General features: G+C 72.6%; 114 protein-coding genes and 1 pseudogene (2 of these 115 running past the window's edge). 70 read left to right on the forward strand and 45 right to left on the reverse strand.

The window, feature by feature from the left end; translation table 11 throughout:
• The 10 genes from E9228_RS12490 to E9228_RS12535 all read left to right on the forward strand — a co-directional run.
• Nucleotides 1–337 carry the 3' end of a substrate-binding domain-containing protein gene (locus E9228_RS12490; RefSeq protein ID WP_166780900.1) on the forward strand. Its footprint begins 662 nt before the window's first position, so only the last 337 of its 999 coding nucleotides appear in the window; its start codon lies off the left edge, out of view; its stop codon occupies nucleotides 335–337.
• 127 nt (nucleotides 338–464) lie between these two features.
• Nucleotides 465–2126, forward strand: a complete 1662-nt coding sequence (locus tag E9228_RS12495; protein WP_166780901.1) for a xylulokinase — start codon at nucleotides 465–467, stop codon at nucleotides 2124–2126.
• Nucleotides 2126–2827 carry an L-ribulose-5-phosphate 4-epimerase gene (locus E9228_RS12500; protein ID WP_166780902.1) on the forward strand — a complete coding sequence of 234 codons (702 nt, stop codon included), beginning with the start codon at nucleotides 2126–2128 and terminating at the stop codon, nucleotides 2825–2827. The genes E9228_RS12495 and E9228_RS12500 overlap by 1 nt, the downstream gene beginning before the upstream one ends.
• Nucleotides 2824–4371: an L-arabinose isomerase gene (gene araA, locus E9228_RS12505; RefSeq protein WP_166780903.1), complete on the forward strand. Its 1548-nt coding sequence runs from the start codon at nucleotides 2824–2826 to the stop codon at nucleotides 4369–4371. Before E9228_RS12500 ends, araA begins: the two co-directional genes overlap by 4 nt.
• Before the next feature lie 28 nt (nucleotides 4372–4399).
• Nucleotides 4400–5677 carry a D-arabinono-1,4-lactone oxidase gene (locus E9228_RS12510; protein ID WP_341849881.1) on the forward strand — a complete coding sequence of 426 codons (1278 nt, stop codon included), beginning with the start codon at nucleotides 4400–4402 and terminating at the stop codon, nucleotides 5675–5677.
• Between the two features lie 315 nt (nucleotides 5678–5992).
• Nucleotides 5993–6715 (forward strand): hypothetical protein, encoded by a 723-nt coding sequence (locus tag E9228_RS12515; protein WP_166780905.1) that lies wholly within the window; start codon nucleotides 5993–5995, stop codon nucleotides 6713–6715.
• Nucleotides 6716–6899: 184 nt separating this feature from the next.
• Nucleotides 6900–8567 (forward strand): ABC transporter substrate-binding protein, encoded by a 1668-nt coding sequence (locus tag E9228_RS12520; RefSeq protein ID WP_166780906.1) that lies wholly within the window; start codon nucleotides 6900–6902, stop codon nucleotides 8565–8567.
• Nucleotides 8564–10366 carry a dipeptide ABC transporter ATP-binding protein gene (locus E9228_RS12525; protein ID WP_166780907.1) on the forward strand — a complete coding sequence of 601 codons (1803 nt, stop codon included), beginning with the start codon at nucleotides 8564–8566 and terminating at the stop codon, nucleotides 10364–10366. The genes E9228_RS12520 and E9228_RS12525 overlap by 4 nt, the downstream gene beginning before the upstream one ends.
• On the forward strand, nucleotides 10363–11301 hold the full coding sequence (locus E9228_RS12530) for an ABC transporter permease (protein WP_166780908.1): 939 nt from the start codon (nucleotides 10363–10365) through the stop codon (nucleotides 11299–11301). Before E9228_RS12525 ends, E9228_RS12530 begins: the two co-directional genes overlap by 4 nt.
• Nucleotides 11298–12296, forward strand: coding sequence for an ABC transporter permease (locus E9228_RS12535; RefSeq protein ID WP_166780909.1), 999 nt, complete (start codon nucleotides 11298–11300; stop codon nucleotides 12294–12296). The genes E9228_RS12530 and E9228_RS12535 overlap by 4 nt, the downstream gene beginning before the upstream one ends.
• Nucleotides 12297–12509: 213 nt before the next feature.
• On the opposite strand, the gene E9228_RS12540 is transcribed toward E9228_RS12535, so the two are convergent.
• From E9228_RS12540 to E9228_RS12550, 3 genes are read right to left on the reverse strand one after another with little or no spacing between them, the layout of a single operon-like run.
• A complete protein-coding gene (locus E9228_RS12540) occupies nucleotides 12510–13838 on the reverse strand; it encodes a GNAT family N-acetyltransferase (RefSeq protein WP_166780910.1) in 1329 nt (442 codons plus the stop codon).
• A gap of 25 nt (nucleotides 13839–13863) precedes the next feature.
• Nucleotides 13864–15390 carry a cryptochrome/photolyase family protein gene (locus tag E9228_RS12545; RefSeq protein WP_341849882.1) on the reverse strand — a complete coding sequence of 509 codons (1527 nt, stop codon included), beginning with the start codon at nucleotides 15388–15390 and terminating at the stop codon, nucleotides 13864–13866.
• Nucleotides 15391–15432: 42 nt separating this feature from the next.
• Nucleotides 15433–15972, reverse strand: a complete 540-nt coding sequence (locus E9228_RS12550; RefSeq protein WP_166780911.1) for a hypothetical protein — start codon at nucleotides 15970–15972, stop codon at nucleotides 15433–15435.
• Between the two features lie 98 nt (nucleotides 15973–16070).
• On the opposite strand from E9228_RS12550, the gene E9228_RS12555 reads away from it, so the two are divergent.
• Nucleotides 16071–17621, forward strand: a complete 1551-nt coding sequence (locus E9228_RS12555) for a UDP-N-acetylmuramyl-tripeptide synthetase (RefSeq protein WP_166780912.1) — start codon at nucleotides 16071–16073, stop codon at nucleotides 17619–17621.
• Here the strand turns inward: E9228_RS12555 and E9228_RS12560 are convergent.
• The 4 genes from E9228_RS12560 to E9228_RS12575 form a co-directional block, all read right to left on the reverse strand.
• Nucleotides 17588–18310 (reverse strand): signal peptidase I, encoded by a 723-nt coding sequence (locus E9228_RS12560; RefSeq protein ID WP_166780913.1) that lies wholly within the window; start codon nucleotides 18308–18310, stop codon nucleotides 17588–17590. The two genes, E9228_RS12555 and E9228_RS12560, sit on opposite strands and share 34 nt — an antisense overlap.
• The gene (locus E9228_RS12565; RefSeq protein ID WP_166780914.1) at nucleotides 18307–19194 is read right to left on the reverse strand and encodes a hypothetical protein; all 888 of its coding nucleotides are present in this window, start codon (nucleotides 19192–19194) and stop codon (nucleotides 18307–18309) included. Before E9228_RS12565 ends, E9228_RS12560 begins: the two co-directional genes overlap by 4 nt.
• Nucleotides 19191–19784, reverse strand: coding sequence for a TasA family protein (locus tag E9228_RS12570; RefSeq protein WP_166780915.1), 594 nt, complete (start codon nucleotides 19782–19784; stop codon nucleotides 19191–19193). The genes E9228_RS12565 and E9228_RS12570 overlap by 4 nt, the downstream gene beginning before the upstream one ends.
• A gap of 152 nt (nucleotides 19785–19936) precedes the next feature.
• A complete protein-coding gene (locus E9228_RS12575) occupies nucleotides 19937–20497 on the reverse strand; it encodes an alternate-type signal peptide domain-containing protein (RefSeq protein WP_166780916.1) in 561 nt (186 codons plus the stop codon).
• A 363-nt stretch (nucleotides 20498–20860) separates the two neighbouring features.
• Between E9228_RS12575 and pnuC the strand changes: the two genes are divergently transcribed.
• The gene (pnuC, locus tag E9228_RS12580) at nucleotides 20861–21526 is read left to right on the forward strand and encodes a nicotinamide riboside transporter PnuC (protein WP_166780917.1); all 666 of its coding nucleotides are present in this window, start codon (nucleotides 20861–20863) and stop codon (nucleotides 21524–21526) included.
• 30 nt (nucleotides 21527–21556) lie between these two features.
• Here pnuC and E9228_RS12585 read toward each other — a convergent pair whose 3' ends face one another.
• The 3 genes from E9228_RS12585 to E9228_RS12595 all read right to left on the reverse strand — a co-directional run bounded on the left by E9228_RS12585 (nucleotide 21557) and on the right by E9228_RS12595 (nucleotide 24938).
• The gene (locus E9228_RS12585; RefSeq protein ID WP_166780918.1) at nucleotides 21557–22801 is read right to left on the reverse strand and encodes an ABC transporter permease; all 1245 of its coding nucleotides are present in this window, start codon (nucleotides 22799–22801) and stop codon (nucleotides 21557–21559) included.
• Nucleotides 22798–23769, reverse strand: coding sequence for an ABC transporter ATP-binding protein (locus E9228_RS12590; protein ID WP_341849883.1), 972 nt, complete (start codon nucleotides 23767–23769; stop codon nucleotides 22798–22800). The genes E9228_RS12585 and E9228_RS12590 overlap by 4 nt, the downstream gene beginning before the upstream one ends.
• Before the next feature lie 170 nt (nucleotides 23770–23939).
• Nucleotides 23940–24938: a GntG family PLP-dependent aldolase gene (locus E9228_RS12595; RefSeq protein ID WP_166780919.1), complete on the reverse strand. Its 999-nt coding sequence runs from the start codon at nucleotides 24936–24938 to the stop codon at nucleotides 23940–23942.
• Nucleotides 24939–24997: 59 nt separating this feature from the next.
• Between E9228_RS12595 and E9228_RS12600 the strand changes: the two genes are divergently transcribed.
• Nucleotides 24998–25909: a metallophosphoesterase gene (locus E9228_RS12600; protein ID WP_166780920.1), complete on the forward strand. Its 912-nt coding sequence runs from the start codon at nucleotides 24998–25000 to the stop codon at nucleotides 25907–25909.
• A gap of 161 nt (nucleotides 25910–26070) precedes the next feature.
• Complete coding sequence (locus E9228_RS12605) at nucleotides 26071–27150, forward strand: NADP-dependent oxidoreductase (protein WP_166780921.1); 1080 nt, start codon at nucleotides 26071–26073, stop codon at nucleotides 27148–27150.
• Nucleotides 27151–27228: 78 nt separating this feature from the next.
• Here E9228_RS12605 and E9228_RS12610 read toward each other — a convergent pair whose 3' ends face one another.
• Genes E9228_RS12610 through E9228_RS12620 form a run of 3 tightly spaced genes read right to left on the reverse strand, consistent with a single transcriptional unit; the run spans nucleotide 27229 to nucleotide 30206 of the window.
• Complete coding sequence (locus tag E9228_RS12610) at nucleotides 27229–28128, reverse strand: ABC transporter permease (RefSeq protein ID WP_289845991.1); 900 nt, start codon at nucleotides 28126–28128, stop codon at nucleotides 27229–27231.
• Nucleotides 28115–29128, reverse strand: coding sequence for an ABC transporter ATP-binding protein (locus E9228_RS12615; protein WP_166780922.1), 1014 nt, complete (start codon nucleotides 29126–29128; stop codon nucleotides 28115–28117). Before E9228_RS12615 ends, E9228_RS12610 begins: the two co-directional genes overlap by 14 nt.
• 10 nt (nucleotides 29129–29138) lie before the next feature.
• Nucleotides 29139–30206, reverse strand: coding sequence for a LolA family protein (locus E9228_RS12620; RefSeq protein WP_166780923.1), 1068 nt, complete (start codon nucleotides 30204–30206; stop codon nucleotides 29139–29141).
• Between the two features lie 196 nt (nucleotides 30207–30402).
• Between E9228_RS12620 and E9228_RS12625 the strand changes: the two genes are divergently transcribed.
• Entirely contained in the window at nucleotides 30403–31461 is a 1059-nt protein-coding gene (locus tag E9228_RS12625) for a sugar-binding transcriptional regulator (RefSeq protein WP_208386149.1), read from the forward strand.
• Nucleotides 31462–31575: 114 nt separating this feature from the next.
• Here the strand turns inward: E9228_RS12625 and E9228_RS12630 are convergent, their stop codons facing one another.
• Nucleotides 31576–32589: a GTP-binding protein gene (locus E9228_RS12630; protein WP_166780924.1), complete on the reverse strand. Its 1014-nt coding sequence runs from the start codon at nucleotides 32587–32589 to the stop codon at nucleotides 31576–31578.
• Nucleotides 32590–32634: 45 nt separating this feature from the next.
• On the opposite strand from E9228_RS12630, the gene ykgO reads away from it, so the two are divergent.
• Nucleotides 32635–32757: a type B 50S ribosomal protein L36 gene (gene ykgO, locus E9228_RS12635; protein WP_056224971.1), complete on the forward strand. Its 123-nt coding sequence runs from the start codon at nucleotides 32635–32637 to the stop codon at nucleotides 32755–32757.
• A gap of 28 nt (nucleotides 32758–32785) precedes the next feature.
• Nucleotides 32786–33442, forward strand: a complete 657-nt coding sequence (locus E9228_RS12640; RefSeq protein ID WP_166780925.1) for a histidine phosphatase family protein — start codon at nucleotides 32786–32788, stop codon at nucleotides 33440–33442.
• A gap of 134 nt (nucleotides 33443–33576) precedes the next feature.
• Here the strand turns inward: E9228_RS12640 and E9228_RS12645 are convergent, their stop codons facing one another.
• Entirely contained in the window at nucleotides 33577–35319 is a 1743-nt protein-coding gene (locus E9228_RS12645) for a glycerol-3-phosphate dehydrogenase/oxidase (protein WP_208386160.1), read from the reverse strand.
• Nucleotides 35320–35511: 192 nt separating this feature from the next.
• Between E9228_RS12645 and E9228_RS12650 the strand changes: the two genes are divergently transcribed.
• The 3 genes from E9228_RS12650 (at nucleotide 35512) to ald (ending at nucleotide 38848) form a co-directional block, all read left to right on the forward strand.
• On the forward strand, nucleotides 35512–36474 hold the full coding sequence (locus E9228_RS12650) for a sugar-binding transcriptional regulator (protein WP_166780927.1): 963 nt from the start codon (nucleotides 35512–35514) through the stop codon (nucleotides 36472–36474).
• Nucleotides 36475–36574: 100 nt separating this feature from the next.
• On the forward strand, nucleotides 36575–37594 hold the full coding sequence (locus tag E9228_RS17380) for an AraC family transcriptional regulator (RefSeq protein ID WP_166780928.1): 1020 nt from the start codon (nucleotides 36575–36577) through the stop codon (nucleotides 37592–37594).
• A gap of 153 nt (nucleotides 37595–37747) precedes the next feature.
• Nucleotides 37748–38848 (forward strand): alanine dehydrogenase, encoded by a 1101-nt coding sequence (gene ald / locus E9228_RS12660; protein ID WP_166780929.1) that lies wholly within the window; start codon nucleotides 37748–37750, stop codon nucleotides 38846–38848.
• Nucleotides 38849–38962: 114 nt separating this feature from the next.
• Here ald and E9228_RS12665 read toward each other — a convergent pair whose 3' ends face one another.
• Entirely contained in the window at nucleotides 38963–39751 is a 789-nt protein-coding gene (locus E9228_RS12665) for a tryptophan-rich sensory protein (protein ID WP_166780930.1), read from the reverse strand.
• A gap of 103 nt (nucleotides 39752–39854) precedes the next feature.
• Between E9228_RS12665 and E9228_RS12670 the strand changes: the two genes are divergently transcribed.
• From E9228_RS12670 to E9228_RS12695, 6 genes are all read left to right on the forward strand, one after another.
• On the forward strand, nucleotides 39855–40838 hold the full coding sequence (locus E9228_RS12670) for a magnesium and cobalt transport protein CorA (protein WP_341849884.1): 984 nt from the start codon (nucleotides 39855–39857) through the stop codon (nucleotides 40836–40838).
• Nucleotides 40839–40978: 140 nt separating this feature from the next.
• Nucleotides 40979–42262 (forward strand): chloride channel protein, encoded by a 1284-nt coding sequence (locus E9228_RS12675; protein WP_166780932.1) that lies wholly within the window; start codon nucleotides 40979–40981, stop codon nucleotides 42260–42262.
• A gap of 179 nt (nucleotides 42263–42441) precedes the next feature.
• Nucleotides 42442–42654, forward strand: a complete 213-nt coding sequence (locus tag E9228_RS12680; RefSeq protein WP_166780933.1) for an antitoxin — start codon at nucleotides 42442–42444, stop codon at nucleotides 42652–42654.
• A 109-nt stretch (nucleotides 42655–42763) separates the two neighbouring features.
• Complete coding sequence (locus tag E9228_RS12685) at nucleotides 42764–44089, forward strand: aminotransferase class V-fold PLP-dependent enzyme (RefSeq protein WP_425248378.1); 1326 nt, start codon at nucleotides 42764–42766, stop codon at nucleotides 44087–44089.
• Nucleotides 44086–44535 (forward strand): Fe-S cluster assembly sulfur transfer protein SufU, encoded by a 450-nt coding sequence (gene sufU / locus E9228_RS12690; protein WP_166780934.1) that lies wholly within the window; start codon nucleotides 44086–44088, stop codon nucleotides 44533–44535. The genes E9228_RS12685 and sufU overlap by 4 nt, the downstream gene beginning before the upstream one ends.
• Nucleotides 44536–44747: 212 nt before the next feature.
• Entirely contained in the window at nucleotides 44748–45929 is a 1182-nt protein-coding gene (locus E9228_RS12695) for a glycoside hydrolase family 5 protein (RefSeq protein WP_166780935.1), read from the forward strand.
• A 133-nt stretch (nucleotides 45930–46062) separates the two neighbouring features.
• Here E9228_RS12695 and E9228_RS12700 read toward each other — a convergent pair whose 3' ends face one another.
• A complete protein-coding gene (locus tag E9228_RS12700; protein WP_166780936.1) occupies nucleotides 46063–46542 on the reverse strand; it encodes a MarR family winged helix-turn-helix transcriptional regulator in 480 nt (159 codons plus the stop codon).
• A gap of 61 nt (nucleotides 46543–46603) precedes the next feature.
• On the opposite strand from E9228_RS12700, the gene E9228_RS12705 reads away from it, so the two are divergent.
• The 3 genes from E9228_RS12705 (at nucleotide 46604) to E9228_RS12715 (ending at nucleotide 49094) form a co-directional block, all read left to right on the forward strand.
• Nucleotides 46604–46972 carry a VOC family protein gene (locus E9228_RS12705; RefSeq protein ID WP_166780937.1) on the forward strand — a complete coding sequence of 123 codons (369 nt, stop codon included), beginning with the start codon at nucleotides 46604–46606 and terminating at the stop codon, nucleotides 46970–46972.
• A 148-nt stretch (nucleotides 46973–47120) separates the two neighbouring features.
• Nucleotides 47121–48527 carry an LLM class flavin-dependent oxidoreductase gene (locus tag E9228_RS12710; RefSeq protein ID WP_341849885.1) on the forward strand — a complete coding sequence of 469 codons (1407 nt, stop codon included), beginning with the start codon at nucleotides 47121–47123 and terminating at the stop codon, nucleotides 48525–48527.
• A gap of 30 nt (nucleotides 48528–48557) precedes the next feature.
• Nucleotides 48558–49094, forward strand: coding sequence for a GNAT family N-acetyltransferase (locus E9228_RS12715; RefSeq protein ID WP_341849886.1), 537 nt, complete (start codon nucleotides 48558–48560; stop codon nucleotides 49092–49094).
• Nucleotides 49095–49136: 42 nt separating this feature from the next.
• On the opposite strand, the gene E9228_RS12720 is transcribed toward E9228_RS12715, so the two are convergent.
• A complete protein-coding gene (locus E9228_RS12720) occupies nucleotides 49137–49943 on the reverse strand; it encodes an SGNH/GDSL hydrolase family protein (protein ID WP_166780938.1) in 807 nt (268 codons plus the stop codon).
• 151 nt (nucleotides 49944–50094) lie between these two features.
• Here E9228_RS12720 and E9228_RS12725 point away from each other — a divergent pair, with 151 nt between their 5' ends.
• Nucleotides 50095–50817 carry a VIT1/CCC1 transporter family protein gene (locus tag E9228_RS12725; protein ID WP_166780939.1) on the forward strand — a complete coding sequence of 241 codons (723 nt, stop codon included), beginning with the start codon at nucleotides 50095–50097 and terminating at the stop codon, nucleotides 50815–50817.
• 346 nt (nucleotides 50818–51163) lie between these two features.
• Here E9228_RS12725 and E9228_RS12730 read toward each other — a convergent pair whose 3' ends face one another.
• The 3 genes and pseudogenes from E9228_RS12730 to E9228_RS12740 form a co-directional block, all read right to left on the reverse strand.
• Nucleotides 51164–52105 (reverse strand): acetamidase/formamidase family protein, encoded by a 942-nt coding sequence (locus E9228_RS12730; protein WP_166780940.1) that lies wholly within the window; start codon nucleotides 52103–52105, stop codon nucleotides 51164–51166.
• Nucleotides 52102–53580: an APC family permease gene (locus tag E9228_RS12735; protein WP_252728133.1), complete on the reverse strand. Its 1479-nt coding sequence runs from the start codon at nucleotides 53578–53580 to the stop codon at nucleotides 52102–52104. The genes E9228_RS12730 and E9228_RS12735 overlap by 4 nt, the downstream gene beginning before the upstream one ends.
• A gap of 41 nt (nucleotides 53581–53621) precedes the next feature.
• A pseudogene (locus E9228_RS12740) lies at nucleotides 53622–54536 on the reverse strand (proline iminopeptidase-family hydrolase).
• Between the two features lie 115 nt (nucleotides 54537–54651).
• Between E9228_RS12740 and E9228_RS17610 the strand changes: the two are divergent.
• Entirely contained in the window at nucleotides 54652–55389 is a 738-nt protein-coding gene (locus tag E9228_RS17610; protein WP_166780941.1) for a GntR family transcriptional regulator, read from the forward strand.
• A gap of 91 nt (nucleotides 55390–55480) precedes the next feature.
• Here the strand turns inward: E9228_RS17610 and E9228_RS12750 are convergent, their stop codons facing one another.
• Nucleotides 55481–56359, reverse strand: a complete 879-nt coding sequence (locus E9228_RS12750; RefSeq protein ID WP_166780942.1) for an ABC-2 transporter permease — start codon at nucleotides 56357–56359, stop codon at nucleotides 55481–55483.
• Nucleotides 56356–57285, reverse strand: a complete 930-nt coding sequence (locus E9228_RS12755; RefSeq protein ID WP_166780943.1) for an ABC transporter ATP-binding protein — start codon at nucleotides 57283–57285, stop codon at nucleotides 56356–56358. The genes E9228_RS12750 and E9228_RS12755 overlap by 4 nt, the downstream gene beginning before the upstream one ends.
• Nucleotides 57286–57481: 196 nt before the next feature.
• Here E9228_RS12755 and allB point away from each other — a divergent pair, with 196 nt between their 5' ends.
• The 6 genes from allB to E9228_RS12785 are packed head-to-tail and all read left to right on the forward strand — an operon-like array spanning nucleotide 57482 to nucleotide 64920.
• Nucleotides 57482–58918 (forward strand): allantoinase AllB, encoded by a 1437-nt coding sequence (gene allB / locus E9228_RS12760; RefSeq protein WP_166780944.1) that lies wholly within the window; start codon nucleotides 57482–57484, stop codon nucleotides 58916–58918.
• 1 nt (nucleotide 58919) lies between these two features.
• Nucleotides 58920–59981, forward strand: coding sequence for an acetamidase/formamidase family protein (locus tag E9228_RS12765; protein WP_166780945.1), 1062 nt, complete (start codon nucleotides 58920–58922; stop codon nucleotides 59979–59981).
• A complete protein-coding gene (locus E9228_RS12770) occupies nucleotides 59972–61513 on the forward strand; it encodes an AtzH-like domain-containing protein (protein ID WP_341849887.1) in 1542 nt (513 codons plus the stop codon). Before E9228_RS12765 ends, E9228_RS12770 begins: the two co-directional genes overlap by 10 nt.
• A 43-nt stretch (nucleotides 61514–61556) precedes the next feature.
• Complete coding sequence (locus E9228_RS12775) at nucleotides 61557–62813, forward strand: aminotransferase class V-fold PLP-dependent enzyme (RefSeq protein WP_166780946.1); 1257 nt, start codon at nucleotides 61557–61559, stop codon at nucleotides 62811–62813.
• Nucleotides 62810–64096: an allantoate amidohydrolase gene (locus E9228_RS12780; RefSeq protein ID WP_166780947.1), complete on the forward strand. Its 1287-nt coding sequence runs from the start codon at nucleotides 62810–62812 to the stop codon at nucleotides 64094–64096. The genes E9228_RS12775 and E9228_RS12780 overlap by 4 nt, the downstream gene beginning before the upstream one ends.
• Nucleotides 64093–64920, forward strand: a complete 828-nt coding sequence (locus tag E9228_RS12785) for a MurR/RpiR family transcriptional regulator (RefSeq protein ID WP_166780948.1) — start codon at nucleotides 64093–64095, stop codon at nucleotides 64918–64920. Before E9228_RS12780 ends, E9228_RS12785 begins: the two co-directional genes overlap by 4 nt.
• Here E9228_RS12785 and E9228_RS12790 read toward each other — a convergent pair.
• The gene (locus E9228_RS12790; RefSeq protein ID WP_166780949.1) at nucleotides 64887–65381 is read right to left on the reverse strand and encodes an SRPBCC family protein; all 495 of its coding nucleotides are present in this window, start codon (nucleotides 65379–65381) and stop codon (nucleotides 64887–64889) included. The genes E9228_RS12785 and E9228_RS12790 overlap by 34 nt on opposite strands.
• Before the next feature lie 36 nt (nucleotides 65382–65417).
• Here E9228_RS12790 and E9228_RS12795 point away from each other — a divergent pair, with 36 nt between their 5' ends.
• The 4 genes from E9228_RS12795 (at nucleotide 65418) to epsC (ending at nucleotide 69220) form a co-directional block, all read left to right on the forward strand.
• Nucleotides 65418–66518, forward strand: coding sequence for a putative sulfate exporter family transporter (locus tag E9228_RS12795; RefSeq protein WP_166780950.1), 1101 nt, complete (start codon nucleotides 65418–65420; stop codon nucleotides 66516–66518).
• Between the two features lie 53 nt (nucleotides 66519–66571).
• Nucleotides 66572–67636, forward strand: a complete 1065-nt coding sequence (locus E9228_RS12800; protein ID WP_166780951.1) for a dipeptidase — start codon at nucleotides 66572–66574, stop codon at nucleotides 67634–67636.
• A 64-nt stretch (nucleotides 67637–67700) separates the two neighbouring features.
• Complete coding sequence (gene cysK, locus E9228_RS12805; RefSeq protein WP_166780952.1) at nucleotides 67701–68639, forward strand: cysteine synthase A; 939 nt, start codon at nucleotides 67701–67703, stop codon at nucleotides 68637–68639.
• Entirely contained in the window at nucleotides 68636–69220 is a 585-nt protein-coding gene (epsC, locus tag E9228_RS12810) for a serine O-acetyltransferase EpsC (protein WP_341849888.1), read from the forward strand. Before cysK ends, epsC begins: the two co-directional genes overlap by 4 nt.
• A 35-nt stretch (nucleotides 69221–69255) precedes the next feature.
• On the opposite strand, the gene E9228_RS12815 is transcribed toward epsC, so the two are convergent.
• Nucleotides 69256–69555: an excalibur calcium-binding domain-containing protein gene (locus E9228_RS12815; RefSeq protein WP_208386162.1), complete on the reverse strand. Its 300-nt coding sequence runs from the start codon at nucleotides 69553–69555 to the stop codon at nucleotides 69256–69258.
• A 124-nt stretch (nucleotides 69556–69679) separates the two neighbouring features.
• Between E9228_RS12815 and E9228_RS12820 the strand changes: the two genes are divergently transcribed.
• Nucleotides 69680–70063: an MmcQ/YjbR family DNA-binding protein gene (locus tag E9228_RS12820; RefSeq protein ID WP_166780953.1), complete on the forward strand. Its 384-nt coding sequence runs from the start codon at nucleotides 69680–69682 to the stop codon at nucleotides 70061–70063.
• A gap of 29 nt (nucleotides 70064–70092) precedes the next feature.
• Here the strand turns inward: E9228_RS12820 and E9228_RS12825 are convergent, their stop codons facing one another.
• Nucleotides 70093–70728, reverse strand: a complete 636-nt coding sequence (locus tag E9228_RS12825; RefSeq protein ID WP_166780954.1) for an MOSC domain-containing protein — start codon at nucleotides 70726–70728, stop codon at nucleotides 70093–70095.
• 153 nt (nucleotides 70729–70881) lie between these two features.
• Between E9228_RS12825 and E9228_RS12830 the strand changes: the two genes are divergently transcribed.
• The 3 genes from E9228_RS12830 to E9228_RS12840 are packed head-to-tail and all read left to right on the forward strand — an operon-like array spanning nucleotide 70882 to nucleotide 72430.
• Complete coding sequence (locus E9228_RS12830; protein ID WP_166780955.1) at nucleotides 70882–71448, forward strand: sigma-70 family RNA polymerase sigma factor; 567 nt, start codon at nucleotides 70882–70884, stop codon at nucleotides 71446–71448.
• Nucleotides 71445–72086: an Asp23/Gls24 family envelope stress response protein gene (locus tag E9228_RS12835; protein WP_166780956.1), complete on the forward strand. Its 642-nt coding sequence runs from the start codon at nucleotides 71445–71447 to the stop codon at nucleotides 72084–72086. The genes E9228_RS12830 and E9228_RS12835 overlap by 4 nt, the downstream gene beginning before the upstream one ends.
• Nucleotides 72083–72430: a hypothetical protein gene (locus E9228_RS12840; RefSeq protein ID WP_166780957.1), complete on the forward strand. Its 348-nt coding sequence runs from the start codon at nucleotides 72083–72085 to the stop codon at nucleotides 72428–72430. Before E9228_RS12835 ends, E9228_RS12840 begins: the two co-directional genes overlap by 4 nt.
• Nucleotides 72431–72445: 15 nt before the next feature.
• Here the strand turns inward: E9228_RS12840 and E9228_RS17150 are convergent, their stop codons facing one another.
• From E9228_RS17150 to E9228_RS12875, 7 genes are all read right to left on the reverse strand, one after another.
• Complete coding sequence (locus E9228_RS17150) at nucleotides 72446–73330, reverse strand: aggregation-promoting factor C-terminal-like domain-containing protein (RefSeq protein ID WP_252728136.1); 885 nt, start codon at nucleotides 73328–73330, stop codon at nucleotides 72446–72448.
• Between the two features lie 362 nt (nucleotides 73331–73692).
• Entirely contained in the window at nucleotides 73693–74148 is a 456-nt protein-coding gene (locus tag E9228_RS12850) for a MarR family winged helix-turn-helix transcriptional regulator (RefSeq protein ID WP_166780958.1), read from the reverse strand.
• A gap of 187 nt (nucleotides 74149–74335) precedes the next feature.
• A complete protein-coding gene (locus E9228_RS12855) occupies nucleotides 74336–74986 on the reverse strand; it encodes a GntR family transcriptional regulator (RefSeq protein ID WP_166780959.1) in 651 nt (216 codons plus the stop codon).
• Nucleotides 74987–75055: 69 nt separating this feature from the next.
• Nucleotides 75056–75502: a DUF1810 family protein gene (locus tag E9228_RS12860; RefSeq protein WP_166780960.1), complete on the reverse strand. Its 447-nt coding sequence runs from the start codon at nucleotides 75500–75502 to the stop codon at nucleotides 75056–75058.
• The gene (locus E9228_RS12865; RefSeq protein ID WP_166780961.1) at nucleotides 75499–76323 is read right to left on the reverse strand and encodes a DUF2071 domain-containing protein; all 825 of its coding nucleotides are present in this window, start codon (nucleotides 76321–76323) and stop codon (nucleotides 75499–75501) included. Before E9228_RS12865 ends, E9228_RS12860 begins: the two co-directional genes overlap by 4 nt.
• Complete coding sequence (locus E9228_RS12870; RefSeq protein ID WP_166780962.1) at nucleotides 76320–76721, reverse strand: DoxX family protein; 402 nt, start codon at nucleotides 76719–76721, stop codon at nucleotides 76320–76322. The genes E9228_RS12865 and E9228_RS12870 overlap by 4 nt, the downstream gene beginning before the upstream one ends.
• A gap of 91 nt (nucleotides 76722–76812) precedes the next feature.
• A complete protein-coding gene (locus E9228_RS12875; protein WP_166780963.1) occupies nucleotides 76813–78168 on the reverse strand; it encodes a phosphopantothenoylcysteine decarboxylase domain-containing protein in 1356 nt (451 codons plus the stop codon).
• 93 nt (nucleotides 78169–78261) lie between these two features.
• Here E9228_RS12875 and E9228_RS12880 point away from each other — a divergent pair, with 93 nt between their 5' ends.
• From E9228_RS12880 to E9228_RS12890, 3 genes are all read left to right on the forward strand, one after another.
• Nucleotides 78262–79020, forward strand: a complete 759-nt coding sequence (locus E9228_RS12880) for an NRDE family protein (RefSeq protein WP_166780964.1) — start codon at nucleotides 78262–78264, stop codon at nucleotides 79018–79020.
• Between the two features lie 70 nt (nucleotides 79021–79090).
• Nucleotides 79091–79522: a chemotaxis protein CheY gene (locus tag E9228_RS12885; protein WP_166780965.1), complete on the forward strand. Its 432-nt coding sequence runs from the start codon at nucleotides 79091–79093 to the stop codon at nucleotides 79520–79522.
• Nucleotides 79519–79827 (forward strand): transcriptional regulator, encoded by a 309-nt coding sequence (locus tag E9228_RS12890; RefSeq protein WP_111074679.1) that lies wholly within the window; start codon nucleotides 79519–79521, stop codon nucleotides 79825–79827. Before E9228_RS12885 ends, E9228_RS12890 begins: the two co-directional genes overlap by 4 nt.
• Before the next feature lie 38 nt (nucleotides 79828–79865).
• Here the strand turns inward: E9228_RS12890 and E9228_RS12895 are convergent, their stop codons facing one another.
• Entirely contained in the window at nucleotides 79866–80783 is a 918-nt protein-coding gene (locus E9228_RS12895; protein WP_166780966.1) for an SDR family oxidoreductase, read from the reverse strand.
• 101 nt (nucleotides 80784–80884) lie between these two features.
• Between E9228_RS12895 and E9228_RS12900 the strand changes: the two genes are divergently transcribed.
• From E9228_RS12900 to E9228_RS12910, 3 genes are all read left to right on the forward strand, one after another.
• On the forward strand, nucleotides 80885–81994 hold the full coding sequence (locus tag E9228_RS12900) for an LLM class flavin-dependent oxidoreductase (RefSeq protein WP_166780967.1): 1110 nt from the start codon (nucleotides 80885–80887) through the stop codon (nucleotides 81992–81994).
• A 186-nt stretch (nucleotides 81995–82180) separates the two neighbouring features.
• On the forward strand, nucleotides 82181–82807 hold the full coding sequence (locus E9228_RS12905) for a hypothetical protein (protein WP_166780968.1): 627 nt from the start codon (nucleotides 82181–82183) through the stop codon (nucleotides 82805–82807).
• Between the two features lie 310 nt (nucleotides 82808–83117).
• Nucleotides 83118–83609 (forward strand): pyridoxamine 5'-phosphate oxidase family protein, encoded by a 492-nt coding sequence (locus E9228_RS12910; protein WP_166780969.1) that lies wholly within the window; start codon nucleotides 83118–83120, stop codon nucleotides 83607–83609.
• A gap of 78 nt (nucleotides 83610–83687) precedes the next feature.
• Here E9228_RS12910 and E9228_RS12915 read toward each other — a convergent pair whose 3' ends face one another.
• On the reverse strand, nucleotides 83688–84929 hold the full coding sequence (locus E9228_RS12915; protein ID WP_166780970.1) for a hypothetical protein: 1242 nt from the start codon (nucleotides 84927–84929) through the stop codon (nucleotides 83688–83690).
• A gap of 217 nt (nucleotides 84930–85146) precedes the next feature.
• Between E9228_RS12915 and E9228_RS12920 the strand changes: the two genes are divergently transcribed.
• Together E9228_RS12920 and E9228_RS12925 are read left to right on the forward strand one after the other, a co-directional pair.
• The gene (locus E9228_RS12920; protein WP_166780971.1) at nucleotides 85147–86577 is read left to right on the forward strand and encodes an MFS transporter; all 1431 of its coding nucleotides are present in this window, start codon (nucleotides 85147–85149) and stop codon (nucleotides 86575–86577) included.
• A gap of 211 nt (nucleotides 86578–86788) precedes the next feature.
• Nucleotides 86789–87496, forward strand: coding sequence for an endonuclease/exonuclease/phosphatase family protein (locus E9228_RS12925; RefSeq protein WP_252728138.1), 708 nt, complete (start codon nucleotides 86789–86791; stop codon nucleotides 87494–87496).
• Nucleotides 87497–87759: 263 nt separating this feature from the next.
• Here E9228_RS12925 and E9228_RS12930 read toward each other — a convergent pair whose 3' ends face one another.
• Genes E9228_RS12930 through E9228_RS12940 form a run of 3 tightly spaced genes read right to left on the reverse strand, consistent with a single transcriptional unit; the run spans nucleotide 87760 to nucleotide 90427 of the window.
• Nucleotides 87760–88431: a methionine ABC transporter permease gene (locus tag E9228_RS12930; protein ID WP_111074671.1), complete on the reverse strand. Its 672-nt coding sequence runs from the start codon at nucleotides 88429–88431 to the stop codon at nucleotides 87760–87762.
• Entirely contained in the window at nucleotides 88428–89465 is a 1038-nt protein-coding gene (locus E9228_RS12935) for an ATP-binding cassette domain-containing protein (RefSeq protein ID WP_166780973.1), read from the reverse strand. Before E9228_RS12935 ends, E9228_RS12930 begins: the two co-directional genes overlap by 4 nt.
• Nucleotides 89465–90427, reverse strand: coding sequence for a MetQ/NlpA family ABC transporter substrate-binding protein (locus tag E9228_RS12940; RefSeq protein ID WP_166780974.1), 963 nt, complete (start codon nucleotides 90425–90427; stop codon nucleotides 89465–89467). Before E9228_RS12940 ends, E9228_RS12935 begins: the two co-directional genes overlap by 1 nt.
• 190 nt (nucleotides 90428–90617) lie before the next feature.
• Between E9228_RS12940 and E9228_RS12945 the strand changes: the two genes are divergently transcribed.
• Nucleotides 90618–91115 (forward strand): 2'-5' RNA ligase family protein, encoded by a 498-nt coding sequence (locus tag E9228_RS12945; RefSeq protein WP_166780975.1) that lies wholly within the window; start codon nucleotides 90618–90620, stop codon nucleotides 91113–91115.
• Nucleotides 91116–91139: 24 nt separating this feature from the next.
• Here the strand turns inward: E9228_RS12945 and E9228_RS12950 are convergent, their stop codons facing one another.
• From E9228_RS12950 to E9228_RS12960, 3 genes are all read right to left on the reverse strand, one after another.
• Nucleotides 91140–92393, reverse strand: a complete 1254-nt coding sequence (locus E9228_RS12950; protein WP_166780976.1) for a D-arabinono-1,4-lactone oxidase — start codon at nucleotides 92391–92393, stop codon at nucleotides 91140–91142.
• A 78-nt stretch (nucleotides 92394–92471) separates the two neighbouring features.
• Nucleotides 92472–93971: an MDR family MFS transporter gene (locus E9228_RS12955; RefSeq protein WP_166780977.1), complete on the reverse strand. Its 1500-nt coding sequence runs from the start codon at nucleotides 93969–93971 to the stop codon at nucleotides 92472–92474.
• A 132-nt stretch (nucleotides 93972–94103) separates the two neighbouring features.
• Nucleotides 94104–94385: an acylphosphatase gene (locus E9228_RS12960; RefSeq protein WP_111044419.1), complete on the reverse strand. Its 282-nt coding sequence runs from the start codon at nucleotides 94383–94385 to the stop codon at nucleotides 94104–94106.
• Nucleotides 94386–94513: 128 nt separating this feature from the next.
• Between E9228_RS12960 and E9228_RS12965 the strand changes: the two genes are divergently transcribed.
• The 6 genes from E9228_RS12965 to E9228_RS12990 all read left to right on the forward strand — a co-directional run bounded on the left by E9228_RS12965 (nucleotide 94514) and on the right by E9228_RS12990 (nucleotide 100674).
• Entirely contained in the window at nucleotides 94514–95194 is a 681-nt protein-coding gene (locus E9228_RS12965; protein WP_166780978.1) for an NUDIX hydrolase, read from the forward strand.
• Between the two features lie 30 nt (nucleotides 95195–95224).
• Nucleotides 95225–96592, forward strand: coding sequence for a quinolinate synthase NadA (gene nadA / locus E9228_RS12970; protein WP_166780979.1), 1368 nt, complete (start codon nucleotides 95225–95227; stop codon nucleotides 96590–96592).
• A gap of 2 nt (nucleotides 96593–96594) precedes the next feature.
• Nucleotides 96595–98226, forward strand: a complete 1632-nt coding sequence (nadB, locus tag E9228_RS12975; RefSeq protein WP_166780980.1) for an L-aspartate oxidase — start codon at nucleotides 96595–96597, stop codon at nucleotides 98224–98226.
• The gene (gene nadC, locus E9228_RS12980; protein WP_166780981.1) at nucleotides 98223–99179 is read left to right on the forward strand and encodes a carboxylating nicotinate-nucleotide diphosphorylase; all 957 of its coding nucleotides are present in this window, start codon (nucleotides 98223–98225) and stop codon (nucleotides 99177–99179) included. Before nadB ends, nadC begins: the two co-directional genes overlap by 4 nt.
• Before the next feature lie 9 nt (nucleotides 99180–99188).
• Nucleotides 99189–100328, forward strand: a complete 1140-nt coding sequence (locus tag E9228_RS12985) for an aminotransferase class V-fold PLP-dependent enzyme (protein WP_166780982.1) — start codon at nucleotides 99189–99191, stop codon at nucleotides 100326–100328.
• An 82-nt stretch (nucleotides 100329–100410) separates the two neighbouring features.
• Entirely contained in the window at nucleotides 100411–100674 is a 264-nt protein-coding gene (locus tag E9228_RS12990; protein ID WP_166780983.1) for a hypothetical protein, read from the forward strand.
• Between the two features lie 186 nt (nucleotides 100675–100860).
• Here the strand turns inward: E9228_RS12990 and E9228_RS12995 are convergent, their stop codons facing one another.
• On the reverse strand, nucleotides 100861–101325 hold the full coding sequence (locus E9228_RS12995; RefSeq protein WP_166780984.1) for an MSMEG_6728 family protein: 465 nt from the start codon (nucleotides 101323–101325) through the stop codon (nucleotides 100861–100863).
• A gap of 105 nt (nucleotides 101326–101430) precedes the next feature.
• On the opposite strand from E9228_RS12995, the gene E9228_RS13000 reads away from it, so the two are divergent.
• Nucleotides 101431–102027 carry an NAD(P)H-dependent oxidoreductase gene (locus E9228_RS13000; protein WP_166780985.1) on the forward strand — a complete coding sequence of 199 codons (597 nt, stop codon included), beginning with the start codon at nucleotides 101431–101433 and terminating at the stop codon, nucleotides 102025–102027.
• A 40-nt stretch (nucleotides 102028–102067) separates the two neighbouring features.
• On the opposite strand, the gene aroQ is transcribed toward E9228_RS13000, so the two are convergent.
• Nucleotides 102068–102502, reverse strand: coding sequence for a type II 3-dehydroquinate dehydratase (gene aroQ / locus E9228_RS13005; RefSeq protein ID WP_166780986.1), 435 nt, complete (start codon nucleotides 102500–102502; stop codon nucleotides 102068–102070).
• Between the two features lie 138 nt (nucleotides 102503–102640).
• On the opposite strand from aroQ, the gene E9228_RS13010 reads away from it, so the two are divergent.
• The 4 genes from E9228_RS13010 (at nucleotide 102641) to E9228_RS13025 (ending at nucleotide 105931) form a co-directional block, all read left to right on the forward strand.
• Nucleotides 102641–104311 carry a sodium:solute symporter family protein gene (locus E9228_RS13010; RefSeq protein WP_166780987.1) on the forward strand — a complete coding sequence of 557 codons (1671 nt, stop codon included), beginning with the start codon at nucleotides 102641–102643 and terminating at the stop codon, nucleotides 104309–104311.
• Nucleotides 104312–104335: 24 nt separating this feature from the next.
• Nucleotides 104336–104674, forward strand: coding sequence for a hypothetical protein (locus E9228_RS13015; protein ID WP_208386163.1), 339 nt, complete (start codon nucleotides 104336–104338; stop codon nucleotides 104672–104674).
• Between the two features lie 165 nt (nucleotides 104675–104839).
• On the forward strand, nucleotides 104840–105232 hold the full coding sequence (locus E9228_RS13020; RefSeq protein ID WP_166780988.1) for a VOC family protein: 393 nt from the start codon (nucleotides 104840–104842) through the stop codon (nucleotides 105230–105232).
• A 102-nt stretch (nucleotides 105233–105334) separates the two neighbouring features.
• Nucleotides 105335–105931 carry a DNA-3-methyladenine glycosylase I gene (locus E9228_RS13025; RefSeq protein ID WP_166780989.1) on the forward strand — a complete coding sequence of 199 codons (597 nt, stop codon included), beginning with the start codon at nucleotides 105335–105337 and terminating at the stop codon, nucleotides 105929–105931.
• Nucleotide 105932: 1 nt separating this feature from the next.
• Here the strand turns inward: E9228_RS13025 and E9228_RS13030 are convergent, their stop codons facing one another.
• Nucleotides 105933–106751 (reverse strand): LysR family transcriptional regulator substrate-binding protein, encoded by an 819-nt coding sequence (locus tag E9228_RS13030; protein ID WP_166780990.1) that lies wholly within the window; start codon nucleotides 106749–106751, stop codon nucleotides 105933–105935.
• Nucleotides 106752–106784: 33 nt separating this feature from the next.
• Here E9228_RS13030 and E9228_RS13035 point away from each other — a divergent pair, with 33 nt between their 5' ends.
• Genes E9228_RS13035 through E9228_RS17615 form a run of 3 tightly spaced genes read left to right on the forward strand, consistent with a single transcriptional unit; the run spans nucleotide 106785 to nucleotide 108230 of the window.
• Nucleotides 106785–107162, forward strand: coding sequence for a DUF5997 family protein (locus E9228_RS13035; protein ID WP_166780991.1), 378 nt, complete (start codon nucleotides 106785–106787; stop codon nucleotides 107160–107162).
• 8 nt (nucleotides 107163–107170) lie between these two features.
• Complete coding sequence (locus E9228_RS13040; RefSeq protein WP_166780992.1) at nucleotides 107171–107680, forward strand: hypothetical protein; 510 nt, start codon at nucleotides 107171–107173, stop codon at nucleotides 107678–107680.
• Nucleotides 107681–107699: 19 nt separating this feature from the next.
• Nucleotides 107700–108230 carry a winged helix-turn-helix transcriptional regulator gene (locus tag E9228_RS17615; protein ID WP_166780993.1) on the forward strand — a complete coding sequence of 177 codons (531 nt, stop codon included), beginning with the start codon at nucleotides 107700–107702 and terminating at the stop codon, nucleotides 108228–108230.
• A 61-nt stretch (nucleotides 108231–108291) separates the two neighbouring features.
• On the opposite strand, the gene E9228_RS13050 is transcribed toward E9228_RS17615, so the two are convergent.
• Entirely contained in the window at nucleotides 108292–108723 is a 432-nt protein-coding gene (locus E9228_RS13050; RefSeq protein WP_341849889.1) for a GNAT family N-acetyltransferase, read from the reverse strand.
• A 119-nt stretch (nucleotides 108724–108842) separates the two neighbouring features.
• Between E9228_RS13050 and E9228_RS13055 the strand changes: the two genes are divergently transcribed.
• Both E9228_RS13055 and E9228_RS17400 read left to right on the forward strand, forming a co-directional pair.
• Nucleotides 108843–110366: a hypothetical protein gene (locus E9228_RS13055; RefSeq protein WP_166780849.1), complete on the forward strand. Its 1524-nt coding sequence runs from the start codon at nucleotides 108843–108845 to the stop codon at nucleotides 110364–110366.
• Between the two features lie 86 nt (nucleotides 110367–110452).
• Nucleotides 110453–112294, forward strand: partial view of a cell wall anchor protein gene (locus E9228_RS17400; protein ID WP_166780850.1) — the 5' portion only. Its footprint extends 507 nt past the window's final position; 1842 of the gene's 2349 nt are visible here — the first part of the coding sequence; the start codon lies at nucleotides 110453–110455; the stop codon falls past the right edge of the window.

A 112294-nucleotide genomic window follows, 5' to 3' on the forward strand; every position in this document is an offset into this window, starting at 1 on the left:
CGAGCGCTGGGGGCGCCAGGCGGTGGACGTGCTCGCGCGCCAGGCGCCCGACGTCGACGCGATCGTGTGCGGCAGCGACCAGATCGCGCGTGGCGTGTGCGACCGACTGCGGGAGTCCGGACGGTCCGTGCCCGGCGACGTCGCGGTCACCGGCTTCGACGACTGGGACGTGATGGCGCTGGCGAGCCGACCCCCGCTGACCACCGTGGACCTGCGGCTCGAGGAGCTCGGCCGCGTCGCGGGGCAGGCGCTCCTGGCGTTGATCGACGGCGGCATGGCCGCGTCAGCGTCGGTCGCCCCCACGCTCGTCATCCGCGAGAGCACCGTCGGCGCCTGACGGCTCGGGAACGCGGACGACAGCCCCCGGTGCGCTGGGCGGCGACGCGGCCCGACGAGTTGTCCGGGTGAGCGCTCACGCGCTACGGTGTGAGCGCTCACTCGACGGCGAGAGCAGGAGGCCCACCATGAGCGACGACCGGACCCGCGAGATCGCGGACGGCCGCACGACCCTCGGCATCGAACTCGGGTCGACCCGCATCAAGGCGTGTCTGGTGGGTGAGGACCTGACGGTCATCGCCTCCGGCAGCCACGAGTGGGAGAACGAGTTCGTCGACGGTCGCTGGACCTACCCGCTCGCAGCGGTCGAGACCGGTGTGCGCGCCGCCTACGCCGCGCTCATCGCCGACCTGCAGGCGCAGCACGGCTCGGTGCCGACGACGTTCCGCGCCGTCGGTGTCTCGGCGATGATGCACGGCTACCTGCCGTTCGACGCCGACGGGGAACTGCTGGTGCCGTTCCGCACCTGGCGCAACACCTCGACGGGCCCGGCGGCGGCCGCGCTGACCGAGGCGCTGGGCTTCAACATCCCGCTTCGCTGGTCGATCGCGCACCTGTACCAGGCCGTCCTCGACGACGAGCAGCACGTCGCCCAGACCACGGGCATCACGACGCTCGCCGGGTACGTGCACCGTCAGCTCACCGGCCAGGACCTCCTCGGGGTGGGCGACGCCTCCGGTGTGTTCCCGATCGACCCGGCCACCGGCGACTACGACGCCCGGATGCTCAGCGCCGCGCAGGACCTGATCGGCGTCCCCGACCTCCGTGCACTCCTGCCCGAGGTCCGCGTCGCCGGCCAGGACGCCGGACGCCTGACCCCGGCCGGCGCCGCCTGGCTCGACCCCACCGGCACGCTGCAGCCCGGTGCCCCGCTCTGCCCGCCCGAGGGCGACGCCGGTACGGGCATGGTCGCCACGAACGCGGTCGCCCAGCGCACCGGCAACGTCAGCGTCGGCACGAGCATCTTCGCGATGGTCGTGCTCGAACGCGCGCTGTCCACGCCGCACGAGGAACTCGACGTCGTCACCACCCCTGCCGGCGACGCGGTCGCGATGGTGCACTGCAACAACGGCGCCAGCGAGATCGGCAGCTGGGCGCGGGTGTTCGGCCGCTTCGCCGAGGCCGCCGGCACCCCGACCGACGCCGACTCGGTGTTCCGCACCCTGCTCGACGAGGCCGCCACCGCGGACCCCGACGCCGGCGGGCTGCTCGCCGTCAACTACCTGGCCGGCGAACCCGTGACCGGTGTCGAGGACGGCCGACCGCTGCTCCTCCGCGCCCCCGACGCACGCTTCACCCTCGGCAACCTGGTCCGCGCCGAACTCATGGGCGCCTTCGCGACGCTCGCCATCGGCATGGAGGTCCTGCACGCCGAGGACGTCGCCGTCGACCGGATGACCGCACACGGCGGGCTCTTCCGCACGCCCGGCCTGCCGCAGCGCCAGCTCGCCGCCGCACTCCGCGTGCCCGTCGCGCTCGAGACCACCGCCAGCGAAGGCGGGGCGTGGGGCATCGCCGTCCTCGCCGCCTACCTCGAGCACGCGGCCGACACCTCCCTCGCCGAGTACCTCGACACGACCGTGTTCGGTTCGTCGTCCTCGTCCGTCGTCGACCCGGACCAGGGCGACGTCGACGGGTTCGCGGCGTACCTCGACCGCTTCCGCCAGGCGCTGCCGATCCAGGCCGTCGCCGCGGGAGTGCCGGGCGCGACCGTGTCGTCGAGCGGGCCGACGACCGCAGCCGGGTCGAGCCTCCCGACCGACCACCAGCAGGAACAGGACGTGAACTGATGACCGACGACACCACCCGAGCGGCCGTCGCCGCAGCGCGCGAGCGCGTGGCCCGACTGCACGGCGAACTCGTCCGCTACGGGCTGGTCATCTGGACCGGCGGCAACGTCTCCGAGCGTGTGCCCGGCACCGACCTGTTCGTCATCAAGCCGAGCGGCGTCGTCAGCGAGGACCTGACCCCGGAGAACCAGGTCGTCTGCACCCTCGACGGTGTGCCGGCCGAGGGGTGGGGCAACGCGCACGGGCCGTCCTCCGACACCGCCGCGCATGCCTTCGTGTACCGGAACATGCCCGAGGTGAACGGCGTCGTGCACACCCACTCGACCTACGCCACCGCCTGGGCCGCCCGCGCCGAGGAGATCCCCTGCGTGATCACCGCGATGGCCGACGAGTTCGGCGGCCCGATCCCGGTCGGCCCCTTCGCGATCATCGGCGACGACTCGATCGGCCAGGGCATCGTCGCGACGCTCAAGGACCACCGGTCGCGTGCCGTGCTCATGCAGAACCACGGCGTCTTCACCATCGGCAAGGACGCGAAGGACGCCGTCAAGGCCGCCGTGATGTGCGAGGACGTCGCCCGCACGGTCCACATCGCGAAGCAGGGCGGTGACCTCGTGCCGATCGCGCCCGAGGACATCGACCGACTCTTCGACCGATACCAGAACGTCTACGGACAGAACCCCGAAGGAGCCATGCGATGACGCAGGACACCCCCACCACGACCGACGCCGTCGACCCCCGGGCCACGCTCGAGCGCTACGAGGTCTGGTTCCTCACCGGCTCGCAGGGCCTCTACGGCGAGGAGACCCTCCGCCAGGTCGAGGAGCAGAGCCGCGCGGTGCACGCCGAGCTCGCGGGAGCACTGCCGGTGAAGCTCGTGTGGAAGCCCGTCCTGAAGGACGCCGACGGCATCCGTCGCGCCCTGATCGAGGCCAGCGCGGACGACAACGTCATCGGTGTCACGACGTGGATGCACACGTTCAGCCCCGCGAAGATGTGGATCGGCGGCCTCAACGCGCTGACCAAGCCGCTGCTGCACCTGCACACGCAGGCGAACGTCACGCTGCCGTGGTCGGAAATCGACTTCGACTTCATGAACCTCAACCAGGCAGCCCACGGTGACCGCGAGTTCGGCTACGCCCTCGCCCGCATGGGCGTCCGGCACGCGACCGCCGTCGGTCACGTCTCCGACCCGCGCGTGCAGCAGCGCGTCTCCGACTGGACCCGTGCCGCCGCCGGTGCCGCCGCCATCCGTGAGCTCAAGCTCACCCGCTTCGGCGACAACATGCGTTACGTCGCCGTCACCGAGGGCGACAAGACCGAGGCTGAGATCGAGCTGGGCGTGCAGGTCAACACCTGGGGCGTCAACGACCTCGTCGCCGCCGTGGACGCCGCGACGGCCGACACCGCCGCCGTCGACGCGCTCGTCGCCTCGTACGAAGCGGAGTACGACGTCGACCCGTCGCTCCGTGGCGACGGTGACCGGCACGGCGCGCTCCGCGACGGTGCGGCCATCGAGCTCGGACTCCGCGCCCTGCTCGCCGAGAACGGCTCCGCCGCGTTCACCACGAACTTCGAGGACCTCGGCACGCTCAAGCAGCTGCCCGGTCTGGCCGTCCAGCGACTGATGGCCGACGGCTACGGCTTCGGCGCCGAGGGCGACTGGAAGACGGCCGTCCTGGTCCGGGCGATGAACGTCGCCGGCGCCGGACTGCCCGGTGGTGCCTCGCTCATGGAGGACTACACGTACGACCTCACCCCGGGCGCGGAGAAGATCCTCGGCGCGCACATGCTCGAGGTCTCGCCGACCCTCACCGCGTCCACCCCGACGCTCGAGATCCACCCGCTCGGCATCGGCGGCAAGGACGACCCGGTGCGCCTGGTCTTCACCGCCGACGCCGGCCCCGCGGTCGTCGCCGCGCTCAGCGACACCCGCGACGGTTTCCGCCTCACCGCGAACGTCGTCGAGGTCGTCGCGCCCACCGAGGCGCTGCCGAACCTGCCCGTCGGCCGGGCCGTCTGGGAGCCGCAGCCGTCCTTCCCCGTGTCCGCCGAGGCCTGGCTCACCGCCGGTGCCGCGCACCACACGGTGATGACGACCGCCGTCGGCATCCAGGTGATCGAGGACCTCGCCACCATGATCGGCACCGAGTTCCTGGTCATCGACGAGCACACCACGCTGCGCGGCTTCCGCGACGAGGTGCGCACGCAGCAGACCTGGCACCGGCTCGACCGGGGCTTCTGAGTCGGTCGGGAGGCCTACGATGAGCGACGTGATCGACGACGACACCACCACTGCTGCCCACACCCGCACCAACTGGGCGGGGAACGTCACCTACTCGGCGAGCCGCCTGGCGGAACCGACGAGTGTGGACGACCTCCAGCGGCTGGTCGCCTCGACCCCGCGCCTGACGGCGCTCGGGTCACGGCACTCGTTCAACACCATCGCCGACACGGATGCGGTGCAGGTGACGCTCACGGGCCTCCCGCCCGAACTCGACGTGGACTCCGACCGGCGCGTGGCACGGGTCGCCGCCGGCCTCACCCACGCCCAGGTCGCCGTCGGCCTGGAGGCACGTGGCTGGGCCCTCGCGAACCTCGCGTCCCTGCCGCACATCTCCGTCGCCGGCGCCGTCGCGACCGGCACCCACGGGTCCGGCGTCGGCAACGCGTCGCTCGCCCAGTCCGTCGTCGGGCTCGAGATCGTCCGGGCCTCCGGCGACGTCGAGGTCGTCGGCGCGGACGACCCCCGGCTCGACGCGCACCGGGTCGCCCTCGGCGCACTCGGGGTCGTCGTCGCCGTGCGCCTGGCCGTCGAACCGACCTACCGGGTCGCCCAGACCGTGCACACCGGCCTGGGCTGGGACGTCGTCGACGCGCAGTTCGAGTCGATCATGTCGGCCGGCTACAGCGTCAGCATGTTCACCGGCTACACCGACGACGGCATCCGGCAGATCTGGACCAAGCGGCGCGAGGACCGCGACGACGCCGTCATCGACCTCGCAGCCCTCGGTGCGGTCGCCGGTGCCGAGCCGATCCACCCGGTGCCCGGCAGCGAGACCGCCGGCGTCACCGAACAGGGGGGCGTACCCGGACCCTGGCACGAACGGCTGCCGCACTTCCGGTCCTCGTTCACGCCCTCGGCCGGCGAGGAGATCCAGGCCGAGTACATGGTCGACGCCGCCGATGCCGTCCCCGCCATCCAGGCGCTCCGACGCATCGGGGACGCCATCGCTCCGGTGCTGTTCGTCTCCGAGATCCGCCGCATCGCCGCCGACGACGCGTGGCTCGCACCGAGCTCCGGACGGGACTCGGTCGCGTTCCACTTCACGTTCCGCCGGCAGACCGAGGACGTCGCGGTCGCGCTGCCCCTGATCGAGAACGCCCTCGCACCGTTCGGACCCCGGCCGCACTGGGGCAAGGTCGCGGCGGCGAGCCCGGAGCGGCTGCACCAGGTCTACCCGCAGCTCGGCGCATTCGCAGCGCTGGCGCGGGACCTCGACCCGGAGGGGCGCTTCCGCAACCCGTTCCTCGACCGCGTGCTCGGCTGAGCCCGCCGGACGGGAGCGCCCCGCGCCGCTGGATGCGGTGCGGGGCGCCCTCGTCACTGGCGAGCTCGGCTACACTGCTTCCCGAGTGCTGAACTCGGGGAACGGTGTTTCCCCTGGCCCTCCACTCGGAGAGCGAACTGAAGCCCGGGACTGTTGCTCCAGTCCCGGGCTTCGCCGTTCGCCCTGAGCGCGCTCCGGCGGTCGCATGAGCGCAGCCGTGCTTCTCTCGTCGCTCACAGGGGATGTCGGGGGACTGCACCGCCGTTCCACCGGGTCGTCGCCGGGGCTGTCCATGTGCGGACGCAAAGGTCAGGTATGGCGAACCTGAACCGCATCCTCGGCATGGCCTCGAAGGTCATCGACAAGCAACTCCAGAAGCGCTCCGGCCAGCAGCCCGGCAGCGGGCAGCAGCCCGCGCAGTCGCCGTCCGGACGCCAGCAGCAGCCCCCGGTCGGCAATCCCCAGGCCCGTCCCGGCGCATCGAGCGAGGCCGACCGCGTCGCGATCGCGAAGTACGACTACCTGCTGAAGACCGCCGATCCCGAGCGCCTCGAGCAGGCCCACCACGATGCGTTCGACCGGCTCACCCCGGAGCAGCGCCAGCAGGTCCTGCAGCGGCTCAACGCGGAACTGCCGCAGCACGACCAGGGGACCGATGCCTCCGCGGCCGGCCTCGCCCGCACCGCGACACGGGGCGAGACGAGCCGTCCCGGGACGATGCGCAAGGTGCTCGGCGGCGCCGCGATCGGTGGCGGCGCCCTGGCGGTCGGCGGTCTCGCGGTCGCGGTCGCCGGTGGTGCGGTCCTCAGCGCGGCCGCCGGACCGGTGCTGGCACAGGCGGCGGACCTCGGCGTGGACTTCGAGGGCGTCGCGGCCGGCCTCGGCGACACGGTGGGCGGCAGTCTCGGTGACCTCGGCGGCAGCGTGGAGGGCGTGGCAGCGCAGGGGGAGCAGGCGCTCGGCGGACTCGGAGAACAGGTCGGGAACCTCGGCGAGGGCGTCCAGTGGCCCGGGATCGGCGACTTCTTCGACCGCTGAGCCGTGTCCGGAGACCGCACGGTCTCCAGATCGCGACCGCCGTTCGGGAATGGCGGACGACGCCGAGGACTTGCAGTGTTTCGTCGTGCGTCGTCCCGCACGCGCGGGATTCGGAACGGATCCGGGCGCGGTGCCAGGATGGACGCCGCCCACCCGGCACCCCCGAACAAGGAGACCCGTCGTCATGAGACGTCCGAAGAGCCTGACCATCACCGCGGCCGTCGCCGCCGCAGCGGCCCTGGTCCTGACGGGCTGCTCGGGCGGCAACGCCTCCGACGACGCCAGCGGCGGCACGGACAAGGGCGGGACGCTCAACATCCTGACCTCGCAGACGACGTTCCACCTCGACCCCGCGACGAGCCAGAGCCTCGGCATCACGTCGATGGGCCTCGTCGCCCGCCGACTGACCACGTGGGACGTCGAGCCCGGTAAGACCGCGAAGGTCGTCCCGGACCTCGCCACGAACACCGGTGTCGCGAGCGACGGCGGCAAGACCTGGACCTACACGCTGAAGGACGGCGTCGAGTTCCAGGACGGCACACCGATCACCACGAAGGACATCAAGTGGGGGATCGAGCGCTCGTTCGCGCCGACCCTGTCCGGTGGGCTCAGCTACCACAAGTCCCTCCTGGTGGGCGGCAGCGACTACAAGGGGCCGTTCGAGGGCAAGAGCCTCGACAGCATCGAGACCCCGAACGACAAGACCATCGTCTTCAAGCTCAACGACGCGTACGGCGACTGGCCGTGGCTCGCGTCGATGCCCGCGTTCACCCCGGTCCCCGAGGGTGAGGGCACCGACACCGGTGCCTACGACCTCAAGCCCGTCGCCTCCGGCCCGTACCAGGTGCAGTCGAACCAGCAGGGGTCGCAGGTCACCCTGGTCCGCAACAAGGCCTGGTCCGCGAAGACCGACGAGGTCCGCACCGCCGGCCCCTCGAAGATCGTCTTCAAGGAGAGCCAGGACCCGTCCACGGTCACGCAGACGCTGATCGCCGACAACGGGGACGCGAAGAGCTCGTTCGGCGCGATCTACCTCGGTGCCGCCGAGCTCAACCAGGTGCGGAGCAACCCGTCCGCGCAGGACCGCCTCGCGACGTCGAAGGCCGGCCCGATCAGCTACATGGCGATCAACACCCAGCGCGGCGAGCTCAAGGACCTCAAGGTCCGTCAGGCCCTGCAGTACGCCGTCGACCGCAAGTCGTTCCGGATCGCCGCGGGTGGTGCTCTCGCCGGGACCTACGCCTCGACGCTCATCACGCCGGGCATCGCCGGGCGCCAGGACTACGACCTCTACAAGACGGGCGCCACGGGCGACGTCGACAAGGCGAAGTCGCTGCTGGAGCAGGCCGGTGTCTCGAACCTCAAGCTGACGCTCGTCACGCAGAACGACCCGACGTTCCTCGCGCAGGCGCAGGCACTGCAGGCCGGTCTCAAGCGCGCCGGCATCACGGTGACGCTGAAGCCGCTCGACTACGACTCCTTCACGCAGGCCACCACGAACGGCACCGACTTCGACCTGTCGCTGTCGAGCTGGCAGCCCGACTTCCCGAGCGCGAACGCCAACCTGCAGCCGCTCTACGACTCGTCGCAGATCGGCGGCGGTGGCTACAACGTCTCGAAGTACAGCAACCCGGAGGTGGACGCCCTCATCGCGAAGGCCAGCGCCACGGTCGACCAGTCCGACGCGCAGAAGACCTGGGCGCAGGCGGACAAGACGATCATGGCCGACGCCCCGGTCGTGCCGCTGATGTACGCCAAGCAGTCGTTCCTCGCCGGTTCGGACGTCGACAACTTCCAGATCGCCGACTTCCCGGCCTACCCGAACTACCTCAAGGTCTCGCTCAAGCAGTGATCGATCCCATCCTGGAAGTCCGTGGGCTCCGCGTCGCGTTCGGCGACGCGGAGCCCGTCGTCCGTGACGTCTCGTTCGACCTGACGCCCGGTCGGGTGCTCGCCCTCGTCGGCGAGTCCGGCTCCGGCAAGTCCGTGAGCGCCATGAGCGTGCTCGGGCTCCTGCCGCCGCAGGCTCGTGTCACCGGCAGCGCCCGGTTCCGCGGCGCGGAGCTCGTCGGCGCACCCGTCGAGGACCTGCGGCAGGTGCGCGGCGCCGGCATCGGGGTGGTGTTCCAGGAACCGATGAACTCGTTCACGCCGGTGCTGTCGATCGGCACCCAGGTCGCCGAGGCGGTCCGGGCGCACCCGACCTCCCTCGATCGCGCCGGCGTGTCCGCACGGGTCGACGAACTACTCCGGTCCGCCGGCATCGCCGACCCGGCACGGATCCGGAAGGCGTTCCCGCACGAACTCTCCGGCGGGCAGCTGCAGCGCGCGATGATCGCGATGGCACTCGCCGGCGACCCGGTCGCGCTCATCGCCGACGAACCCACGACGGCGCTCGACGTCACCGTGCAGGCCGGGATCCTCGACCTGCTCCGGACGCTCTGCCGCGAGCGTGGACTCGCGGTGCTGCTCATCACGCACGACATGGGTGTGGTGGCGGACGTCGCCGACGAGGTCCTCGTGATGCGCCGCGGCGACCCCGTCGAGCACGGTCAGGTCGTCGACCTGTTCGCGCACCCGCAGGCCGAGTACACCCGAGCGCTCCTCGCAGCCGTGCCGGCTCTGGGCCCCCTCGTGCCGGTACCGCCGCGCCGCGGAGCTTGCGGAGCGGCGGGGCGGCCGAGCTCGCGGGGAGAGGCGCGGCCCGCCTCCGCCCCGGACGGTGCCTCGGCCGAGACTCGCCCTGGCGGACACGATGCGGCCCCGGGGAGCCGCGATCTGTCCGCGGAAGCGAGACTCGGCGCGGCGCCCCTCGCGGACGACGCGGGGCGCGCCTCCCGGCCGGTGGTCGCGCGCATGCGCGACGTCGGCGTGCGGTACTCGCGCCGCGGCGAGCCGACCGTGTCGGGCATCGACCTCGAGCTGCACGCCGGCGAGACCCTCGGGCTCGTGGGGGAGTCGGGCTCCGGCAAGACCACGATCGGCCGCGCGCTCGCCGGGCTCGTCCCGGTGGCCGAGGGGACGGTGGACGTCGACGGGCAGGATCTCCGGACCGCCCGCGGCCGTCGTCTCCGCGAGATCCGGAAGCGGGTCGGCATCGTGTTCCAGGACCCGGCCTCGTCGCTGAACCCCCGGCAGAGCATCGGCTGGAGCATCGCCGAGCCGCTCCTCGTGCACGAGCCGAGTGCCGACCGACCGGCACGCGTCCGCGAACTGCTCGAGGCCGTGCAGCTCGACCCGTCATGGGCCGAACGGTTCCCGCACCAGCTCTCCGGCGGCCAGCGACAGCGGGTCGCCGTGGCACGTGCCCTGGCACTCCGGCCGGCGCTGCTCATCGCCGACGAACCGACCTCCGCGCTCGACGTCACCGTGCAGGCCGCGGTGCTCGACCTGCTGCGCGACCTTCAGGACGAGTTCGGCTTCGGGTGCCTGCTCGTCAGCCACGACCTGGCCGTCGTCCGGCAGCTCGCGGACCACGTCGCCGTGCTGCACCACGGGCGGATCGTCGAACACGGCATGGCCCAGGCCGTCCTCGACGACCCGCAGGAGGACTACACACGCATGCTGCTCGCCGCCGCACCGGTCGCCGATCCGGCCCGACAGGCCGAACGCCGCCGTGCCTGGCGCGAGTGGGAAGGGGTGGTCGCATGACCGCGAACGTCGTCGACCGTCCGGTCCGCCCGGCTCCGGGCTCCGGCACGGGTCTCCGTTCCGTCGTCGGACGCATCCGTCGTGACCGGTGGGCCGTGGTGTCCGCGGTCGTCATCGCCGTGTTCGTCGTGGTCGCCCTCGCCGCGCCACTCATCGCCCAGCTCAGTGGGCAGGACCCGTACGGGTACCACGTCGGGGCCCTCAACGACTTCGGCGCACCCCGGGGTCCCCTCGGCGGCATCAGCGCGGAGCACTGGTTCGGCGTCGAGCCCCTGACCGGGCGCGACCTCTTCGCGATCGTCACCTACGGCGCGCGGACCTCGCTCGGCATCGGTCTCGCCGCGACCGTGGTGTCGCTCGTCATCGGGGTGCTCGTCGGCGTCACGACCGGCTTCTTCGGCGGCTGGTACGACCGGGTGCTCAGCCGGGTCGTCGACGTGATGTTCGGCTTCCCGTCGCTGGTGTTCATGATCGCCCTCACCGCGATCGTGCCGACGTCGTTCCCGAAGCCCGTGCTGGTCGTGCTCGTCATCGGGTTCTTCGGCTGGCCGGCCGTCGCGCGTGTGATCCGCGGGCAGACGCTGTCGCTGCGTGAGCGGAACTACGTCGTCGCCTCGACGGCGATGGGGGCGGGCCGCTGGCACGTCATCCGGACACAGCTCCTGCCGAACCTGGCCGCGACGATCACCGTCTACGCCACCATCTCGATCCCGTCGATGATCGGCGCCGAGGCCGCGCTGTCCTTCCTGGCCGTCGGCGTCACCCCGCCCACGCCGTCGTGGGGTCGCAGCATCGGCGACGCCGTCGGATGGGTGCAGACCGACCCGATGTACCTCGTCTTCCCGGGAGCCGCCCTGTTCCTCGTCACCCTGGCGTTCAACGTGCTCGGCGACGCCCTCCGCGACGCCCTCGACCCGAGAGGAGGCAGCCGATGACCGCGCTCCGCTTCGTGTTGTTCCGAGTGCTCGGCGCCGTCGTCGTGCTGCTCGTCGTCGCCGCGATCACCTACGCCCTGTTCATGCTCCTGCCGACGAACCCGGCGCGGGCGATCTGCGACAAGCCCTGCACGCCCGACCGGCTCGCGCAGGTGCAGGCGTTCCTCGGCACCGACAAGCCCTGGATCCTGCAGTTCACGGCGTACCTCGGCGGCATCTTCACCGGTCGGTCGTTCGGCAGCGGCGTCTCCGCCGTGCAGTGCGCCGCACCCTGCTTCGGGTACTCGTTCCAGCTGCACGAGAGCGTCACCACGCTCATCGTCGACCGGCTGCCGGTGACGGCGTCGATCGCGATCGGTGCGGCGCTCCTCTGGCTGGTCGTCGGCGTGCTCGGCGGGACCGCCTCGGCGCTCCGCCCGGGCTCGGCCCTCGACCGCACGGTGATGACCGTCGCGGTGGCTGGGGTGTCGTCGCCTGCGTACCTGATCGGGCTGCTGTCGATCCTGCTGTTCGGCTTCGTGCTCGGGATCCTGCCGACGAGCGGGTACGTGCCGTTGTCCGAGGACCCGGTCGGATGGCTGACCCACCTGGTGCTGCCGTGGTGTGTGCTCGCGTTCATCAGCGCCGCGATCTACGCCCGACTCACGCGCGGTGAGATGCTCGAGGCGATGGGGCAGGACTTCGTCCGGACCGCCCGCGCCAAGGGGCTCCGCGAGCGTCAGGTCGTCGTGCGGCACGGGCTGCGGACGGCGATCCTGCCCGTGGTGACGCTGTTCGGGCTCGACCTCGGCACGCTGCTCGGCGGCGCGGTCATCACCGAGAAGGTGTTCTCGATGCAGGGGCTCGGTGCGCTGCTCATCGACGCGGTGCACACGCTCGACCTGCAGGTCGTCGTCGGCTTCACGGTGTTCTCGGCGTTCCTGGTCGTCACCGCCAACGTGGTCGTCGACCTGGTCTACGCCGTGGTCGACCCGCGGGTGCGCCGCCGGGCATAGGGCGGCCGAGGGCAGCGGAACACCGGTGTTCGTGCAACGAGCACCGGCATGACGCGGCGTCGCCGACGAACACCGGTGTTTCGCTGCGCAGGCCCGCGTCAGGAGGCTGCGCAGGCCCGCGGCAGAAGACTGCGCAGGCCCGCGTCAGGAGACTGCGCAGGCCCGCGTCAGGAGGCTGCGCAGGCCCGCGTCAGGAGGCTGCGCGGGCCCGCGTCAGAAGTACGTGATGCCGTGCGGGGTCCGGGGCGGCGTCAGCATCGCGCGGAGCAGCACCGCCACCGCCGGGTCCGCGGCACGCAGCAGCCCGGCGGCCGCGAGCGTCACCGGCGACACCGACCCGATCAGCAGCGCCCCGAGGTCGGCGACGTCGAGCGCGATGTCGGAGCCGGCCACGTCGGCGTCGTCCGCCAGCCGCGTGACGGTGCCACGTGCCTCCCGGACGTCGAGCCGGTACGTGCCGGAGGCGTGGCCGAGCGAGTCGGTGACCGCGATGGTGAGCGAGCCGTCGGCCGCGTACGGGCGGGACTCCAGCACGGCGGCGACGTCGAGGACGCGGAGCCAGACGTGGTCCTCCTCGTGGTCGACGTCGTAGGAGCGGGCATCGGCCAGAGCGGCGACGATCGGGTCGTCGAGGCGCGAGCGCTTGTAGACGACGACGTCGTTGAGGTCGATGGAGAGCAGGAACTCCCACAGCGACAGGTACGCGGCGTCGGACGTGTACACCAGGTCGACGATCTCGACGCGGGTGTCCTCGCCGGTCTTGCCCTCGACGACGCGCCAGGTGACGTAGCCGTCGACCTCGTCGGAACCCTCGGGGCGGTGTACGGCGGCCCGGACGTCCTTGGCCTTCTGGCCGTCGGGGCCGAACTCGCCGAACACGATCGGCCAGGTCCCGGTGTTCCGGACCATCGAGCCGGGCGTGCGCGCGTGGAAGCGGGCGAAGACCTCCGGGCCGACGCCGTCCGCCAGCCACTGCGTGGTGACCATCACGACGGTGCCCGTGGTGGGCGCGAGGAAGGGCAGCGCCCGGTCGCGGCGGACGTGCACGGCACGCTCGCGGATGGCGCAGCCGAAACCGAAGCGGCGGTAGATGGTGCCCTCGGAGGCGGTGAGCGAGGCGACGGCGTAGCCCTCCTCCACCCCGCGCTCGAGTGCGTGCATCATCATCCGGCGGAGGATCCCGCGCCGACGTTCGGTCGGTCGGACGGTCACGGCTGAGACGGCCTGCGTGCGGACGGCGGAACCGTCGCCCCAGCTGAGGTCCTTCGGGAACCAGGTGAAGGTGCCGGCGGGCCAGGTCTCGTCGACCGACCCGACGACGGGCCGGTTGACGTACACGCCGAGGAACGTCTCCTGGTCGGCGATGAAGTGCGACGCCATCCGGGCGGCGCCCTCGTCGGACTCCGGAGGCTCGTGGAAGCCGACGCCGACGGCGTCCATCCAGGCCCGGGTGGTGGCGTCCGGCGCCCCCTGGTCGTCGGTCTGCGGGCGGAACTCGCGGAGGTCGTAGCGGTCGGTGGATTCTTCGTTGATCAGAGCCACGATCCGACCCTACCGGGCAGCGGCGTCACGGCGTCTGCCGTGCCGCCTCCTGCGCGACGACCGCCTCGAGGTCCGGCATCGCCCGCATCTGCTGCAGAGGCCGGTGCATGCGCGGGTTCCGCCGGAGGGCGGGTTCGGCCCGTTCCAGGAACGCCCAGTACCCGGCGGTGAACGGGCAGGCGTCCTCGCCGACGCGCTTCGTCGGGTCGAACCGACAGCTGCCGCAGTGGTCGGTCATCCGGTCGATGTAGCGCCCGCCGGCGGCGTAGGGCTTGGTCGCGACGACCCCGCCGTCGGCGTGCTGCGACATCCCGACGACGTTCGCCGGCATCACCCAGTCGGTGCCGTCGACGAAGACGTCGGTGAACCAGTCGGTCAGTTCGAGCGGGTCGTAGCCGCGTTGCAGCGCCCAGTTGCCGAGGACCATGAGCCGCTGGATGTGGTGCAGCCACCCGTGGTCGCGGACGCCGTCCAGTGCGATGCGCAGACAGAGGGCGTCCACCTCCGCCGCGTCCAGGTCCCGCCACCAGGCCGGGAGGCTCGTCCCCGACGGTCGGGCGGGTCCGGCTCCGGCAGACGGTCGCGCCCCGAGCGCCTCGACGTCGGCCCCGTAGTCGTCGCCGAGCCACCAGTAGAGGTGCCAGACGTAGTCCCGCCACCCGGCGACCTGCCGCACGAACCCCTCGACGCTGGCGAGCGGAGCGGCACCCGAGCCGTGGGCGGCCAGCGCGGCGTCGATCGCCTGCCGGGGGTCGAGTACGCCGAGGTTGAGCGGAACGCTGAGCAGCGAGTGCGCCATCGTCCAGTCGTTCGTCAGCACGGCGTCCTCGTACGGTCCGAAGTCGCCGAGCCGGACCGCGACGAAGTCGTCGAGCGCGGCCTGGGCCTCGTCCGGCGTCACGGCGAAGCGTCGTCGGTCGTCCCGCCCGACGAACTGCACGAGGCCGTCGCGCTCCCACCGGTCGAGGTCGGCGCGGACCTCGTCGTCGATCTCGTCCTCGGTGGGCCACCAGGGGTCGGGCAGCCCGAGGGTCGTCGCGCCGCGGGGTGGGGGCTGCCGGTTCTGCGCGTCCAGGCTGAACGCGCCGCCGAGTGGGGCGTCGTTCGCCATCAGCCAGCCCTCGCGACGTCGGACGCGCTCGTAGTGCGCCTCCATCAGGAAGCGTCCGCCACGCTCCGCGGCCCAACCGGCGAACTCGTCCTCTCCGGTGACGAACCCGCGGCTCGGCAGGATCGTCGTGCCGCGCCCCCAGTGCCGGACCTGCCCACGGTGCACGCGGGACGGCGGGTCGATGACCTCCAGGTCGACCTGACCGACGAGGGCGTCGCGCAGCTGGTCGACCCGGACGTGTTCCGCGCGGTCGCCGAGGTCGCGCACGCGGTGTCGGAGGGCGCTGAGCCAGAGGTGCGCCTTCGTCCGGTGCACGGGCCGGGCGGTGAAGAACTCGCGCGCTTCGACGACGACCAGCGGGCCGCCGTCGTCGAACGCCGGACCGTACTGACCCGGCAGGACGAGACGCCGCCGCACGGGTGCGGGGACGGAGTCGGTCACGGGGTGGACGGTACGCGGTGGCGCTGCCAGTGGGACGTGCTGCTAGTCCGTCGCGCCGGGCGGCGGGTCGACGAGCAGGCCGACGCGGTCAGCGAGGTAGTCGATCAGCGGGACGTCCGTGCCGGCGGTCGCGGACCACCGCACGCGCGGCTCGTCGTCGCGCACGAACAGTGCGGTGTCGGCGCCGACGAGCGATGCGTCGAGCGGGATCGGTGTCGCGCTGTGGTTCACGGTGTCGCCGGGCGCGAAGTGCCCCTTCGCCGCCGCCGCACGGTAGGCGCGACGCACCTCGGCGGAGACGGACACGAACTGGGACCGGCCCGCTTCGGTCACCCGCGTGATCGACCCCGTCGCCCAGACCTGGCCGGCGGTCTCGGGGGAGGAGCCGAGCAGCAGCGCCCCGACCCGCCACACGCGGCCGAGGGACCGGATCGTCGGGTCCCTCCGGATGCCGAGCACCGGCTTCGGTTCGACGTACTCGCCGAGCGCCTCGTCGCGCGCGCCCGCTGCCGCCAGTCGTGCCGTCGCGTCCTCGAGCAGCGTCCGCGCGCGCTGCACCCCGTCGGTCCGACCGTCCGTCACCCGCCAGAGCCTAGACCGCGGGGCGTCGGGGTACGAACGGCTGTGGTGCCACTCGGACCGTCGCGCGTTGACTGACCCTCCCTGATGAGGAGGACTCCGTGCCGCACGCCTTCGACCCCGTCCGACCACACCCGACCCGCCTCGGGGACGTCGCGGCGGTGGCCGGTGCCGGGGCGCTGCCGTCGCCACTCGCCGACGTGCTGGTGACGGGCGTGGCGGTCGCGACCGAGGACCTCCGTCCCGGTTGGCTGTTCGTCGCCGTGCCCGGTCGTCGTGCGCACGGCGCTCGGCACGCCGACGCTGCCCGCGCGAGCGGCGCGGTCGCGGTGCTGACCGACGATGCTGGAGCCCGGGAGGCGACCCGCTCGGGCCTGCCGACCGTGGTCGTCCGCGACCCACGCGCCGCCCTCGGTGCCGTGGCGCGGACGGTCTCGGGCACGGCGGACCTCGGGTTCCCGCTGCTCGGCGTGACGGGCACGAACGGCAAGACCTCCACGGTGTCCGTCCTCGACGCCCTCATGCGTCGGCTCGGGTGGACGACGGCGATGACGTCGACGGCCGAGCGCCGGATCGCTGACGACGTGGTCGCCAGTCGTCTGACCACGCCCGAGGCCACCGAACTCCACGCCTTCCTCGCCCGCGCCCGGGAACGCGCGGTCGACGGTGCCGCGATCGAGGTCAGCGCGCAGGGTCTCTCACGGCACCGGGTGGACGGGGTCCACTTCGACGTCGCCGGGTTCACGAACCTCAGTCACGACCACCTCGACGACTACGCCGACATGGACGAGTACCTCCGCGCGAAGACCCTGCTCTTCCAGCCGGACCGGGCCTCGCGCGGGGTCGTGTCGCTCGATTCCGCAGCGGGCCGCGCGGTCGTCGCCGCGAGTGGGATCCCGGTCGAGACCGTCACGAGCGACCCAGGCACCGACACCGACTGGCGCGTCAGCGTCATCGACCAGCGCGCCGACGGCACTCGCTTCCGGATCGACGGTCCGGGCCTGACCGTGACGACCGAGGTCCCGCTGCTCGGTCGACACATGGCCGCGAACGTCGGCCTGGCGGTCGCGATGCTGCGCGCCGCGGGCGTGCCCACCGGCGACCTCGGGACCGCCGCTGTCGGCGAGCTCGACGTCGTCGTGCCCGGGCGGATGGCCGACGCATCGAGTGCGACGGGCCCGCGGGTGTTCGTCGACTTCGCCCACACCCCGGACGCCTTCGCGAAGAGCCTGGACGCGATCCGGGCGTTCGCGACGGGACGGGTCGGCATCGTCCTCGGCGCCGACGGCGACCGGGACCCGAGCAAACGGGAGGCCATGGGGGCGGTGGCGGCGACCCTGGCCGACGTCGTCGTGGTCGCCGACCACCACCCGCGGTTCGAGGACGCGGACGGCATCCGCGCCGCGATCCTCGACGGTGCGCGCGGCATCGGGGGCGCCGCGCAGGTCGTCGAACTGCCGGATCCGGCGCGGGCCATCCGGTACGCCCTCGACGCGGTCGGTGTCGACGGTGTCGTCTACTGGGCGGGGCCGGGACTGACCGACTACCGGGACGTCCGCGGCGTGCACGTGCCGTACTCGTCGTTCCGTGACGCCCAGGCGGCACTCGCCGAGGCGGGTCATCCGGCGCGGGAGGCCGTCCCCGCCTGCTGAGGTCGGTCGTCACCGCGGTCGACGTGGTCGACGCCCCGCTCACGACGTCGGGCTCGCCGACGTCGGCGGCGCACCGTCGACGCCGTGCCGCTGACGATCATCACGACGCCGTACACCAGGAGCAGCCCGGCGAGGGTCGGCAGCAGCCACGTCCGCGACCCGTTGACCACCTGGTTGACGGTGCCGAGGAGCGGCAGGCTGTACCAGACCTCGCCTCGGATCTGCGCGGGGATGACGGGGTCGGCATCGACGGCGTCGTTCGCGTCGCCCCGGAAGACGAACCGTCGGGTGCCGTCCGACGACGAGTCGATCGCGACGACGCGGTGCGTGACGACCTCCGGGCGGCCGGACTCGAGCTGGTAGGTGACGACGTCCCCGATGCGCACGTCCGCCGGCGCCACCGGTCGGACGACGACGAGGGTGCCGGGCGGCAGGGTCGGCTCCATCGACTGCGTGAGCACGGACAGCGGGACGGACCCCGTCACCCTCGGCAGGACGACGAGGACGACGGCGAGCCCCGCGACGAGGAGCACGAGTCCGGTCATGACGCCGATCCCGAGCGCGCGGAGGGCCGCGAGCGGGCCGCTCGTGGCGGGTGGAGCGACCGGGCGGGCTGCGTGACGGGGTCGGGGCGTGCCTCCCGTCCGGTGGCGGTTCCCGGCGCCGCTCCCGGAGAGCAGTGTGGTCATGCGCCGCACCGGATCTTCGGGCCGGTGTCCTGGGTGAACAGGGTCACTGGCGTCCGTCCGACGACGTCGTCGGTCGGTTGCCCTCCGGCGTCGAGTGCGCGGACGGCCACCTGGACGGTCGCGGCGCCCTGTGCGCTCGGCGTGACCTGTTCCGGCGCGAGCGTGATGTGTGGGTACTGCCCGGGCTGCCGGTCGCCCACCTGCTGGTCGCCGACGAAGGCGGCGTACAGGGTGTCGGACGACCGCGTGCCCGGCTCCCAGGTGAGTTGGACGTAGTTGGACGCCTGGGACGGGTCGGTGCACGTCAGCGTGGACAGGTCGTCGCCGGAGTTCAGGTAGAAGCCGCCCCAGACCGTCGACGACACCCAGCTGGCGTTCGTCGTGGTGAGGACGAGGTGCATGTTCGTGGTCGCCGAGGCCGGAGCCCCGGCAGCGAGGGTCGACCGGATGCACCACACCACGGCCGCCCGCGGGGCGAGGGACGAGGTCAGGCTCGGCAGGGACGCCCACGTGCCGCGGACGGCGCCGGTCCCGACGGAGGCGCCGTCCGTGCAGTCGTCGGTCGTCGGGACGGGCCAGGCCACGACGTCGACGGCCTGGGCGAGTGCCGTCGACCCGTCGGCGACGACGGCGCTGGTCGTGGTGGTGCCGGGGATGTTGCCGGCGTTGGTGAGGGTCACCGGGCGGGTGATCGACGGCGTGCCGACGGTGAAGGTCGTGGTGATCGCGGTGGTGCCCGAGATCGCCGCCGCGAGCTTGCCGTTCGTCACGCTCGACGCGGCCGTCCCGGTCGTGGTCCACAGCGCCCAGGCGACCGAGGAGCCGCCACCGACGAGGACGGCGACGAGCGCCACGGTGAGCAGGATCCGGAGACGGGGGGTCACGGTGCCACCTGCGTCCCGGTGATCGTGACGGTGAAGTCGGTGACCGCACCGGACACGGTCTGGGGTGCGTCGGCGTCGAGCACCATCTCGAAGCAGCCGGTGGCGGAGGCGCCGACGGGGAGGGTGTAGTAACCGCTCCCGGTGTCGAACACGGTCGGCCGAGCGGCGTAGCCCCCGAGTCCGGGTCGGCAGTCCGAGGCCCGACCGACCGGTGCCAGGCGGAGGGTCAGTTCGTCGAGGACGGCGCTGTCCGGCACGGACGCGTACGCCACGTGCAGTGTCGTCGCCTGCATCCGGATGCCGAGCGGCACCGTGCCACTGTTCCGGACCGAGAAGCTGCCCGTGGTGCTCCGGCCCGGGGCCAGGGGTGTCGTGTACATCGCGGTGAGGGGACTCACGACGAGCGTCGCGGTACCGGACCGGACCGTCGACGCCTGGGTCGCTGCGCTGCTGTTCCAGAGGGCGTAGGTGCCGCCACTGCCGACGACCGCGGACGCGACGGCGAGCACCAGGCCGAGGCCGAGCGGCCAGGCCCAGCGCCGACGGCGGGGCGCGCGGTGGCGTCCCGTCGTCGGCGTGGTCCTCGTCATGGGCGTCCCCCTGGACGTCGTGGTCCGGTGCGGTGCGGTGCGGTGCGGTGCGGTGCGGTGCGGTGCGGTGCGGTGCCGGCGCGTCGTGCCGGGCCGTGTGGTGACGGACGACGAGCGGATCAGGAGCCCGCCGTCCGTCGGTCGAGGTCGGGTCAGGAACCCGTCGAACCGATGGCCGTCTGCGTCAGCGTGAACGCGAGGGCGCCCACGTCGACCGTGCCGTCCTGGCCGGTGGTCGCCGATTCCGGCAGTGCGATCGTGAAGGTCACGCGGATCGTGGAGGTGCCCGACGACGGCGTCACGGTGAAGACGGTCGCGTCGGCGGTCTTCGCCACCGAGGCCGTGGACGACGAGACGTCGAGGGTCTTCTGGGTCGCGGCGATCAGGCCGGCGTCCCCGGTGATGCTCTGCGGCGCGTAGGTGAGCTTCGCGGTGAGGTCGTTGCCGGTCGCACGGACCACGAGGGTCTGCGTGAAGCGGTAGGTGTTGCCGGGGACCATGAGGACCGATGCGGGGTCGATCGTGGCCGAGCGACCGTTGGTGATGTCCGTCCAGGCGCCGTCGTTGTTCGCCGTCAGGGTCAGCGTGCCGGAGCTCACGGCCGTGGCCGCGCTGCTGGCACTCGCGTTCCAGAGGGCGAAGGAGCCGGCTCCGCCGAGCAGCAGTGCGACACCAGCGGCGCTCGCGATGGTGCCGGTCACGATCTTGTGCATGGTTCTTTCCGTTCCTGCGCAGGGCAGCGCTGTGGTCGTCTTGGGCGTTCGGGAGAGCCCGACGGGACGGTTGTCACCGCCCTCCCCGGGTGCGGGAGGACGCGGCTGACCGGTGCCGGAGGACGACCCGCGTGCCCAGGAGTGAGGGATGCTCGGGCTGGGCCGTCCTGTCGTCGAACGTACCCGGTCCCCAAAATGGAGGACAGCGGAATATACGAATGCATCCACCCCAAAACGGGGGACCCCTGGGTCCTCCCTGCGGCGGACGCCGGTGTGCCCCGGATGTCCCGGGGGGTCGCGATGGACGGCGCAGGAATGCCGAGCAGGTCTGTGCAGTTGCATCGACCGGATCGAGGAGGTCTCATGGGCATCGTGCGGTGGTTGTTCGACGCGCAGCTCGTCATCGGCGACCAGACGGTGCTCTGGCGCGAGGTGATCGGCAACGTCTTCGGGCTGCTCAGCGCCCTGGGCGGGATGCGCCGCAAGGTCTGGGCCTGGCCGGTCGGGATCGCGGGCAACGCGCTCCTCTTCACCGTCTTCATGGGTGCGCTCTTCGACACCCCGAACCCCGTCAACCTGCTCGGCCAGGCCGGACGCCAGGTCATGTTCATCCTGGTCAGCGTCTACGGCTGGTACCGCTGGACGCACCGCGCCCACGAAGCGACCACCGTGCTCGAGCCGAAGTGGGCCTCCTGGCGGGCACGGGCGCTGCTCGTCGTCGCCCTGGTCGGCGGCACCGCGGTCCTGACGCCGGTCTTCCGCGCCCTCGGGTCGTACGAGCCGGTGTGGAGCGACGCGTGGATCTTCGTCGGCTCGCTCCTGGCCACCTACGGCATGGCGAAGGGCTGGGTCGAGTTCTGGCTCATCTGGGTGGCGGTCGACCTGGTCGGCGTGCCGCTGCTGTTCTCCGCCGGGTACTACGCGTCGGGGCTGATGTACGTCGTCTACGGCGCCTTCACCCTGGCCGGTTTCTTCGTCTGGACGGCGCAGGGCCGGAAGCCCGCCGCGGCGCCGGTGACGGTCGGCTGACGCTGCGTCGGGGCGTCCCGCGGCCGCGCCTCAGCGGGCACGCGGCAAGGTGCGCGCCCGACGCCACCCGGCGATCTGTCTCAGGCTGACCTTCGACCCGTACTGGGCGACCGAGTGCCGGAACAGGTACTCCGCGAACCAGAGCAGCACGCCCGCCACCACGAACACCTCGACGATGCACGCGATCGTCTCGACGACCGACAGCGACCCCACGGCGTTCCGCACCATCGCGGTGACCGGCGTGAACGTCGGGAAGTAGGTGAAGAAGGCGGCGATCGGCGAGGACGGCGTCGTCGTCACGAAGAACGCCGCGTACAGCGGGATGATGACCGCGAACAGCGCCGCCGACTGCAGCGTCGAGGCGTCCTTGATCGTCGGTACCGAGGCGCCGACCGCCACGAACAACGCCGACGCCAACAGCACCCCGCCGACGAGCAGCAGTGCACCCGCGACCATCCGCCACGGGTCCAGCGCGAACGTGCCGATGCGTCCGGCGACCAGGGGCAGCACCACGGCCAGCGACAGCAGCCCGGGCACCAGGAACACCCCGACCTGCACGAGTCCGACCAGCAGCATCGCGATGACCTTGCCGCGGATCAGGGTGCCGGCGGTGACGGTGGTCAGGATCATCTCGGAGATGCGGTTCTCCTTCTCCTCGACCACCACGGTCACCATGCGGGCGGCCAACAGGATCACGAGCCCGAAGAACGCGGCGACGTAGAGCAGCGGCGGCACGATCGACAGCCAGCCCGGGGCGACCCGCCCGTCGGCGTAGGTGGTGACCGTCGCGTCCGGTGGCGAGCGGAGGATGTGCACGGCCTCGGGGTCGTCGACCTGCGCCGCGACGCTCTGCTCCAGCACCCGCTGCGCCAGGGCCGAGTACCCGGTGTTGGCGAACAGCCCGCGGTCCGCCCCGAGCACCGTGACGGGGGTCGTGGACGGCCGCACCGGGAACTCGAAGAACGCGTCGAGGTGTCCGGCGCGGACAGCTGCTCGGTCCGCGGCCGGGTCGGTGGACGGGGACCCGCCCCACTTCGCCGCGACGGACTCGGACACCAGACCGGAACGGTCGACGTAGTGGAACGGCGTGCGGGCTGCGGACCCGCTCGAGATCGCGGAGTCCGTGCCGGCCGCCTGACCGACCCCGACGAGCAGCGACACGACGATGACGACGAGCGGCAGCGCGAGGGTGCCGATCCAGAAGGCGGGCTTCTTCACCGCGCGGACGAACTCGAACCGGACGACGGTGCCCAGACGGCTCGGGGTGCGGCTCATCGTGCCGCTCCGGCCGGGGCGGTCGGGCGGGCGGACGAAGCGCCGTCGGCCCGGGCCGCGTCGGTACCGGCGTCGTGCCCGTACAGCTGCACGAAGATCTCGTCGAGGGGGATCCGGCGCATCTCGAACCCGGTGACGTGGACGTCGGCGGCCACGAGCTCCGCCAGGATGTCCGACCCGTCGGACTCGGCCGCGGCGGTCGGGACCAGGTAGGCGACGTGCCCCTCGTGCCGGGCGAGCCGGTAGCGGTCGGAGCGGGGGACCGGCCCGCTCAGCCCGACCTTCGCGACCGCTCCACCGAAGGCGTCCTGCACCTCGGGGATCGTGCCGTACGCGGCCGCGACGCCGTCCCGGAGCAGCACGATCCGGTCGCACAGCCGCTCGACCTCGTCCATGTGGTGGGTCACGAGGATGACGGTGGCCCCGTCGGCCTTCCGTTCGTCGACCAGGTCCAGGAGCAGCCGGCGGTTGACCGGGTCCAGGCCCTTCGTCGGTTCGTCGAGGATCAGCAGGCGCGGCCGGTCCATGATCGTGATGCCCAGCTGCACCTTCTGCTGCTGCCCACCGGAGAGCTTGTCGATGCGGACCTTCGCCTTGTCCGCCAGCCCGACGCGCTCCAGGTACTCCGTCGACCACCGGGTCGCCGGACCCCGGGGCGTCCCGCGCAGGGCCGCGAAGTACGTCATCACGTCGATGACCTTCTCTTTCCGGTAGAGCCCGCGCTCCTCCGGCAGGTACCCGATGCCGCCGGTGGCCGGCCGGTACGGTTCGCCGTCGATGGTGAGCGTGCCGGCGGTCGGCGCGGTGATGCCGAGGAGCGCACGGATCGTCGTGGTCTTGCCGGAGCCGTTGCTGCCGAGCAACCCGAACGTCTCACCGGGGGCGATGTCGAACGTCAGCCCGTCGACGACGTTCCGGTCGCCGAAGCGCATGACGAAGTCGCGGACGCTGATGGCTGCTCCGGCCACGATGGACCCCTTCCGACGTGCCGACCCTACCCAGGCCGTCTGACGGACCGGGCCGTCGTCCGGCAGGCGCGTCGGCCGTGGCCCGGCTGGTTCCCGCGCTCAGCGACACGTTTCGGCCCGCGCACCGCGAGCGGTGTCGCTGGCCGCGGAACCACGGCGGCGCGCCCCCGTCAGCGTGGGAGCGTCGCGAGCACCCGGGCCGCCTGCTCGGCGTCCTCGGCCGAGACGTCGAGGTGCGTCACGAGCCGCACCGTCGTCCGCCCGAGCTGCATCACACGGACGCCGCCCTCCGCTGCCGCCGCGACGAACGCCGCCGGGTCGGACACCTCGGCGAAGACGATGTTCGTGTCCACCGTGGCGGGGTCGACGTCGAGTGCCGCCGCGATCACCCGGGCGTTCGCGTGGTCCTCCGCCAGCCGGTCGACGTGCTCGCGCAGCGCGTACCGGGCGCCGGCGGCCAGGATGCCGGTCTGCCGCATGCCCCCGCCGTAGCGCTTCCGCCAGATCCGCGCCGCCGCGACCCGTTCGGCTGTGCTGACGAGCACCGACCCGACCGGAGCGCCGAGGCCCTTCGACAGGCAGACGGACACCGTGTCGAAGCCGCCGGCGAGCTGCCGCAACGGGGTGCCCGACGCGACGTGCGCGTTCCACAGCCGGGCACCGTCCAGGTGCAGCCCGATGCCGTGCTCGCGGGCGAAGTGCTGCACCGCGCGGACCTGGTCCGGCGGCTGGACCGTGCCGCCGCCGAAGTTGTGGGTGTTCTCGACCGCGATCGCCGTGGTCGACACCGAGTAGGCGCCGGCGTTCGGCTCGGCGATCTCCTCGACGGACCGGGCGACCAGTCGGCCCCGATCCGACGCCCAGGTGCGGGTCGTGATGCCGGAGAACACCGCCGCCGCCCCGAGCTCGGCACGGACGACGTGGGCCTGCACGTCGGCGAGCAGTTCCTCGCCCGGGCCGACGAGCAGCCGGAGTCCGAGCTGGTTCGCCATCGAGCCGGACGGCGTGAACAGGCCGGCTTCGTGGCCGAGCCGGTCCGCGACCTCCTGCTCGAGCAGGGTCGTCTCCGGGTCCTCGCCGAACACGTCGTCGCCCACCTCGGCCTCGGCCATGGCGCGGCGCATCGCCGAGGTCGGACGGGTCACGGTGTCGGAGCGCAGGTCGATCACCGGACAACGGTAACGCTGCCGACAGCCCGCTGGCGCACGCCCCGGCTACGGTGTGCGACATGCAGACCCCCGCAGCCGGAACACTCCGCATCCTGCACCTGTCCGACACCCACCTGACCGGCGACGGCGCCCTGCACCAGGGCACGGTCGACACGACGGCGGCCCTCCGCGCCCTGCTCGAGCACCTCGACGCGGTGCCCGGCGTCGGACTGGTCGTGATCTCCGGCGACGTGTCCGAGGACGGCTCGCCCGCGTCCTACGAGACCGCCCGGACGACGGTGGGCGGGTGGGCCGAGCGGCACGGTGCAGCCTTCCTCGCCGTGCCCGGCAACCACGACCAGCGCGCCGGCTTCCGGCAGGTCCTGGTGAACGGCCACGTCCTCGGCGAGGGCGGCCAGCAGCTCATGCACACCATGGAGCACCACGACCCGTCCGTCCCGGTACGGGGCCAGTCACTCGTCGCCGGGCGGCGGATCGTCACCGTCGACACGAGTGTCCCCGGCGCCGGGTACGGCGAGGTCAGCGAATCCGCGCTCGAGCACCTGCGCACCGCGCTCGCCGAGCCCTCCGAGCACGGGTCGGTCGTCGTCCTGCACCACCCGCCGCTGCCCGCGCCGACCGCGCTGCACGATGCCCTGAAGCTCCGGAACCCGGACGAGCTCGCCGAGGTGCTGCGAGGCACCGACGTCCGCGTCGTGCTCGGCGGGCACTACCACCACCACTTCGCTGGGTCGCTCGCGGGCGTCCCGGTCCTCGTCGCACCGGGCGTCGCGAACGACGCCGACGTGGCCGGCCCGTACGAGCAGGAGACCGCGCTCATCGGCACCGGTGCGCTCGTCGTCGACCTCGCCACCGACGGCTCGCTCTGGTCGACACCCGTCCGGCTGCCCCGTCCGGACGCCGACCAGCAGGCACTACACCTCGACGAGGCGACCGCAGCCCGGATCGCGGAGGCGTTCGGGCCGGCGTGACCGCCACGTCGGGACGCACCACCTGACGGCCGGGAGGCACGCGGCGGCCCCGCCCCGCGCCTCCCGGCCGTCGCGTCCGCACCTGCGAGTACCCCACATCCACGGACGGACCCGCGGCGGAGGCGAGTAGGACGGACGCACGACGTCCCGAGGAGGGTGACATGCGAACCGGTAGCGCAGTCCAGTACGAGCGGTACGGCGACTTCGACGTGGTCGAGGTCGTGCCACAGGAACGGCCCACACCCGGACCCGGCGAGGTGGTCGTCGAGGTCATCTCCGCCGGCCTCAACCACATCGAGCGGTTCCTCCGCGAAGGCAAGCTGCAGGACCACATCCAGGTCGAGTTCCCGGCCCGTCAGGGTGTCGACCTCGCCGGCATCGTCCGTGCCCGCGGCGCCGGGGTGAAGGACCTGCGCGTCGGTGACGAGGTCATGGGCCACGCACCCGACGGCGGCTCGCACGCGACCTGGGTCGTGGTGCCCCGCGAGGCCGTCGTCATGAAGCCCACGCACGTCGGGTGGGAGGTCGCCGGCGGTCTCTACCTGGCCGGCTGCACCGCGGTCGACGTGGTCCGGAAGCTCCGCCTGGGCCCCGGCGACACCGTCGTCATCAGCGCCGCCGCCGGTGGCGTCGGCCACATCCAGTGCCAGCTCGCCCGCGACGCCGGCGCGACCGTGATCGGCCTCGGCAGTCCGAGGAACCACGACTACCTCCGCCAGATCGGCATCCTGCCCGTCGCCTACGGGGACGGTGAGGAGGCACGGATCACCGAGATCGCGGACGGCCGGCCCGTCACCGCCTTCATCGACAACCACGGGGACGACTCCGCGCACGAGCTCGCGCTCCGACTGGGTGTCGACGAGAAGCGGTTCGTCTCGTCCGAGGCCCGGCGTGACGCGGAGCTCCGTTTCCTCCGCGCCCCGGCGTCCGACCCGGAGGCGAAGGAGCTCATCCTCTTCCTGGCCAAGGCCGTCGAGGACCGCCGCGTCCAGATCCTCATCTCGGGCTTCTACCCGTTCGAGTACATCGTCGACGCGTACGAGGACCTGGCCGAGATGCACTCCCGCGGCAAGGTCGTCGTGGGCATGCAGCCCGTCGAGACCGGAGCACGCCAGGACTGGTACCGGTCCGAGAAGGCCCGCGACCTGCGCGACCGCTACGCGGAGGAGAAGGCCGACGGCACGCTCGAGAGCGGGTCACCGGCATCGCGTGGCGCCGAGGGTGCGGTCTCGACCGGCTGAACCGCCACCACCACCGGCCCTGCTCCAGGCCGCTGACCGAGGACGTCCCCGCCGCGGGGCGGGGACGTCCTCGTCGGTTCAGCTGAGGATGTCCTTGCCGGCGAACCGGCCGTACGCCAGCGCCCCGAACACGACCAGGTAGCCGAGCTGCAGGAGCGCGTTGCTGCCGAACGAGTCGAACGAGATCGGGTCGCGGAGCAGGTCGCCGAACCCGAGCCACAGGTGCGAGAACAGGTACGGGTGCAACCAGTCCAGCTGCGGCAGCTGGTCGAGCACCTGCGAGACGCCGGCCAGCACCACGGTGGCGGCCATCGCCCCGACGGGCACGTTGGTCAGCGTCGAGGCGAACAGCCCGATCGCGACCAACCCGAGCATCGAGAGGGTGACGTAGAGCGCGAGCAGCAGGGCACGACCCGCGTACGACCAGCCGTCGACCTGGGTGCCGGACAGCAGCGTCACGGGCCCGATCGGGAACAGCACGGCACCGATCGCGGCGCCGACGAGCACGACGAGCAGGGTCGCGGCGAGGCAGAACGCGATCGCGCCCGCCGTCTTCACCAGGATGAACCGCACCCGGCCGGTCGGAGCGACGAGCAGGTAGCGCAGGGTGCCGTGGCTCGCCTCGCCCGCGACGGTGTCGCCGGCGACGACCCCGACGGTCAGCGGCAGGAACAGTGGGATCGAGACGGCCAGCGCGGTGAAGGCGACGAAGAGGCCGTTGTTCGTGATGTCGCCGAGGAAGGCCGGACCCCCGCTGTCTCCGTCGGTGGTCAGGCGGACGGCGACCGCGATGAGGATCGGCACGGCCGCCAGGGCACCGAGCATGGCCCAGGTGCGGCGGCGCCGGAAGACGAGCGCGAGTTCGGAGCCGAGCAGGGCGAACGAACGGGTCCGGCGCGCCGGGGCGGTGCCGCGGTCGGCGCTGCCGGTCGTCGCCGGGTGCTCGGCGGTGGTCGGGGTGGGCTCAGCCAGCGACATCGAATCCCTCTCCGGTGAGCGCGACGAACAGGTCCTCGAGCGTGCCGCCACCGACGGCGAGCCCACGGACCCGGACGTCGGCGCGGACGAGTTCCGCGGTGATGGTCTCCGGTTCGACGTCCGCCACGAGGTCGGCGATGAGCACGTCGGACCCGCCGTCGCGTCTCGGAGCCAGGCCGAGGCGTCCGAGGACGACCGCGGCCTGCCCGACGTCCGGGGTGCGGACCGTCACGGTGCGGGCGCCGGCGGAGCGGAGGTCGTCGAGCGTTCCCTGCGCGACCAGCTGCCCGGTGCGCATCACGGCGGCGTGCGTGCAGACCTGTTCGATCTCGGCGAGCAGGTGGCTCGACACGAAGACCGTGGTGCCGTCGTCGGCCAGGGAACGGATGAGGTTGCGGACCTCGCGGGTGCCCTGCGGGTCGAGGCCGTTCGTGGGCTCGTCGAGCACCAGGAGTTCACGCGGCGTGAGCAGGGCGTTCGCCAGACCCAGGCGCTGCTTCATGCCGAGCGAGTACGCATGCGCCTTCTTGTCGGCCGCGTGGGTCAGCCCGACGCGGTCCAGGGCCCGTGCGACCCGGTCCTTCCGGCTGCGCGGGTCCGAGGTGGGGTCGGCGGCGTCGAACCGGGACAGGTTCGCCCGTCCCGACAGGTACGGGTAGAACGCCGGTCCCTCCACCAGGGCACCGACGCGGGGGAGCACCGATCGGAGCGCCGTGGGCATCGGCTCACCGAGCACCTGGATCGAACCGCCGGTCGCGCTCGAGAGCCCGAGCAGCATCCGGATCGTCGTGGTCTTGCCGGAACCGTTCGGGCCGAGGAACCCGAAGACCGAGCCGCGGGGGACGGCCAGGTCGATGCCGTCCACCGCCCGCTGCTTGTGGAACACCTTGCGGAGTCCCTCGGTGCGGATGGCGAGGTCGGAGTCGGTCGCAGGAGCCGCAGCCGTGGCCGACGCCGCGCTGGTCCCCGGTGCCGCGGCCGCGTCGGTCCCCGTCGTCACGGCGCCGTCGTCACTTCGCCGCGGCGACCAGGGTCGAGACCGGCACCGCGCCGGCCAGGACCCGGCCGTCGTCGGTCAGGTACACCGACACGAGCGTCGTCTGGACGGCGCGACCACCCGCGACCGCGGTGGTGAGCTGGTCGAGCAGACCCGAGGCGTCGGCGTCGAGCCCGGCCTGGTCGGCGCTGCCGGCGGGGAGTGCCACGACCGTGTCCCACCCGCTGCCGGTGACCGTCGGGCGCTCGGCGCTGCCGGTGTTGTGGTGGCGGGCTCCGTGGCCCGGCGTGGCGTCGGAGAGGTCCTTCGTGCTGACGTCCGCGCCGGCCGGCGGGGTGAAGTCGAACAGGCGTGCCGCCGGGGCGCCGTAGTCGAGGCTGGTGAACCCGACCTGGAAGGCGGGGTCGGTCTGGCCGTCGGCCGTGACGGACGCGCGGAGGGGGAGTCCGGTCTGCTGGTCGACGGCGAGCTGGACCGAACCGACCAGGGTGTCGGAGGACTTCGGCGTGAGGGTCAGCAGCCAGGCGTCGTGCCCGGCGACCGAGGTGGCGACGGGCTTCGAGACCGTCGTGGTGGGCGTGATCGCGTCGACGGCCTGCTCGGCGACGTCCGTCGGGGTGGTCGTGCCGCTGCTCGGGGTCTGGGCGGACCGGCTGGGGAGCGTGGTCTTCGTCGCCGCGTGCTGCTTCGAGTCCCAGGTCCAGACGGTGCTGCCGTTGCGGATGAGGTCTTGCTCGGCGAGCTGCTCGGTGACCTGCACGCGCTGCTTGCTCGCGCCGTCGACGTAGACGCGGGCGGTGTGCGACGCGGTGAGCAGGCTGAGGGCGTCCGAGGCTTCGCCCTCGAGCGAGGAGCCGCCGGCACCGGTGGGGAGCTCCGGCAGGCCCAGGTCGCTCGTCTGCGAGAGCTTGCCCGAGTACCGCGCGTCGGAGGACCCCGCGATGCTGGCGATCACGGCCGCCGCGGTCGGGTCGTTGCCGGCGATGGGGGTGGACGCGGCCTGCGCGATGACGGGAGCGGCGACGGCACCGGCCACGACGACGGGTGCGATCAGGGCCGGCAGCCAGACGGACTTCTTCATGGGTGGATCCCCTCGATGGAACGTCGGACCCCGCTGTGGAGCGCATCGGAGTCTCGAGCACGGTACGTCCGGCAACCGACAGAACGCTGTGCTCGCGTGGGCCGCCGGGCAGCCGACGTCCGGCCGCGCGGCGCTACGATCGCGGTGTCGTCCGCACGCCCGGCCGACGGCACCAGACCCGGGAGGACCGCGCTCGATGTCCGACACGACCCCGTCCGACACGACCCCGTCCGACACGACCCCGTCCGCGTCGGTCCCGTCCGTCCCGGTCCGGGTCCCGGCCACGCCCGAGCAGCCGGCGTCCGCCACGTCGACGGAGAGCCAGCGATCCCGGTTCCCGCTCGACACCGTCTACCAGGCCGCGCGGATGTACTACCTCGAGGACGCCACCCAGAACGAGATCGCGACGCGCCTCGGGGTCTCCCGTCCGACGGTGAGTCGCCTGGTCTCCGAGGCCCGCCGTGCCGGCCTGGTCCGGATCGAGGTCGTCGACCCCTTCCAGGACGAGACCGTCGCCCTGGCCGAGCGGCTGCAGGTGGTGCTCGGGTTGCAGGCCGTGCACCTGGCCGCCGTCACCCACGCCGCGACCCTGGGCGTGGACCTCGCCGACCCGGTCGCCGCCGCCGTCGAGGGCATGCGACTGGCCCCGGGCGACGCCGTCCTGATGTCGTCGGGCAGCACGGTGCACGCGATCGCGCACGGGGCGATGCCGCCGATGCCGGGCGTGCAGCTCGTCCCGACCGTCGGCGGTCAGGCCGATCCGAACCAGTGGTTCCAGACGAACGAGATCACCCGGGCCGCAGCGGAGCGGTCCGGTGCGATCCCGACCTTCCTGTTCGCGCAGGCGCTGCCGTCGGAGGCGCTCCGTGCCTCCCTCGACGAGGACCCGGCGTTCCAGCACGTCGTGGGGCTGTGGAGTCGGGCGAAGGGCGCGATCCTCGGCATCGGCGCGCCGGTCGTCACGCGGGATGCGATGGCGCGCGGCCTGCCCGTCGACGACGACGTGTTCGACCGGGCCACGGGTGACGTCTGCCTCAACTTCACCGGCCCGGACGGCGAGCCGATCGAGTTCCCGGGCAGCGACCGGATGGTGCGGACCTCTCGACAGGTCCTCGCCGCCGTGCCGCACGCGGTCGGCGTGGCGGTCGGCGTGGTCAAGGTGCCGAGCATCATCAGCGCAGTCCGGGGTCGTCTGGTCAACGAGCTGGTCACGGACGCGGCGACGGCGCGGGCACTGCTCGACGCGCTCGCCTGACCGGTCGGGAGGCCCGGCGCACCTCAGCGTGCGTGCCGCCGGTTCGATCGCCACGGCGGGCCGCCAGCAGGAGCCGAGCCGTCCCTCCCGTCCGCCGTGGCCGGGCCGTACCGGTCACTCGCCGCGGTCGAGGGCCGGCCAGACCGGGAACGGGTCGGCCCAGGAGCGCCAGAGGTCCGGGCCGGCCAGCAGCTCCGACGGCGTGATGAGCGCCCCGTCGAGCGCGCGGGTCAGCCGGTCGACGTCGAGCCCCTCGCCGACGAACCAGAGCGCCTGGCCGATCGGGGCGTCTTCGTCCCAGGACGGGTTCGCGGTGGGGTCGAGGGCGAGCATCGCGCCGACGCTGGACCACGAGCCGACGTGGTCCGGTCGGGACGCCAGGCGGAAGAACCCGCGCGAGCGGAGCACCCGACCCTGCGGACCCGCGACGAGGTCGTGCTCGACGACGTCGGCCAGCCGTGCGGGGTGGAACGGCAGCGGGTCGCGGTAGCGGAACGCGGTCAGCCCGTCGGTGCTCGGGACCCGGACGTCGTGGTCGGTCGAGAGGGCGCGCATCCAGCCGGCCGACCCAGCGAGGACGCGCGCTGCGGCTCCGTTCGAGGCCGGCAGGTCGGCGGTGCTCCGGACCCGGACGTCGGCGAGCACGACGGCATGCGGGGCACAGCGGTGCACGACGGCGACGAGGGCTCGGCGGCGGGCGACCGGCAGCCGTTCGGTGCCCTGGAGCACGATGACGGTCGCGTACTCGATGAGGGCCGCGAGCCGCTCGCCGGCGACGAACGCGTCGTCGACGCCGGACCAGAGCAGGTGTTCGACCTCGCCGGCGCGGAGGACCGACACCACGTGGTCGATCACCCGGTCGTCGCCGGTCTCGGCACGAGCGGCGTTCGCGAGCATCATCGCGACCGCCCGGGCGTCACCCCAGGCCGGCAGTGTGACGACGAGGGAGTGCCGGGCGTCCGGACCGCAGACCTCGGCGAGGCGGTCCGCCCGATCGGCGACGGCACGGGCGGCCGCCGGGGCGCTGCCGGCGGCGTGCATCCGGTGGCCGTCCGACAGCCTGGCGGCGACACGGACGGCATCGGCGTCGTGGAGTGCGGACACGAGGGTGATCGGGACGGTCGACATGTGCAGTACGGTACATGAAAACCGTTCTCAACAAGGAGGCTCATGGTGAAGGTCCGCAACTCGCTCAAGGCGCTGAAGAAGATCCCCGGCTCGCAGGTCGTCCGCCGCCGAGGACGCGTGTACGTCATCAACAAGAAGGACCCGCGCTGGAACACCCGGCAGGGGTGACGCCCAGGCCGCTCCGTAGGGTGAGGGCATGCGACTCCTGCTCGTCCGCCACGGACAGACCCCCGCGAACGTGACCGGCCTGCTCGACGCCGAGGTGCCCGGGCCCGGCCTGACCGACCTCGGCCAGGAGCAGGCCGACGCGCTGCCCGCGGCCCTCGGCGACCGGGGGATCGAGCGGCTCTTCACCTCGTCGATGGTGCGGACGCAGGTCACCGCCGCACCGCTCGCCCGCGCGCTCGACCTGGAGCCCGTGGTGCTGCCGGGTCTCCGTGAGATCGAGGCCGGTGCGCTGCAGGGCAAGCGGGACACCGTGTCGGTCCAGAGCTACCTGGCGGCCGCGTACGCGTGGGCCGCGGGCGACCGTGACGAGCGGATGCCCGGCGCCGAGGACGGGCACGCCTTCTTTGCCCGCTACGACGACGCCGTGCGGCAGATCGAAGCGACCGGCGCCGAGGTCGCGGCGGCGTTCAGCCACGGCGCGGCGATCCGGATCTGGGCCGCGGTCACGGCGCAGAACGTGCCGAGCGACCTCGGCCGGAACCGGCACCTCGAGAACACCGGCGTCGTCGAGCTCGAGGGCTCGAGCGCGGACGGGTGGCGTCTCGTGGACTGGGCGGGGGAGCCGATCGGCGGCGACGAGCTCACCGACCTGAGCGCGCAGGACCCGACCGGCGAGCGGTTCTGACGGACCCGGCCCGCGCCTCCCGTCCGGACGCGGTCCCCGCGGAACGCGCGGTCCCCGCGAAACGCAACCTGGGCGGCTCCTCGCAGCGGAATAGCGCTGCGGAGAACCGCCCAGGTTGCGTTTTGCGGGAGGGGTCAGGCGAGCTGCGACGCGGAGGTCAGCGGCACGATGACGCCGTGCGACTCGCGGAGGACGTCGAGCGTGCGCTGGATCTCGTCCGCGCGCTCCTCGGTCGTCCAGCCGAGGGTGTCGGCCAGGACGTCGGCCAGCTCGTCGAGCAGGTCGATCGTGACGCCACCGACGAACGCCAGGTTCGTCCTGCGCAGCACCACGTCGATCAGGTGCACGGCCTGCTCGTGCTCGGCGAAGTACCGGACCTCGCCACGGGTGATCGTGGCGTCGGACTCGAGCGGCTCGACCGGACCGGTGACCAGGGCGTCGACGACCTCGGCGGCACGGGTGCCGTAGCGGTCGAGCAGACGGTCGACCGTCTCGGACGCGAGCCCGTCACGGTGCGACTTGATCCACAGGGCACGCTGCCCGTCGGTGGTCGGGAAGTCCTTGCCACCGCCGATCGGCATGCCGGTCGTGTCGACCTTGCGGCTGACGCCGAGCTTCGTCGTGATGTCCGTGGACAGGTGCGCGGCGAGTGCGCGGAACGTCGTCCACTTGCCACCGACGAGCGACAGGACCGTGGTCTCCGGCAGACCCGCGATCGGGGTGTCGACGATCCGGTAGTCACGTGACACGAACCCGGGGGCGGTGTCCTCGTGGCGGGGGAGCGGGCGGATGCCCGAGTAGCGGTAGACGATGTGGTCGCGGTTCAGCTCGATCTGCGGGAAGACGTGCTTCACGAGGCCGAAGAAGTAGTCGACCTCTTCCTCCGTGCAGACGGCCGGCTCGGACGGGTCCGCGTCGATGTCGGTGGTGCCGATGAGCACCCGGCCCTTGAGCGGGTAGATGAGGACGATGCGACCGTCGTTGTTCTCGAAGAACAGCTCGCGGCCCTTCGTCGCCTCGAGGAGCTCGGGGTTGTCGACGACGATGTGGGAGCCCTTGGTGCCGCCCATGTACTTCGTCTCGCCACCGAACGCCTCGTTGGTGAGGTCGGTCCAGGGGCCGGACGCGTTCACGACGACGTCCGCGGTGAACACGAACTCCTCGCCGGTCTCGCGGTCGCGGAGCAGGACGCCGCCGTCACGGCTGCCGGCGGCCTCGACGTAGTTGGTCGCACGCGCGGTGGCGTCGGACCCGGTGCCGGTGCCGGCGGTCAGGCCGTCCTTGAGGACGTCGAGGGCCAGGCGCTCCGGCTCGTGGACCGAGGCGTCGTAGTAGGTGCCGGTGTACTTGAGGTCGCGGTTCAGGGCGGGCATGTCCTCGAGCGCGGCCTTCTTCGTGCGGAAGACGTGCTTCGGGACCGAGCCGCCGTCGCGGGAGAACGAGTCGTAGATCGTCATGCCGATCTTGATGAGCATCGCCCCGCGCTCCTTCGTGGAGCGCTGCTTGTGCGTGAGCATCCGCAGCGGGGCGTTCATGATGCCGGAGAACGTCGAGAAGACCGGCATGGTGGTCTGCAGCGGCTTGACGTAGTGCGGGGCGATGCGGATCAGGCCGTTGCGCTCCTGCACGCTCTCGCGGACCAGGCGGAACTCGCCGTTCTCCAGGTAGCGGATGCCGCCGTGGATCATGTGGCTGGACGCGGCCGAGGCGCCCGAGGCGTAGTCGCCGCGCTCGACGAGGGCGACGTCGACGCCCTGCAGGGCGAGGTCGCGGAAGGTGGCGATGCCGTTGATGCCACCACCGACGATGAGGACCTGTGCGTTCGGGCGTCCGGTGAGGGCGGTGACCGTGTTCCTGGGCTGCGTCTTCTTCGACATGGTCGTTCGCATCGCTTTCTGGGGTCGATTCCGTTGGTACTCCATCGATCGTGCGCCCGTCGGAACGCGTGGGCAACCTGCGTGCACGGACGTGCAGAACGGTTGTCGCGCCTCCGGTCCGTGGTGCGTCGGTGCGGACGGGAGGCGCGGACGGGGTTGCAGAGCACGTGCACGTCCGTGCATGCTCGGTCCATGAGCGATGCCGCCCAGCCCGTGCGCACCCAGCAGGCCCTGCGGGCCGCGCACCTCTACTACCTGCAGGACCTGACGATGGACGCCATCGCCGACGAGCTCGGCACGTCCCGCTCCTCGGTGTCCCGACTGCTGAAGTACGCGCGGGACACCGGACTCGTCGACATCCAGATCCGCTCGCCCCTGGACCAGGCCGCCGCGCTCAGCCGCAGCATCCGGGCCCGGTTCGGCGTGCACGCCCACGTCGTGCCGGTGCCCGACCACACGAGCGACGTGGACCGGTTGGAGCGGGTCGCCCTCTCCGCCGCCCGGATCCTGACGCAGTACATCGAGTCGAACATGGTGATCGGCATCTCGTGGGGCTCGACCGTGAGCGCCGTCAGCCGGTACCTCGTCCCGAAGACCACGCACGGGTCCACGATCGTGCAGGTCAACGGTGCGGCCAACACCCGCACGACCGGCATCGTCTACGCCTCCGAGATCCTCCGGCGCTTCGGCGAGGCGTACGGCGCCCTCGTGCAGCAGTTCCCGGTGCCCGCGTTCTTCGACGATCCCGCCACCAAGGCCGCGCTCTTCCGGGAGCGCTCGATCCGCCGCGTGCTCGACCTGCACGAACGGATGGACGTCGTCGTGTTCGGCGTCGGCGCCCCGCAGGCCCCGGTGCCCTCGCACGTGTACTCCGGCGGGTACCTGGACCCGGCCGACCAGGACGAGCTGGTCAAGGCGCAGGTCGTCGGCGATGTCTCGACCGTGTTCTACCGCGCGGACGGGTCGTGGAAGGACATCGGGGTGAACGCCCGGGCCGGCGCACCCGACCTCGACACGATCAAGCGTGCACCGCGGCGGATCTGCGTCGTCGCCGGGCGGGGCAAGGCGGCGTCGCTGCGCGGAGCGCTGGCGGCGGGGCTCGTGACGGACCTCATCCTGGACGAGAGCGTGGGGCAGGCGATCCTGCAGAACTGACCCGGTCGGCCCCGCCCGCGGGGCCGGTCTCCGGCCCTGACCCCGCTTCTGGGGTGCGTGGACCGGTCGCGATGTCGGTGGTGTGATCTACGGTCGGAGCATGGTGCTCACTCCCGAAGCCGGTCCGTCCGTCGCCCGCCGATCCGGCAGCGTCGAGCGGCCACGCGCCGTCCCACGACAGGACACGCGCTCCTACCGACGGCTTTCGGGGACCGACATCGACCAGGCGATGGCGTTCTTCACGTCGGACTACGACCTGAAGGCCCCCGTCATCCGCCGGACCCGGCCGGACACGCTCTGGGACTTCGCCGGCGTCACCGACGAGCGGATGTCCCTCCGGACCTCGCGGTTCGGCGTGGACCTGCGCAGCCAGAGCCAGTCCGACGACGTCATCGTCGCGTGGCTCCGCAGCGGCAGCAGCACCATCACGTTCAAGGGCCGCTCCGTCGACCTGGCGCAGGGCGTGCCGATGGTGCTGCCCTCGGAGCTCTACGACCTGCACCACCGCGACATCGGCCTGAACCTCGTCCACCTGGACCGCACGTTCCTGACCGACCTGGTGGGGGACGAGACCTTCGCGTTCGAACCCCTCGAGCGACCGGATCCCGAGGGCCTGCGGGTCTGGCAGGAAACCGTACGCCGGCACTCGTCCACGTGGCTGCAGGTCGACAACGAGCTCTCGGCCATCGCGCGCCGGGACATCGCCGAGGCCTTCGCGACCGCCGCGGTCCGGGCGTTCCCGCGTCGCACGACCTGGCGCGCTGCGGTGTCCGGCACGGGGCCGGAGCACCAGCGCCTGCGCCGTGCCCTGGACTACGTGCACGCCCACGCCCGCGAGCCCATCGGCACCCCCGAGATCGCTGTGGCTGCCGGCCTCAGCCCGCGCGGTCTGCAGCAGTCGCTCCGCCGGCACCTCGACCAGACTCCGGGCGAGCTCCTCCGCTCCGTTCGCCTCGACGGCGCGCGTGAGGACCTCCGCCGCGCCGAGCGCGACGAGACCTCGGTGGCCGACATCGCCCGCGGGTGGGGCTTCGGGCACCTCGGACGCTTCTCGGCGGCGTTCCGGTCCCGCTTCGGCGAGCTGCCGAGCGACACGCTGCGGTCCCGACTGCGTCGCTGAGCAGCATTCGGTGGGAGCGCTCCGCCGGACCCTCGAGCCGAACACGATGACACCGTCCGGGCTCTGACCGGTGGATCGTTCGGTCCGGGCACGTCCCGGACGAACGCGCGGCTGAATGGTGGGACCGAGCAACTGCCCACGAAGGAGTCCGTCATGCGCATCGGCGTCCCCACCGAGATCAAGAACAACGAGTACCGCGTCGCCGTCACCCCCGCCGGGGTCGCCGAACTGACGATGCACGGCCACCAGGTGCTCGTGCAGGCCGGCGCCGGCACGGGGTCCGCCTTCGCCGACGACGAGTACACCGCGGCCGGTGCGACGGTCGTCCCCGAGGCCCGCCAGGTCTGGGACCAGGCCGAGATGGTGCTCAAGGTCAAGGAACCCGTCGCGGCCGAGTACCCGCTGATCCGCGAGGGACAGGTGCTCTTCACCTACCTGCACCTGGCTGCCGACCGGCCGCTGACCTCGGCGCTCGTCGAGTCCGGAGCGACCGCGATCGCCTACGAGACGGTGCAGCTGCCGGACCGCTCGCTGCCGCTGCTGTCGCCGATGTCGGAGATCGCCGGCCGACTCTCCGCGCAGGTCGGCGCCCACCACCTGATGCGGGCCACCGGCGGTCGGGGGCTGCTCCTCGGCGGCGTCCCGGGCACCCCGAAGGGCCGGGTCGTGGTGATCGGCGGCGGCGTCGCCGGCGAGCACGCGGCGACGATCGCACTCGGGATGGGCGCCGAGGTGACCGTCTTCGACATCAGCCTGCCGCGCCTCCGGGCCCTCGACGCGCGGTTCGACGGCCGGGTGACGACCCTCCGCTCCAACCCGCTGGCGATCGCGGCGGCCGTGGCCGACGCCGACCTGGTCATCGGGTCCGTGCTGATCCCCGGTGCCTCGGCACCGAAGCTCGTCACCGACGCGATGGTCGCCGACATGCGCCCCGGATCGGTGCTGGTGGACATCGCGATCGACCAGGGCGGGTGCTTCGAGGGGTCGCGGCCGACGACCCACGACGGCCCGACCTTCCGGGTGCACGACGCCGTCTACTACTGCGTGGCGAACATGCCGGGAGCGGTACCCCGCACCAGCACGATCTCGCTGACGAACGCGACGCTGCCCTACGCGGTGGCGATCGCGGACCAGGGGTGGGAGCGCGCGCTCGAGGCTGACCCGGCGCTCGCGCTCGGCCTCAACGTGCACGCCGGCCGGGTCACGAACGCGGCCGTCGCCGCCGCGCACGGGCTGGTGGCCACCGCGCACTGAGCGCACCGGGGCCCGGCGGGGCCCGACGGCGGGCGGCGGGGCAGGGTGGGCCGCGCCTCCCGTCCGGCCGTGGCCCGAGGGCCGACGACGCCGGACGCGCCCGTCCGGCCCGGGCTAGGCGGTGCGCAGCGCGCTCGCGCGCGGAGCCCAGCCGGCGCGGGCACGCGCGACGAGCGTCACGACGACGACCACGACGGTCGCGCCGACGGCCGTCACCGCGGTCGGCACGGAGACCAGGGGTCCGTCGAGCCGAGCGACCGCGACCCAGGCGAGCCCCCAGCCGAGCGACAGCGTGGGTGCGATCCGCCCGTGTCCGGTGACGGCGACGAGCACCCCGACGAGGCCCGCGACCGCTGCCACGACGACACCCCAGACGTCCTGCCCGAGACCGAACCCGCGGAAGCCGGCAGCCGTCAGGACCGCGGCCGTGTTCGCCGCCGTCGCGACGCACACCCAGCCGAGGTAGAGCCCGAACGTGCCGTCGGTGATCAGCGCCTCGAGGCGACCGGACGGCCGCGTGCGCCGGAGCACCACGAACGCCCAGGCGAGGACCCCGAGCAGCGCGACGATGATCGGTTCGCTCAGCCACAGGTACCCGAACTGCACGGACAGGATCCATGCCGCGTTGAGCAGCAGGGACAGTGTCGCGGGCACGGCGAGCCGGTCGTGGCGGGCGCGGTCGGCGGTGCGGGGGAGGAACTGCCACACGGCGAAGGCGATCAGCCCCACGTAGATGACGCTCCAGATGCCGAACGCCGGGCCGCCCGGTGCGATCGCCGTCGAGGAGGCCGAGAGCGCACCGTCCGCCGCCTCTGCGATCGGTGTGCCGCCTGCCGCTCCGGACCCGATGAACGAGCCCACCACGGCGACGACAGCGCTCACCGCGATCACGATCTTCCGCATCCACCGCATGGTCGTTCCTTTCGTCAGCATGCTGAGGACCCGGACGCTACGCCGTCCCGCCGACGTCCGTCCACCCGTCGCCCAGGGTGCGTACGGTGGTCCCGTGACCGTCGAGTTGAACACCGTGTACGTGGACCGCATCGCCCCGACGGCGAGCGGATCCCTCGACGACAGTTTCCGGATGATCGAGGACCACGGCGCCTCGGCGTGCATCGTGCTCGACCGGCCCGACGCGGTCGAGCTCGGCGACGTCGCGGTCGCCCTCGGACTGCACGAGCTGGCGGTCGAGGACTCCGCCGAGGGGCACCAGCGGCCGAAGCTCGAGCGGTACGGTTCGACGCTGTTCGTGGTGCTCAAGCCCGCCGTCTACCGGGACGCCGAGGAGGAGGTCGAGTTCGGCGAGGTGCACGCCTTCGTCGGCGAGGACTTCTTCCTGGCCGTCGTGCAGGCCGACCCGCGCGGACCGGGGACGGTACCGCGCGCGCTGCAGCGGATGAGCGGCAAACCCGGACTCGTCACCGCCGGGTCGCAGGCACAGCTCTGGGCACTGATGGACTCGATCGTCGACGACTACCGCCCGGTCATCGACGGACTGGAAGAGGACATCAACCAGATCGAGGGGCAGCTGTTCTCGGGATCCGCCGGGGTGTCCCGCCGTGTCTACGAGCTGTTCGGCGAGGTCGTGGACTTCCAGCGGGCCGCGCGACCGCTCATCCGGATGATCGAGGACCTGCACCGCGGCGCCGAGAAGTACCACCTGCCGGTCGAGCTGCAGCGCCGCTTCCGCGACGTCCTGGACCACGTCATCCGGGTCGTCGAGCGCCTGGACACCTTCCGGCAGCTGCTGCAGAACGCCCTGACGGTCGACTCGACCCTGGCCGCGCAGAAACAGAACGACGACACCAAGCGCATCTCCGGCTGGGCGGCGATCCTGTTCGCCCCGACGCTGATCGCGGCGATCTACGGCATGAACTTCACGCACATGCCCGAGCTGTCGTGGACCTGGGGCTACCCGCTGTCGATCCTGGCGATGGTGCTGTTCGCCGCGGTGCTGTACGCGGTGTTCAAGGTCAAACGCTGGTTCTGACCGCGCCGGCGCGTCGGGCTGCGGGGACCCGCCGGCGGACCGGGAGGCCCGGATCACCACCCCCGGGTCGGGACCGGACCGCAGATGGTCGGCGAGCCGCCGTCCCGGTCCGGCGGAACGCTCCCGCTACGCTTGCCGACATGCCACACAACGGTCACGCCAGCCCGGCCTGGGTGCTGAAGCTCGCCGTGGTCACCGGGCTCGTCGGTGTCGCCGGCGGTGCCGCCGGGATCGCCGTGTGGCTCGCGCTCCAGCTCATCCAGTTCGTCGCCTTCGGGTACCCCTTCGCCGGGCACCACGAGGCCGCCGACGCACCCTCCGGGCTGAACCGGTTCCTGGCGGTCCTGGCCGCCGGCGTCCTCACCGCGCTGGCCTGGTGGGCGATCCGGCGGTGGGGGCGACCCGTCGTCGGCGTCCCCGCAGCGGTCGGTGGGAAACGGATGCCGTCTCTCGTGACCCTCGGCAACGCGGGCGTGCAGATCCTGGCGGTCGGGCTCGGTGCCTCGATCGGCAAAGAGGTCGCTCCGCGGGAGATCGGTGCCTGGGCCGCCCAGTTGCTCACGGTCCGGGCCGGCCTGACCCGTCGTGAGACGAGGGTGCTCGTGGCCTGCGGAGCAGCGGCCGGGCTCGCGGCGGTCTACGACGTCCCGCTCGGCGGAGCCCTGTTCGCGGTCGAGGTCCTGCTCGGCGAGCTCACCCTCGCCACCGCCCTGCCCGCGTTCGCGACGAGTGCGGTCGCGGCCTTCGTCGCCCGGCTCGTGATCCCGGACGAGGTGCTCTACCACGTGCCCGCGATGCACCTCTCGCCGTCGCTGCTCGTCTGGGCGGTCGTCGTCGGGCCGCTGCTCGGGTTCGCCGGCGTCGGGTTCGTGAAGACCACGAACCGGCTGCAGGGCATCGCGCCGACCGGCTGGAAGCTCCTCGTGGTGCTGCCGGTCGTCTTCGCGCTCGTCGGCCTGGTCGCGGTGCCGTTCCCCGAGGTGATGGGCAACGGCCGCGCCCTCGGCATCGCCGCGATGAACGCCGACCTGGACGGCCCGACCCTGCTCGGCATGGCACCGCTGCTCGCCCTGCTGGTGCTCGGCCTGCTGAAGACCGTCACCACGGCCGCGACGATCGGTGCCGGGGCGGTCGGCGGCACACTGACCCCGTCGATCGCCATCGGCTCGGCGCTCGGCGGCTTCCTCGGCGCCGCCTGGTTGCTGCTCTGGCCGGTGGACGGTGGCAGCATCGCGTCGTTCGCGTTCATCGGGGCTGCCGCCTTCCTCGCCACCACGATGCGGGCGCCGTTCACGGCCCTGGTGCTCGTCGTCGAGTTCACGCAGCAGGGGACCGACATCCTCATCCCGTCCCTCCTGGCCGTCAGCGGGTCGGTCGCCGTCGCCCACGTCCTGGCCCGCCGCCGCAGCGCCCAGATGGCCTGAGCGAGCCCGACCGCCCGCCGGCCGGACCGCCGGCCAGCCGGCCCGACCGCCCGCCGGCCGGACTGCCCTACCCGCTCCTGCGCATCCGGTGGACGGACCGGACCGCGCAGCCGCTCCGTCGCTACCATCGGCGCCAGGACGCGGGGCACCAGGCACCGCGGCGAAGTGAGGAGCCGGTCATGGCGGGGTTCGACGACATCGCGAAGAAGGCCCAGTCCTTCCTGCAGGACGGCAAGGTGCAGGACGCGCTCAAGAGCGAGAAGGCCGAGGGCGTCAGCGACAAGGTGTTCGACGGCGTCGCCGACGCCGTGAAGAAGGCGACCGGCGGCAAGTACGACGACAAGATCGACAAAGCCCGCGACGAGGCGGACAAGCGCGTCGGCAACGAGTAGCCCCGGCCGGGCACCGGCCCCCACGGTGCTGGCCCGACTGGACGCCTCCGGGAAGAACGACCACGATTGACGGGTTGTGTCCCGCAGGACGCTCAGGAGGGCCAGTACCGTGACGATCGTTGCACCAGTGCCGACGGACGACTCCGTCGAACCGCTCACCGAGGACGAGGTCGCCCGCATCCGGGCCGACTTCCCGATCCTGCAGCAAGCGGTCAACGGGCAGCCCCTGGCCTACCTCGACTCCGGGGCCACCGCCGAGCGGCCCGTGCAGGTCCTGGATGCGGAACGTCGCTTCCTGGAGCACGACAACGCCGCCGTGCACCGCGGTGCGCACACCCTCGCCGCGCTGAGCACGGACGCCTACGAGGACGCCCGCGCGACCGTCGCCCGCTTCATCGGCGCGACGACCCCGTCCGAGGTGGTGTGGACGGCGAACGCCACCGACGCGCTCAACACCGTGGCCTACGGACTCCGGAACGCCAGCGCCGGCCGCGGTGGCCCCGAGGCGGACCGCTTCCGGCTCGGCGTCGGCGACGAGGTCCTGGTGACCGAGGCCGAGCACCACGCCAACCTCGTGCCGTGGCAGGAGCTCGCTGCGGCCACCGGCGCGACGCTCCGCTGGGTGCCCGTCGACGACGCGGGCTGCTGGACCGCCGCCGACGCGCTCGCGCACATCACCGACCGCACCCGGGTCGTCGCGATCTCCCACGTCTCGAACGTCACCGGCATGGTCGCCCCGGTCGCCGAGGTCGTCAGCGCCGCGCACGCCGTCGGTGCCCTCGTCGTCCTCGACGCCTGCCAGTCCGCGCCGCACCGGCCGCTCGACGTCCGGGCGCTGGACGTCGACTTCGCCGCGTTCTCGGGGCACAAGATGCTCGGGCCGAACGGCATCGGCGTCCTCTGGGGCCGCCAGGACCTGCTCGATGCGCTGCCCCCGTTCCGCACCGGTGGCTCGATGATCACGACCGTGACGATGGAGCACACCGACTTCATGCCGGCTCCCGAGCGTTTCGAGGCCGGCACCCAACCCGTGTCCCAGGCCGTGGCGCTCGCCGAGGCCGTCCGCTACCTGGAACGGATCGGCATGCGGCGCGTGCAGGCGCACGAGGAGCACCTGGCGCAGCGGATGCTGACGGGCCTGGCCACCGTGCCGGGCATCACGGTCGTCGGTCCACCCACCGGGGTCGCCCGCAGCGGCCTGGCCGCGTTCGTCGTCGACGGGGTGCACGCGCACGACGTGTCGCAGTACCTCGACGCGCAGGGCATCGCCGTCCGCTCGGGCCACCACTGCGCCCAACCGCTGCACCGCCGCCTCGGCCTGACCGCCACGAGCCGGGCGAGCACGTACGTGTACACGACCGAGCAGGACGTCGACCGTTTCGTCACCGCCGTCGCCGAGATCCGCGGGTACTTCGGTGCCGAGGACGCCTCGTGAACGGGCTCGACAGCCTGTACCAGCAGGTCATCCTGGACCACGCCAAGGCCCGTCACGGCGACGGCCCGCTCGAGCACGCCGACGCCGAGCACTTCGAACGGAACCCGACCTGCGGGGACGAGATCACCGTGCGGGTGCGCCTCGAGCCCGGCACCGACCGCATCGCCGACGTCGCTTGGCAGGGGGACGGTTGCTCGATCTCGATGGCCTCCGCCTCGGTGCTGACGGACATGGCAGTCGGGCGGACGGTGCCGGAACTGCTGGCGCTGACCGAGGAGTTCCGCACGATGATGCGCTCCCGCGGAGTCGGTGAGCCGGACGAGGACGTGCTCGAGGACCTCGTCGCGTTCCACGGTGTCTCGAAGTTCGTCATGCGCGTGAAGTGCGGGATGCTCGCGTGGGTCGCCGCCGAGGCGGCGGCGCAGCAGGCGGTCGCCGCGCGCTGAGCGGCGGCCCTCCGGACGGGAGGCGCGGTGCCAGCTGGCACCGCGCCTCCCGTCCGTCGTCGTGCGGACGGACCTGTTGACACGCTCGGCGCGCAGTGCCATCCTCGCCGTGTTGACGTTGCCATCACCGGTCAGGGGCCGGTTGTGTGGCGTCGACGACCTCCGGACGACGGCGTCCGGGGTGCTCCGATGACGGAGCAGGAGGGAACACCATGACCATCCACACCACCACCTCGACGGACGGCAGGGGCCGACCCGCACGAGGGCGTCTCCGACGGATCACGACCGTCGTCACCGCCGTCTGCGCGGGCGTCACAGCACTCGCGATGGCGGTCCCGACGGCCGCCTCCGCGACACCGACCACCGCGGCGGCCGGCACCTCGGTGTCCGCTCCCCGGCACGGCCACCACGCCGGACCCGACGCACGGCTCGACCCGACCCGGTTCCACGGCGTGAACTGGGCCGACCCGCGCGACAACTACGTCAACGGACCCGTCGTGCTGTCCGGCCTGTCGACCTCGGACGACTACCGGACCACCTACCGCAAGGCCGACCGCGTCATCCGCGAGTTCCGGAAGGACCTGGGCGCCGACACCGTCCGCCTGCCCGTCAACCCGTACTCCGTCGGCACGACCTGGTGGGACTCCTACCGCGCCGTCATCGACGCCGCACGGCACCGCGACGTCGAGGTCGTCCTCGGCTACTGGGAGGGCAGCGACGCCAGCAAGGACGGCACGGTCGACGACCCCGCCGCCTGGTGGGGCATGTGGGACACCCTGACCCGCACGTACAGCCACGACTCCGGCGTGTACTTCGAGCCGATGAACGAACCGTTCGGCTACGCCCCAGCCGACTGGGTGCAGCTCGCCACGACCTGGGTGCAGCGCTACACGGCGCAGGGCATCCCGCGGAACCGGGTGTTCGTCAGCGGGACGGGCTACAACGACCACGTCGACGCGATCTGCGCCGCCCCCGCCCTCGACGGCACGTACGTCTCGCAGCACTACTACGGCTACTGGGGCACCCGGAACGCCGCCGAGTGGAAGGCCGACTTCGAGAGCCGGCTCGGCGACCAGGCGTGCTCCGACCGGACCGTCCTCGACGAGTTCGGCGTGCCGATGACGACCGGCATCGACTACCGCGGTTCCGCCACCACAGGCAACGCCGACGCGGACAACTCGGTCGCGTTCCTGCAGACCGTGGCGACCGTCGCCCGGCAGCGGCACCTCGGCGCGGTCTACTGGCCGGGGCTCCGCACCGACGACACGTACAGCCTCGAGACCGTCCGCGGCTCGGGGCAGAACCTCTCGCTCCGGGTCACGAACGACTCCGGCCTGGCGCTCCTGCACTGGGCGTGGGGCGAGGGGCGCCGGGCGCCCTTCGCGGCCAGTTGACCCGGCTGCTCACCGGTTCGGTCGGGACTGACCGACGGACGGGAGGCGCGGTGCCAGCGGGTGCCGCGCCTCCCGTCCGTCGCGTGCCGGACCGGCGGGTCCTGCGTCCACCGGTTCGGCGCCGGTCGGTGGTTCAGCCCGCGGGATCGCCTGCATCAGGATCCGAGCCTGCGCTGCGGAGCGACCGGACCATGCTCTGCAGGAGTCGCCGGGCGGCCGCGCGGTCGTCCTCGTCGAGGTCGGCGAGCATCCGGTCCTCGACCGCACGGACCGCCGCCGTCGCCGCCTGGAGGTCACGTCGTCCGCGGTCGGTGAGCTGCGCCGGCATCACCCGGCCGGAGCGGGCCGCCGACGGGCGGGTGACGACGCCGTCCCGCTCCAGGGTCTGCAGGAGCACGTTCATCGACTGCCGGGTGACGAACGTGCCGCGGGCGAGCTCGGAGTTCGACGAACCGGGGCGCTGCGCCAGCAGTTCCAGGCAGGAGTAGTGCGTGACGGTCATGCCGAGCGGGCGGAGCACGGCCTCCATCGCGGTGCGGAGCGCGGTCGCGGTCTCCTTGAGCAGGTAGCCGATCGAGGTCGGCAGGTCGACGCCGGGTCCGTCTTGACTCATGTCAGCAGTCTGACATACGCTGCTCGATGTCAGACAACTGACATCAACACGAGGAGCACCCATGCCTGTCACCGGCCCCGACTTCGTCTCCCTGCAGGTCCGCGACCTCGACGCCTCGCAGGCGTTCTACGAGCGGTACCTCGGCCTGGTCCGCTCACCCGCCGGACCCCCGCACGCCGTCGTCTTCACCACGACGCCGATCGCCTTCGCACTGCGGGACGTCGTCCCCGGCACCGACCTCGACGCGGTCGACCAGCCCGGCGTCGGTGTCGCGCTGTGGCTGCACGGCACCGAGGTCCAGGCGATGCACGACGCGCTGCAGGCCGACGGGCACCGCATCGTCTCGAGTCCGATCGACGGGCCGTTCGGCCGCACGTTCACCTTCGCCGACCCGGACGGCTACCACGTGACGCTGCACGACCGGGCCTGAACCCGCTGCGCGCCCGGGTCTGGACCCGCTGCGCGCCGGGCCGCGACCGGACCGGCGCGCGGGGACGGGCACGGTCGGCTGACGGGCCCGGCGTCACGTGGCGTCACGGTCCGTGACGGAGCCGCGGTGCCCGTCGTACGGTCGCGTCGTGACCACGAACCGCGAGCCCCGGCAGATCCGCTTCAACGCGTTCGACATGAACTGCGTCGCCCACCAGTCCTCCGGCCTGTGGCGTCACCCGCGCGATCGTTCCCGGCACTACAACGACCTGTCGTACTGGACCGACCTGGCGAAGACGCTCGAGCGTGGCGCGTTCGACGGCATCTTCATCGCCGACGTCCTGGGCACCTACGACGTCTACGGCGGCTCGAACGAGGCGGCGCTCCGCACCGGGTCCCAGGTGCCGGTGAACGACCCGATCCTGCTCGTGTCCGCGATGGCCGCCGTCACCGAGCACCTGGGCTTCGGCATCACCGCGGGCACCGCCTACGAGCACCCCTACCCGTTCGCCCGACGCATCTCGACGCTCGACCACCTGACGAAGGGCCGTGTCGGCTGGAACGTCGTCACCGGCTACCTGCCGAGTGCTGCGCGGAACATGGGGCAGACCGACCAGCGCAGCCACGACGACCGGTACGACGTGGCCGACGAGTACCTCGAGGTCCTCTACAAGCTCTGGGAGGGCTCGTGGGAGGACGACGCCGTCATCGAGGACCGCGAGACCGGCGTCTTCACCGACCCGGCGAAGGTGCACCCGATCGAGCACCACGGCGAGCACTTCGACGTGCCGGGCATCCACCTGTCCGAGCCGTCCGTGCAGCGCTCGCCCGTCATCTACCAGGCCGGTGCGTCGCCGCGGGGGATCCGGTTCGCGGCCGAGAACGCCGAGGCCGTCTTCGTCGGCGCCCCGACCCTGCCGCAGCTCGCCGCCACGGTCGCGAAGATCCGGGACGCCCTGGAGGCCGCTGGTCGCGACCGGTACGCCGCCAAGGTATACACGCTGCTCACCGTCATCACGGACGAGACCGACGAGCTCGCGCAGGCGAAGTACCGCGACTACCTGTCCTACGCGTCCGAGGAGGGCGCGCTCGTCCTCAACTCCGGCTGGATGGGCGTCGACCTGTCGCAGTACGACCTCGACGAACCGCTCGGCAACATCGAGTCGAACGCGATCCAGTCGGCGGCAGCGAACCTGTCCGCGGCGACAGGGGAGGACGGCACCACGTGGACCGTCCGGGACATCGCCCGGCAGACGGCGATCGGCGGCCTCGGCCCGGTCGAGGTCGGCAGCGGGGCGACCATCGCCCAGCGGCTCGTCGACATCCAGGAGCAGACCGACGTCGACGGGTTCAACCTGGCGTACGCGGTCACCCCGGGCACGTGGGAGGACGTCATCGAGTTCGTCATCCCCGAGCTCCGGGCCCGTGGCGCCTACCCCGAGGGCTACCGCGAAGGGTCGCTCCGGAACAAGCTGCTCGGCCGCGGCGACCGGCTGCCCGAGGAACACCGTGGGGCGTCGTTCCGCGTCCGGGTGCCCGCGGCGACCTCGGCCTGACGCGCAGCGGGCCGGTCGTAGGGTGGTCGGGTGATCGAGTCGACGGCATCCGTCCGGGTCGCGGAACCCACGGACGCCGGGGACCGTGACCGCATCGACCGCGCCTGCATCGACCTCTGGGTCGCCGCCGTCGCCGCGCGGGACGGACGCGTCGAGGACCCGGCCGTCCGTGCGCGGGCAGCCGCCAAGTTCGCTGCCGAGCGCGTCGCCCTGGTGGTCGCGCCCGGAGCGGACGACGGTCGTGACGGCGAGGGTGACGGTGAGGCTGTGCGCGGGTTCGCGCTCGTCACCGCGCCCGGCACCGGGGGAGTCGCGGGACCGGCGGACGCCGCGTACCTCAGCCTGCTCGCCGTCGATCCGTCGGCGCAGGGCAGTGGTCTCGGGCGGGCACTGCTCGTCGCCGCGGTGGACGCCGCGCACGCTGCCGGACACGAGCGCTGCGTGCTGCACGCGCTCGAGGACAACGCCCCGGCCCTCCGCCTGTACCGCAGCGCGGGGTTCCTGCCGGTCGGTGAGCCGTTCCCGCACGCGCTGAGCGGGCGGCCGACGCGCACCCACGTGGTCTGAGGCCGGCCGGACCGCTCCGGACCCTGCCGGGCCGGACCTGGCCTACGTGAGTCGACCCGGGCCTCCCGATCGGGACGGCACGACCGTCGCCCAGTCGCCCTGCCCGGCGACCCGCCCGTCTCCGGAGGAGCGACCCGTCACCCGGCGTCGGACCCACGGGACGACGTGGTCGCGGTAGTACCGGAGTTCCTCGCCGACCGACGTCTTCGTCGCGTCCGGCACGCGCGGCACGGCGGCTTCCGGGCCGTCGGCGATCGCGTGCAGGGCCAGGTCCGCGACCCGCTGGTGTCCGAGCGGGTTCATGTGCAGACGGTCCTCGGACCAGAACTCGGCGCGGCCGAGGTGCGGGTCGCGGGAGACGTCGACGAACGGCAGTCCGCGCTCCCGGCTGAAGCCGGTCAGTGCCTCGGCCCAGGCGTCGCCGCGGGCGTTGATCAGCCGTCCGAGGGGCAGCCGAGCGCTCGGGTCGGCGGGGCTGAGGAGCGCGAGCCGGATCCCGCGGGCGGCGACGGCGTCCGCGGCTTCGGCCAGGCGGCCGAGCAGCACGTCGACGTCGTAGCCCGGGCGGAGCATGTCGTTGCCGCCACCGCAGAAGGTGATGAGGGTCGGTGCCGGGTCGAGGGCGAGGGCCGCGTCGAGCTGCCCGTCGAGGACCCCGGCGAGCAGCCGGCCGCGGATCGCCAGGTTCGCGTAGGACACCGGACCGGACAGGTGGTCCGCCAGGCCGACCGCCAGGCGTCCGGCCCAGCCGGGGAACGGGACGTCCCCGTCGTCGCCGACGCCCTCGGAGAAGCTGTCCCCGATGGCGACGTAGCGGACGGGATCGGTGCGGGCGGGGACGGTGGACATGGTCCTCCTCGGGGAACGTGGTCGGAGCGTCCTCCATCGTGCTCCTCCGGCGGACAACGTGCTGAGGGAAGGCTTGCCTCACCACGAAATCCCCGGTCAGGGCAGCCTTCCCTTGCTGGTGTCGACAGCTGGCAAGTGCTTTCCTTTCCTCATGTCGACCGCAGCTGACCTCGCGCTCCCCGCCACCGAGCACGACGACGCGACGAGTGCCGCCCGCCTCAACTGGTTGCGCGCCGGACTCCTCGGTGCGAACGACGGCATCGTGTCCGTCGCCGCCGTCCTCGTCGGTGTCGCCGGTACCGGGGCTGCAGCCGGACCGGTCCTGGCGGCCGGTACCGCCGCCCTCGTCGGTGGTGCCGTGTCGATGGCGCTCGGCGAGTACGTCTCCGTCAGCGGAGCCCGCGACGCCCAGCGCACCGGACAGGCCGCGCACCAGGCGCAGCTCGAGGCCGAGTCCGAGGACCAGGCCACGATCGCCGCGCACTACCGCGGGCTCGGGGTCGCCGCCGACGTCGCCGACACCGTCGCCGCCGAACTCGTCCGCCCCGAGGTCCGGGACCGCCGTGCCGCGGCAGCCCTCCGGGACGCCGAGGACGAGGTCGTCAGCCCTTGGCGCGCGGCCTGGGTCTCCGCCGCGACCTTCACCGTCGGAGCCGCACTGCCGTTCCTCGCGATGCTGCTCGCCCCGGCGTCGAGCCAGATCCTGGTGACCGTCGTCGCCGTCCTCATCGCGCTCGCCGTCACCGGCACCACGGGCGCGACCCTCGGCGGCGCACCCCGCGGTCGGGCGACGATCCGCGTCGTGCTCGGGGGAGCGCTGGCGCTCGCCGCCACCTACGGTGCCGGCACCCTGCTCGGGGCGCACGCGTCCTGACGCGGGCGTCGCCCGGCGCGCGCGGCCGGCGCGCGCGCCCGACGCGCGCGACCGGTCGTCGCCGAGATGCCGCAATGCGCGCATCTCGCGCGTCGAGGTGCCGCGATACGCGCACCACGGCGGCAGGCCGACGGCGAGTCGCGGCATCTCGCGCGCGCGCGAGCAGGGCCGCAGCGCGCCGAGATGCTGCGATGCGCGCACCACGGCGGCAGGCCGACGGCGAGTCGCGGCAGCTCGCGGGGGGCGCGCGCGGGCAGGGCCGCAGCGCGGCGACGGACGGGAGGCCCGGATCACGTGACCGACGCCGGTCACGTGATCCGGGCCTCCCGTCCGGCACGGCGCCCGGTCAGTCCCCGGCGGTCAGCACCGCCTTCGGCACCCGGTGCAGGGTCACCGCTCCGACCGCGTCGAACGGGTGCAACGGGTCCGGAGCGCCGGACCCCGTCGGCCCGCCGAGCTTCGAGTCTCCGACCGCGCTGAGCACCGCGTAGGCGTCGTCCGCACTCCAACCGTGTTCGTCGACGAGGAAGGCGAACGCGTCCTCGTACCCGCGGCGGATGCTCTCCTGCACCGGCTCGCCCAGCCCGACGAACAGCCACTCGTCGGCGGTCTCGATACGCGGCGCCCGGAGTGCCGGGCCGCCCTTGACGACGTCGACGGAGACGATCGCGGTGCCCTGCGCCTCGATCGCGACGAACGAGGACTCGCCCTCGGCCATGATCGCGTGGATGTCGCCGATCGACAGCAGCGCCCCGGGCACCCGGACCGGCAGGTACACCGTCGAGCCGGGGCGGGCCTCGGTCACGTCCATGTTCCCGCCCTCGGCGTACGCCGGCATGATCGTGGAGTTCTCGCCCTCCGCCGGGGCGGTACCGATGCAGCCGATCATGGGCCGCACCGGGAAGGTGTGCCGGTCCGAGACCCGCACGACGCCGTCCTCGATCGGGCAGCGGCGGGTGAAGACCCGGTCGCCCATCACGTGCTGCAGTGCGCCGGAGCCGGGCAACGAGACGGACCAGCCGTGCGTCGTCAACTGGATGTCGTGGATCGTCACCGCGAGGGTGTCACCAGGCTCCGCGCCCTCGACGTACACCGGGCCGGTGACCGGGTTGATCGGTGCCTGCAGCTGCGCCATGTCGTGGTGGACGTCGAGTTCGGCGTAGACCGCGTCGGTGGTCTCGAAACCGATCGTCTCGCCGGTGCCCGGGGTGACGCGCAGCACCGGTTCGCGGTCGGCGGTGTAGCCGGGGCGACCGAGGGTGTTCGGCAGGTGGTGGTCGGGGGTCATCGGGGGTCCTTGTCGGTGCGGATGGGGGTGGCGGTCGAGCTGCCGGCGGGAGAGGCGGGCGCACCGGTCGGGTCGCCTTCGCCCAGCGTGCCCGGCTCCTCGGACCCGACCTCGGTGGAACGGCCGGTGGAGCGGTAGTACAGGAAGACGCCGGCGCCGACGATGAGCCAGATGATGCCGCCGACCTTCGCCTCGACCGCGGCGTTGAGCAGCACGTACCCGATGATGACGAACCCGATCAGCGGCACGACCAGGTGCAGCAGCCAGTTGCGCGACTTCCCCTTGACCATGTGGTGCACGAACACCGACACGTGCAGCAGCATGAAGCCGAACAGGGCACCGAAGTTCACCAGCGACGAGATCGTGTCGATCTGCCCGACGAAGAACAGCACCAGGATCGCGGAGAGCACCGAGACGACGAGGATCGCGTTCTGCGGCACCAGGCGGCCGTTGAGCTTGTGCAGGAACGCGGGCAGCTGCCGGTCCCGGCTCATCGAGAACAGCAGGCGGCTCGTCGCGGCCTGCGCGGCCATCGCGTTCGCGATGCCGACGGCGAGCACGTTGACGGCGAAGAACGCCGTGGCCCAGCCGCTCGACGACGCCTGCTCGACGATCGTGAAGAAGGCGTTGCCCGCCTCACTGTCCGAGAACGAGTCGCGTCCGGCGGCCAGGGCGCTGGCGAGCCAGGTCTGCACGACGAACAGGAACGCGACGATGACGAGCGCCAGGATCATCGCGAGGCCGGCGCCGCCGCGGCGACCGGTCGATTCCTCCGACAGGGTCGAGATGCCGTCGAAGCCCAGGAAGCTCAACACCGCGATCGACAGTGCCGAGGCGATCAGCGGCGCCGACACCTTCGCCGGGTCGAACACCTGGGCAGTGCTGAAGGACGCTCCCGGCACCGTGCCACCGGTCAGGGCGACGATCGCGATGACGACGAAGACCACCACGAAGACGAGCTCGATGAGCAGGAAGATCCGGTTCGCCAGCTTCAGGGAGGACACCCCGGCCAGGTTGATCACCGTGTTGATCGCCACGAACACCAGCGCCCACAGCCACCGCGGGGTGCCCGGGAAGATGCCGACCATGCTCTCGGCCGCGAACACGTAGAGCAGTGTCGGCACGAGCAGGTAGTCGAGCAGGATCGCCCAGCCGGCGAAGAAGCCCGCAGTCGGGTGGATGCCACGGCCGACGTAGGAGAACACGCTGCCGGCGAGGGGGATCGACTTCGCCATCTGCGCGTAGGCCAGGGCGGTGAAGATCATCGCGACGAGACCGACCAGGTAGACCAGCGGCACCATGCCGGAGGACGCGTTGTAGACGGTGCCGAAGATCGCCCACGGGGCGATCGGCACCATGAAGACGAGCCCGTAGACGAGCAGGTCGGTGGTGGAGACGGAGCGTTGCAGCTCCTGTTTGTAGCCGTAGGCCTCGAGTTGCTGTTGTGCGGAGAGCTCGCTGTGCTGCTGCGACATGTCGGTTCCGTTCGGGGAGGAGGGACGGTGCAGGGGTGCGGTCAGCCGGTCGGCTGGGCGTCGTGGTCGGCCAGGAACGCGCCGACGACACGACGGAACTCCTCCGGCTGCTCCAGGTGGGTGCAGTGGCTGGCGCCGGGGAAGACGTGGTGGCGGGCGTCCGGGATCTGCTCGACGAACGGCTGCCAGGTGGTGGGGGTCGCTTCGTCGTGCTCGCCGGCGACGACGAAGGTCGGGACGTCCACCCGGTGCAGGCGGTCGATCACCGACCAGTCGCGCAGCGAGCCGATGACGTGGAACTCGTTCGGCCCGTTCATGGTGTGGTAGACCGTCGGCTCGGCCTCCATCTGCGCTTCGGACGCGACGAAGTCGGCGGGCATCGGCACCACCCGGCAGACGTGGCGTTCGTAGAAGACCTGGGTCGCGGCCACGTACTCCGGGTCCTCGACCGTGCCGGCGGCCTCGTGCCGGGTCAGCGCTGCCTGCACGTCGGCGGGCAGCTGCGCGCGGAGCTCAGCAGCCCCCTCGACCCAGAGCTGCATGGAGGCGGGGGAGTTGCAGATCGACAGGCTCGCGATGCCGCCCGGACGTCGGACCGCGATCTCGGCTCCGAGCATGCCGCCCCACGACTGGCCGAGGACGTGGTGTTCGCCGAGGCCCAGGTGCGCGACGAGCGCCAGGTACTCGTCGACGAACAGCTGCGGCTACCACAGGTCGTCGGGTGCGTCCGGGCGGTGACTGCTCCGCCCGCAACCGAACTGGTCGTGGTGGACGACCGTGCGACCGGTCTCGTCGGCGAAGGCCTCGAGGTTCCGGACGTAGTCGTGCGCCATCCCCGGCCCGCCGTGCAGCACCACGAGGGGCAGCGCGCCGGCGACGGGGTGGTCGGGTTCGGTGATCCGGTACCAGGTCTCGCCGTCCTGGAACGGCATCGTGCTCTCGGTGATGCGGGACATGGGGTGAGCATGGCCCGCACAAAGGTCCCAGGCAAGACCTTTTCCGCTCGTTTAACGTGGCCGTAACAGGACACCGGGCTGACCGGGGTCAGGCTGGACGGCGGAAGGGGTGCCGGTGACGGATCGCGCGACGGAGACCCGGGTCGACGAGGTCGAGGACCGCCTCGTGACCGCGGTCGCCGTCGGCGAGTACCTGCCTGGCTCGCGGCTGCCACCCGAACGTGAACTCGCCGGCCTGCTCGGGGTCGCCCGCGTCACCGTCCGTGGGGCGCTCGCGCGGCTCGTCGACCGCGGTCTGCTCGAGACACGGCGGGGCCGCGGCGGTGGCACCTTCGTCCGTGACCAGGAGGCCGGCGCCGCCTCCGACTCGGTCGGGCGCACACTGCTCGCACGGTGGGCCGGGATCCAGGACACCGCCGACGCCATCGCCCTCCTGCACGGTGCGCTCGCCGCGGCGGCCGCCGAACGGATCACCATGGACCAGGCGGCCGGGCTGCGCGAACGACTCGAGGCCTTCCGCACCGCGACCTCCGGCCTGGCGAAGCAGCAGGCCGACGCGGTCCTGCACCGGAGCATCATCGACGCGGCGCAGAACGACGTGCTGCGGAGCACCCTCGCGTCCCTCGAGTCGCAGATCTCCATCGCGGCGCCGGCGCACCTCTGGGGGACCGTCGACGGGATGGCGGCGATGGAGGCCCGAGCGCTGCGGGACCACGAGGAACTCGTCGCGGCGGTCTGTGCGGGACGGGTGGCCGAGGCCGGGCGGATCGCACGGCAGCACGTGGGCATCGACGTCGAGTTGCTCGAGCGGGCGATGCTGCGGGCAGGACAGGTGCCGACCGGGCCGGTGTGACCGTTGGAATGACCCGGCCGGACGACGGGAGGCCCGTGGCGGAGTCGCCACGGGCCTCCCGTGTTGGTGGTGCTGGGCCGTGCCGACCGGGTCAGACGTCCCGGCGCTTCGCCACCGTCATCGCCAGGGCGTTCACCACGACCACCTCGGCCAGGAGCACACCGCCGCCGCTCCAGCCGTTGAGCGTGATGCCCTTCGGCGCAGGGGCACCGGTGTCGAACTGGTACAAGTTCGCGCCGGCCGCATCGGGCAGGAACTTCGTCAGGTCGTTGAGCCAGTCCAGGTTCGCGAGTGCGGCGACCAGGCTGATGACCACGGGCAGGACCAGCAGGATGCCGAGCGTGATCGCGATGCCACCGGCGCTCGAGCGGACCAGTAGACCGATGCCGAACGCCAGCAGCGCCAGCAGGGTGACGTCGACCGACGCACCGAGGATCGGCATCCACACCGACGGGTCCGCCAGGTCGGGCTCGAGGCCCTTGCCGGCCTGCAGCGCCGTCGAGATCGCCACGCCGATCCAGTTCGCCACCGCGCTGACGACGAAGGTGGTGACCGCGAGCACCGTCGCCTTCGCGACGAGGACCCCGATCCGGCCGGGGTCGGCGGTGAACGTCGACCGGATCTGCCCGGTGCCGTACTCACCGGTGATGATGAGCACGCCGAGCACCCCGACGACCAGGGCGGTCAGGTAGACGCTGACCGTGTTGATGTTGACGATCATCGCGTTCGCGCCGACCGCCGTCTGCTCGGCTGCGGACGGCTCCGAGACCGACCCGAGCAGGACCGCGAGGCCGAGTGTCAGGGCGACGATGACGGCGTAGCACCAGAACGTCGACCGGATGCTGCGGAACTTGATCCACTCGCTACGGACCAGTCGGGTGTAGCCGAGGTGCACGTCGCGCGAGGACAGGTCCCCACGGTGTCGGTGCTGCTGGGTGGTCGGCTGGTCGGTCTTCTGCGGGGCGCTCATCGGGCTCCCTCCGATCGGTACTCGACGTCGTCGCGGGTGAGGGCCATGTAGGCCTCCTCCAGGCTCGCGCCGGTCGGGGTGAGTTCGTGCAGGACGACGCCGGCGCGGGCGGCGATGTCGCCGACCGTCGGTGCGTCCGGGCCGACGACCAGGAACGACCCGTCCTCGCGCGGGGTGACGGTGGCGTTCGGACCGATCGCGGTGAACAGCTGGTCGGGCATCGGGGTGCGGACGACGACGCGGGCCAGGGCGACGCTGCCCTCGGGTCCACCGGCACCGGCGACGAACTCCGCGATCGGGGCGTCCGCGAGCACCTTGCCGCGACCGAGCACGACCACGCGGTCAGCGGTCTGGGCCATCTCGCTCATGAGGTGGCTGGAGAGGAACACGGTCCGGCCCTCGCCGGCCATCCGGCGGGCCAGCTGACGGACCCAGAGGACACCGTCCGGGTCCAGGCCGTTCACCGGCTCGTCGAGGATCAGGGTCTGCGGGTCACCGAGGAGCGCCGCGGCGATGCCGAGTCGCTGCCCCATGCCGAGCGAGAAGCCGCCGACGCGCTTGCGGGCGACGGACTCGATGCCGGTCATGTCCATCACCTCGTGCACCCGCTGCTTCGGGATGCCGTGCGTGGCCGCGAGCGCGAGGAGGTGGTTGTAGGCGCTCCGACCGGAGTGCACCGCCTTCGCCTCGAGCAGTGCGCCGACCTGCCGGAGCGGGTCACGGAAGCTCTGGTACGGCCGCCCGTTGACGGTCGCCGTGCCGGAGGTCGGCTGGTCGAGTCCCATGATCATGCGCATGGTGGTCGACTTGCCGGCACCGTTCGGGCCGAGGAAGCCGGTGACGCTGCCGGGGTGCACGACGAACGAGACGTCGTCGACCGCGAGCTTGGGGCCGTAGCGCTTGGAGAGGTGCTGTACTTCGATCATCGCGGCCCACCGTACGGGGGCCACGGACGCGGCCGCCTCCCCCTGGAGGTGGAGATCGCGACCTGCCCCGTCATCCTGCCGAGCGCCTCCCGTCCATCCGTCGTCACGGAACGATCGTTCCGGGACGGGTGCGATGTCACACGGTCGTCACACGGGGGAAACGGGCGGCGCGACCGGGGTCCGTAGCTTCGTGCCCATGCAGACGCCCACCACACCCGCTGCCGCCCCGGAGGACGTCTCGGCGACCGGGGTCGCGGGACCCGGCGCGACACCTGGCTCCCCCCGCACGCCGCAGCCCGTCGACCTCGTCCTCCGTGCCCGCCGGACCTGGGTCGACGGCGCCTTCCGGCCCGCCGCCGTCGTCGTCGGGGACGGCCGCGTGACCTCCGTCGAGCCGTTCGACGCCGAACTCGTCGCGTACCACGACGAGACCGTCCCGGACGGGCACGTCCTGCTGCCCGGACTCGTCGACACCCACGTCCACGTGAACGAACCCGGCCGCACCGAGTGGGAGGGCTTCGCCTCGGCCACCCGAGCAGCCGCCCTCGGGGGCGTGACGACGATCATCGACATGCCGCTGAACTCGATCCCGGCCACGGTGGACGTCCCCGCGCTGCGCGTCAAGCGTGCCAGCGCCACGGGACGCGTCGCGGTCGACGTCGGGTTCTGGGGCGGCGCGGTCCCCGACAACGCGGGAGCCCTCGCCGCGCTGCACGACGCCGGCGTCTTCGGGTTCAAGTGCTTCACCGCACCGTCCGGGGTCGACGAGTTCCCACACCTCGACCCGACCGAGCTGCGTGCTGCGATCGCCGAGGTCGCCGCCCTCGACGCGCTCCTCATCGTCCACGCCGAGGACCCGGACCACCTCGTCGACCACGACGCCCTCGGTCCCCGCTACCAGGACTTCCTCGACACCCGACCCGTGCAGGCCGAACGGTCCGCCATCGCCCGCGTCGTCGACGGCGCCCGGGCGACCGGTGCCCGGGTGCACGTCCTCCACCTCTCCGACGCCGGTGCACTCCCGATGATCCGGGCCGCGAAGGACGACGGCGTGCGCATCACGGTCGAGACCTGCCCGCACTACCTGGCATTCGAGTCCGGCTCGATCCCGGACGGCGCCACCGCGTACAAGTGCTGCCCGCCGATCCGCGACGACGCCAACCGGGACGCCCTCTGGACCGGGCTCCTCGACGGCACGATCGACATGGTCGTCTCGGACCACTCGCCGTCGACCGCCGACCTCAAGGTCGACGACTGGGGGCTCGCCTGGGGCGGAATCGCCGGGCTGCAGGTCGGGTTCCGTGCGCTGTGGACCGAGGCCGGCCGTCGCGGACTGCCCCTCGACGCGGTCCTGCCCGCCGTCACGACCGGACCGGCGGCGCTCGCCGGGTTCGCCGACCGCGGCCGGATCGCGCCGGGCGCGCTCGCGCACTTCGCCGTGTTCGACCCCGACGCCGAGTCCACGATCGACGTCGACACCCTGGCGCACCGGAACCCGGTGTCCGCGTTCGACGGGCTGCAGGTGCGCGGCCGGGTCACCCAGACCTGGCTGCGCGGCGAGCGGATCACCGGGACCACCGACGGGGTCACGACCGTCGACGTCGTCGCCGGAGTGCTGGTCGACCGTGGCTGAGATGCTCACCGCCGCCGACGTGCACCTCGGTTCGACGCCCGACGACGTCCTGTGGGGTCGATTGCCGAGCCGCGAGGACGCCCCCGTCCGGACGGTCGCCCCGGGCACCGTGGTGACGATCGACACCGTCAGCCACGAGGGGCTGCTGGCCGACCAGGGTTCCGACCCGGTGGCGTTCTTCGGTCGGCACGGCGTCGGGTCGGATGCGGTGCTCCAGGACGCGATCGACATCGTGCGCGACCTCGACCGGGACGCCGCCGACGGACCGCACGTGGTGTCCCGGCCGATCGCCGTCGCCGGAGCCGGACCGGGCGACGTGGTGTCGGTGTCGGTCCTCGCGGCGGTTCCGCGTGTGCCGTACGGGGTCATCTCGAACCGGCACGGTCGCGGTGCGCTGCCGGGGGAGCTCCCGCGCGGCGACGGACCCGTCTCGGTGTTCGCCGACGTCGTGACCCGCGACGGTGTCGACCACGGCCGACTGCCCGTGGTGCAGGGCGGTCCGCGCGTGGTGACCTTCCCGCTCCGGCCGTTCCCCGGCATCGTCGGGATCACGGTCGACAGTGACGTCCGACCGCACTCCGTCCCACCGGGGGCGCACGGCGGCAACGTCGACATCGCGCTGCTCACCGCGGGGTCGACGCTCCACCTGCCCGTGCAGGTCCCGGGAGCCGGCGTGTACGTCGGCGACCCGCACTTCGCCCAGGGTGACGGCGAGGTCGCCCTCACCGCGATGGAGGCCTCGCTGCGCCTGACCCTGCGCCTCGACGTGGTCCCGCGCGCCACCGCGCTCCGGCGGTTCGGCGCCCTGGTCGGTCCGATCGCCGAGACGACCGACTTCCTCGTCCCGACCGGGATGGACGCCGACCTCGACGAAGCCGTGCGCCGCTGCGTCCGGGCGGCGATCACGCTGCTCCGTGCACGGTGGGGCGTCGACGAGCACCTGGCGTACGCGTACCTCAGTGCGGCGACCGACTTCCGCATCTCGCAGGTCGTCGACCTCGTCTGCGGTGTGCACGCGACCATCCGCAAGGCGGACTTCGACGCGGTGACGACGTGCGGCTGACGGGGACGTGGCCCGCCGGCCTCGAGTCGGCGTTCCACCGCTACGAGGACGCCCTGGTGCGGGACGACACCGCGGTGCTCGACGCGCTGTTCGAACCCGGTCCGGGCACCCTGCGCGGCGACGGCGCGGGCCTGCTCCGCGGTCACGAGCAGATCAGCGCCTTCCGGTCAGCCCGGGGCGGCGTCGCCCCTCGGGTGCTGGTCGACGTCGACGTGCAGGTCCTCGGCCCCGATGCCGCGGTGGTCGTGGGCATCTCGCGGTTCGTCGACGGCGGGCGGGGGCTGCAGACGCAGCTCTGGTGTCGGACGGACGGCACGTGGCGGATCCGCACGGCACACGTCACCGGACGTGCGACGGCGTTCGACCGGTCCGTCTGGCGTGTGCTCGGCGACCCGCTCGTGCCGGGCGCAGGCGCAGGCTCCGCGCCGCTCGCCGGGGTCCGGGTGGCGGTGAAGGACCTCCTCGCGGTCCGCGGCCAGGTGATCGGTGCGGGGAACCCGACGTGGCAGGCAGCAGCGGCCGTCGAGGACGAGCACGCTCCCGCGGTCGCGGTGCTCCTCGACGCCGGTGCTGCCGTCGTCGGGATCGCCCGGACCGACGAGTTCGCCTACGCGCTCGCCGGGCGGAACGCCCACTCCGGCACGACGCCCAACGGCGCGGCACCCGAGCGGATCGGCGGCGGTTCGACCTCCGGTCCGGCGTCGGCGGTGGCGCTCGGCCAGGCGGACCTCGGGCTGGGCACGGACACGGCGGGCAGCATCCGCGTCCCGGCGTCGTACCAGGGGCTCTGGGGACTGCGGACGACCCACGGTGCGGTCCCGCGGGACGGTGTGCTGCCCCTGGCGCAGACCTTCGACACGGTCGGGTGGCTGACGCGGGGGCCCGAGCTGCTCCGCCGGGTCGTCGAGGTCACGCTCGGTGAGGCCGGTACCACGCCGACCGGCATCGACACCGCCGCGCTGCTGCTCAGCGAGACGCTGCTCGACGCCGCGGAGCCCGACACACGGCGTGCGTTCGTCGACTGGACCGAGCGCACCGGTCGCGCACTGCACCCCGTCGCGCTCCCCGACCTGGACGAGCTCGCGGAGACGGTGCGGATCGTCCAGGCCGCCGAGGCCCACCGGAACCACGGCGCCTGGATCGCAGCGCATCCGGAGGCGCTCGGATCCGACGTGGCCGAGCGGTTCGCGGCAGCGGCGGCCGTGACCGTGGACCAGGAGGCGGTCGCGCGCGTCCGTCTCGTGGAACTCCGGACCGCCCTCCGACGGGCCGTCGGGAACGGGGTCCTGGCCCTCCCCACCGTGCCGGGACCCGCACCGAGCCGCACGGCCGACACCGCCGCCGTGCTCGTCACCCGTCGGGCCACGCTGCGGATGACGGCCGTCGCGGGGATCGGTGGGCTGCCCGCGATCAGCATCCCGGCGCTCGAGATCGCGGACGCTCCCGTCGGTGTCAGCCTCGTCGGACCGGTCGGGGCGGACCGGGCACTCGTCGACCTGGCCACCGACCTCACCGCCGCAACACGCCTGTAACCCGCGTTCCCGTAGCCTCGCCCATGGAACGGAAGGACCGACCATGCACCCCGTGAACCCGCCCGCACGCCTCCTGATGGGCCCCGGACCGATCGACGCCGACCCCCGCGTGCTCCGCGCCCTCGCCACGCCGCTCGTCGGGCAGTACGACCCGTGGATGACCGAGACGATGAACCAGACGCAGGAGCTGTACCGCCGGGTGTTCGGCACCCGGAACGAGGCCACCGTCCTCGTCGACGGGACCTCGCGTGCCGGTATCGAAGCCGCCCTCGTCTCACTGCTCGCCCCCGGGGACAGCGTCCTCGTCCCGGTGTTCGGTCGGTTCGGGCACCTGCTCGCCGAGATCGCCGGACGAGCCGGAGCGACGGTCCACACGATCGAGACGGAGTGGGGTCAGGTGTTCCCGACCTCGGTCATCGAGGACGCGATCGTCCGGGTGCGGCCGAAGCTCCTCGCTGTGGTGCAGGGCGACACCTCGACGACGATGAACCAGCCGCTCGACGAACTCGGAGCGATCTGCGAGCGACACGGCGTGCTCTTCTACACGGACGTCACCGCCTCCGTCGGCGGGAACCCGCTCGAGGTCGACGCCTGGGGCATCGACGCCGTCAGCGCCGGACTGCAGAAGTGCCTCGGCGGCCCCTCCGGCAGCGCCCCGCTGTCCCTCTCACCGCGGGCGGTCGCGGTCCTCGACACTCGTCGGAGTGTCGAGGCGGGCATCCGCGAGCCCGGTGACGACGTGTCCGAGCACCCGATCCAGTCGAACTACCTCGACCTGGCGATGATCATCGACTACTGGGGCCCCCGCCGCCTCAACCACCACACCGAAGCCGCGTCGATGCTCTACGCCGCGAACGAGTGCGCCCGGATCCTGCTCGAGGAAGGCCGCGACGCCGTGGTCGAACGGCACGCCCTCGCCGGCCGCGCGATGCTCGAGGGTGTCCGCGGGCTCGGACTGACCGTCTTCGGCGACGTCAGCCACAAGATGCACAACGTCGTCGCCGTCGAGATCCCCGACGAGGTCCACGGCGACGCGGTCCGGTCCGCCATGCTCGAGGACCACGGGATCGAGATCGGCACCTCGTTCGGCCCCCTGCACGGTCGAGTGTGGCGGATCGGCACGATGGGCTACAACGCCCGCAAGGACACCGTCGTGACGACCCTGTCCGCCCTCGAACAGTCGCTGCGCCGCGGGGGGAAGTCGGTGCCGCAGGGCGGTGGTGTCGACGCAGCCCTCGACGTCTACGCAGGACTGAGCGCCGAGCTCGACGCGCAGCTCGACGGGGCGGTGCCGGCGTGAGTGCGGCCGTGCAGGTCCCCGTCGCCAGTGCCTCGGCCCGTGCGTCCGCCGACCGCATCGTCGCCCGCTGCGACGAACTCGCGGCGGTCAGCGAGACCACCGACCACATCACCCGCGTCTACCTGTCGCCCGAGCACGCCCGCGCGAACGCGGTCGTCCGGACCTGGATGGCGGACGCCGGCCTCGACACCTGGCAGGACGCCGCCGGCAACCTGCACGGGCGCAGCCGTCACACCGCGGCGGGCGCCCCGGTCCTGTTGCTCGGCTCCCACCTCGACACCGTGGTGGACGCCGGCCGCTACGACGGCGTGGTCGGTGTCCTCATGGCGATCGAGGTCGCCGCCCGCCTGGGTCCGGACCACGCCCCGCTGCCGTTCGCGCTCGAGGTCATCGCGTTCTCCGACGAGGAGGGCACCCGGTTCGGCAAGGCCCTGCTCGGCTCCTCCGCGGTCGCCGGCGTGTGGGACGAGTCGTGGTGGGACCTCCACGACGGCGACGGCACCACCCTCCGTGCCGCCTTCACGTCCTTCGGCCTCGACCCGGAACAGGTCGGGCAGGCCGCCGTCGACCCCGCCGCCCTCGTCGGCTACCTCGAAGCGCACATCGAGCAGGGGCCGTACCTCGAGCACGCCGGACAGGCCCTCGGCGTCGTCACCAGCATCGCGAGCGCCCGGCGGTTCACCGTGCGGGCGGTCGGCGAAGCGCGGCACGCCGGCGGCACCCCGTACGAGCGGCGCCACGACGCCCTGCTCGCCGCCGCCGAGGCCGCCCTCGCCGTCGAGCGGATCTGCCGGGCGGAGCAGCACATCGGCACGGTCGGCACGATGTCCGTCGAGCCCGGAGCGGTCAACGTCGTCCCCGGCCTGGCCACGTTCGCGGTCGACCTCCGCGGCGAGTTCGACGACGGCCGCGACCGGGTGTGGGACGAGATCGCCGACGCGTTCCGGGCGATCGGAGCGCGGCGTGGCGTCGACGTCACCCCGACCGAGATCCACCGGGCGCCCGCCGTCTTCTGCGCCCCGCACCTGATGGACGCCGTCCGCTCGGGCATCGTCAGCACCGGCGAACCGGCACCGCTCGAGCTGTTCTCGCGCGCGGGGCACGACGCGATGTCGCTCGGTCTGGTGACCGACGTCGCGATGCTGTTCCTCCGCAACCCGGACGGCATCAGCCACCACCCGGACGAGTTCGTCTCCGCGGCGGACGTCGCCCTCGGGATCGACGCACTCGCCGGAGCAGTCGAGCACCTCGCCCGCACGACGACGAACGGTGCCGACTCATGAGCGTCCCCGACGTCCGCGGACGCATCGACTCGGTCTGGGAGCGACTGTCACCGGCCGAGCGTCGGGTGGCCGCGATGATCCGGCACGACCCGGAGCTCCTGCTCGTCGGGACGTCGGCGCAGCTGGCCGTCGAGTCCGGCACCTCGAAGGCGACGGTCTCGCGGCTCGTCCGTTCGCTCGGGTTCCAGGACGCCGCCGAGGTCCGTCAGAACCTCATGTCCGCGCGGGGGACCGGTCTGCCCTGGGCCGCCGAGGACGCCGCCCACGTCGACCAGCGGGCGGTGGAGGCGCGTAACCTCGACGCGGCGTTCGCCTCCCTGGCCCGCGCCGACCGTCCGCGCCTCGCCCGACGCATCGTCCGCGCACGCCGGGTCCTGGTCCTCGGCGAGCGCGGCGCGTACCCGATCGCGCTGCAGCTCCGTGCCCAGCTCGCGCAGGTGCGTCCCGACGTCCGGGTCGGGCCGGCGCCCGGGCAGCGTCTGGGGGAGGAGGTCGCCGACCTCGACCGCCGGGACCTCGTGGTCATCGTCACGGTCCGCCGGCACGCCGCCGGGGTCGACCGGGTCGTCCGGCACTGCGTGGCGACCGGGGCGGACGTCGTCGTCATCGGGGACCCGACGGCCGCGGTGATCGCCGCTCCCGCGACCACCGCGGTGCTCTGCCCGGTCGACTCACCGTCGGCGTTCGACTCGTTGGCGGCGCTGTTCGCGGTCGTCGCGGCGATCACGAACGACGTGTACGAGGCGTCCGGGCCGTCGGGCCGGACCCGGGTGGAAGCGGTGGCGAGCGCCTACGACACGCTCGGCGAACTCGCCGGCCCCTGACCGGTGCCGGCCGCACCGAGCTCGTCCGCGAGCGACCGGTTCCGCTCCTGGATCAACCGCACCAGGTAGCGCCGCAACACCAGTCCCTCGGCGATCCGTCCGAGCACGCCGAACGGCGCCCGGAACGCGATCTCGTCCACCATCCGGGTGCCGGTGGCAGTCGCCTCGAACCGGTGCTGGTGCCGGAACCGGGCGAACGGCCCACGCACCTGTTCGTCGACGAACGCGTGGGGTGCCTCCAGGGCGGTGACCTCGTTCGTCATCCGCCACACGACCCCGAAGTGTCGGGCCCGCCAGGTGACGCGCTCGCCGATCCCGATGACCCCGTCGGTGCGGCCGGCCACGGCCTGCTCACCGGTGGCCGCCATCGACCGCAGGTGCGCCCCGATGTCCAGCGACAGGGCGAACGCCCGCTCGGGCGGTACAGGCAGGTCGGTCACGATCCGGAAAGCAGCGCTCACCCCTCGATCCTGGCGCACGGACGGCAGGATGGTCACGTGACCGACGCCGCCCCGACTCCGCTCGACCGTGCCGGGAGGCTCGTCCCCGGCCTCGCGCTCGCCACCGGCATCGCCGTGGTCGCGACCGTCATCGGGCGGTTCCTGCCGGTCGTCGGAGCGCCGGTCAGCGGCGTCGTGATCGGCGCGGTCCTCGGCACCGTGCGGCGTCCCGGCCCGGTGTTCCGGCCGGGCATCACGATCGCCAGCAAGACCGTGCTGCAGTTCGCCGTGGTCCTGCTCGGGGCGCAGCTGTCGCTCCTGCAGGTCGCCCGGGTCGGGGTGCAGTCGTTGCCGGTGATGCTCGGCACCCTCGTCATCTGCCTGCTCGCCGCCTGGGGGATCGGCCGGGCACTCGGGGTGGTCGGCAACCTGCGGACCCTGATCGGGGTCGGCACGGGCATCTGCGGGGCGTCCGCGATCGCTGCCGTCACCCCGGTGATCGGCGCGGTGTCGGTCGAGGTGGCCTACGCGGTGTCGACGATCTTCCTGTTCAACGTGGCCGCGGTCGTCGTCTTCCCCGTCATCGGGCACGCCCTCGGCATGAGCCAGCACGCGTTCGGGCTGTTCGCGGGGACGGCGGTGAACGACACGTCGTCGGTCGTCGCCGCGGCGAGCACGTACGGCTCGGGGGCGGCGGACTTCGCGGTCGTCGTCAAGCTCGTCCGGACGCTCATGATCATCCCGGTGGTCCTCGGCCTCGCGTGGCTGGTCGGACGCCGGGCGGAGGCGTCGACGGTCGGAGACCGGCCGGCAGCCGGCGACGTGGCGTCGGACGGGACGGCGATCGACCCCACGGTCGTGCCGGCGCGCCCGAGGTGGTCCCCGCGCCGAGTGTTCCGTCTGGTGCCGTGGTTCCTCATCGGCTTCGTGCTCGTGGCCGCCGTGAACTCGACCGGCGTGGTCCCCGGCCCGGCGCACCCGGCGATCGCCGCGGTCGCCGCGTTCCTCATCACCGTCGCCCTGAGCGCGATCGGCCTGTCCACGGACCTCGCCGGGTTCCGCCGCGCGGGGTTCCGACCGCTGGTGCTCGGCGGATCGCTCTGGATCGTGGTGTCACTGTCGAGCCTCGGCCTGCAGGCGCTCACCGGGAGCATCTGAGGTCGTCAGACGACCGGACCCGCCCGGCTGACCCGGCCCGGTACGGTCGGGGCATGGACCTCGACACCCTCGCCTTCCCCGTCATCGACGGCCACAACGACCTGCCGTGGGAGCGCCGTGAGACGCACGGGTCCGGTGTCGAGGGCATCGACTCCGAGGCCGACTCGCTGCACACCGACCTGCCGAAGCTCCGCGCGGGCGGGGTCGTCGGACAGTTCTGGTCGGTCTTCGTGCCGGTCGAGGAGCCCGACCCGGTGCGGACGACGCTGCAGCAGATCGACCTCGCCCACCGCATCATCGAGCGGTACCCGGACGACCTGGCCCTGGCCCGCACCGCCGCCGAGGTGCGGGCCGCGATCGCCTCGGGTCGGATCGCCTCGCTGCTCGGAGCCGAGGGCGGCCACTCGATCGGCGACGACCTGACGGTCCTCCGCGACTTCGCCCGGCTCGGCGTCCGCTACATGACGCTGACCCACAACGACGACACCCCATGGGCCGACTCGGCGACCGGTGCCCGGGCCCACGGCGGCCTGACCGACCGGGGTCGCGAGGTCGTCGCCGAGATGGAACGGATCGGCATGCTCGTCGACCTGTCGCACACGGCGCCCGCCACCATGCGGGACACCCTCGACGTCGCCACCCGGCCGGTGGTGTTCAGCCACTCGTCGACCGTCGCGATCGACGACCACCCCCGCAACGTCCCGGACGACGTGCTCGCCCGCCTCGCCGACAACGGCGGCGTGGTGATGACCACCTTCGTGCCGAAGTTCGTCTCGCGTGCCTGGGCCGACTGGGAGGAGGCCGGCGCGACCGGGGAACCGCCCCTCGTCACGGTGTCCGACGTCGCCGACCACGTCGAGCACGCGCGCGACGTCGCGGGCGCGGCGCACATCGGCCTCGGCGGCGACTACGACGGCACACCGGTGCTGCCGCCGGACCTCCGCGACGTCTCGCGGTACCCGGTGCTCGCCGTGGAGCTCCGCCGTCGGGGTTGGGGAGACAGCGACCTGCGGGCACTCGCCGGCGGCAACGTCCTCCGCGTGCTCGAGGCGACGGACGACCGGTTCGCCCGGACGGCGCACGTCACACCCGGGGTGCGCCCCATGACCGGTCGCTAGGATCGGGCCGCACACCGAGCCTCCTGGGATGGAGGCCGTGGGACCGACGTGAGGACGCGAACGCATGACCGGCACCATCTACGACGACATCTCCCAGGCCTTCGGCAACACCCCGCTCGTGCGGCTGAACCGACTGCCCCAGGAGGGCGGGGCCGAGGTCCTCGCCAAGCTCGAGTTCTACAACCCGGGCGCCAGCGTGAAGGACCGTCTCGGCGTCGCGATCATCGACGCGGCGGAGGAGTCGGGTGACCTCGAGCCCGGCGGCACGATCGTCGAGGGCTCGTCCGGCAACACCGGCATCGCGCTCGCCATGGTCGGCGCCGCGCGCGGCTACAACGTCATCGTGACGATGCCCGAGACCATGAGTGTCGAGCGTCGAGCCGTCATGCGCGCCTACGGTGCCGAGATCGTCCTGACCCCCGGCTCCGAGGGCATGAAGGGCGCGGTCTCCCGCGCGGCCCAGATCGTGGACGAGACGCCGGGCGCGATCCTCGCCCACCAGTTCGAGACGGCGGCGAACGCCGCGATCCACCGCAAGACGACGGCGCAGGAGATCCTCCGCGACACCGAGGAGCACGTGGACGTGTTCGTCGCCGGTGTCGGGACCGGCGGCACCATCACGGGTGTCGGTCAGGTCCTCAAGGAGCGGGTGCCGGGCGTGCAGATCATCGCGGTCGAGCCCGCGGACTCGCCCCTCCTCACCAAGGGCACCGCCGGCCCGCACAAGATCGCCGGCATCGGAGCGAACTTCATCCCCGAGGTCCTCGACCGTTCCGTCATCGACGAGGTCATCGACGTCGAGCTCGACGACGCCCTGCGGGTGGCTCGGGCACTGGCGACCGAGGAGGGCATCCTCTCCGGCATCTCGTCGGGGGCGATCATCCACGCCGCGCTGCAGGTCGCGGCACGTCCGGAGAACGCCGGCAAGCGCATCGTCGCGATCGTCTGCGACACCGGCGAGCGCTACCTGTCGACGGTGCTCTACGAGGGGCTCACTGCGTGACGACGGCTCCACGTCGCGGCGTGCTGCGGACCGTCCGGGAGGACCTCGCCGCCGCACGCCGCGGAGACCCCGCCGCGCGCGGGGACCTCGAGAACGCGATCGTGTACTCGGGGCTGCACGCGATCTGGACCTACCGGGTCACGCACCGGCTCTGGATCGCCGAGGGTCTGCCCGGATCGCGGACTGCGGCGCGGATCCTCGCGCAGGTCGCGCGGACGCTGACGGGCATCGAGATCCACCCCGGCGCGCGCATCGGCCGCCGGTTCTTCATCGACCACGGCATCGGTGTCGTGATCGGCGAGACCGCGGTGGTCGGCGACGACGTCCTCGTCTTCCACGGGGTGACCCTGGGCGGTCGGGGCGGAGGCCCGGGGCCGGGTTCGAAGCGTCACCCCACGGTCGGTGACCGGGTCGTCCTGGGCGCCGGTTCGGCGCTGATCGGCGGCATCACGGTCGGCGACGACGCGGTCATCGGTGCGGGGACCGTCGTCACGAAGGACGTGCCGGCGAACTCGGTCGTGACCGGGGTCGCCGGCACCGCACGTCCCCGGTCCGGGCACGAGGGCGTACCGGAGCTCTGAGGCCCAGCGGTCCGGCGTTCCGGGGCAGCGGCGGGTCAGCTCTTCTCGCAGGCGATCCCGTCGGCGTCGCGGTCCATCTTCTTGTTCGCCCGGTACAGGGCGTCGTCCTTCTTCACCGTGCCCTTGAGCGCGCGGTACGAGGTCTTCCCGCCCGAGGTCACCTTGTTCTGCGTGACGGACTTCTTCGCGATGCCGCCGGAGTACACCTGGTGGACGGCGGTGCAGTTGGCGAAGACCCGCGGTGCGGCGGAGGCGCTGGTCGCGGTGCCGGCCACACCACCCAGGGTCAGTGCGAGGGTGACGGCGGCGATGCCGAGGGTGCGGGTGGTCTTCACGGGTTCCTCCAGGAGGGGCGGTCGCCGACGTCGGGTACGCGGCACGACGAGGGTACCGGGATTCGTGAGACATGTTCACCCCCACAACGAGGCAGGAGCGGGCGGCATCGGGCATCCTGGTGCGATGGACGGGACCACCCTGCACGCGGTCGTCGCACGGACCGCGATGGCACTGCCGGCAGTGACCGAGACGCAGCCGTTCGGCGAGGGCGCCGACGTCTACAAGGTCGTCGACAAGATGTTCGCGATGACCTCGGAACTGCGCGGGGTGGCGATCGTGAACCTCAAGTGCGCCCCACCACACGGGGCCGCGCTGGTCCGGGACTTCGCCGAGGTCACGCCGGGCTGGCACATGAACAAGCGGCACTGGATCACGGTGTCACCGGGCGAGGCGATCGACGAGCAGATGGTCGAGGACCTCGTCGCGAACGCCTGGGACCTCGTCGTCGCCGGCCTCCCGCGGGCCCGCCGCCCGTTCGACCCGGGCCGGGGCGGCGAACCGGCCTGACGCGCTCGTCCCGTCCGCACCACCCGCGGTCAGACGGCAGCGCGCCGGAGCGCGAGCTGCGCCTCCCGGACGACCTTCGGCGCGAGCCGGTCGCCCATCGCGAGCACCGCCGTCGCCTGCTCCGCCGAGAGCCCGGCGGACATCTGCCCGATCGTGACCCCGTGCTCCGGCCGCTCGAGCACGGTCACCCCGTCGCCCGCGGCGACGGAACCGGACCTGCGGACCCGGAGGTAGGCACCGGGCCTGCCCTCCTCGGCGAAGCGCTTGACCCACTTGTCGATCTTCATGCGGCGCGCGAAGGTCCCGCACGGGATCCGCGGGATGGTGACCTCGAGTTCCAGGGTCTCGCCGATGCGCAGGCGTTCCCCGATGACCAGGCCGGTCACGTCGATGCCCGTCGTCCGGAGGTTCTCGCCGAACAGTCCGGGCGTGATCGGCCGGTCGAGCTGCTCGGCGAAGTACGCGGCGTCCTCGTCGGCGTAGACGTAGACGGCCTGGTCCTCGCCGCCGTGGTGCTTGCGGTCCGCCTGCACGTCCGCGTGCAGTCCGAGCGGGCGGACGCGGACGGGGCCCTCGACTGGACGTTTGTCGATGGCCGTGATGCCGATCGTGCCGGAGTCGCGGAGCAGCTGTTCGACGCGGCAGACGGCGGTGACGATGGGCATGGGTCCACCCTGCCGTACGACGGACCCGGCGTGCACCCGGCAGCCGGCCGGACGGGCTCCGGACCGTCCGACGATCGTGCCCGGGGGCGCCTCGCACCCGTGTCCGCGCTCGACACGCGGGCCGGTCCACCCCGGCACCGGTAGAAGGGGACCGTGCAACCGCAGCGTCACCGGACGGAACTCGTCGACCTCGACGACGAGGTGCTGGCCGCCCGCGCCACCGACGGCGACGTCCGGGCGTTCGAGGTGCTCATCCGCCGGCACACCCCGCTGCTCCGTGCCTACGCACGCCGGACCCTCGGGTCCACCGACGAACTCGACGACGTGGTGCAGGAGACGTTCATCACCGCCTGGGACCGTCTGGACGCGCTCGAGGACCGGCGGCGGGTCAAGGCGTGGCTGATGCGCATCCTCAGCCGCAAGTGCCTGGACCGCATCCGCGCGCGGCGGGACCACGACGACGTCACCGAACTCGAGATCGCGGCGCCGTCCGAGGGGGCACCGGAACGGGTGGCCGAGGCCCGGTCCCGCGAGGACGCCGTCGACCGGGCGCTGGCCGAGCTGCCGGCGGACCAGCGGCGCTGCTGGGTGATGAAGGAAGTGCTGGAGTACCGGTACGAGGACATCGCCGAGGAGCTCGGCCTGCCGCCCTCGACCGTCCGCGGACTGCTGTCCCGTGCCCGGAAGAACATGATCAGACTCATGGAGGGATGGCGATGACCGCTGCACCCGGACCGCACGAGCCCGACCTCGCTTCCCTCGAACCCGAGGACCTGGACGGGCACACGATCGACGAGCTCTCCGACTACCTCGACGCCGGCATGGTCCCCGCGGACCCGACGATCGACGACTCCCCGGCGTGTCAGAACGCCCTCGCCGCGATCATGCGGCTGCGGAGCGCGTCGCTCGGGTCCCTGGACGAGGCGGCGAAGGCCGAGGCCCCGGCCGACGAGTCCTGGATCGGCGGGGTCCTGGCGAACATCTCGCTCGAGGTCCGCGCCGGCCGGGACATCCCGCTGCGTGCCGAGGCGCCGACCGAGCACCCGGTGATGACCGAGGGAGCCGTCCGTTCGCTGGTGCGTCGCGCGGGGGACTCCGTGCCGGGTGTCGTGGTGTCCCGCTGTCTCCTGGACGGCGACGTCACCGAGCTGGCGTCGCCGGTCCGGGTGCGCGTCGAGATCGCGGTCGTCGCCGGGCACCGGATCGTGCCGACCGCCGACGCGGTCCGGCTGGCGGTGGCGGAGGTCCTCGCGACGCAGACGGACCTGACGCTCGCTGCCGTCGACGTCCTGGTCCGGGACCTCATCACGCCGACGACCGCCGACGGGGTCGGCACCGACGAGGAGGCACCACGATGACCGAGGACACCCTGGGCACCGAGCCGGTGCCGGACCCGGTGTGGACCGACGACGCGCTGCTGGCCGTCGAAGCCGTCGTGCTCGACGTCGCGGGCGTCACCGACCTCTACCGGGGGCGCACGTCGGTCGGCAGCGCGGTGGCGGCGGTCCGACGTCTCGGATCGTCCGACGCTGCGCCGCGGATCGCGGTCGACGGCGCGGTGCTCCGGATCGTCATCGGCACGGACGGTGCCGCGCCGGCACCGACCGTCGCCCGGGCGGTGCACGACGCGGTCCTGGCGGCGGCGCGTGCTTCCGGCCGGCAGCCGACACGCATCGACGTCCGCGTCGCGCGGATCGGCTGACCGCCCGCTGGCGGCTCAGTACCAGTTGACCGCCTGCGAGTGCGACCACGCGCTGCACGGGGTGCCGTAGGAGCTCTTGATGTACTGCAGACCCCAGGCGACCTGCGTCGACGCGTTGGTCTGCCAGTCCGCCGCGATCGACGCCATCTTCGAGCCCGGCAGCGCCTGCGGGATGCCGGTCGCGCCACCGTCCGGGTTGACCGCCCGGTAGTCCCAACCGGACTCCTTGGTCCACAGGCTGTCCAGGCACTGGAACTGGTCCGTGCCCCAGCCGTACTGCGACGACGCCATCGCGGCGGCTGCGGTCTTCGCGCCGGCGGGGGTGTTCGCCTGCGCCTGGGCCTCGGCGGCTGCCTGCTCCGCTGCGGCCTTCTCGGCGGCTGCCTGCTCGGCGGCTGCGGCGTCCGCGGCACGCTTCGCCGCGGCTTGCCGGGCTGCGGCTGCCTCGGCGTCGGCGTGGTCCTGGTCGGCGCTCGCCTGGGCGACGTCCTGCGTGGTGTCGACCGTCGAGACGATCCGCGCGGTCAACGCGGAACCGGACAACGACGTGTAGTCGGACAGCGACGCGATGCGCTGCTCGAGCCGCCCGGTGTCGGTCTTGTCGTTGGCGTCACGGACGACGGTGCGGGCCGTCGAGATCGTGGCGGCCGCCTGGGCCCGGTCGAGGTCCGTGCCGGACAGGTGCGGCGTCGCGGTGGCGGTGGGGACGCCGAGCACTTCGCCGAGTGCGGGCTGGGTGATGGTGAGGGCGCCGCCGGCGATGGCGACGACCGCGGCGCTGCCGGCGACCAGGACGCCGTGCTTGCGGAGGGCCCGGCGCATGCGGCGGGAGGGGGTGTCGAGGGCTGCACGGCGGGTGCCGGGAGCCGGGGTGCTCGTGCGGGGAGTGGTTCTCGTCATCGTTTCCGGGTGTCGGCCGGCTCGTGGTGCGGATCCGTGCAGCGTCGAGGCGCGCGACGTGCACACGGGTGGTGTGCACGCCGGTCACCGGTGTCCGTGGGCCGTCGGGGGACGGTCAGGACGCCGGAGGGACAGGAGGCTGGGGACCTGCTGTCGTCGCGTCGTCGCGTGGACCCGCGAGCCGGGGGAGGACCGGACGGTGATGTGGGGCCCGTCCGTTCCGCCTCGGTGCGGTGACGATCACGTCACTCGCGGGGGCGAAGCGGCAACGATGACCCGGGATCCTGGGCGTGACGTCAGCACCGGGTGTCCGAACGGTCGGTCCACCGCCCGGTAACGGTTCGGTAACGAGCTGCTGGCGGTCAGCGAGCGGGGGTCGCCGGTCTGGTCGGACTCTGGGCCACCCGCTCGAGGGCGTCGAGCGCTCGCGCGATCGAGTCGACGTCATCGGGGGACAGCTCCGCGATGAGTCCGACGACGATGCCGGTGCGCTGCGAGCGGGCGGTGTCGACGGCGTCCATGCCGGCCTGGGTCGCGCTCACCATGAAGGCACGACCGTCGCGCGGGTCCGGGTCGCGGGCGATGAACCCGCGCTGTTCGAGCTCGGTGAGGATGCGGGTCATCGTCGGCTTCGTCACGACCTCGATCCGCGACAGGTCGCCGGGGCGGAGGGGTCCGTGCTGCACGATCGAGGCCAGCGCCGAGACGATCCCGTAGCCGAGCGATGCCGAGTCCGTCCGTGCTCGTCGGTTGATCCGGCCGACGGCCGCGGCGAGGCGGGCGGCGACCTCGGTGCGGTCCGGGTCGAGGTCGGTCATGGGCGCTCCGCGGGTGTGATTCGGGTGGTGAGCCTGATCGTAGCGGTCAGGGAACGCACGTCGAACGGGGGACACGGCGGCGATCGCCGCGGGAGGCGTGCTGTCCCGAGAACGCGGACCGCCCACCTCGACCGGGCAAGGCGGGCGGCTTCCTGTACGGGCGCTCAGACGATTCCGTCGGATCGGGTCAGCGCTTCTCGCCGGGCAGCATGTGGATCGCTTCCGTCGCGAGCTCGGCGGCGACGTTGTCGCCGTCCGCGGTCGCCGCGCGCAGGCGTCGGAAGTCGGCGGTCATCTGGTCCCAGTCGAGCAGTTCATCGAGGTTCGGCAGACGCAGCCGGAACGCCAGGCCGTCCATCGTGTCCTGGCAGACACGCTGCAGGTTCTCGTTGCCGCACTCGGCGACGTACAGGGCGAAGACACCGAGCGCATCACGGTTCACCGCGGGCACGTCGTGCGACTCGAGCTCGGTGATCGTCTTGTCGAGCGCGTTGAGGATCCGCTTCCGCGTCGCGGTACCGAGTCGGGGCACCGCCAGCCGGACGACGCCACCGAACAGGACGCCGAGCGTCTGCATGGCCTCGATCACCTCGGCCGGATCAGGCGTCGTGACGCGGGTGTACCGGTTCGGTGCCATCTCGATGAGTCCGGCGCGCGCGAGCTGGCTGAGCGCCTCGCGGATCGGCGTCCGGGAGACCCCGAGCCAGGCGATGAGCTCGTCGTCGTTGAGGCGCTCCCCGGGCTCGAGCGTGCCGTCCATGATCGCCTCGTGGATCTTCTGGCGGACGGTGTCGCGGAGCAGCTTGTGCTCGGTCGGGGCGCTGCTGGGGACCGGCATGGGGACCTTCCGGGTTCGTGACGGGTGCCCGCTCACCGTACCTGATGTGGTACCGGACGGTCGCCCGGGTCAGCGTGCCCGGAGTCCGAGCAGGCGGAGCGTCTCGGGGTCCTCCGCGCCACCGGACCACCGGTCGAGCACGGCGACGAACGGCGCCGGGTCGTCGGCGGCCCGGGCGAAGAGGGTCATCGAGGACCGGGCCTTCACCGCGTCGATCCCCCCGAAGAGCGCCTCCGCCGAGGGTGCCGGCGCGTCGAGCACCGTCGCCGTGACGCGGAGCAGCCGTGGTCCGAGCACCGGGTGCGCCAGGTACGCCCGGGCCTCCTCCAGCCCCGACAGGGCGTACCGCCGCGCCGTCGCACTCCGGCCGAGGCCGGCGAGCTGCGGCAGCACGAACCACATCCAGTGCGAGCGCTTCTGCCCGCCGGCGAGTTCCGCCAGGGCACGTTCGTGGACGCCGTCCTGCGCGGCGACGAAGCGGTCGAGGTCGAACGGGTCGTGCGTCGGGTCGGTCACCGGACCACGTCCCCCCAGGCGTACCGCACGGTGGTGCCGTCGACCACGAGCAGCGAATCGGGCTGCCGGTCGAAGAGCCCGGGCAGCCCCACGGCGTCCGGCAGGTCACCCTCCAGACGCTCCAGGTGCGCCGACCGCACGGTGAGCGGCGGGTGCTGGCGCTGCCAGAACAGCGTCTGGGCGAGCAGGCGCGCGTGGATCCCGGAGCGGGTCGTGAGGGCCGCCGCCAGCGGGGAGCGGTCGACCGCACCGGCCACGACGCGGACCGAGGCTGCGTGGCGGGGGCCGGACGTGCCTCCCGTCCGGCGGGCCTGCCGGACCGCGCGGATCGGGTGCCGGACCCGGTCCGGGTGCCGGACCGACCGGTGGCCGACGGTCTCGCCGCGTCGGCGGGAGCGGGCCCAGGCGAACGTGTAGGGGACACCGAGCAGGGCGTGCGCCGCGACGATCGCGGGCACGTTCGGGGTGTCGACGGTCAGGTACGCGATGCCGTGTCGCCCGACGTCGTCGACGGTGAGCACCTCGATCGTGACCTCGGTCATCGAGCCGAGCCGGGTCGACGGCGGGAACGGCGGCACCTGGGTCTCGCGGAAGACGTACGAGACCAGGCCGACCCACGCGCTGCCGTCCACGATGTCCGGCCGGGTCCCGCGCGGGACCAGGTGGGCCAGCGTCCCGGGCTCGCAGCGCCAGTGCGCGAAGACGATGTCGTCCCAGGCGTGCACCGTCACCGGGCGGTGGCGTAGGGCGACCGCGGCACGGGTCCGTGGGTCGGTGTCACCGACGCCCACGCCGGCGGGCGGCTCCTGGTCCTCGGTCATCGCCGTGGCGCGTGGCGGGCGACGCGCACGGCCCAGGCCACCAGGGGGGCCTGCAGCGGCAACCGGAGCACGGCGGTCAGGCGCGCAGCCCGGGAGGCACGTGAGCTGTCGAGCAGGTCGCTCGCCATCTTGACGTTGGCGGGGAACACCGCGAGGAACAGGGCGGCTGCCGCCCAACCCGCGCGTCGCCGGGTGGCGGGGACGAGGAGGCCGACGGCGATGCCGAGTTCGGCGAGGCCCGAGGCGAGGGTCGTCGTCCGGGGCGGCAGGCCCTCCGGGACGATGCGGTCGTAGCCGCGGGGCCGGAGGAAGTGGGTCACCCCGGCGCCGCCGAGGATGAGGGCGAGGACACCGGCGGTCCTCCTGGCACGTCGTGCCCGTTCGGTCCGCCGTCGCATCGCTCCATCGTGCCCGACCGCACACCGACCACGCCCAGGTGCGGCCCAGGGGAGCGCCGCGGTCCGGATCAGGGGAGCGCCGCGGTCCGGATCAGGGGAGCGCGGTCGCGACCAGGTCGAGCACGGCCGTGGCCACCTCGGCCTTCGTGCCCGAGGTCTCGCGGACGACCTCGCCGCCGGGGACGAGCACCTCGATGGCGTTCTCCTCACGCTCGAACCCGTGCGACCAGCCCACGTGGTTCACGACGAGCAGGTCCGCGGGCTTCCGGGCGATCTTGGCGCGGCCGAGCTCCAGGCGCGCCTCGCGGTCGGGTTCGGTCTCCGCGGCGAAGCCGACGACCACCTGACCGACCCGGCGTGCGGCGACGAGTTCGGCGAGGACGTCGGGGTTCTTCACCAGCTCGAGTGTCATCCGGTCGCCCTGCTGTTCCTTCTTGAGCTTCGACTCGAGCACCTCGGCGGGACGGTAGTCGGCGACCGCCGCGGTCATCACCAGGACGTCGGCCTCGGGCGCTTCGGCGTGCATGGCGGACGCGAGCTCCTGCGCGGACCCGACCCGGACGATGCGCACCGCCAGACCCTCGGTGAGACCGGGGTCGGTGTTCGCGGCGACGAGGGTGACGTCGGCGCCACGTCGGGCTGCCTCGGCGGCGAGTGCGACGCCCTGCCGCCCGCTCGACCGGTTGCCGACGAAGCGGACCGGGTCGAGGGGTTCGCGGGTGCCGCCGGCGCTGACGACGACGCGGACGCCGGCCAGGTCGCCCTGCTCGCCGCGGGCGGCGGTGTGGCGGGCGGGGGTCGCGTCGTCCGTGTCCGTGCGGTCGGCGTGGGTGTCGGTGTGGTCGGTGTCGAGGCCGGTCGCGTCGACGGTCGGGTCGGCCGCCTCGGACGCCTCGAGCACGGCGAGCGCTGCGACGACGATGTCCTCCGGCTCGGACATCCGGCCGATGCCGGCGTCGTCCCCGGTGAGTGCGCCGACGACCGGGCCGACGACGTGGACGCCGCGGGCGCGCAGGGTCGCGAGGTTCGCCCGGGTAGCGGGGTGCTCCCACATCTGCGGGTGCATGGCGGGGGCGACGACGACGGGCGCCTCGGTGGCCAGGAGCGTGGTGCCGAGCAGGTCGCCCGCGAGGCCGGCGGCCATCTTCGCCAGGCTGTCGGCGGTGGCGGGGGCGATCACCACGAGGTCGGCGCGCCGGCCGAGTGCGACGTGGCGGACCTCGGCGACGTCGTCCCAGACGCTGGTGGAGACCGGGTTGCGGCTGAGGGCCTCCAGGGTGGGCAGCCCGACGAACCGCAGCGCGCCCTCCGTCGGCACGACGTGCACGTCGTGGCCGCGCTTGACGAGGTCGCGGACGACGCCGACGGCCTTGTAGGCGGCGATCCCGCCGGTGATGCCGACGACGACGGTGCGGGGACGGGCGGGTTGCGGGGCTGCGTCGTTCACGCCGCTCACGCTACCCGGGCCGTGCGCCGAGCACCGGGTCCGTTCGCGGAGCACCGGGTCTGTTCGCGGAGCACGGGTGGCAGGATCGCCTCCATGTGCACCGTCGTCGTCCGTGTCGATCCCGGGGCGGCGTGGCCCGTGACCGTCCTCGCGCTCCGGGACGAGTCCCCGGACCGGCCGTGGGACCCGCCGGCCGCGTGGTGGCCGGAGCGTGACCCGGGTGTCGTCGGTGTGCGCGACCAGCGGGCGGGAGGCGCGTGGCTGGCCGCCTCGGACCGGAACGGTCTGGCCGTGGTGCTGAACCGGTGGGAGCCGACCCCGGGTGTCGACGGCACCTGGACCACCCGGGGGACCCTGCCGCTGGACGCGGTCGTGGACGACGTCGTCCCGGCTGCGGACGGAGCGCTGCCGACGAGTCGGGCGTTCAACCTGGTGCGTGCCACCGCGGACGGGGCCGAGGTCGTCACGTGGGATGGGTCCGCGGTCCGGACGACGGTGCTCGGGCCGGGCGTGCACATGGTCACGCACGGCGAGCCGGACGACCCGGCCGCGCCCCGGATCGGGCGGTGGCTCGACGCGTTCCGCGCGGTGCCGGCGCCGACCGGTCCGCCCGACTCGCCGCCGGCCGACGAACTCCGCACGTCGCCGGACGACGGGTGGGCGCCCTGGTTCGGGGTGCTCGCAGGCTCCACCGCGCTGGCGCCGGACGACCGGGACGCGATCCTCCGCGACACCGTCGAGCCGGAGGGGCACTTCGCGACGCTGTCGATCGTGGCCGCGACGGTCGGGCCCGGGCGGACGGTGCTCCGGCACACGCGGCTCGCGGAGCCGGGGGAGCTGCGCCTGCGCTGATCGGTTCTGGAAAGTACTTGCCAAAGTGGAAAGTCGCGGTCATGCTGGAGAGAGCCGGAGGAGGCACACCATGACCGACCACACGCAGCTCAGCCCGACCGAGGCCCGTCGACTGCTCGACGAGGCCGACCGCGTCAGCCGCCGGGCCCACGACGCGACCCGCTGGCCCTACGTCACGTTCCTGCTGGGGCTGGGCACGAGCACCGCGTTCGGCACCCTGGCGATGGCCCTGACCGAGGGATCGGCCTTCGGTGTCGCCTACGTCGGCACGATGGTCGCCGTGTTCGCGTTGATCATCTTCTTCTGCATCACGATCCAGGGCCGGCGGGCGTTCTCGTGGAGCCGTCGCTGGTCGCTCTACATGGGCGCCTGGGTGGTCACCTACCTCGGGGCGATCGCGGTCGTCGGGTGGGCGCACGGCAACGTCGTCGCGGCGGCCGTCACATCGGGGCTCGTGCTGCTCGTCACGACCGTGTGCGCCGCCGTCGAGGCGCGTCGGTGACCGCGGAGCAGGTGCACCCGCGACACCGCCTGGTCGACGTCCTGCAGCACCCGGTGCGGTTCTCGATCGTCGCCGCGCTCGACAAGGCCGAGAAGCTCGGGTTCGCCGAGGTCCGGGACGCGGTCGAGGTCAGCGACTCGGTGCTCAGCAAGCAGGTCTCGGCGCTCGAGGCAGCGGGCATCGTCGACGTGCAGAAGGGCTTCGTCGGCAAGGTGCCGCGGACCACCCTGGTGCTCAGCCGGTCCGGCCGGGCCGCCTGGCGCTCGCACCTCGCGGCACTCCGCCAGATCGCCGGGACGGACTGATCGCCGGGACAGACTGACCGCCGGGCGCGACTGACCGATCAGTCCGGCAGGCGCGTCCCGGTGAGGTCCTCGGCCACGGCCCACAGGGACCGGGCGAGGTCGACGCCGCGTGCCGAGCGGGGTACCGAGGCGAGGGTCGTCGGTCCGGTCAGGCCGAACGCGCCGGCCGGCCCGTAGTAGGCGCCCGAGGCGGCGTTCCGGCCCACGGCCGCGTACAGCAGCGGCTCGGAGCCCTGCTCGACGTCCTGGGTGAACGGCAGGGCGCGGTCGTTCGACTGCACCGGGCGGTCGCGGCCGAGGGACCGACCCGCCGACTGCAGGTTCGTGCGGGTGTAGCCCGGGTGGGCGATCGTCGACGACAGCTGCCAGTCACGGGTGACGGCGACCTGGTGCAGGTGCAGGCCGAGCAGCAGGTCGGCGAGCTTCGACTGGGCGTAGGCGAGCCACGGCTGGTAGCCGGTCTGCCACTGCAGGTCCCCGAAGTGGATCTTGCCGGGCACCGCGGCGATGCTCGACATCGTCGCGACGCGGGGGGCCTCGGCGCGCAGCAGGGTCGGCAGCAGCAGGTTCGTCAGCGCGAACGGGCCGAGGTAGTTCGTCCCGAACTGCAGCTCGAAGCCGTCAGCGGTCTCGAAGCGCTCCCGCGGTGCCATCACGCCGGCGTTGTTGACGAGGACGTCGAGCGGTCGGTCGTCGGCGATGATCCCGTCCGCGAAGCGGTGCACGCTCGACATGTCGGCGAGGTCGAGTTCGCGCACCTCGAGGTCGGCGTCCGGGTGCTCGTGGCGGATCTCGGCGGCGGCGGCCTCGCCCTTGGACACCGTGCGGACGGCGATGACGACGCTCGCGCCCGCTCCGGCGAGCCGACGTGCGGTCTCCTTGCCGGTGCCGCTGTTGGAGCCGGTGACGACGATGCGTCGGCCGGTCTGGTCGGGGAGGTTCGAGGGCTGCACCATGCGTCGGACCGTACACAGCGGTGCTGGGGGTGCGCGCCCGGGCAGATCGTGCTAGTTTTCATGCGTTCGCATTGATCGACTGCGAGATCCGGGAGGGTCCCATGAGCAACGCCTTCGGTACCGACCGACCCTCGGACGTCCCGCCCCCTGCACCGGACCGCATCGGCCCGGTGCAGCTCGGCCTCGACACGTTCGGTGACGTCACCGAAGCCGCCGACGGGGGCGTGCAGACCCACGCCGCGACCCTGCGTGACCTGATCGACGAAGCCGTCCTGGCCGACCAGGTCGGCATCGACTTCATCGGCGTCGGCGAGCACCACCGCGCCGACTACTCCGTCAGCGCCCCCGAGGTCGTCCTCGCCGCGATCGCCGCCCGCACCGAGCGCATCCGCCTGGGCTCCGCCGTCACCGTGCTGTCCTCGGACGACCCGGTCCGCGTGTACGAGCGCTTCGCCACCGTCGACGCGATCTCGAACGGCCGCGCCGAGGTCATCCTGGGCCGCGGGTCCTTCACCGAGTCCTTCCCGCTGTTCGGGTTCGACCTGCACGACTACGAGGTGCTGTTCGAGGAGAAGCTCCAGCTCTGGAGTGCGCTCCGCGGCGGCGACACCGTCACGTGGCAGGGCACCAAGCGCGCCTCGCTCGTCGAGCAGGACGTCTTCCCGAAGCTCGAACACGGCCCGATCCCGACCTGGATCGGCGTCGGCGGCTCCCCGCAGTCGGTCATCCGCGCCGCGTCCTACGGCATGCCGCTGTTCCTCGCGATCATCGGTGGGCAGCCCGCGCAGTTCGCCCCGTTCGCACGGCTCTACCGCCAGGCGCTCGACCAGCTCGAGCTCCCGCAGCAGCCGATCGCCATGCACTCCCCGGGCTTCATCGCCGAGACCGACGAGGAAGCGGCCGAGCGCTACTGGCCGTACCACAAGGCCGTCACCGACCAGCTCGGCCGGGAGCGCGGCTGGCCGCCCCTCGACCAGGCCGGCTACCGCGCCGGGCTCTCGGCCGGCGGGTCGCTCTACGTCGGGTCGCCGGAGACCGTGGCGCGGAAGGTCGCCCGCAACATGCGGATCCTCGGCGTCTCGCGGTTCGACATGCGGTACGCGACCGGCCACCTGCCGCACGCCGACATGATGCGCTCGATCGAGCTGTACGGCACGCGCGTCGCGCCGCGCGTCCGCGAGCTGCTGGCCGAGCCGGTCCCGGTGCCCTGAGCCGCGCCTCCCGGCCGGCCCGGCGCTGTCCGGGTTCGCGGAACACCGGTGTTCGTCCGTCACGCCGCGTCATCACGCGGCGCGACGGACGAACACCGGTGTTTCTCCGTCCTCCTGTCCGCGGCCGGGAGGCACGGGGCACGCCCGTCCGGCGGCTCCCCGGACGACGCGGGTAGCGTCGGGCGCATGTCGCCGAGCAGCAACGAGACCACCGAACGACGGTTCCGCGGGCGAATCCTCGGCGCCGGGAGCACCTCCGGCGTCCGGTTCGTGGTCGGCATGTGGGACTCCTCGCCGTTCGGCGCCTTCACCGACGTCTTCGTGGAGCTGCCCGACGGCACGAGCGTCCTGCTCGCCCCGGACGAGATCGTCGCCGCCTACGTCTCCGGCACGTACCGCTTCGACGCCGTGTCCGTGGTCGACATCCGGGCCCGTCGCACCGCTCGCGGACTGGAACTCGACGCCGGCCCGCTCGTCGCCTCGGTCGACGTCGGCACCATCTCGCCGCTCGGGCGGGTCCTGCGCATCGTCCCCAAGCGGATCGCCCGCGACCCCCGCTGGCTCGCCGTGATCGACCCCGTCGCGAAGCTCGTCGCGCCGGGTGCCGGCACCGCCGGCACCGCGGGCAACGGTCGCCGCGAGTACTACGGCGTCACCGGCGCACACGACGTCGTCGGCGTCCGGGGCACCTGGGCGGGGGAGCCGCTCGGGACGCTCGCGCCGCTCGACCCCCCGGTCCGGTTCGGCTTCGCGTCGCTGCCGCGGATCCCGCAGGTCGTCGACGTCGAGACCACGATCCGCGAGCGCGCCTGATCCGCGAGCGCGCCTGATCCGCGAGCGCGCCTGAGCCGCGAGCGCGCCTGAGCCGCGGCCGGCTGGCGGCGCTGGCGCCGAGCCTCGGCCTGGGGGACAGGATGCGCCGTGCGGATGCCGCAGGGTGTCCGGCCAGCCGAGCCTCGGCGCGCGGTGGTGCGGTGCCCGCGCAGCGGAGCATCGGACGGGAGGCACGGGACGACCCCCTCGCGCGCATCCAGTGTGCGGGGGCACACTGGTCGGAACGGTTCGCGCCCGGTGCCCGGCTGACGTGTCAGCGGGGACGGGGCGCACGACGCAAAGGAGCATCATGACCGACACCCAGACCGACCACCGTGCCGCCATCTCCGACATCGTCCACGGTGCCCGCACGGCCCTCCTCACCACGGTGAGCGAGGACGGCCAGCTGCACGCCCGGCCCCTGGCCGTGCAGGACAAGTCCTTCCACGGCAGCCTGCGGTTCCTCGTGCAGGACGGCAGCGAGAAGGTCGAGGACATCGCCCGGAACCCGCACGTCAACGTCGCGATCGAGTCCCAGGGTGGCTACCTGTCGATCGCCGGCACCGCCACCGTCACCGAGGACCGCGCGGTCGTCGACGAGCTGTGGTCGCCGTTCGCCGAGGCGTGGTTCCCCGAGGGCCGGGACGACCCGTCGATCCGGCTGCTCACCGTGGAGGGCGTCTCGGTCGAGTACTGGACGCAGGACACCGGCCCGGTGGGCTCGCTCGTGCAGACCCTCAAGGCCGCGCTCGGGCACCAGTCCCAGCCGGACGTCGGGACGCACGGCACGCTCGAGGTCTGACAGCGCCGACGCCCGGGCCGGTCAGCGCGTGGCGACCAGCGCTGGTCGACCCGGGCGTCGACGCGGCGGTCGGGGACGTCAGGGCGGTCCGAGCAGCCAGAGGACCGCGACGAACACCGGCTGCAGCACCAGTGCGCCGGTGACCAGGGTCCAGCGCATCGCCGGCTTCGCGACGAGCTCCGGCGAGCCCATCAGCGGCGCCAACGGCATGAGCAGCCGCGGGGTCGACGCCATCGGCAGGGACACCGCGAACACGTACAGCGCGTACCCGGCGGCGAACACGATGGTCGTCGTACCGAGCTTCCGGGTCGACCGGCGTGCCAACCACATCGGGTAGAGCACGAGCAGCACCACGACCATGAGCACGCCGCCGACGCCGAGCCACTTCGCGGTGGTCAGGAACCACGGCGACAGCGGGACGAAGTGCACCCGGCCGATGAAGTTCACCCACCACGACATCTCGGTCGCCAAGTACGCGTCGGGGCGGCCGGTGGCCCACCCGGCGATCACGGGCCAGGCGGCGCCGGCGGCGGCCATCACGACTCCGGCGGCCACGACCTGGACGCGCTCCAGGACCGGGAACCCGTCGAGCGTGCGGGCGCCCGACCGACGGGCGCCGACGTACCGGACCAGGGCGATGACGCCGAGGGTCAGCGGGATCGCGAGCGCACCCGGCCGGGTGAACGCGGCGACCACTCCGAGCACGGTGAGCAACCCGTACCGCCGCCGCTCCATCGCGAGCAGCGCGCCGAAGGTCAGTGCCAGGAACGCGGTCTCGGCGTACCCGACCTGCAGCAGGAAGGACAGCGGACCGCACGTGAAGAAGAAGACCGCCCAGAGCGCTGCCGTGTTGCCGGCGTGCTCCTGGACGAGACGGTGGAGCAGGAACGTCGCGACGAGCCCGGCGATGATCGCGACGGCCGGGCCGCCGATCGTGAACGGCAGACCTGTGGACACCGTCAGCAGACGGATCGTGAACGGGAACGCCGGCAGGAACGCCCACGCGTTCTGGGCGACGTGACCGGTGGCGTCGAGCGGCAGGACCGAGGGGTACCCGTGCAGCGAGATCGCCTCGTAGTACTGGCCGTCCCACGAGGTCAGGAACGCCGTGAACCCCTGGTCGTTGCCCCACAGGGCGTTCGCCGGCTGCACCCGACCCATCAGCGGGTAGGCGACCATCAGCCACATCGTCGAGACCAGGCGCCCCACGGTCCACAGCAGCAGCACCGACGACCACGCCGGCATGCTCACGACCGTGTCGACGACGCGGCGGCGCCCCGCGGCGACCGAGCCCGTCAGGACTCCGTCCAGGCGGCTCACGCGCGCGGTCCGCGGAGGTCGGGTACGGCAGACTGCACGGCTCCACGCTAGCGGGCGATCCCTGGAGAGCCGGGACGCGTGCCGTCGTGGCGGCCCAGGCGGGTGATCCGTGCCTCCCGGCTGTCCGGAACACGTCGACGGCGTCACCGCTCGTCGCCCGCGCGACCGCCACCGGACTGCGCGGGGCGGGACCCGACCCGGACTAGCATCCAAGGCGATGACGACGACGACGACGGCACGACGGACGAGCAGCACGGCGGTCGCCGTGCTCGTGGCCGGGACCTTCTTCATGGAACTGCTGGACGGGACGATCCTCGCCACCGCCGCTCCCGCCATGGGGCGCGACCTGGGGGTCGACTCCGCCGCGGTCGGGGTCGCGATCACCGCGTACCTCGTCACGCTCGCCGTGTTCATCCCGGTCAGCGGCTGGATCACCGACCGGGTCGGGTCGCGGACCGTCTTCGTCGGCGCGATCGCGCTGTTCACCGTCGCGTCCGCGCTGTGCGCGGCCTCGACCGGACTGGTCGAACTGACGCTCTGGCGGATCCTGCAGGGACTCGGCGGTGCGCTGATGGTGCCGGTCGGGAGGCTCGTGGTGCTCCGCAGCGCCGGTCGCGACCAGCTCGTCACGGCCATCGCGATCCTCACCTGGCCGGCGTTGGCGGCACCGATCATCGCCCCGTTCCTCGGCGGGGTCCTCGTCGACACCCTGTCGTGGCACTGGATCTTCCTCGTCAACATCCCCCTCGGGGTGATCGCCGTGGTCGCGGCGCTCCTGCTCGTGCCACAGGAGCGGGCGCCGGAGCGGGTGCCGTTCGACTGGCTCGGGTCGTTGCTCGCCTGCCTCGGGCTCGGGGCGCTCGTCGTGATGGCGTCGCTGCTGGCCCTCGACACGGTGCCGATCGTGCCGACCGTGCCGGCCGGCGTCGTCGGTGCGCTCTGCACCTGGCTGGCGATCCGCCACTTCCTGCGCGCCGCGCACCCGATCATGGGGCTCGGTGCGTTCCGGCTCGAGACCTTCCGGGTGTCCCACGCCGGCGGCAGCCTGTTCCGCCTGGCCGTGTCCGCCGTGCCGTTCGTGCTGCCGCTGCTGTTCCAGGACGCCTGGGGGTGGACCGCGCTCGAGGCCGGGTCCGCCGTGCTGTGGGTCTTCGTCGGCAACCTCGGCATCAAGCCCGCGACGACGCCGTTCCTGCGCTGGTGGGGCTACCGGCCGGTGATCGTGGTGTCCTCGGCCGTCGCCGCGCTGTCCGTCGTGGCGATGGTGTTCCTCACGCCGGACACGCCGTTCTGGTTGCTCGCCGTGCTCCTCGTCGTCAGCGGGGCCGCACGCTCGGTGGGGTTCACCGCGTACAACACCATCGCGTTCGCCGACGTCGAGCAGCCCGACATGACCGCGGCGAACACGCTGTCCTCGACGCTGCAGCAGACCGCGGCCGGGTTCGGCGTCGCCGTCGTCGCCGTGGTGCTCCGTGCCGCCGCCGGGGTCGGCGGGCAGGGTCTCGCCGGCTCCGGGCCGTACGCGGTCGCGTTCGTCGTCATCGCGGTGCTGCTCGTCGTCGCCTGCGTCGAGGGGCTCCTGATGAGCCGGACGGCGGGCGACACGGTCCGTCCCGCACGGCGCGTCCGAAGCGCATCGCGAGCCTGATCGGGCACCACGGCTCGTCACCGATCGTGCACCCGCAGGTCACGTGTCCGGGATGCGCAGCACGCTACAGTCTCAGCAACCTGCTGCCATCCCCGAGTACCGTGACCGCGGCAGGAGAGCGGGCCGTTCAGGGCCCAGGACGGAAGGCAGCATGGCGGCGCCACACGAGCAGGGATCGACCGAACCGACCACCGGAGTCGGACAGAGGACCTTGCGCGTCGTGAGCTACAACCTCCGTGAGCACACCGCGAACAGCGAACTCGCCGCCCTGGCCGAGGCCTCGCAGGCCGACGTCCTGTGCGTGCAGGAGTGCGACAGCACCGACCTCGCCACCTCCGTCGGCGGCCTGACGCTCGCGGCGTCGACCCAGGCGAACCGCCTCGGCCTCGCCATCTACAAGCGCGACGACCGCTTCGACGTGCAGGACTTCGGCATCCACTCCCTGCAGAAGTCCCTGCACGACCGGGTCCTCTCGCCCGCGCACGAGCGGCTCATCGCCATGCACCTGTACGACCGGGAAGCCGAGGCCGAGGTCATCGTCGCCTCGTTCCACGCCTCGCCCCTGACCGCCACGAACTCGCTGCGCCGCAAGCAGATCGAGGCCGCGCACGACTTCGTCCGCGACCTGTCGAGCGAGGCCCCGGCGATCATGGTCGGCGACTTCAACTACCCGTGGTTCCAGACGAACCTGCGCCGGAAGATCGAGGAGTCCGGGTTCGCGCTGTCCCTCTCGGACCAGCCGACGTACCTGCGCTACCGCAAGTTCACCGGGCACTTCGACTTCGCCACGAGCGTCGGGCTGCACATCGCCGGCGTGGAGACCCTGCCCGCCGGCATCTCCGACCACCGGCCGATCCTGGTGCGGGCGAACTACGAGGCGCCGGCGTCGGCTGCCGGGACGGCGTCCGCGGTCGCCTGACCGCTCGGCGCCTGCCCGCTCGGCGCCTGCCCGCGCGGTGCCTGCCCGCTCGGTGCCTGCCCGCTCGGCGCCTACCGGGCGGGAGGCGCGAGGCGGGGCCTCGCCGCGCCTCCCGTCCGGACCGGTGTCCGCCGAGGTGGCACGACATGCCGGACGTGTGTCGCCCAGGTGCACGAATTCCGGCATCTCGGCGTGCGAGATGCCGGAATTGCGCACCCTCGCGGGCGGGCGGGGGGACGGGCGCGGGCGGGCGGGCGAGGCCCTCAGCGGCGGAGCGTCGCCCGCGCCAGGCGGTTGCCGACGAACTGGCCGAGCTGCACGATGACGACGATCGCCGCGACCGACACGTAGACGACCCACCAGTCGTACCGCTGCGACCCGTAGGTGATCGCGTACTCGCCGAGCCCGCCACCACCGACCAGGGCGCCCTGCGCGGTCATGTCGACGATGCCGATGTAGATGAACGTGTAGCCGAGGATCAGCGGCCCGAGCCCCTCGGGGATCAGCACGGTCAGCAGGATCGACACCGGGTGCGCCCCGGAGGCACGTGCCGCCTCGACCACGCCCGGATCGATCGCGAGCAGGTTCTGCTCGACGATCCGCGACACCGCGAACGCGGCGGCGAGCGAGATCGCGAACGTCACCGCGGGGACGCCGATCGTGGTCTGCACGGCCACGCGTGAGAGCGGTGCGATCGCGGCGAGGAAGATCACGAACGGGATCGGACGGACCAGGTTCACGACCAGGTTGATGACCGTGTACGCGGTGCGGTTCGACAGCAGGTTGCCGGGCCGGGTGGCGTAGAGCAGCAGTCCGAGGGCCAGGCCGATGACGCCCGCGATGACGAGCGACACCAGGGACATGACGATCGTGTCCCGGGTCGCGGCGAGGAACACGTCGAACGTGTCGATGACGCTCTGGAACGAGTTGTTCATGCGCGCGCCTCCTCGACGACGGTGATGCCGGCCGACCGCAGGGCGCCGACCGCCCGGTCCACGTCGGCGTCCGTGCCGCCGAGTTCGTACGTCAGCGACCCGATCCGACGCTCGCGGATCTCGCTGACCCCGCCGAAGACGAGTTCCGCGGTGACCGAGGTGTCGCGGAACGCCTGGTCGATGCGACCCTGTAGCCCGGACTCGTCGGTGATGCGGACCGACACGAGCCGGCCGGGGTGGCGTTCGTGCAGGCGGGCGACCGTCTCGGCCGAGGGGCGGTCGTGCAGCGCGGTGCGGACGAAGCGCTGCGCTGCCTCGGTGGTGGGGGCGGAGAACACGTCGTACACGTCCCCGACCTCGACCACGCGGCCCTGCTCCATGACAGCGACGCGGTCGGCGATCCGCCGGACGGCGTCCATCTCGTGCGTGATCACGATGATCGTGACGCCGAGTTCCCGGTTCACGCGGCGGAGGAGCGCGAGCACCTCCGACGTGGTCTCCGGGTCGAGCGCACTGGTCGCCTCGTCGGCGAGCAGCAGCTCGGGGTCCGCCGCGAGCGCCCGGGCGATGCCGACACGCTGCTTCTGCCCGCCGGACAGCTGCTCGGGGTAGGCGTACGCGCGGTCGAGCAGCCCGACGAAGTCGAGCAGTTCGGCGACGCGGCGGTCCCGTTCGGCCTTCGCGACACCGGCGACCTTGAGCGGGTACGCCACGTTGCCCGCGATCGTGCGGGAGCGGAACAGGTTGAACTGCTGGAAGACCATCCCGATCCGCCGGCGGGCCCGACGGCGGTCACGCTCGGGGATCGCCGTCAGTTCCTGCCCGGCCACGGTGACGGTGCCCGAGCTGGGCAACTCCAGCGCGTTGACGAGTCGGACCAGGGTCGACTTGCCGGCACCGGAGTACCCGATGACCCCGAGGACCTCGCCCTGGTGGACGTCGAGGTCGACACCCTCGACCGCGGTGACGGTCTCTCCGGTGTCGGCGCGGCGGTAGCTCTTGGTGACACCGCGGAGTTCGACGAGGGCGACCACTACTCGGCTGCTGCCTTCGCGTCCTGCTCCACGGTGGCGAGCTCGTCCTGCAGGGTGGAGGCCTTCTCGTCCCGGGCGACGGCGTCCGGGTAGTCCTTCGTGAAGTCCTCCTGCACCGCCTCGTCCTGGAACAGCTTCGCCAGGGCGAGGTAGGTGGCGTTGTCCTTGTCCTCGTCGCGGACCGCGAAGACGTTGACGTACGGCGCGGCGGAGGAGCTCGACGGGTCGTCGGTGAAGACCTTGTCCGATGCGGGCAGGCCGGCGGCGGTCGCGAAGTTGTTGTTCACGACGGCAGCGGCGACCGAACCCTGCTGCAGGGCGTTCGCGGTCTGTGAGGCGTCGAGCGGCTGCACGTCCACCTCGTGCGACTCGATGTCGTCGGTGGTGGAGAAGGCGCTGCCGCCGTCCTTGAGCTCGATGAGCTTCGCGGACTGCAGGACGAGGAGGGCGCGCGCCTCGTTGATGGCGTCGTTCGGGATCGCGACCTTCGCGCCCTCGGGGATCGCGGACGTCTTGTCGTACTTCGTCGCGTAGAGGGGGAGCGGGTAGACCGCGGTGGACCCGATCGGCTGCAGGTCGTCCTTCGCGGTGACGTTGTAGTTCGCCAGGTACTGGATGTGCTGGAACTGGTTGATGTCGACCTGCCCGTCCTTGAGGGCGGGGTTCGGCAGCGAGTAGTCGGCGAAGTTGGTCAGCTTCACGGTGACGTTGAGGCGCTCCTTCGCGAGCGCCGTGTAGGTCTTCCAGTACGGCAGCGCCTTGTCCGCGACACCGATCGTGACGGTCTGCGCCTTGCGGTCCGAGCCGGTGCCGGCGGCGCCCGCCTGGTCGGAGCCGCCACTGCGGACGGCGACGACGACGATCGCGATGACGATCGCGACGACGACGACGGCTGCGGCGATGATCCAGCCGAGGGGCCGCTTGCGCTGCGGACGGTCGGGCAGGGTGGGTGCTGCGGACATGGGTGCTCCTCGTGAGGGGGTCGCCCTGGTGGCAGGGACGGTGCTGTGGGGGTCCCGACGCCGGGTGTCGCCCGGCGGGGACAGCCACGAGTGTGCCTGGCGTGCCCCGACCGGGTCGAACCACGTTCCGCCGTGTTACGACCGGAGTCCTCGCGTGACGTCGGCGCTCGCCGTCGGGCAGGCTCGGGTGGTGCGCAGCATCGAACTCGTCCTCGACCCGGATGCCGAACGGGCGGTGCGGGCCGCCTGGGAGGCCCTGGTCGCCGCCGACCTGCCGAGCATGGGTCGACACACGTCCGAGACGAACGCCCCGCACGTGACCCTGACGGCGGGGGAGACCCTGGTCGTCCCGTCGGGCTTCGACGCGCCGCTGCCGCCGAGCATCCGCCCCGCCGGCCTCCTGCTCTTCCCGGCCGGGCCGGGTCGTCACGTCCTGGGCGTGTCCGTCGTCGTCGACCGGCCGCTCGCCGCGTTCCACGAGGCCGTGCACCGTGCGGCACCCGGAGGCGTCGACACGTCGCTGCCCGGTCGGTGGGCGCCGCACCTGACGCTGGCACGTCGGCCGCGGGACGTCGACCTGCCGCGGATGCTCGAGGTGCTGTCGTCGGTGGCGCTGCCGGAGACCCTCGGCGTGGCCGGCGTCCGGCACTGGGACGGTGAGACGACGACCGTCACACCGGTCAGTTGAGCGTCGCCGCCCCGGGTGGTCCCGTCACCGCACCAGCCCGAGCACCCGCTCACCGAACGCGGAGCGGAACTTGCCCGACGAGTCGCGGCGCGCGACCAGGTCGCGGAAGGCGCCCAGCCGCGGGTAGAGCTCGGCGACGGCGGAGCCGTCGAGGGAACTCATCTTCCCCCAGTGCGGACGGCCGCCGAACGGGGCGATCCGTGCCTCCAGGTCGGGCAGCAGGGCGGCGACCTCGTCCGGGTGCTTCTTCCAGGTGAAGGCGATGCAGAGCACGTCCTCGCCCTGTGTCGGGCTGAGCCACAGGTCGTCGGCGGCCATCGTGCGCAGTTCGCAGACGTGCAGGTGCGGCTGGATCCGGTCGGCCAGCCCACGCAGCGCGTCGAGCGCGCCGGCCGCGTGTCGGAGCGGCACGAAGTGCTCGCTCTGGACCTCCGACCCGACCGAGGGCACGGCCTCGATCGGGAAGTGCGGCAGCCGGTCCCACCAGGGCCCGACCGAGCCGTCGCGGGCGGTGTGGTGACCGTCACCGGGGGAACCGGGCAGGCGGGGTGCGCCCAGGAGGCCCGTGGGGACGTCGACGTCGTCGGCCCCGTCCGGCACGCGGGACTTCACGAGCACCTCGGACACGGTGTCGCCGAACAACGTGTACGCGCAGACGGAGTACCCCGCGGCGAAGACCTCGGCGGCGGAGGCGGTGAAGGTGTCCCACGGGATCGGCCCGTAGAGGTCCTGGCGCATCCGGTAGGCGGGCTGCACGTCGACGGTGACGCGGGTGACGATGCCGAGCAGTCCGAGGTGGATCGCGGCGCCGGGCAGGTCCGCGTCGCCGCGGCGGATCGTGGTCGTGGCGCCGTCGGGGCCCATCACGTCGAGTGCGGCGACGGCGGTGCTCAGCGAGCCGAGGGTGGTGCCGGAGCCGTGCGTGCCGGTGGCGATCGCACCGCCGAGCGAGATGTGGGGGAGCGACCCCTCGTTGTGCAGGGCGACCCCGGCGGCGTCGAGTTCCGGTGCCACGAGCCCGTACCGGGTGCCGGCGCCCATCGTCGCCGTCCGACGGTCCGCGGCGACGACGAGGTCGGTCGGGACGGCGGTCAGGTCGAGCAGGACGCCCGGGGTGTCGGCGACGTCGTTGAAGGAGTGCCGGGTGCCGAGGCCGTGGATGCTGGGGCTGCGGGCGACGAGCTCGGCGACGTCGTCGAGCGAGGTCGGCCGCACCACCCGCTCGGCCGTGTAGGTGACCGTGCCGGACCAGTTCAGCTCGCTCGTCGTCGACCGCATGCGCCCACGATGCCACGCCGCCGGGAACGACGACGCGCCCCCTCCGGGAGAGGGGGCGCGTGGTCTGTCCGGGATCGGTCAGTGCATGGCGGGCGCGGGTGCACCCTCCGGGGTGGCCGGCTTCCGGACCATCGCCGAGGCGACGATGCCGAGCATCGAGATCACCGCGCCGACGAGGAACGCCGAGTGCACACCGGACGCGGTCGCCCGTGCCGTGGCCTCGGCGGCGGTCGCGGCGCCCGCGACGTCGCCGTTCGTCGCCGCAGCGGTGGCGCCGAGGGTCAGCAGCGTGACGAACAGTGCCGTGCCGGCTGCGCCCGCCAGCTGCTGGGCCGTGCCGAGGACGGCGCTGCCGTGCGAGTACAGGCGCGGCGGCAGGCCACCGAGTGCCGCGGTGAACAGCGGCGTGAAGGTCAGTGCCAGGCCGAGGCTCAGCACGATGTGGGCGACGAGGACGAACCAGACGCTGGTGTCCGCGGTGACCGTCGAGAGCGCCCACAGCACGGCGCTGATGATCACCGAGCCGGGGATGAGCAGCATCCGCGGCCCGTGGCGGTCGTAGATCCGGCCGACGATCGGGGACAGCAGCCCCATCAGCAGACCGCCGGGGAGCAGCAGGAGTCCGACCTGCAGGACCTCGAGGCCGAGCACGCGCTCGAGGTAGATCGGCAGCAGGATCAGCGTGCCGAACATCGCCATGAAGCTGATCGCCATCGCGACGATCGGGATCGTGAAGCCCTTGGTGCTGAACGTGCGGAGGTCGAGCAGTGCCGCGTCCCGACGCTGCAGACGGGTCTGGCGGACGATGAAGACGGCCAGCGCGACGAACCCGACGACGAGCGAGCCGACGGGCACGCCGTACCCGGTGTCGCCGGCCTCGCCGATGCTCGACAGGCCGTAGACGATGCCGCCGAACGCGAAGGCGGACAGGACCACGGAGAACACGTCGATCGCGGACTTCCGCGGGGTGGAGACGTTGCGGACCTTCAGCATGCCGAGCACGAGGGCGGCGAGGGCGATCGGCAGGACGAAGCCGAAGAGCCAGCGCCACGAGAACGCGTTGAGGATGAGGCCGGAGATCGTCGGGCCGATCGCGGGGGCGACCGAGATGACGATCGAGATGTTGCCCATCACGCGGCCACGGTGGGCCGGCTCGATGAGGGTCAGGACGGTGGTCATGAGCAGCGGCATCATGATCGCGGTGCCACTGGCCTGCACGATGCGCCCGATGAGCAGCATCGTGAAGCCCGGCGCGAGCAGTGCGATGAGCGTCCCGACGGAGAACAGGCTCATCGCCCAGACGAACACCGGACGGGTGTTGAAGCGCTGCAGCAGGTAGCCGGTGATCGGGATCACGACGGCCATGGTGAGCAGGAAGCCGGTGGTCAGCCACTGTCCGGTCGCGGCGCTGATGCCGAGGTCGTCCATGAGTCGCGGCAGCGCCACGCCCATGATCGTCTCGTTGAGGATGACGACGAACGCCGAGACGAGCAGCAGCCCGATCACGAGGCGGTTGCCCGCGGGGGAGGACTCTTCGACGGACCCGGTGCGGGGTGCGGAGTCGACGGCCTGGGTCAAGGGGGCTCCTGGTGTCTTCGTGGTGTGACGGGTGGACCCACGACGGGTGGGTACCGAGGCTGCAAGAGCTGACAGGACCACAGCATTCCCGACTGCCGTCGAACGCGCGATGGACTCCGCGTGTCGGACACCTCAGTGCAGGATGCGGAAGCCGTCGTCCTCGCCGAGTGGGGCGACCTCGCGGACGGCCACGTCGGTGACGGTCGCCGAGGGAGGTCCGGAGCGGAGCATCACGACGAGTGCGTCGACCGCGGGGCCGGGGCCCTCCGCCTCGACCTCGACGGTGCCGTCGAACAGGTTCCGCGCGTACCCGACGAGTTCGAGTCCGTCGGCCTTCCGTGCCGTCCAGTACCGGAACCCGACGCCCTGCACCGTCCCGGTCACGACGGCGTGCTTCCTCGTGGTGCTGCCCATGCGGCCGATGCTACGAGCGGCGTGTTACCCGGGCGTCACGACTGCGTTCCGGTCCGGTGACCATCGTGATACGGTCATCATTACCCGAACAGTTCGGGTCAAAATGACCATAACAGACGGGAGCCGCGATGGACGACAACGCGATCCGGCTCGCGGTCTCGACCGTCATCGTCGCGCTCCGCCCGCATCCCGACACCGGCGTCCCCGCGCTCTGGATGCCGCTGGTGCGTCGCGTGACCGAGCCGTACGAGGGCTCCTGGGCGTTGCCCGGTGGATGGGTCGGCGCCGACGAGGGGCTCGACGACTCCGCCGCCGCACGCCTCCGCGAGACGACCAAGGTGCAGCCGCGCTACCTCGAGCAGCTCTACGCGTTCGGCGCGGTCGACCGGTCGCCCACCCGCGTCGTCTCGGTCGTGTACTGGGCGCTCGTGCACCCGGACGAAGCGAGCGTCGTGCCGGACGACTGGAACGTGCGGTGGTTCCTCGCCGACGAGCACCCCCCGCTGGCGTTCGACCACGACCGGATCGTCGAGTACGCGCTGTGGCGACTGCGCAACAAGATGTCGTACTCCCGGATCGCCCAGGCGTTCCTCGGTGACCGGTTCACGCTCGCTGAACTCCGCGGTGTGTACGAGGCGGTGCTCGGGCAGACGCTCGACCCGGCGAACTTCCGACGGCAGGTCGCCCAGAGCGACGCGGTCCTGCCGACCGACGAGACCACGAGCGGCGGACGGCACCGACCGGCCCGGCTCTACCGCTCGAACCCCGACCTGTCGTACGCGGACAACGGCCCGCTGACGACGCCCTGACCCATCCCCTGACCTGAGACGGGAACCGCCGTGTCCATCGCGACCACCATCGAACTGATCTCCAACGGCCGGGCTGCCGGCGCCACCTGCACGCCCGACCTTGCCGCACCCACCTGGGACTTCGACACCGTCCCCGGCTACGGCCCCGGATCGTCGATGTCCGACGTCATCCCGACGTCGGCCCCACGGCAGGGCGTCATCCCCGACGAGTACCGGAACGCCCCGGACGACGAGCTCCACGAGCGCATCGAGCGGGCGAAGGCGACGCTGGGGGACCGGGTGGTCGTCCTCGGGCACTTCTACCAGCGGGACGAGGTCGTCCGGCACGCGGACTTCCTGGGCGACTCGTTCCAGCTCGCCAACGCGGCGCTGACGAAGCCCGACGCCGAGGCCATCGTCTTCTGCGGCGTGCACTTCATGGCGGAGACGGCCGACATCCTCGCCCGCGACGACCAGCGGGTGATCCTGCCGAACCTGGCCGCCGGCTGCTCGATGGCGGACATGGCCGACATCGACAGCGTCGAGGCCGCCTGGGCCGAGCTCACGGCGCTCTACGGCACCGAGCCCGACGCCGACGGCCGTGTCCCGGTCATCCCCGTCACGTACATGAACTCGGCCGCCGACCTCAAGGCGTTCTGCGGGCGGAACGGCGGCATCGTCTGCACGTCCTCGAACGCCGCGACGGTCCTCGAGTGGGCGTTCGAGCGGGGGCAGCGCGTGCTGTTCTTCCCCGACCAGCACCTGGGGCGCAACACCGCGAAGGCGATGGGCATCAGCACGGACCGGATGCCGATGTGGAACCCACGACTGGCCGGCGGCGGCAACACCGCGGCGGAACTCCTCGAGGCGCAGGTCGTCCTGTGGCACGGCTTCTGCTCGGTGCACCGACGCTTCACCGTCGACCAGATCGCGCAGGCCCGTCGGGAGCACCCGGGCGTCCAGGTGATCGTGCACCCGGAGTGCCCGATGGCCGTCGTCGACGCAGCCGACGTCGCGGGCAGCACGGACCTGATCCGGAAGACGGTCGCCGCGGCCACCGAGCCGACGACCTTCGCGATCGGCACCGAGATCAACATGGTGAACCGCCTGGCGGCCGAGTACCCGCAGCACACGATCTTCTGCCTGGACCCGGTCGTCTGCCCCTGCTCGACGATGTACCGGATCCACCCGGGCTACCTCGCCTGGGTGCTCGAGGCGCTCGTCCGCGGTGAGGTCCTCAACGAGATCGTGGTGCCCGCCGCCGTGCAGATCGACGCGAAGGTCGCCCTCGAGCGGATGCTCGCCGCCAAGCCCCGTCCCCTCGCCGGCCAGCGGGACCCGGGCCCGGCCGCCACCGGCACGGCCGCGCCCAGCGCTGCCGCCACCGGCACGGCCGCGACCACCACCGTCCGGGCCTGACGATGCACGTCGTCGTCGTCGGGTCGGGCATCGCCGGCCTCACCGCCGCCATCCGTGCCAGCGCCGTGCACGACGTGACCCTCGTCACGAAGGGCGCCCTGGCCGACGGCGCCACGGCGCGCGCCCAGGGCGGCATCGCGGTGGCGCTCGGGGCGGACGACTCCGCCGCCCTGCACGAGCACGACACGCACGTCGCGGCCGCCGGCAGCGCCGACGCCCGCGCCGTGGACGTCCTCTGCACCGACGGCCCGGCGCGGGTCCGCGACCTGCTCGCACTCGGCGTGCCGTTCGACCGCAGCACCGACCCGACGACCCTCGACCGGTACTGCGACGACCTGGCCCGTGGACGCGAGGCGGCACACACGCGCTGGCGGGTCCTGCACGCCGACGGGGACGCGACCGGTGCCGCGGTGGAACGGACCCTCGTCGCCGCCCTGCACCGCCGACACGTCACGATCCTCGAGCGCACCTGCCTCACCGACCTCGTGGTCCGCGACGGTCAGGTCGTCGGCATCGACGTCCTCGACCTCCTCGGCGAGCCCCGGCGGCTCGACGCGGACGCGGTGCTGATCGCCTCCGGGGGCGCCGGGCACCTGTACCGCGAGACGACGAACCCGCTCGTCGCGACCGGGGACGGCACGGCAGCCGCCTGGCGGGCCGGGGCCGTCCTCGCCGACCTCGAGTTCGTCCAGTTCCACCCGACCCGCCTTGCGGTGCCGGACGGCGGCCTGGTCTCCGAGGCCGTCCGAGGCGAGGGCGCCGTCCTCCGTGACGCGACCGGACACCGCTTCATGACCGACGTGCACCCCGACGCCGAGCTCGCCCCGCGGGACGTCGTCGCGCGTGGGATCGCGGCGGCGATGCGGACGCAGCGCGGCCTGCCGGTCCTCCTCGACGCGACCGGCCTCGACCCCGACTTCCTCGTCGGACGCTTCCCGGGGCTCACCCGCGCGACCCGCGCGGCCGGCTTCGACTGGACGCGCGAGGGCGTCCCGGTCGCCCCGGCCGCGCACTACGCGATGGGCGGGATCGCGACGGACACGGAGGGCCGTACCAGCCTCCCGGGTCTCCTCGCCGTCGGTGAGGCCGCCTGCACCGGCGTGCACGGCGCCAACCGACTGGCGTCGAACTCGCTGCTCGAAGGGCTCGTCTTCGCGGTCCGCGCGGCGGACGCCCTCGGCGCACCGCGACCGGGTCGGCTCCGGCTGCGGGGCGACGCGACGCTCGTCCCGACCGTCGTCCCCGCCGTCGTCGACCGGACGGGAGGCGCCACCCGCCCCGGTCCGGACGCCCCCGTCCGGCAGGCGCTGCAGTCCGTCATGACCGACCACGTCGGCCTGCTCCGTGACGCGGCCGGGCTCGCCGGCGCGCGCGCTGCCCTGTCCGGACTCTCCGCCCCCGGACCGATGACCGTCCGGGACGCCGAGGACCGCGCGCTGCTCGACCTCGCCCGGCTCACGGCCCTCGCGGCCGAGGCCCGCACGGAGTCCCGCGGTGCCCACGCCCGCACCGACCACCCGGACACCGACCCGACCGCACCGGCGACGAACGCCTGGGTCACGGCGACCCCCGCGCCCGCCACCGCCGTGCCCGGACCCCTCCGACCGTCCGCCCGACAGGGAGCACTCGCATGACCACCACGACGCCCACCACGACGCCCGCCACCACCACACCCGCCACCGACGCGACCACCACGACCACGCTGTCGGCCGCCGCGGTCCCCGACCCGGGCACGATCCCGCCGCACGCGCTCCGCCGGGTCATCGAGACCGCCCTCGAGGAGGACGCGCCCTGGGGGGACGTCACGAGCGAGACGCTGATCCCCGCCTCGGCCACCGCGACCGCGACCCTGGCGGCCCGCGAACCCGGTGTGCTCGCGGGCGGCGAGGTCTTCGTCGCGGTGATGCACGCCGTCGACCCGGGCCTGGTCGTCGCGCTCGCCCTCCGCGACGGCGCCGCCTTCGCCGCCGGGGACGTCATCGCCAGCGTCACCGGGTCGGCCCGCTCGGTGCTCCGGGCCGAGCGGGTGGCGCTGAACCTGGTCCAGCGGATGTCCGGCATCGCCACCCTGACCGCTCGGTACGTCGACGCCACGGTCGGCACCGGCGCGCGGATCGTCGACACCCGGAAGACCACGCCCGGCCTCCGCGCACTCGAACGGCACGCGGTCCGGTGCGGGGGCGGGCACAACCACCGCACGTCCCTGTCCGACGCGGTGCTCGCGAAGGACAACCACCTGGCCGTGCTGCTCGCCGAGGGGGTCGGCATCGGGGACGCGATCCGCGCCGCACGGGCCCGGCTCGGCCACACCGTGCACCTCGAGGTGGAGGTCGACCGGATCGACCAGATCGAAGCCGTCGTCAGCGCCGGCGTCGACACGATCATGCTCGACAACTTCACCGTGCCGATGCTCGACGAGGGCGTCGCGCTCGTGGCCGGACGGGCGCTCGTCGAGGCCTCGGGCGGGGTGTCCCTCGAGACGGTCGCCGCGATCGCCGCCACCGGGGTCGACATCGTCTCCGTCGGTGCCCTGACCCACTCGGCGCGGGCACTCGACCTCGGGCTCGACGTCGACGTCACCGCCTGAGGGCCGGCCGTGTTCTACCTCGACCGTGCCGCCACCACGCCGGTCCGCCGCGAGGTGCTCGAGGCGATGTGGCCCTACCTGACCGGCACGTTCGGCAACCCGTCCTCGACCCACGGCATCGGCGACGCCGCAGCCCGGGGCCTCGCCGCCGCGCGGTCGGTCGTCGCCGGAGCGCTCGGCTGCCGCCCCGGCGAGGTCGTCTTCACGGGCGGTGGCACCGAGGGTGCGAACACCGCGGTCAAGGGCATCGCGCTCGCCACACCCCGGGGTCGCCACGTCGTCACGAGCGCGATCGAGCACGAGGCCGTCCTCGAGAGCTGCCGGTACCTCGAACGGTTCCACGGCTTCGACCTGACGGTGCTCCCGGTGGAGCCGGACGGCACCGTGACGCCGGACACCCTGCGCGCCGCCCTCCGACCCGACACCACGCTCGTCTCGATCGCGCACGCCGACAACGAGATCGGCACGGTGCAGGACGTCACCCGGCTCGCCGCGGTCGCCCACGAGGTCGGGGCGCGCTTCCACACCGACGCCGTGCAGTCGGCTCCCTGGTTGCCGGTCGGCCTCGACGTCCTCGGGGTCGACGCGGTCTCGGTCTCCGGTCACAAGCTGGGCGCCACGAAGGGGACCGGCGCGCTCGCCGTCCGTGCCGGGGTGCAGCTCGAACCGCTCGTGCACGGCGGCGGGCAGGAGCGTGGGCGCCGCTCGGGCACCGAGGACGTCGCCGGTGCCGTGGGGCTCGCCGCGGCCTGGGGGAGTGTCCTCGTCGAGCGGGATGCCGCCGCGGCCCACGCCGCGACCGTCCGGGACGTCGTCGTCGCCGGGGTGCTCGACCGGGTGCCGGGCGCGCTGCTCACCGGGTCGGCCGACCGCCGCCTGCCCGGTCACGCCTCCTTCTGCTTCCCCGGGGTGCACGGCGAGACGGTGCTGCTCGAACTCGAACGACGTGACGTCGTGTCCTCGTCCGGCAGCGCCTGTGCCGCCGGCAGCACCGACGCGTCGCACGTGCTGACCGCCCTGGGCCTCCCGGACGACCTGGCACGTTCGGCGGTCCGGCTGACGTTCGACGCGACCCTCACCACGGCGGACGCCGGGGCCGTCGTGGAGGCCGTGGTGGCGGCCGTCTCGGCCGTCCGGTCGCTCGCCTGACGCGGTGTACTAGACGTTCTACTCCATGTCTGGGGCCGTGTCCCCCCTATTGCGGACAAGCGCTGTCGTCCAGAGTGGAGGCATGGCGAACGCGACGACATCGACGGTGACGCAGGACGACCGCTTCCGTGCGGTCCAGCTCCTGCCCGCGCCGGCGACCCTCCTCGCGCTCGCCGTCGGTGCCGGGCAGGGCCTCGAGGCCGGCCCGCTCGCGGTCGTCGCCGCCGTCGGTGTCCTCGCGACGCTGGCCAGCGCACTCCTGCCCGCGCAGCTCGCGCACGCCGGACGCCCGATGCCCGCCCCCGCCGAGTCCGATCGGTACCGAGAGGACCGGATCCGGAACTGACCCTGGAACCCGCACCGTCCCTCCCGGCGGTGCACCGGACCGGACGCATCCCCTGATGCGCGTCCGGCCGGGACCCCGGCCCCTGCCGGGCCGTCCCGGAACGACCGGGCCTGCCGTGCCTTCGGGACCATCGACCCCTGAACGATGTGTCCCGTTCCCCTGAGGGCGCGGTGGGCTCGGTCCCGCTCAGGCGGTCGTGCGGTGCTCCACCGTGCCGGGCCAGACGTAGTCCAGGTCGTCCGGCACGTCCGGGAACAGCGGGCGGTAGTGCTCCGGGGCCTTCTGCACCAGCTTCGACCGGTGCGACAGGTGCACGCGCTCGTCCGTGTTCCACGAGGGCACCTCGAAGTCGCCGCGCTCGTACGCCGTCAGGTCCTCGGGGACGAGTGCCAGGTCGGCCAGTGTCTTCTCGAGGCAGGTGTCGGCGTGCCCGCGCTCGAGCCACACCCGGCACGTGGCGTCCTGGTAGGCCATCAGCGCCGGTCGGAAGCCGCGCCACATCGCCGTCACCGGGTGGTGCTGCCAGCCGTAGTCCGGCAGGGTCAGCGCGCGCATCACCTGCAGGGTCTCGACCCGCTGCTTGCCGAGGCGCTTGTCGTCGAGGACCTCGGCGGAGGCGCGGAAGTCAGCGAACGGCAGGAAGGTCTGCATCTGCCGGACGGTACGCCCGAGTGCCCGGGAGCGCGCCGGTCACCGTGCCGACACATGTCGTCACATCGACGACCGGCTCGTGCGAGGCGTGTGAGCATCGACCGCATGAGCAGTTCCCTCGTCGTCGGGGTCAGTGGCAGCCCGTCCGACCCGTCCCGCACCTCGACCCTCGTCGCCGCGACCGTCGACCGGCTCGCCGCCGAGCTGCCGGACGCCGAGACCGTGATCGTCGAGATCGGCCCGCTGCTGGCCGACCTCGGCGCCGCCGTCGACCGCGAGCACATGTCGGACGCCACCCGGGCAGCGCTCGAGGCCGTCGAGGCAGCCGACGTCCTGGTCGTCGGCAGCCCGGCGTTCCGTGCGGCCTACTCGGGGGCGTTCAAGCTCTTCTTCGACTGGATCGGCCAGTACGACCTGGTCGACACCCCGGTGCTGCTCACCGCGACCGGGGGGAGCGACCGACACGCGCTCCTCGTCGAGCACCAGATGCGGCCGCTGTTCGGGTTCTTCCAGTCGACGACGCTGCCGCTGGCGGTGTTCGGCAACGAGCGGGACTTCGACAAGCGCGTCGGCGGCTACGACATCGCGAGCATCGACCTCGAGCTGCGGATCGACCAGGCCGTCCGTCGGGCGCTGCCGATCATCCGCGGCGGGTTCGTGGCGGCGGGCGTCGACGAGGTGCGGCGGCCCGCGGAGTTCTGACGCGCCTCCCGGCCGGACGCCGGCGTGCGACCCGGCGGCGTCAGCCGCGGAGGAGCGCGGCGACGTGCGCGACCGCCAGCCGGTACCCGTCGGCTCCCGCGCCGGCGATGACCGCGGTCGCCGCCGTCGCGACGTGGTCGACGTGCCGGAACGGCTCGCGCTTCCACGTGTTCGACAGGTGCACCTCGACCACGGGGACGCTCAGTGCCTCCACCGCGTCGTGCAGCGCGACCGAGGTGTGCGCGTAGGCGGCCGGGTTGATGACGACGGCGTCGTGGTCGTCGAGCGCCTCGTGCAGCCAGTCGACGAGTTCGCCCTCGCGGTTCGTCTGCCGGAAGTCGACCTCGTGCCCGTGCTCGGCGGCCTCGGCGCGGACGATGGCCTCGAGGTCGGCGAGCGTCACGGTGCCGTACTGCGCCGGGTCCCGGCGGCCGAGGATGTCCAGGTTCGGGCCGTTGAGGACGAGGATGCGCATGCGCCGAGCCTACCGAGGGTCCTGATCCGGCGGGCCCGCCCGGTGCATGCCCCGGCTATGTGAACGGTCACATCGCGTGTAACGTCTTCGTCCGGGTCGGCAGAGTTGTCGGCTGCAACACATCGACGGAGAGTGTGAATGGTCCTCGCAGCAGCGAACAGCGGGATCCGGCTCGACTTGGGCTGGGTCGACTACTTGATGATCCTCGTGTACTTCGGGGTGGTCATCTGGATCGGGTTCACGGCTCGGCGGCAGGTCCGCACGAGCATGGACTTCTTCCTCTCGGGCAGGTCCATGCCCGCGTGGATCACGGGCCTGGCGTTCGTGTCCGCGAACCTCGGCGCCACCGAGATCCTCGGCATGGCGGCCAACGGCGCCCAGATCGGCATGGCGACGCTGCACTACTACCTCATCGGTGCCGTGCCCGCGATGGTCTTCCTCGGCCTCGTGATGATGCCCTTCTACTACGGCTCGAAGGTCCGCAGCGTGCCGGAGTTCATGCTCCGCCGCTTCGGCAAGGCCCCGCACCTCGTCAACGCGATCGCGTTCGCGGTGTCGAACGTCCTCATCGCCGGCATCAACCTCTACGCGATGGCGATCGTCATCGAGGCGATGCTCGGCTGGCCGGAGTGGCTCGCCATCATCGTGTCCGCCGGCTTCGTGCTGGCCTACATCACCCTCGGTGGGCTCTCGAGCGCGATCTACAACGAGGTCATGCAGTTCTTCGTGATCCTCGCCGGCCTCATCCCGCTGACGATCGTCGGCCTCCACCGCGTCGGCGGCTGGAGCGGGCTGACCGAGGCCATCAAGCAGACCCAGGGCGTGCAGCACCTGCAGACCTGGGCCGGCACGGGCATCGGCAACGTCACGAACCCGATCGGGGCGAACTGGCTCGCGATCGTGCTCGGTCTGGGCTTCGTGCTGTCGTTCGGCTACTGGACGACGAACTTCACCGAGGTGCAGCGCGCGTTCTCGGCGAAGAACATGTCGGCTGCCCGCCGCACCCCGCTGATCGCCGCGATCCCGAAGCTCTTCATCCCGTTCATCGTCGTCGTCCCCGGCCTCATCGCCGCCGCCGTCGTCGGGAACCAGTTCGCCGACGGCACGCTGACCTACAACGACGCGATCCCGAAGCTCATCCAGATGTACCTGCCGACCGGTGTGCTCGGTGTCGCCGTGACGGGCCTCCTGGCCTCGTTCATGGCCGGCATGGCGGCGAACGTCTCGAGCTTCAACACGGTCTTCACGTACGACATCTGGCAGCGCTACATCAAGCCGAACATGCCCGACCTGCACTACCTGAAGACCGGCCGCTGGGTCACCGTCGTCGGTGTCGTCGTCGGTGTCGGCACGGCGTTCCTCGCCGCCCAGGCCGGCAACATCATGACCTACATGCAGACGCTGTTCTCGTTCTTCAACGCGCCGCTGTTCGCCGTCTTCATCCTCGGCCTGCTCTGGAAGCGGATGACGACGCAGGGCGCGCTGTGGGGCTACGTCCTCGGCATCATCACCCCGACGATCACCTGGATCGCCTACCTGGTGGACCCGGACCTGTTCTCGACCGCCACGGCCGAGACCATGTACGGCGCGATCATCTCGTTCGTCACGGTGATCATCGTCGCCGTCGCGGTCTCGATGTTCACGAAGCCGAAGGACGTCTCCGAGCTCGGCGGCCTGGTCTACGGCATCGGCAAGATCGACATGAGCGCGGGCGCCGTCGCCACCGACACCGCCTGGTACCGCTCCCCGGCGCTGCTCGGCACGGTCGCCCTCGTGCTCTGCGTCGTCCTCTACCTGCCGTTCCTCTGATCCGGACCCCGAAGGAGACCATCCATGGCTGACACCACCACCCCCTCGGGCTCGTTGACCGAGGACGAGAAGGCGGCACTGGTCCGCTCCACCCGTCGCCTCGACCTGCGCCGCATCCTCGGCGGACTGTTCCTGCTCTACGGCGTCATCACGACCATCGTCGGGATCGTGCACTGGGAAAGCGACCCGAAGATGACCGGCGGCATCCACATCAACCTGTGGGTCGGGCTGGCGATGCTCGCCGCCGGCCTGCTGTTCTTCCTCTGGGACCGCCTCGCACCGGTGCCGGCCGAGGACATCGTCGGACAGGCCGAGGCCGAGGCCCACCAGCGCGCCGCCGGCGAAGGCCGCGACCTGGGTTAGGCAGGGCGGTCGCCCTGGCGACCCACGGACGGACGGGAGGCGCGGTACCAGCTGGTACCGCGCCTCCCGTCCGTCGTCGTACCGGCCGGCAGGTCGGTTCCGCCACGGAACGGTTGCGGACCGGGGCCGGTCGGGCCAGGTTGGTCACGACGGAAGGGACCCCACATGTCGACCATGGTGTTCATCAACTTGCCGGTGTCCGACCTGGCGCGGGCGACCGCGTTCTACCAGGCGCTCGGCTACCCCCTCAACCCGGTGTTCAGCGACGACACCGCCTCGAGCATCGTCGTGAGCGACACGGTGTACGTGATGCTCCTGACGCACGTGAAGTTCTCGGAGTTCACCGACAAGGCGATCGCCGCGCCGGACACGATCGAGGTCATCAACTCCCTCAGCGCCGAGACGAAGGAGGAGGTGCACCGGATCGTCGACGCGGCCGTCGAGGCCGGCGGGACCGAGGACCGGCCGGAGATGGACCTCGGGTTCATGTTCCAGCGGAGCTTCACCGATCCCGACGGCCACCGCTGGGAGTACGTCTGGATGGACCCCGCCGACTGACCCCTCGCAAAACGCAACCCCGGCGACACTGCGCAACGGAGTACCGCTGCGAGGAAGCGCCGGGGTTGCGTTTTGCGGAGGGGGCGACGGCAGGATGGGGGGATGACCGACGATCTCGTGCCCGGCGAGGACGGCCTCGCCCGGCCGCTCTGGGCATCGACCGACCCGATGCTCCGCGACTACTACGACACCGAGTGGGGGATGCCGGTCCGTGACGAACGCGGCGTCTTCGAACGGCTCTCACTCGAGGCGTTCCAGTCCGGGCTGTCGTGGCGCACCATCCTGGCGAAGCGGCCGGCGTTCCGGGCGGCGTTCGCCGACTTCGACCCCGACGTCGTCGCCGGCTTCGGGGACGAGGACGTCGCTCGGCTGCTCGGGGACGCGGGCATCGTCCGGAACCGCGCGAAGATCGCGGCGACGATCACCAACGCGAACGCCACCGTCGCGCTGCGGGCGGACGGGGGACTGGCCGACTTCGTGTGGTCCTTCCGACCGGCTGACACGCCACGGCCCCGCACCGCGGCCGAGGTCCCGACGACCAGTCCGGAGTCGACCGCGCTGTCGAAGGCGCTGCGGAAGCGCGGGTTCGCCTTCGTCGGACCGACCACCATGCACGCCCTCATGGAGGCACTGGGCATCGTCGACACGCACCTGCTCGGCAGCCACCGACGGGCGACGTCAGGCATCTGGCCCGACTGAGTCAGCGGTTGCCCTTCGAGCCGCGCTTCGGCTTGCCGGACATGCCGCGCGGAGTCCGACCACGACCGGTGGAGTTCTTGCCGCCGCCGCTCTTCGCCCCGGTGCCCTTCGTGGCACTCCGCTTGGCGACCGTCTTCGCGTTCGCCGCCGTGGCCTTGCCGCCGGCCGCGTTGTTGCCGGACGACTTCCCGCCGGTCGTCCTGCCACCACTCGCCTGGCGTGCGCCGTCCTGCTCGTCAGGATCCGTGCCTCCCGGCTGGTCCGGCTGCTGCCGTGAGCTGTTCGCGGTCCGGCCGCGGACGACGCCGATGAACTCCTCGGTGAGTTCCGAGGCGTCCTCGCCGCGCCAGACGAGCGCGACACGCGTGCCGGGGGAGCCGGCGAGCGGCCGGGAGACGAGGGACTTTCGGCTCTCGGCACGGAAGAGGGACTGGGGGAGGACGACGACGCCGACGTTCGCCTCGACCAGGTCGAGCGCTGCCGCGACGTCCGACGGCACCGGACCGGCGTCGAGGACGGTGACCTCGGCCAGGTCCGCCTCGGTGACCTCGTCGAGGTCGGCGAGGGGGGAGTCCTTCGGGGCGGCGACCACCGCGGTCTCGGTCCACAGCGGGATCGCGTGCGGCTGCTCGCCCTCGGCCCGCTCGGGCACCGGCATCCGCGCGAAGACCATGTCGGCATCGCCCTCGATGGCGTCGAGGACCCCGTCCGCGGAGACCGGCATGAGGACCAGGTCGACGTCCGGCCGGCGCTGACGCCAGACCCGTACCCACTTGGCGGGGGAGACCCCGGGTACGAAGGCGATGGAGAGCGCGGTCATGCAGTCGAGCATACGGGCCGTACTCTGGTCACCATGGCCCAGGAACAGACCATGAAGCCCGAGACCGCTGCCAAGAAGCTCGGCATCCTCCTCTCGGCGACGCCCGAGTCGTTCCGTGCGGGCCCGATCGCTCGCACGACGTTCGACGAACTGCAGAGCGAACCGCCGACGTGGTTGCAGGACCTCCGTCGTGACGGGCCGCACCCGCGCCCGGTCGTCGCCGCGCGCCTCGGGGTCTCGATCTCCGGCCTGGCCCGTGCCGGTGTGGACGACGTCCTCACGACCGAGCAGATCAAGCGGCTGCTGCAGGACATGCCCGCGTGGCTCGTGCAGGAGCGTTCCACCCAGGCCGCGGTCCGCACCGAGAACGTGCGCGTGAAGCAGGAGCGCGCCGCCCGCACCGAGGGCTGACCCCACCCGTGCACGGGACCGTCGCCGACGCCATGCTCGTCGTGCCGCAGTTCGCCTCGGTGTGCTGCATCGTCGGCGACCGGTACCGTCCGCGGCCCGGCGTGATCGTCCCCGCGGCAGTGATGCTCGTCGCGATGGTGATGCCCGTCGTCCAGGCCGGTGCGTCGTGGACGATCCTGGCCGCGGCGCTGCTGCTGTTCCTCGCACCGATGCCCGTGATGCGCCGACGTCGGCGGGACGGTCGTCGCGCCGAGCCGATGGACGTGCACCGGGCGTTGTCCGCGGTCGTGATGGCGGGGATGCTGCTGATGGGGCATGCGTCCGAGCTCGCCGGCTCCGGGGTCCACGCGCACGCCCTGGTCCTGACCGCCGTGCTCGGTGCCGGGGTGATCGGCTACTGCGCCTTCAGCGGATGGCTGCTCCGGTACGAGTGGGCGCGTGAGGACCGGCGGGCCGTCCGGAGCGGCGAGGTGTTCGCGATGACCGTCGCCGTGGTCGGGATGACCCTGGCGATGTGAGCGGCGTTACGGTGGTGCCGTGTCCGACCGCATCGTCCGCCGACCCGACGCCCCACCGCCGCGCCTCGACGAGGTCGACGAGCGGATCCTCTGGGTCCTGGCCTCGGACGCCCGGATCCCGAACAACCGGCTCGCTGCCGCCGTCGGCATCGCACCATCGACGTGTCTCGTCCGGGTCCGGGCACTGGAGGACGCCGGCATCATCACCGGCTACCGTGCCGAGGTCGACATCGCTCGTCTCGGGTTCTCGATCGAGGCGATGGTCTCCGTGCGGGTGCACGCCGCCGCGCGACACGAACTGCGCGAGTTCGCGAAACGCCTGCTCCGGGTGCCGGTGGTGCTCGACGTGTCGTTCCTGGCCGGCGACAAGGACTTCCTCGTGCACATCGCCTGCACGTCCACCGAGCAGTTGCGGGACTTCGTCGCGGACGAGTTGAGCGGTGACCCGTCGGTCGCGACGACGCAGACCTCGATCGTGTTCGAGCGGCTCGTCGCCGACCGGGAGCACCAGGCCGGGTCGTACGGCGAACTGCGCCGCTGGCAGGCCTGAGCGCAGCGAGCGCAGTGACCGGAGCGGGCGCAGCGGGCGCAGCGGGCGCTGCGGGCGCAGGTCAGCGCGTCCGGACCATCGGGGTGTGCGGGATCGCGTCCTCGAGGAAGTCCTCACCCGAGCGCACGAAGCCGAACTGCGCGTACCACTCGCCGAGGTGCGCCTGCGCGTTGATGCTGATCCGCTCGGACCGGCTCTCGGCGATCGCGGCCTCCATGAGTGCGGCGCCGAGGCCCTTCCCGCGGGCGTGTGCAGCCGTCGCGACACGGCCGATGCGCTCGGTGCCGTCGGGTTCACGGAGCAGCCGGAGCGTCGCGTCGACCGAACCGCTGCCGGCCCAGAACTGCACCGTGCCGGGCTCCAGGTCGCGGCCGTCGATGTCGTCGTAGGCGCACTCCTGCTCGACCACGAACACGTCCTGCCGCAGCCGGAGGATCTCGTGCAGGGTGACGACGTCGAGGTTGCGGGTGGGGGCACTGAAGGTCGAGGTCACGCCGTTTCCTGACTTTTTCTTGGGAATGGGTTCCGCACGATGCCCATCGAGGCGTACCGTGCCGGTCAACCACTCTACGTGCGCAGCCGAGATCAGGAGGTGAGCGCATGGACGCATCGATGCGTGCACCCCTGAACGCGGTCATCCGCTGGGCTCTCATGGCCTGCGGCACCGCGGCGGCACTGGTGCTGCTCTCGCTCGTCTTCGGTGCTCGGCCCGCTGCTGCGGCCGGCCCACTCGGCCTGGGTGGAGCGTCCCCGAGCAGCGCGCAGACGACCACGTCGCAGCGTCCGGACGGCCTGCTCGGCAGCGTTGTGTCCGGCGTCGGCGGAACCGTGGAGGGCGTCACACAGGGAGTCGGTCAGGCCGTCGGGAGCGTCGTCGCACCCGTCCGACAGGCTCCCGTACCAGCGGCTCCTGCGCCGGCTCCGGCCGCGCCGGCTCCGACCGCGCCGGCTCCGGTCGTACCCGCACCGGCGGCACCCGCCCCGGTCCCCGCTCCCGCAGCCCCGGCCCCGGCCCCGGCACCCGCAGCGCCGGCTCCGGCTCCGCACCCGTCGAGCCCCGTGATCCCGGCCCCGGCAGCACCGTCGCCGGCCACTCCGGTCGCCGCAGCGCCGACCCCCGCCGGTGCGCACTCCGGCTCCGCTGCAGCCCCGGCGCCGGCCTCGGACCGGCCTGCCGCGAAGCCCACGACCACACCCGCCACAGCACCGACGACCCGCCCGGGCACCTCGCTCGTCGGCGGCGTCCTGTCGGGCGTGAGCGCAGCCTCCCGGCCCGTCACCGACACCGTCGGATCGGTCCTCGACCCCGTCACCGGGGCCGTGCAGGGCGTCGCCGGTGACCGTCCGGTGACCGCGATCGTGGCCGTCGTCGACCGGGTGGTCGGGAGCCTCCCGGTCGTCGGCGGACTGCTCGGTGACGACACCGTCGGCGCGGTCACCGCGCCCGTCACGGGCGTCGTCGACGACACCCTCGGTTCGGTCGGCGAGGTCGTCGGCAGCGTGCCCGGCGTCGTCGCCCAGGTCCCCGACGTGGTCGGCGCCCTGCCCGGTGCGGGTGGCGGGCTCCTGCCGGGAGGCTCCCTCCCCGGTGTCGACGTCCCCCCGGTCCCCGTCGTGGTCGCCCCCGGTACCGGTGGCACGACCCTGCCGACGGCGCCGACCGGCTCCGTGCCTCCCGTCGTCGTCACAGCGCCTCCCGCGGCCGACGGGCGACCCGTCCAGGAGCCCACCCCGTCGACGACCGCGCTGGTCGCCCCGGGCGCAACAGCCGAGATCCTCACGCCGGACTCCCGGTCGACCGCGACGAACCCGTCCGTCGTCCGCTCGGGCACCGCGGCACTCGTCACAGGCCCGCTCGCCGACGAGTCGTCGTCGAACCCCCTGGCTGCCGCGACGATCGGCGGTCAGGCCCTGATCCTCCCGGACGGCGGCTCGCCGATGCGCGCACCGTTCGAGGGCGCCACCGGTGGCACCGCAGGCGGAACCGCCGCTGTTGGGTCGGGTGGCGCGACCGTGATCGGCACCGTCGGTGCCGACGCAGAGACCTCCCCCCTCGCCGCGGGACACCGCGGTCCGGTCACCGACGAGGCGCTCCCGGCGTCGCTCGTCGGCGACCACGACGTCGCCCCTGATTGAGATCGGTGCACCTGCCCGCCATGGCAGGACGCACCATAGACCGCCCCGTGCGGTCGACCAACCATCTCGATCAGGAGTGAACGACCATGAACAAGAACGTCTCCCGAGGGCTCTTCTTCGCCCTCTGTGTGGGCGGGCTGACGCTCGGTGGGGCCGTCGCGGCGAACGCGGCGACGACCACCGGAGCGGACGGCATCGCCTCCGGAACCCAGGTCGCGCCGAACGTCGACGCACCGGTCTCCGTCACCCGCAACGCCTTCGGCATCGTCGGTGACGCCGTCTCGGCAGCCACGGCTCCGGCTGCGGCTCCGGCTGCTCCCGCGCCGGCTCCGGCTCCGGCTCCCGCGCCGGCTCCGGCTCCGGCCGCACCGGCACCCGCCCCGGCTCCGGCACCCGCCGCGCCGACGACCAGCGGCGCTGACGGCATCGCGTCCGGCATCCAGGCGGCGCCCGAGGTCACGGCGCCGGTCACCGTCAGCGGCAACGCCGTCGGTGTCCTCGGCGACGCTGCTGCGGCGCCGGCACCGGCTGCACCGCCGGCCCCGGCCCCGGCTGCTCCGGCAGCCGCACCGTCGACCACCGGCACGGACGGCGTGCTCTCCGGCACCCAGGTGGCCGGCGACGTCGACCTCCCGGTGACCCTCGGCGGCAACGCCGTCGCCGTCGCCGGGGACGCCACCAGCACCGGCTCCGGCACGAGTGCCCCTGCCCCGGCGCCTGCTGCTCCGGCGTCCACGTCGGGTGCCGACGGTCTGCTGTCCGGCACCCAGCTCCTGCCCGTCGTCGCGATCCCGGTCACGGTGTCGGGCAACGGCATCGGAGTCCTCGGGGACGGAAGCGCGACAGGTCCGTCCGCACCGGCCGCCTCGTCCGGGTCCGGTTCGACGGGAGGCTCGTCCTCCCCGTCGACGTCGGGTTCCGACGGCCTCATCTCCGGCACACAGCTGATCGGGACCGTCTCGGTGCCGATCACGGTGACCGGGAACGGCATCGGCGTGGTCGGTGACGGTGCGAGCACCGGTGGTTCGACCACGGGCACGGGCACTGGTGGTTCGACCACCGGCACCGGCACGGGTACCGCGCCGGCTGCTGGTGGAACCACTTCGGGTGAGGACGGCATCGGATCGGGTACGCAGGTGTCGCCGGTCGTCTCGGTTCCGGTCTCGGTCGGTGGGAACGGCATCGGCGTCGTCGGTGACGGCACGAGCACCGGTGGTTCGACCACGGGCACGGGCACTGGCACCGGCACCGCACCGACTGCTGGTGGAACCACTTCGGGTGAGGACGGCATCGGATCCGGCACGCAGGTCATCCCGGTGATCAACATCCCGGTCACGGTCGGTGGGAACGGCATCGGCGTCGTCGGTGACGGCACGAGCACCGGCGGTTCGCCCACGGGCACCGGCACGGGTACCGCGCCGGCTGCTGGCGGGACGACCTCCGGTTCGGACGGCGTCGGGTCGGGCACGCAGGTGTCGCCGGTCGTCTCGGTTCCGGTCACGGTCGGTGGGAACGGCATCGGCGTCGTCGGTGACGGCACGAGCACCGGTGGTTCGAGCACCGGCACCGGCACCGGCACCGGCACTGCGCCGGCTGCTGGCGGAACCACTTCGGGCGAGGACGGCATCGGTTCCGGGACGCAGGTCGTCCCGGTGATCGACATCCCGGTCACGGTCGGTGGGAACGGCATCGGCGTCGTCGGTGACGGCACGAGCACCGGTGGCCCGACCACCGGTACCGGCACGAGCACCGGTGGCCCGACCACCGGCACCGGCACGACGCCCGTCGGCGGTGGCAGCACCTCCGGTGCTGGCGGCATCGGTTCGGGCACGCAGGTCATCCCAGTGATCGACATCCCGGTCACGGTCGGCGGGAACGGCATCGGCATCATCGGTGACGGCTCCAGCAGCACCCCGGTCACCACGACC

The organism is Curtobacterium salicis, from assembly GCF_011759505.1.
Lineage (GTDB): Bacteria > Actinomycetota > Actinomycetes > Actinomycetales > Microbacteriaceae > Curtobacterium > Curtobacterium salicis.

Bases quoted from the DNA above. Each gene is read 5' to 3' on its own strand.
- E9228_RS12495 (WP_166780901.1), top strand. From the start codon at position 465: ATGAGCGACGACCGGACCCGCGAGATCGCGGACGGCCGCACGACCCTC.
- E9228_RS12500 (WP_166780902.1), top strand. From the start codon at position 2,126: ATGACCGACGACACCACCCGAGCGGCCGTCGCCGCAGCGCGCGAGCGC.
- araA (WP_166780903.1), top strand. From the start codon at position 2,824: ATGACGCAGGACACCCCCACCACGACCGACGCCGTCGACCCCCGGGCC.
- E9228_RS12515 (WP_166780905.1), top strand. From the start codon at position 5,993: ATGGCGAACCTGAACCGCATCCTCGGCATGGCCTCGAAGGTCATCGAC.
- E9228_RS12520 (WP_166780906.1), top strand. From the start codon at position 6,900: ATGAGACGTCCGAAGAGCCTGACCATCACCGCGGCCGTCGCCGCCGCA.
- E9228_RS12530 (WP_166780908.1), top strand. From the start codon at position 10,363: ATGACCGCGAACGTCGTCGACCGTCCGGTCCGCCCGGCTCCGGGCTCC.
- E9228_RS12535 (WP_166780909.1), top strand. From the start codon at position 11,298: ATGACCGCGCTCCGCTTCGTGTTGTTCCGAGTGCTCGGCGCCGTCGTC.
- E9228_RS12560 (WP_166780913.1), bottom strand. From the start codon at position 18,310: ATGACCACACTGCTCTCCGGGAGCGGCGCCGGGAACCGCCACCGGACG.
- E9228_RS12570 (WP_166780915.1), bottom strand. From the start codon at position 19,784: ATGACGAGGACCACGCCGACGACGGGACGCCACCGCGCGCCCCGCCGT.
- E9228_RS12575 (WP_166780916.1), bottom strand. From the start codon at position 20,497: ATGCACAAGATCGTGACCGGCACCATCGCGAGCGCCGCTGGTGTCGCA.
- pnuC (WP_166780917.1), top strand. From the start codon at position 20,861: ATGGGCATCGTGCGGTGGTTGTTCGACGCGCAGCTCGTCATCGGCGAC.
- E9228_RS12585 (WP_166780918.1), bottom strand. From the start codon at position 22,801: ATGAGCCGCACCCCGAGCCGTCTGGGCACCGTCGTCCGGTTCGAGTTC.
- E9228_RS12600 (WP_166780920.1), top strand. From the start codon at position 24,998: ATGCAGACCCCCGCAGCCGGAACACTCCGCATCCTGCACCTGTCCGAC.
- E9228_RS12605 (WP_166780921.1), top strand. From the start codon at position 26,071: ATGCGAACCGGTAGCGCAGTCCAGTACGAGCGGTACGGCGACTTCGAC.
- E9228_RS12610 (WP_289845991.1), bottom strand. From the start codon at position 28,128: ATGTCGCTGGCTGAGCCCACCCCGACCACCGCCGAGCACCCGGCGACG.
- E9228_RS12620 (WP_166780923.1), bottom strand. From the start codon at position 30,206: ATGAAGAAGTCCGTCTGGCTGCCGGCCCTGATCGCACCCGTCGTCGTG.
- E9228_RS12625 (WP_208386149.1), top strand. From the start codon at position 30,403: ATGTCCGACACGACCCCGTCCGACACGACCCCGTCCGACACGACCCCG.
- E9228_RS12630 (WP_166780924.1), bottom strand. From the start codon at position 32,589: ATGTCGACCGTCCCGATCACCCTCGTGTCCGCACTCCACGACGCCGAT.
- E9228_RS12640 (WP_166780925.1), top strand. From the start codon at position 32,786: ATGCGACTCCTGCTCGTCCGCCACGGACAGACCCCCGCGAACGTGACC.
- E9228_RS12645 (WP_208386160.1), bottom strand. From the start codon at position 35,319: ATGTCGAAGAAGACGCAGCCCAGGAACACGGTCACCGCCCTCACCGGA.
- E9228_RS12650 (WP_166780927.1), top strand. From the start codon at position 35,512: ATGAGCGATGCCGCCCAGCCCGTGCGCACCCAGCAGGCCCTGCGGGCC.
- E9228_RS17380 (WP_166780928.1), top strand. From the start codon at position 36,575: ATGGTGCTCACTCCCGAAGCCGGTCCGTCCGTCGCCCGCCGATCCGGC.
- ald (WP_166780929.1), top strand. From the start codon at position 37,748: ATGCGCATCGGCGTCCCCACCGAGATCAAGAACAACGAGTACCGCGTC.
- E9228_RS12665 (WP_166780930.1), bottom strand. From the start codon at position 39,751: ATGCGGAAGATCGTGATCGCGGTGAGCGCTGTCGTCGCCGTGGTGGGC.
- E9228_RS12675 (WP_166780932.1), top strand. From the start codon at position 40,979: ATGCCACACAACGGTCACGCCAGCCCGGCCTGGGTGCTGAAGCTCGCC.
- E9228_RS12680 (WP_166780933.1), top strand. From the start codon at position 42,442: ATGGCGGGGTTCGACGACATCGCGAAGAAGGCCCAGTCCTTCCTGCAG.
- E9228_RS12695 (WP_166780935.1), top strand. From the start codon at position 44,748: ATGACCATCCACACCACCACCTCGACGGACGGCAGGGGCCGACCCGCA.
- E9228_RS12700 (WP_166780936.1), bottom strand. From the start codon at position 46,542: ATGAGTCAAGACGGACCCGGCGTCGACCTGCCGACCTCGATCGGCTAC.
- E9228_RS12705 (WP_166780937.1), top strand. From the start codon at position 46,604: ATGCCTGTCACCGGCCCCGACTTCGTCTCCCTGCAGGTCCGCGACCTC.
- E9228_RS12720 (WP_166780938.1), bottom strand. From the start codon at position 49,943: ATGTCCACCGTCCCCGCCCGCACCGATCCCGTCCGCTACGTCGCCATC.
- E9228_RS12725 (WP_166780939.1), top strand. From the start codon at position 50,095: ATGTCGACCGCAGCTGACCTCGCGCTCCCCGCCACCGAGCACGACGAC.
- E9228_RS12730 (WP_166780940.1), bottom strand. From the start codon at position 52,105: ATGACCCCCGACCACCACCTGCCGAACACCCTCGGTCGCCCCGGCTAC.
- E9228_RS12735 (WP_252728133.1), bottom strand. From the start codon at position 53,580: ATGTCGCAGCAGCACAGCGAGCTCTCCGCACAACAGCAACTCGAGGCC.
- E9228_RS12750 (WP_166780942.1), bottom strand. From the start codon at position 56,359: ATGAGCGCCCCGCAGAAGACCGACCAGCCGACCACCCAGCAGCACCGA.
- E9228_RS12755 (WP_166780943.1), bottom strand. From the start codon at position 57,285: ATGATCGAAGTACAGCACCTCTCCAAGCGCTACGGCCCCAAGCTCGCG.
- allB (WP_166780944.1), top strand. From the start codon at position 57,482: ATGCAGACGCCCACCACACCCGCTGCCGCCCCGGAGGACGTCTCGGCG.
- E9228_RS12765 (WP_166780945.1), top strand. From the start codon at position 58,920: ATGCTCACCGCCGCCGACGTGCACCTCGGTTCGACGCCCGACGACGTC.
- E9228_RS12775 (WP_166780946.1), top strand. From the start codon at position 61,557: ATGCACCCCGTGAACCCGCCCGCACGCCTCCTGATGGGCCCCGGACCG.
- E9228_RS12785 (WP_166780948.1), top strand. From the start codon at position 64,093: ATGAGCGTCCCCGACGTCCGCGGACGCATCGACTCGGTCTGGGAGCGA.
- E9228_RS12800 (WP_166780951.1), top strand. From the start codon at position 66,572: ATGGACCTCGACACCCTCGCCTTCCCCGTCATCGACGGCCACAACGAC.
- cysK (WP_166780952.1), top strand. From the start codon at position 67,701: ATGACCGGCACCATCTACGACGACATCTCCCAGGCCTTCGGCAACACC.
- E9228_RS12820 (WP_166780953.1), top strand. From the start codon at position 69,680: ATGGACGGGACCACCCTGCACGCGGTCGTCGCACGGACCGCGATGGCA.
- E9228_RS12825 (WP_166780954.1), bottom strand. From the start codon at position 70,728: ATGCCCATCGTCACCGCCGTCTGCCGCGTCGAACAGCTGCTCCGCGAC.
- E9228_RS12835 (WP_166780956.1), top strand. From the start codon at position 71,445: ATGACCGCTGCACCCGGACCGCACGAGCCCGACCTCGCTTCCCTCGAA.
- E9228_RS12840 (WP_166780957.1), top strand. From the start codon at position 72,083: ATGACCGAGGACACCCTGGGCACCGAGCCGGTGCCGGACCCGGTGTGG.
- E9228_RS17150 (WP_252728136.1), bottom strand. From the start codon at position 73,330: ATGACGAGAACCACTCCCCGCACGAGCACCCCGGCTCCCGGCACCCGC.
- E9228_RS12850 (WP_166780958.1), bottom strand. From the start codon at position 74,148: ATGACCGACCTCGACCCGGACCGCACCGAGGTCGCCGCCCGCCTCGCC.
- E9228_RS12855 (WP_166780959.1), bottom strand. From the start codon at position 74,986: ATGCCGGTCCCCAGCAGCGCCCCGACCGAGCACAAGCTGCTCCGCGAC.
- E9228_RS12865 (WP_166780961.1), bottom strand. From the start codon at position 76,323: ATGACCGAGGACCAGGAGCCGCCCGCCGGCGTGGGCGTCGGTGACACC.
- E9228_RS12870 (WP_166780962.1), bottom strand. From the start codon at position 76,721: ATGCGACGGCGGACCGAACGGGCACGACGTGCCAGGAGGACCGCCGGT.
- E9228_RS12880 (WP_166780964.1), top strand. From the start codon at position 78,262: ATGTGCACCGTCGTCGTCCGTGTCGATCCCGGGGCGGCGTGGCCCGTG.
- E9228_RS12885 (WP_166780965.1), top strand. From the start codon at position 79,091: ATGACCGACCACACGCAGCTCAGCCCGACCGAGGCCCGTCGACTGCTC.
- E9228_RS12895 (WP_166780966.1), bottom strand. From the start codon at position 80,783: ATGGTGCAGCCCTCGAACCTCCCCGACCAGACCGGCCGACGCATCGTC.
- E9228_RS12900 (WP_166780967.1), top strand. From the start codon at position 80,885: ATGAGCAACGCCTTCGGTACCGACCGACCCTCGGACGTCCCGCCCCCT.
- E9228_RS12905 (WP_166780968.1), top strand. From the start codon at position 82,181: ATGTCGCCGAGCAGCAACGAGACCACCGAACGACGGTTCCGCGGGCGA.
- E9228_RS12910 (WP_166780969.1), top strand. From the start codon at position 83,118: ATGACCGACACCCAGACCGACCACCGTGCCGCCATCTCCGACATCGTC.
- E9228_RS12920 (WP_166780971.1), top strand. From the start codon at position 85,147: ATGACGACGACGACGACGGCACGACGGACGAGCAGCACGGCGGTCGCC.
- E9228_RS12930 (WP_111074671.1), bottom strand. From the start codon at position 88,431: ATGAACAACTCGTTCCAGAGCGTCATCGACACGTTCGACGTGTTCCTC.
- E9228_RS12940 (WP_166780974.1), bottom strand. From the start codon at position 90,427: ATGTCCGCAGCACCCACCCTGCCCGACCGTCCGCAGCGCAAGCGGCCC.
- E9228_RS12950 (WP_166780976.1), bottom strand. From the start codon at position 92,393: ATGCGGTCGACGACGAGCGAGCTGAACTGGTCCGGCACGGTCACCTAC.
- E9228_RS12960 (WP_111044419.1), bottom strand. From the start codon at position 94,385: ATGGGCAGCACCACGAGGAAGCACGCCGTCGTGACCGGGACGGTGCAG.
- E9228_RS12965 (WP_166780978.1), top strand. From the start codon at position 94,514: ATGGACGACAACGCGATCCGGCTCGCGGTCTCGACCGTCATCGTCGCG.
- nadB (WP_166780980.1), top strand. From the start codon at position 96,595: ATGCACGTCGTCGTCGTCGGGTCGGGCATCGCCGGCCTCACCGCCGCC.
- nadC (WP_166780981.1), top strand. From the start codon at position 98,223: ATGACCACCACGACGCCCACCACGACGCCCGCCACCACCACACCCGCC.
- E9228_RS12990 (WP_166780983.1), top strand. From the start codon at position 100,411: ATGGCGAACGCGACGACATCGACGGTGACGCAGGACGACCGCTTCCGT.
- E9228_RS12995 (WP_166780984.1), bottom strand. From the start codon at position 101,325: ATGCAGACCTTCCTGCCGTTCGCTGACTTCCGCGCCTCCGCCGAGGTC.
- E9228_RS13000 (WP_166780985.1), top strand. From the start codon at position 101,431: ATGAGCAGTTCCCTCGTCGTCGGGGTCAGTGGCAGCCCGTCCGACCCG.
- aroQ (WP_166780986.1), bottom strand. From the start codon at position 102,502: ATGCGCATCCTCGTCCTCAACGGCCCGAACCTGGACATCCTCGGCCGC.
- E9228_RS13010 (WP_166780987.1), top strand. From the start codon at position 102,641: ATGGTCCTCGCAGCAGCGAACAGCGGGATCCGGCTCGACTTGGGCTGG.
- E9228_RS13015 (WP_208386163.1), top strand. From the start codon at position 104,336: ATGGCTGACACCACCACCCCCTCGGGCTCGTTGACCGAGGACGAGAAG.
- E9228_RS13020 (WP_166780988.1), top strand. From the start codon at position 104,840: ATGTCGACCATGGTGTTCATCAACTTGCCGGTGTCCGACCTGGCGCGG.
- E9228_RS13025 (WP_166780989.1), top strand. From the start codon at position 105,335: ATGACCGACGATCTCGTGCCCGGCGAGGACGGCCTCGCCCGGCCGCTC.
- E9228_RS13030 (WP_166780990.1), bottom strand. From the start codon at position 106,751: ATGACCGCGCTCTCCATCGCCTTCGTACCCGGGGTCTCCCCCGCCAAG.
- E9228_RS13035 (WP_166780991.1), top strand. From the start codon at position 106,785: ATGGCCCAGGAACAGACCATGAAGCCCGAGACCGCTGCCAAGAAGCTC.
- E9228_RS13055 (WP_166780849.1), top strand. From the start codon at position 108,843: ATGCGTGCACCCCTGAACGCGGTCATCCGCTGGGCTCTCATGGCCTGC.